Below are 113,977 nucleotides of genomic sequence, written 5' to 3'. Positions count from 1 at the left end.
GCCCATCTGCACAATTTTTTGCCAGGCAATTGAAAAATCCATAACTCGGGAGGGTAAAGGGGGCATGCTGGCGCGGCATGGCTTGCCCGCCCGCCAGCGGCCCCAGGCAGCTAATAAAGAATTGAGAAATAGCCTGTTCGAGACTGCATGAAGAACTATTGAGCCTTTTAGCCAAAACCCTGCGAAAAGGTTGTATTTTTCCTGCTATTTATGGGGCGGTATCTTTAGTGGCGCACCCACAACGGGGTTGTGAGCCAGCCCCGTTGTGGTGGCCGCCACCCGCCGTTTTGCCTGCTTTGCGCTATGCCTAAACTCTTTACCCTTGGGCTGCTGGCCCTGGCCCTGCCGGCCGCCGCCCAGTCTGCTACGTCTGCCGCGCTGCCCGCCGACAGCATTCGCTACTGGGCTACCCACCTGCGGGCGGGCCTCAACGCCAACGAGTCGCTGCTCTCAAAAAACTGGAAAAGTGGCGGCACCAGCTCGCTGGGTATCAGCCTGTTGTTGAATGGCACGGCCCGCTACCAGCGCGGCCACCACAACTGGAACGGGGAAGCCGATTTTCTGTATGCCGGCCAGTACACCCAGGGGGAGGGCGGGGGCTACCGCAAAACCAACGACCGCCTCTACCTCGACACCAAGTATGGCTACGACCTCACCCAGAAGTGGGGCCTGTTCACGGCCCTGAACCTGCTCTCGCAGTTCGCGCCCGGCTACAACTACGCCGACGATGGCTACGCCACGCTCATCTCCAGCTTTCTGGCCCCCGGCTACCTCACCAGCTCGTTTGGGGCCGAGTTTCACCCCAATGAGCGGTTCAACCTGCGCCTGGCCCCGGTGGCCCCGCGCGTGACGATAGTGCGCCAGCCCGACCGCTTTCGCCTGCCGGCCGATACCACCATCTACGGCGTGAAGCCCGGCCATTCTACCTTCTGGCAGGTTGGCTTTCAGGCCCTGGCGCAGCTAGAGCAGCCCCTGGGCCCCAATGCCGACCTCAAGGTGCGCTACGTGCTGTTTGTGGACTACGCCCGGCCCCGGCTGGTCGATACCTCGCACCGCCTCGACCTCACCCTCACGGCCAAGGTCAATACCTGGCTCAACGTGAGCCTGGGCGGCATTGCGCTCTACGACTACAACCAGGACCAGGGCTTCCAATACAGCCAAAACCTGGCCCTGGGCCTCGTGTTTGACCGCACTCGCCCGGCCAACCGGCCCAAGTAGCTACTGGCGTTACGGGTTAGCCCGCACCTCTTTCTTGATGCCGTCCAGGTTTTGCTGCGACCCTTGCAGCTGCTGCTCCAGGGCCGTGAGCTTGGTTTTTTCGGTTTCGATAACGGCCTTCTGGCGCTCTATCTGGGTGGATAGCTCCTGCACTTTGCGGGCTTGCCCGGCCACGGCCGGGTTAGCCGAGTTGAGGTCGGCGGCTACCGGGGCCTCGGGAGCCGATTGGCAGCCGGTGAAAGCTAGGGTGCTGGCCAGCAGCAGGGCCGTAGCAAAGGAAAAAGGAGGTGTCATGGTTGGTGGGTTAAAGAAGGTAAATGTGTAAGTGTCTGTTTATCAAGTAATTATGTATTAATCAGGCAGAGCCAGCTCAATGTACAGCGGAAAGTGGTCGGAGCCCACATCAGCCAGGCGCTTCAGCTCCACTACCTGAAACGGCGTGCTGACAAAAAAGTGGTCGAGCGGCCAGCGGGCCAGGTGCGAGCGGGCATCAAACGTGTTGAAAAGGCCGCGGCCGCGGCTCACGTCGTGCAGCTCGCCGGCGTGGGTGAGCTGCTGAATGGTGCCCGACCAGCTCACGTCGTTGAAGTCGCCGGCCACGATGGCGGGCCGCTCACTTTCCCGCACTAGGTTGGTCACTTTTTCAAGCGCCGCGCCGCGCAGGCCCACGCCATCGGGGTAGGTATCGGGGACGGGCGGCGTGGGGTGAATGCCGAGAAACGTGACCTGGCGGCCATCGGGCAGCCGCAGCCGCGTGCGAATGGACGGCACCCCGTGCTGAAGCAGATTTTGCACCTGCGTGTGGGCCAGCGGCAGGCGCGAGTAAAGTATCATGCCGTAGGCATCGCTACGGGGCAGCTCGACGCGGTAGGGGTAGCTGGGCTGCAAGGGCCGCAGCGCCCGCGCCCACCAGTCATCGGGCTCCAGGGCCAGCAGTACGTCGGGCCGGGTATCGGTCACCAGCTGCCGCAGGCGGGCATCCTGGCGGTTGGTCATCAACACATTAATAACCAAAATGCGTAGCCGCGTGGTTGCAGTGGCGGGGGCAGCGGGCACGGCCTTGGGGGCAAAGGGCAGGTAGGGCCACAAAAAGGAAGCCTGTACCACCAGCCCCAGGCCGCACCCCAGCAGCAGCCCCCAGCGTACCCGCCGGTGGGCGGGCCAGCTCAGGGCCAGCCACCCCAGCAGGCATACGGCCAGCACCACCAGCGCTTGAAACCGGGGAAAGCCCAGCACCTGCACCCACCATTTGGTGGACGGCACCACCGAAACCAGGGTTAGCAGCAGCACCAGCGCGCTCAGGGTAGCAAGTAAGTAGCGCAGCCCGGTTAGTAAGTGCCTCATTGATAGCGTAAAAGGAGATGGGCTAGGCGGCGACTACTAAGGTTACGCCCGCTCTGCCTGGGGTAGCCATGCCAGAGAGCCACGGCGGCGCGCAGCTGGGCGCGCCTTAATAAAAAACAAGGGATGGCTTGGTTACGATTACATCTTCACCTGAGTTTTTATCCCCTCAGGTTTTGCCTGGCACCATTGGGCTGCTGCTTTAGGGCCTTGCATTGCTGCTGTTTAACATCGCCTTTATCTTTACCGAGTGTCCCGGGGCTTTTCGCGCGTCTTTTAGCTCATCTTTATGGTCGCTGAGTTCTCTCACCTGCGCATCTACCTACTGCCGGATGTCAACTACCCTTTGGGCCTGGCTAGCCACGGCGGGGCTACTGGATTTCAAGTCGTTGCTGACGGAGTGGCCCAGCGAGTAGCTGCGCAGCGTTAGTCCCAACACGGCAACCAGAGCGAGGGAAAAGAAAGTATTCATAATAGGAAGAGGTTACTGATAAAAAATGCGTTGGGTATTAAACAAGAAGCCCAACGATAAAGACTGCTTATAATTCTCGAAATCAATAAGTTTGATTTATTTTTGCCGGTAAAAGCTGCCCGCTACCGCTTGGCCACGCGAGCCGGGGTATCGGCCGTTACGAGCAGCTGCACGGGTTGGCGGCCCCCGGCCCGCACCCGCAGCCAATTGGCCAGGCGCTGCTGCTCGGCGGTGGGCAAGGCCTGGCGCACGCGCAAGGCCACCACCACCGTGGTATCGGCCCGTAGCGAGTCGGCGGCGGGGCGCACGAGGCGGCTCAGGCCCAGCTGGCGCACGGCGGGGTGCTCGGCCTGCACCTCACGCAGCAGCACCGCGGCCGAGGGCAGGCTGGGGGTGGCCAGGCTATCGGCCTGGGCCAGCTGCTGCTGGAGCTGCACCAGGCGGCCCTCGTAGCCTACCATGGTTTGCTCGTTGCGGCTGCGCACGTCTTCGAGCACACTGGCGCGCAGGGCCTGCGCATCGGCCGAGTCCACGCGGGCCAGGCCCTGGCGCACAGTGAGCTGGGCCCCATCGAGGCGGTATTTTGCTAGTGTGGCACGGGCGGTCCACAGCTGGGCCGGAGTGAGCTGCTGGCCAGCCAGCAGCACGTTAACGGTGCGCGCCGTGGCCCCTATGCGCGAGGTAACAACGTAGGTGCCGGGCAGATTGAGCTGCTCATCCACGAAGCGCTGGGCGTTGTGGGTGAAGGTGCCATCGCGCACAATGCCAATGGCCAGGTACACGCTGGGCGCGGCCGTGAGCAAAGCCAGCGTCCAGATGATATTGCGCACGCGCCGCGCACTGCGGGCCGTTTCAAACTCGTGGTGGGGCAGGGGCAGAATTTGAATAACTAAAAACGTGGACACGCTGATAAACACGCAGTTAATCGAAAACAAATACATGGCCCCGCCAAAATAAGCCCAGTGCGCGGTGGCTAGCCCGTAGCCCGCCGTGCACAGCGGCGGCATGAGGGCCGTGGCAATGGCCACGCCCGGAATCACGTTGCTGTGCTCGCGCCGGGTGAGGCCGATGGCCCCGGCCGCCCCGCCAAACAGGGCAATAAGCACGTCCCAGGTAGTGGGGTGGGTGCGGCCCAGCAGTTCGGAGCCCGCATCGGTGAGGGGGGTGAGGCGGAAGTAGAGCGCCGACACGGCCAAACTCAGTACGGTGGCGGTGAGCAGGCTTTTGGCCCCGCGCCGGATGAGCTCCAGCTCCATGGTGGCCGCCCCGTAGCCAATACCCACAATGGGGCCCATGAGCGGCGAAATAAGCATGGCCCCGATAATGACGGCCGTAGAATTGACGTTCAGCCCCACTGAAGCTACCAGAATGGCAAAAATCAAAACCCACAGGTTGGTGCCCTGAAAGGCAATGCCGGCCTCCACATCGGCCTGGATTTCGGCCGGTTCGGCCATGTCGTCCGTTAGCAGGAAACGGGTGCGCAGGAAGCGCCAAAGAGTAGCCAGCATCGGGCAATGAATTACAGGGGAGTCGGCTCCTCCGGGACGGCCCGCAGCCAACTGGCGGCGGCAGGTATTTCCTCAAAAAAGGCTGTGGTTACCAGCTGGCGCAGCTGCTCGGCCACGGCCGGCGTGTGCAGGCGATGCGCCGGCTCCAGGGTCGGCACCACGGCATAGCGCTCAAAATGGGTGTCGGCCAGCACGGCCGGCAGCCAAGTAGTTAGCAGCCATTCGCGGTCCGTTGCAGTGGGGGCAACGGGCATGGCGCGGTGGTCGGCCAGGATGCCGCGCAGCGGGTAGCGCCGCAACAGGTTGTGGGCGTGAATGTAAAGGGCTCGAAACTCCGGCCCGGTCATGGGCGCGCCCGACCAGTGCAGGTACAGGTAGCCACCGTCGGGCACGTAATCGACCGAGCCAACGGCATTAGAGAAGTAGTGGTGGGTGGGGGACATAGGTAGAAACGGAAATAAGGAGCAACGACGGAGCCACGAGCCCCATCAGGCGGGCACGCGGGTGAGCCAGCCCAACAGGTGCTTCAACGTGAGGCCTTGCACCACGGCTGAAAACAGCACCACGGCAAACGTCATCGGCACAAACACCTCGGGGTGCAGGTTATCGGGCAGGCCCAGCGCCAAGGCCAGCGAAATGCCCCCGCGCAGCCCGCCCCAACTCAAAATCATCAGTGTGCGCGGCGGCATCTGGCGCGAGAGGCCCAGCAGCCGCGTGGGCAGCGCCAGCGCCACGTAGCGCACCAGTAGGGCCAGCACGGCCGCCACCACCCCCAGCCCCAGGTAAAACGGGCTAAAGCCAATCACGACCAGCTCTAGGCCCATGAGCACGAAGAGCACGGCGTTGAGCACCTCATCCAGCGCCTCCCAAAACTTCTCCAGGTACTCGCGGGTGGTGTCCGACACGTTCTCGCTGCGGCTCACGTTGCCAATGGCCAGGCCCGCCACCACCATGGCCAGCGGCCCCGATACGTGCAGCGCGTGGCACAGCGCGTAGCCACCCATTACCAGGGCCAGCGTCACCATTACTTCGGTTTGGAAGTGGTCAACGGTGCGAATGAGGCGGTAGCCCACGTAGCCCAGCACCGCCCCGGCCAGCAGCCCGCCCCCGGCCTCGCGCAGCAGTAGCAAGGCGGCCGAGCCCGCGCTCGGCATTTTGCCCGGCGTAGCCAGCTCCAGCAGGGTCACGAATACCACTACCCCAAAGCCATCGTTGAAGAGCGACTCGCCGGCCAGGTTGGTTTCAATGTTCTTGTCTAGGTCAGTAGTTTTGAGAATGCCGAGCACCGCAATGGGGTCGGTGGGCGCAATGAGGGCCCCAAACAGCAAGCAGGGCAGCAGGGGCAAGTGCACCCCGGCCAGGTTCAGCAGCCCAAAGGTGCCCAGGCCCACCAGCGCCGTAGCCAGCAATACGCCCAGCGTGGAGTAAGCGGCAATGCTGCGCCAAACCTCCTTCAGGGCTTCCACCCGCACGTGCAGCGAGCCGGCGAAGAGCAGGAAGCTCAGTACCGAGCCCATCAAAAACTCCGTGAAATCGAACTGCACCAACGTGGCCCGCACGGCCCCGGTAAAGCCTGGCACAATGCCGCCCCCGGCCAACACACCCACCGCCGCTACCACACCCAGCAGCAGAAACATAATGCCCGCCGGCTGGCGAAAAAAACGGGTGTTCAAATAAGAAAAAAGGGCCGCCAGGGTTAGTAGCGCTGCTGAAAAAGAAAATAAACTCATTCCGTAACTTGACGGCTACCTGCCGTCGAGGTTATTAGTTGCTAGCGTTGGCTCGGCATTAGGGCTGCGGGGGCACCGCGGCTGGTAGCGGAGCGGGGCCGTCGTTGCGGTGCAGCGTCTCGCGGATGAAGCCCTGGCGCAGGTGCTCGTAGAGCGAATGCGGGTCTACTAGCGCGGCCACGGCCTGGGCCAGCATGGCCCCAATCAGCAGCTGAAAAATGGCCGAGTGCCGGTCCGTCATTTCCAGCACCAGAATAGCGGCCGTAAACGGCGAGCGCACCACGCCCGTGAGAAAGCCCACCATGCTCACCAGAATAATGAGGTTGCGGTCGGCCACGGCCACGCCGGCCAGCCGGGCCACGCCGTCGCCCAGTAGCGCGCCCGCGCTCAGCGAGGTGGCAAACACGCCGCCCGCCCCGCCGCTGCTGTAGCTCAGGGCCATGCCCACAAAGCGCGCCGGAAACAGGTAGCCCGGCGTGAGGCCGTTGTTTTGAAACAGCAGCCGGTTGATAATGGGCTTGCCCGTGCCCACGCCATCGGGGCCTACTGCATAGGCCAGCGCCGCCAGCGCCAGCCCGCAGCCCACTACCCAGCCGGCCTGGGCCAGCGATGTAGCAAAGCGCTTGCGGTAGGCATTGACCCAGAGTAGCGTTTTGGCAAAAAACGCCCCCGCCAGCCCGCACGCCACGGCCGCCACCATCACCAGCACCTGGTACCAGCCGGCGGGCGAGGTTATCTTCGGAAAGCCCAGGTACAGGTAAGAGCCCAGAAACTGCTGGGCCGTGAGCCCGGCAATAATAACGGCGCTAAACACGGCCATGCGAAAGCGCGACAGGTGAATCTGGGTCAGCTCCTCCACCACAAATACGATGCCGCCCAGCGGCGTATTAAAGGCCGCCGCCAGGCCGGCCGCCCCGCCTGTTACCAGCGCAATCTGGCGCGAAAGCTGCGGCCAGCCCGCCGGCTGCAAGCGGTTGATGGCCCGGAAAATAGCCGCCGCCACCTGAATCGTGGGCCCCTCGCGCCCAATTACGCCGCCGCCCAGCAGCAGCACCACGCTGCTCACCACCTTCACGCTGGCCACCCGCAGGCTCAGCAAATACGCCGTGTAGCGGTGCTGGGCAGGGTTAGAAAGCTCAATGCCGGCCATCACCTGCGGAATGCCGCTGCCCCGCGCCGCCGGGGCCAGCTGCTTTACCAGCGCCCACGAAAGCAGAAAGGCCAGCGGCGTGAGGCCAAAGGCCAGCAGCGGCTCGCGGCGCAGCCAGGTAAAGCTGACCTCTTCGGCCCAGCCAAACACCTTTTCGTAGCCTACGGCCATGAGCCCGGTCAGCAGCGAGGCAATCCAGAAGGGGAAGCTTTGCAGAATGAGGCGGCGCACCCGCGCCGTGTACAGCGGCTGGATGAAAACGTGGTCGAACCAGGCCAGCGCGCGGGCGTAGCGGGAGGAAGAATCGGGCATAGGCTAGCAAAGGTGCGGCAAACGAAAGTTGTGAGCTAAAGTGTTTTCACCGCAGAAGCCGCAGCGGGTTGCGCAGAGCAGCCGCAGAAGAATATCCTCTGCCGCGCTTCTGCGCAACCCGCTGCGGCTTCTGCGGTGGAATAACCTACACCAGCAGCTTGCGCAGCAGCTGCCGCACCTCAGTAGGGGACGAGATGTTGAACCGCGCCAGCGAGCGCACCCCCGCGCCCACGCGCACCGTGTAGGCCTCGGGCGGCATGGCCCGGAAGGTGTCCTCATCGGTGCGGTCGTCGCCCAGGGCCAGGATAAAATCGACCGGGTTGGCTGCCAGCCAGCGCGCCGCCGCCGTGCCTTTGTTAATGCCCGCGTTCTTGATTTCCAACACCTTATTGCCCTCCATCACTTGCAGGTCGGTGTTGGCGGTCATAAAGGATAGGTGGGCCAGCAGCTCGCGGGCGCGCACCTCGCCCAGGTCGGTATCGACGCGGCGGTAGTGCCACACCAGCGAAAAATCCTTTTCCTCAATGAATGAGCCGGCGGTGCGGGCCACGTATAGCTCCAGCACCGGGCGCAGGTCGCGCATCCAGTCGTTGCGCAGCGCCTGAAACAGCTCCCACTCCTGGCCGGCCGCGCGCAGCCACACGCCGTGCTCGGCAATAAAGTCTATCGGCAAGTGGCCCAGCCACTTAGTTAATGTGGCCCGGTCGCGCCCGCTGATGACAACCACCCGCGTATCGGGCAGCTCCGACAGCGCCCGCAGCAGCAGGCGCAGCTCCTGGTCGGGCTCGGCGCGCTGGGGGTTGGGGTGAAAGCCTACCAGCGTGCCATCGTAGTCGAGCAGCAGCAGGCGCTGCTTGGCGCCGTGGTAGTCGGCCAGGAGCTGGGTGGTGACCACGGGTGTCAGCATTTCGGTGGCCAAGGTGTGCTGCTTCATTTTAGTGTAGGCTAACTGATTCATAAAGAGCTTGGTCCAGGCAAAAATATTGTAGCGCTTTACCAAGGCTTGCATCGCTGTCATGCGGGCTACCTGCTCGTCCTCGGTCATCACCAAGGCCTCGTGCATAGCCTCGGCCAGTTGGCCCATGTCGGTGGGGTTGATGATGATGGCGTCCGACAATTCGCGGGCCGCGCCAGCGCGCTCGCTCAGAATAAGCACCCCGCGCTGGTCAATCTTGCTGGCCACGTACTCTTTGGCTACCAGGTTCATCCCATCGCGGATGGGCGTCACCAGGGCCACTTCGGCCAGGCGGTACAGGGCCGCCAGCTCCTCCAGCGGCAGCGAGCGGTAGAAGTACAGAATGGGGTTCCAGCCGATGGTGCGGTACTGCGCGTTGAAGCGGCCCACCAGCTCGTCAATCTCCTCCTTCAGCGACGCATACTGCGCCACCTGGTCGCGCGAGGGCACCACCAGCATAATGAGGCTCACCTGCCCGCGCCACTCGGGGTAGCGTTGCAGCAGCAGGTCAAACGCCCGCAGCCGCTGCGCAATGCCCTTGGTATAGTCGAGCCGGTCGATGGACAGAATCACCCGCGTATCGCGCAGCGCCTCCAGGTACACTGCCTCGTGGGCCTGGGCCTCGGGCGAGGCCGCCGCCAGCGCATAGCGCTCATAATCAATGCCCATTGGAAAGGCATCGACGCGCACCGTGCGGCTGGCAGTCTCAATCTGGCCGTTCTGGGCCGGCAAGCCCAGCAGGTGCGACACCGCGCTCAGGAAGTGCCGCAGGTAGCCAAAGGTGTGAAAGCCAATGAGGTCGGCCCCCAGCATGCCGCGCAGCAACTGCTCGCGCCAGGGCAGCACCCGTATCAATTCCTGCGACGGAAACGGGATGTGCAGGAAAAACCCGATGCTGGCCTCGGGCCGCGCCTTGCGCAGCATTTCGGGCAGCAGCAGCAGCTGGTAGTCGTGTATCCAGATGGTGTCTTCGGGGCCGGCCTGGGCCAGCACGGCGGCGCAAAACTTCTCGTTTACCCGCACATAAGCATCCCAATGCGACTGCTCATAGGTGGCAAACTCACTGAAATAGTGGAAGGTAGGCCACAGGGTAGAATTGCTGAAGCCTTCGTAAAAATCCCGGATTTCGGCTTTCGTTAAAAACACCGGGGCCATGTTGTCGGCCCGCAGCTCAGTGCGGATATATTCTTCCTCCGCGGCATCCTGCACAAACAGTCCCGGCCAGCCAATCCACAAGTTTTCGCCCTGCTTATAGATGGAGCCGAGGCCAGTTGCAAGCCCGCCTTCGCTGGGCTGAAACGTGAGGCCGTCATCATTGCGAAGAACTTTGGTGGGGAGGCGATTAGAGACGATTAAGGTGCGGGACATAAGCCTTAGCGAGATGGTGAACCCTTCAAGATACGCAAAAAATCACCAAAAAGCCATTTTTAGGGCCGTTTTGCGGCCCGTTAGCTTCCCTGCGGGTGATGATTACGGCTGTTTTCAGCACTATTTTCTGCCAGGTGCACCTGCGCCGGCAAACTGCCTTAAGCGAAAATTACAGTCTTGTTGCGGTGCACAAATACCTGCTCATCCAGCACCAGTTGCAGGGCGCGGGCCAGCACCAGCTTCTCCACGTCGCGCCCGGCCTGGGCCAGCTCGCGAGCGCTGCGGGTGTGGTCAATCGGTATCACGCTCTGCGCAATAATCGGCCCTTGGTCCGGCTCCTCGTTCACGAAGTGCGCCGTGGCCCCAATTTTTTTTACGCCCCGCGCGTAGGCATGCGCATAGGGGCTGGCCCCCACAAACGCCGGTAAAAACGAATGGTGGATATTGATGAGTTGGTTGGCGTACGGGGCCACAAACGCCGGCGATAGAATGCGCATGTACTTGGCCAGCACCACTAAGTCGGGCGCGTAGCTGGCTAGCTGCGCCAGCAACTCGGCCTCGTGCGCCGCCTGGCTGCGCCCCTCGTGCGGCAGATAGTGAAAGGGCAGCCCAAACTGCCGCGTGAGCCCACCCAGCACCTCGTGGTTGCTGATAACAGCCAAAATATTGGTATTCAGCTCATTAAATGCGTGGCGTACCAGCAGCTCGCTCAGGCAGTGGTGCTCTTTGGTCACCAGCAGCACAATGTTTTTCTTGCGGTTGTCGGTCAGGCGCACGTCGGCGGTGGCGGGCAGGGCCGCCCGCAACTCGGCCAGCAGCGGGGCCGCGTCGTGGGCGTGGGCCAGTTCAAATTCGGTACGCATGAAAAACAGGCTGCCCTCGCGCTCCACAAACTCGCTGTTGCGCAGAATGTTGAGCCCACGCGCGTACAGCATTCCCGTAATCTTGTAAATGAGCCCGCGCTCGTCGGGGCACTGAATCAGCAGCAGGTGCGGCATCGCGGTGGTTGCCGGCCCACGGGCCAGCTCAGGAGTAGATGAGCCGGCAATAAGCAGCCGCCTGCCCGCTCCTCAGCGTTGCAGCTCGTACTTCTGCTTGATAAAGTCGAGCATTTCGCGCGCGTGCTCGTCGGGTTTGTTGGCCTCTATCTTCCAAAGTGCCTCAATGAGCAGCAGCAGCAGGCGCGTTTCCTTGGCCGGCTGGGGGTAGCCCAGCTCCTGAAACGCCACTTGCAGCCGCGCCGGCACCGGGCGCATAAAGCGTTCGTGCTGCTGCTGGGCCGTTTCGTGGTCGGCCAGCCGGTATTGCAGCTTCCAAAAGAAAGGCTCCTCCAGCACCAGCTTGTAGGGCAGGTCAATCACGCTGTGAATGAAGGTGAGCGCATCCGTCTCGGTCAGGCCGCCGCGGTTGTGCTCAATAATGCGCTGGTAGCCACTCTTAATAACAAAGTCGAGCAGTTGGTCTTTTGAGCCAAAGTGCTTGAAAATCAGGGCCTCCGAAACGCCGGCGGCCTTGGCAATCTGCTGAGTAGAGGTAGTCTCAAACCCCTTCTCTCCAAACAGTTGCAGCGCCACATCGGCAATGTGTTGGCGGCGGGTAATCATAAACAGCGGAGGTAGAATGGGGCAGCGACCCGCAACGAGCCGCCATTATAACGAAGGTGCAAAGTTCGGGCATAACCGCGGCAAAGCGGCCCCCACCCGGCTTATTTCCGAATAACTACGCGCAACTACCTAGCTGCCAAACAGAAACCGGCCGATTCGGAATTACCAAATCGGCCGGTTGAGAAACTTTCAGACTCTGTCAGGCCGGGGCGGGACAGAGGAGTGGACCAGCTGGGGTGGGACGACGGCTGGGTAATCAGGATGTGAAATGGAACCAGTTGGAGTGGGACGACAACCGGGCAACAGAGTAGCATGTGAACCGGCTGGGGTGGGACGACGGCCGGTTAGTAGAGTGGTGACAGCTAGCGGGGTGGGAGTCGCTAGCTGCTTAGTGATACAATAGTACGACAGGAAACTAAAACACGGTAAGTGTTAGCTCACCAAATGCGGGTGAGCTAACACTTACTTTTATCAAATTAAGATAAAGTACTGATTATCAGTAGTAAAAATAATGTGTAAAATTCCGGCATTTGTGGAAATACTATCACTTCTACTCGGCTACGGTAGAAAGTGCGCGTTTCTTTACCCAAAAAAGTAGCCTGCCAACCACGAAGTTTATGGTCGCTTACATGGGCGGCCCACAGAAAAAGGGCCGCAAAACCGGCAGCTAAGCCAATCTCGCGGCCCCCTCGGGGTGCGTGCCGAAGCTGCGTAGCGGCTCTAGAGATACTTTTCGTAGATGCCAGCGGCTATTTTTTCCACAATTGGCTTGGGTACCACGCTGGTGAGGCCCGCCGATACCTTGTTGAGCACGCCGGGAATGAACTCGGCCCGGCCCGCAAACAGGGCTTTGAGGCCGACAGTGGCCACCTGCGCGGCCGTCATCGACACCTTATTGGCCACGGCTTGCAGCTCCGTGCCCATGCCAGCGCGGTTGCCAAAGTCGGTGGTGGTGGCCCCGGGGCTGAGGCAGGTAACCGACACTGTGCTGCCTTTCAGCTCATAGCGTAGCCCGCGGCTGAAGCTGAGAACAAAGGCTTTGCTGGCCGCATACACCGTGAGCGAAGGCACAGCCTGGTAGGCCGCCGTGCTGGCCACATTGAGAATGTAGCCCCTAGCGGCACGGCGCAGCAGCGGCAGCAACGCATAGGTGAGCTGCACGGGCAGCGTAAGGTTGAGTTGCAGCATATTGAGCTGCTCTTCCAAGTTGAGCTGCTCGAAGCGGCCCCACAGGCCGTAGCCCGCGTTGTTGACGAGCACGCCCAGGCCTGCGGGGGCCTGGTGGGCCGCCCAGGTAGCCACAGTGGCGGCGGCATCGGGCTGCGTCAGGTCGAGGGCCAGCACCTGCGCCTGGCGCGCGTAGCGCAGTTCCACTTCCTGGGCCAGCGCCCGAAGCTGGTCGGCCGAGCGGGCCACCAGCAGGAGGTCGTAGCCGCGCTGGGCCAAGCCCAGTGCCAGGGCCCGGCCAATGCCGCGCGAAGCGCCGGTGATGAGGGCAAAAGGCATGGTGGTAGGTGCGTAAATGAGTAGGGGAGCAAATGAATAAAGTGAAACACCTTACTCATTTGCTCCCCTACTCATTTACTACTTAACTAGGTGCAGGAAGCGCAGGTAAAAGGGCGTGGGGCTTTCCTCGCTCTTAGGCTGGTATTTGCCTCCTATGATGGGCACGTACATCACGCGGCGGCGCGACTCGGGCCCGATGAGGGGCGACTGCGCCACGCGATGCCACATGCGGCCATCGTGCACGGTGAGGTCGCCAGGCTCGGTTTCGATGGCAATCTCGTTGGGGTCGTAAAAAACGTCCTTGTAGTATTTCTTGCGAAACAGCATCTTGCCCAGGCCCTGGTGATGCGTACTGGGTATCACGCGCAGGCCGCCGTTGGTAGCCTTGGTGCCGTCGAGGTGCAGGCCCACATTGAGCATGGGGCGAATGCGCTTGCCGTAAAAAACATCGCGTAGCGAATCAGTGTGCCAGCCCATCTGGCTGAATTCGGAGCCTTCTATGTTCACGTAGTGGTTCACTACCAGGCCATCGCGCTCGTTTTCGCCTACGCGGCCGCCGGGCATTTCCAGCAGCGGAAACAGGGCCTCAAAGCGGGGGTCTTGCAGCAGCTCGTGCAGCACGGGGCTGTGCTGCGAGGTGAAAGCAAAACGCTGCACAATGGGCGCGCCATCTACATCCTTGCCATACTTGATGGGAACGCCGTTTACCTTATCCACGCTGTTGGCCAGCCAGTTGGCTTGCACGTCCTGGGTGGCTTGCAGATACAGCTGTACCTGCTCGGGCGAGGCAAAAGGCCGAAAATGCAGAAACCCGTATTTAGAAAAGAAGGCCCGCTGCTCGGCCGTCAGTTCCTGGCCAAGAGTGAAGCGCGGATAATCGGATAAAGATGCCATAGAGGGAAAAGTTGGCGGAAATAACTTCCGGCCGCCCTGGAATTCAAATGAAAGGGCAAAGATACGTCCGCACTGCGTGGCGAGGAATGAATATTGTCTGTTCTGCCGCCGTACCGTGCGGCCTATAACTAGGGGCCGGGTAGCGAAGTTTACGGGCGGGATTCGGTTTTAGTGCTCATAACCTATCTTTTCATCGTTATTCAGCCTAAAAAGCTGTTAAATGAGCCAATTTTGTGGTTCTGCTTAGTTGCGGCGTCTGGGCGATAATTTGCCGTCCCACAGACGCGCGCCGCCTGGCTTTGTTTTCTCCCACCTGTTCTTTCTTGCCCGCCCATGGTTTTTACGCCCAGCCCCCTGCTTCTCAAACTGCTCTACAACCGGGGCAGCCTCCACAACCTACCCGAGGGCCGGGGCGTGGCGTTCAGCATTAAAAACCGCCTCGATACCGCGCGCCTGACTGGCCTGACGCAGGTGAAGCTGGGCGACGTGACCGTGCCCGCCGCCCGCATCACCCTCGACCTGGGTGCGGGTGAGCTGCGGCCGGGTGCTGGCATAGATGCAGCCAGCCAGGCAGTTGACTTGCCAATAGGTCGTGTTGTTACGTTTGTGCTCGACATGCCCGCGCTGGCCGAGGGCGTGCACCAGCTGCAAGTACAGTTCGGGACCGATGCCTTTGGCGAGCTCACGGTGGAGGTAGAAGACACCATTGGCAGCCCAGACGGCCGGGTACGCATCCCGCGCTCCGACGAAGACGACTACGCCGCGGCGGCCATTCAGGCCCGGCAGCAGTTTGCAGAAGAGTTTACCCAGCAGGAATTCAGTCACTTAAAGAATTATTCGTTTGACCCGCACGACCTCAAGGGCAACTGCGAGCACTTTGTGGGCGTGGCGCAGGTGCCGGTGGGCCTGGCCGGCCCCCTCACCGTGAATGGCGAGCACGCGCAGGGCGATTTCCTCATTCCGCTGGCTACTACCGAGGGTACGCTGGTGGCGAGTTATAACCGTGGTATCCAAGTGCTTAACCTATGCGGCGGCGTAAAATGCACCGTCATCGGCGATGCGATGCAGCGGGCCCCGGTCTTTGTGTTTGATGATGCGCGGGGCGCGCGCGACTTTGGCCGCTGGGTGGCCGAAAACCTGGAGCAGATTCGGCCCCTGGCCGAGAGCACGTCGCGCATTGCCAAGTTGCAATACATTGATACCTACCTCAGTAACAAGTTTGCCTACCTGCGCTTCAACTTCTCGACCGGCGATGCGGCGGGGCAAAACATGGTGGGCCGCGCCACGTTTGCGGCCTGCTCCTGGATTTTGGAGCATTACAAGGGTGCGCCCATCCGGCATTTTTACCTGGAGTCCAACTTCGCTACCGATAAGAAAGCCAGCCAGATAAACGTAATGCGCACTCGCGGCAAGCGCGTAGTGGCCGAGGCCGTAATCAAGCGCGAGGTGCTACAGCAGCGCATGCGCGTGACGCCCGAGCAGCTGGCCTACCACGGGCAGGTGAGCAACGTAGGGGCCTTTCTGTCAGGGGCTAACAACAACGGCGCGCACTCGGCCAATGGCATTACGGCGCTCTTCATCGCCACTGGGCAAGACGTGGCCAACGTGAGCGAGTCGAGCGCCGGCGTGCTGTACTCGGAGGTGACGAAGGAAGGCGATTTGTACATCAACATTACCATTCCGTCGCTGATTGTGGCGACCTACGGCGGCGGCACCGGCCTGGCCACCCAAAACGAGTGCCTGCGCATGCTAGGCTGCGTGGGCCAGGGCACGGTGTATAAGTTTGCCGAAATTGTGGCCGGCGTGGTACTGGCTGGTGAATTGAGCCTGGGAGCCGCCATCAGCAGCAGCGATTGGGTGAGTAGCCACGAGCAATACGGCCGCAACCGATAGGGAGCTAGGGGGTTGAGCGACCTATATTTGGCCTCACTCTCTTTACTTCTGCCTAAAGTTGAAATTAGCTTTTATCCTGCTACTGGCGGCGGCGTGTGCCCCGGCCTGGGGCCAGGCCAGCCGGCCCGACCTCAGCCGCGCCCTCTACCGCGAAGCCAACCTGCCGGCCGCCGCGCTGCGCCTGCGGGCCGAACTAGACCAGCACCCCACCGAGTTTCTGGCCAAGGGCACTTACGAAGCCGGCTACCTGCGTACCCTCGATGGCCGCCGCATCTTGCTGGCTGGCCTGCGCTACCACGTGGGCCAGCGGGTGCTGCAAGCGCAGGATTCGGTGCAGGCCGATAGCACGCATTACTGGCCGCTGGCCGCCATCCGGGGTTTCGACCTGGGCCTCGACGACGATGCGCCCCTGCCCACCGGCGCGGCGGCCGATGCCCCACCCCTGGCGCAGCGCTACCGCGCCCGCCTGGTGCAGGCTGGCCGCCAGGCCCCGCACCGCGAGGCCGTGCAGGTGCTCACCACCATCGACTCGGGCCCGCTGCTACTGGCCTGGCTGCCCACTGTGGCCGAGCCGGCCAGTCACTACCTCATGCAAGTGCTGGTAGCCGGCCCCGGGCTTGGCGGCACCGAGCCCCTGCACCCGCTCGACCTCACGCAGGCAGCCGTGCTACGCCTCTGCGGCAGCCGCGCTGAAGAGGTACGCACGTTTGCCACTGCCCGCCACCTGCGCTACGACCAGCCTACGGAGGTAGCCAAAATGCTGGATTATTATAACCGGGTGGCGGTCGCTAAGTAATTGATTTTCAATTTATTCAAACAAGATAAGATTTGCGTAAAAGCCGTTTGTCATTGCGAGCGCAACGCAGTGAAGCGCGGCAATGACAAACGGCTTTTACGCAAGCCCTACTTATCACCCAGTAGCGCCAGCTGCGCGGTGCTGTCCTGCACCACGTGCAGGGCTTGCTGAAGCTCCGGGTCATCCTCCCGCAAAATGGCGCGGGCGGCTTCGGGGCCGTATGCGCTACGGGCAATGTTGGCCTTGAGGCAGTTGCGCAGCGCGGGCGCGCAGCGGCGCAGCGCCACGGGGTTGGGCCGCATGCCGGCCAGCGCGGCTTGGCGCACGAGGCCATCAAGCTCGGTATCGGTGACGCGAAACACGGCCTGGTACTGCGCGAAGCGCAGGCCCGCCAACTCGGTTTTGTGTCGTTGGTAGAAGGTGAGCGCGTAGGCGTGCAGCACGCCCAGGTTTTGCAGGCGGGTGTAATAAGCGGAGTGCAGCACTGTGTCGCGGGCCACGAACACGTCGGGCGTGATGCCGCCGCCACCGTACACCACCCGGCCGTGGTCAGTGCGAAACTGCGGGCCCGGCGCCACGCGCACGCTGTCGGCCGAGTTCAGCTCGCCGTGCTGCTGGCGCTCGGTGAGTTCGCGGTTGTAGCTGGCGCGGTCGGGGCCGTAGGGCTTCTGAATGCAGCGGCCCACCGGCGTGTAGTAGCGGGCCACGGTGAGGCGCAGTTCGCCGCCCTCTTGCAGGGCAATGGGCTGCTGCACCAAACCCTTGCCAAAGGTGCGGCGGCCCACCAGCAGGGCGCGGTCGTGGTCTTGCAGGGCCCCGGCCAGCACCTCGGCGGCCGAGGCGCTGTTCTCATCCACTAGCACCACCAAGGGCTGCTGCTCCCAGTCGCCGGCCACGTGGGCGTAGGTCTGGGAGTTGTACTGCTCTTCTTTACCGGCGGTATATACGATTTTGCGCGAGCCGGCAATAAACTCATCGGCCAGGCGCGTGGCGCGGTCGAGGTAGCCGCCGGGGTTGCCGCGCAGGTCGAGCACCAGCCGCTTCAGGCCCTGGCGCTGCAAGTCGGCGAGCTGGGCCTTAAACTCTTCGTAGGTGTTGGCCGCGAAGCGATTGATTTTGATGTAGCCCGTCTGGCTGTCATCCAGTAGCGCGCCGGGCTCCACGGAATTGTTGGGCAAGCGGCCCCGGTTGAGGCGAATAGCGAGCGGCTGCGGCTGCGTGGGCCGGGCCACCAGCAGGCTCAGGGCGCTGCCCCGGGGGCCGCGCAGCAGCTGCATGACTTGCGCCGTGCTGAGGTGCGCCCCGGCAATAGACTGGGTGCCCGCGCGCAGCAATTGGTCGCCGGGCAGCAGGCCCGCCGCCTCGGCCGGGCCGCCCGGCAGCGTGGCAATGACGGTGGCCGTATCCCGGAAAAAGTTAAAATCGACCCCGGCCCCGTCGAAGCTACTTTGCAGGAACGCATCCACTTGGTCGCGGTCCTTGGCCGGGATATAAACCGAGTGCGGGTCGAGCTTGCCCAGCAGCTGCGCCACGGCGTAGTTGGTCAGCCCGTCGGCATCGACCGAATCGACGTAGTCACGGTCAATGTAGGTAAGTATTTCTTTATAACGTAGGTAACCGCGCGCCGTTGCGTCGGGGTTTTCCGTGTGTGGGCGGAAAGGATTGGTACCCAATATAATACCAATACCCAGCGTGAGTACGGGAAGGAGCCACAACCGGCGGCCTCGCCGCTGGCGGGAAGAGGCTGACGCAGTGGGGGAAACATCGCCGGGCGATGGTAACGGAGCGGGCATAAGCGAATCCGCAGAGCGTATAATTCTAAATCAAGCAGCAAGAAAGTCAATTACTCACCCAAATCTACCGCCTGGCCAGCACAACCAATCGCTGGTGACGGCCAATGGGTCGGCTTTCCAGGTAGGCGCACACATTTTCTCGGTAAAAGACAAAATGCCCGGCAACTTACGGTTAAGCTTAAGCGGCTGGTTGGAGACCGGGTTGCCCCGGGCTACCAACCGGCCCTGCCACGGAGCCGTATCTTTGTGGTTTACCGCGCTTGCTTATGGCTACTCCCACTCCCGGCCGCATTTTGGCCATCGACTACGGCAACAAACGGGTGGGGCTGGCCATTACCGACCCGTTGCAGCTCATTGCTTCGCCCCTGGATACCATTCATAGTCAGGACTTAGTGAAATTTGTGCTCGACTACCACCTGCGTGAGCCGCTGGCGGCCGTGGTGGTGGGCATGCCCCGCACGCTGCTCAACGAGCCCACCGACTCGACTAGTGCCGTGGTGGGCCTGCTGCGCCGCCTGCGCCGCGAGCTGCCCGCCGTGCCCATCCACGAAATCGACGAGCGCTTTACCTCCCGGCTGGCTAAGCAGGCTATGCTGGCCGGTGGCCTGGGCCGCAAGGCCCGCCAAGACAAAGCCACCGTGGATAAGGTGAGCGCGGCGCTTATTCTTCAGTCATTTTTAGCATCCCCTTCGCACGCATGATTCTCCCGATTGTTGCCATCGGCGACCCCGTTCTCAAAACCCTCGCCAAAGACCTGCCCGCCGACCTGCCCGCTACCGAGCTGCAAAAGCTGGTGCAGGATATGTACGAAACCATGTACGAGGCCCACGGCGTGGGCCTGGCTGCCCCCCAAATCGGCCGCACCGTGCGCCTCTTCGTGATGGACTCGGGCCCCATGCTGACCCCCGATGACGACGACGAGGACGACGAGCCCGTGGAAGTAGCCGCGCCCGACGAAATCACCGAAACGCCCATCAAGCGTGCCTTTATCAACCCGCAGCTGGTGAGCGAAACCGGTACGCAGTGGGGCTTTGAAGAAGGCTGCCTGAGCATACCGGGCGTGCGCGAAATGGTGCAGCGCTGCCCCGACATCGTGCTGCGCTACGAGGACGAAAACCGCCAGGTGCACGAGGAAGCCTTCAGCGGCATGGCGGCCCGCATCATCCAGCACGAGTACGACCACCTGGAAGGTATCTTGTTCACGGACAAGCTTTCCGCCTTCAAAAAGCAATTGCTGAAAGGTAAGCTTTCGCGTATCAGCAAGGGCGATGTAAAGCACGAATACCGCATGAAATTCCCGAGTGGCGGCGGGCGGCGGTAGCCTCAGTAGCTTAGTAAAACTGATAGGACAGTAAAACTGGCATATCCCTGGGGGTATGCCAGTTTTTTGCGTTTTTACTGGCATATGGCCGTGCCATGAGCAGTAGCTCGGGCTAGCGTTGCGCAGCCGGCCTTAGTTTAAGGACCAGGCGCGTATCTTTTGGCCCGTGAAGAAACAACTATTGCTATTGTTACTGTTGGCGGGCTGGCCTGGTGCGCCGGCTCGGGCGTGGGGCTTTTTTGGCCATCGGCTGCTCAATCGGCTGGCCGTGTACACGTTGCCGCCCGAGATGCTGCCGTTTTTCAAGGGTAATATCGAGTACCTGACTGCCAACGCGACCCGGCCCGACTCGCGGCGCACGGTGGTGCCCACCGAGGCCCCGCGCCACTTCATGGACGTGGACGTGTACGGCGACAGTGCCCTCACCGCCCACGGCCTGCCCCGCGCCTACGCCGATGCCGTGGCCCTGGCCGGCGGCGAAGACTCGCTGCTGCGCCACGGTATCGTGCCCTGGCAGGTGGCCAGCATGAAAAGCCAGCTCACGGCCGCCTTCCAGGCCGGCGACACCGACCGCATCCTGTACCTGGCCGCCGACCTGGGGCACTACGTAGCCGATGCCTGCGTGCCGCTGCACACCACCCGCAACTACAACGGCCAGCTTACGGGCCAGCGCGGTATTCATGCCCTCTGGGAGTCGCGCCTGCCCGAGCTGCAAGCCGCTGACTACGACCTGCTCACGGGCCAGGCCCCTTACCTGGAGCAGCCTATCGAAGCTGCGTGGGCGGCCGTGGCGCGGGCCCACGCGGCCGTCGATTCGGTGTTCAGGATGGAAAGCGCCGTGTCGGCCGAGCTGGCCGAGGACCGCAAATACGGCTACGAGCAGCGCGGCAACCAGACTATCCGCACGTATTCGCGGGAGTTTAGCCAGGCGTATCACCGGCGGCTCAATGGGCAGGTGGAGCGGCAGTTGCGCTACGCGGCACGGCTCATTGGGGCGTTTTGGTACACGAGCTGGGTTGATGCCGGCCAGCCCGATTTGGGCAAGCTGCCGCAGCAGCCCTCGGGCGCCGCGCGGCTGCAAGTCGCGGCGGAGGCCAAGGCCGCCCTGGCCGCGCCCGAGGTGCCGTTGCCGGGCCACGACGAGTAATCAGCCAATAAAAAAAGCCCGCTGACGTAGCGGGCTTTTTTTATTACTTATTGATTGACTGACGATTATACGTTTGGGTTAGCGTTAGCCAGTACATCGTAGGCCAGGTTTTCGGCGGGTGACATGTTATTGGGCAGGCGAATGTCGTCGGCGTCGTGCACGCGCAGCGTGAGCAGGCCCGAGAGTATCATGGAGCAGCCGCCCAGCACCAGGGTGAGGGAGGAGTCGTTGTGAAACAGGTGCTTGGTGAAGTACCCCAGCGTGACACTGGCCAGCATTTGGGGCAGCACAATGAAGAAGTTGAACACGCCCATGTAGTAGCCCATTTTGTTGGTGGGCAGGGCCCCGGCCAGCATAGCGTACGGGATGCTCAGGATGCTGGCCCAGGCAATGCCAATGCCAATCATGGGCACCAAAAGCAGCAGGGCCGCGGAGCGCACGTGCAAGCCGGCAAAGTCTACGTAGCTCGTAACGGGCACATTTCCAATAAAATAGATGGAGATGAGGCCCAGGCCCCCGGCCACCAGGCACAGCAGGTGCGTGACGCGGCGGCTGGTAGCGCGGGCAATGATGGGCAGCCCCAACGCCGCCAGCGCCGAGATGCCGTTATAGACCGCGAAGCACACGTTGACCCAGTCGGCGCCCTCGTTGTAGAGCTTGGAGGTGGTATCGCTGGTGTGGTAGATGTGGCTGGTGATGGCCGGCGTGGCGTAAATCCACATTGAGAAGAGTGCTAACCAGCTGAAAAACTGCACGATGGCTAGCTGGCGCATCGTGCGCGGCATGTCGGAAATGCCGGCAAACGATTCCTTCACCCCGTTCCAAAAGCCGGCGGTGCGGGCTTTCTCGGCCTCAAACGCGGCCAGATTTTCGGGCGGGTACTCGCGGGTGCGGATAACCGTCCAGAGCACGGCCAGGAAATACACGCCGCCGCCGGTGTAGAAGGCGTATTTCAGGGAAGGCGAAATCTCGCCGGCTGGGGCTACGTTGTTGAAATGCAGCCAGTTGGTGAAAATGTAGGGCAGCAGCGACCCCACTACTGCGCCAATGCCGATGAAGAAGGTTTGGGCCCCGAAGCCGGTGGTGCGCTGGTTGCTGGGCAGCATGTCGCCTACCAGCGCCCGAAAGGGCTCCATCGAAATGTTGATGCTCGAATCCATTATCCAGAGCATGCCGGCCGCCATCCACAGGGCCGATACGTGGGGCATTACCAGCAGCGCCAGCGAGGCGCAGATGGCCCCAATAAGGAAAAACGGCCGCCGCCGGCCCCAGCGCGCGCTCCAGGTGCGGTCGGAGAGGTAGCCGATGATGGGCTGGATGAGCAGGCCCGTGGTGGGCGCGGCCAGCCACAGAAAGGCCAGTTGGTCTTCCTTAGCCCCCATGGTTTCAAAAATCCGGCTCATGTTGCCGTTTTGCAGGGCAAAACCAAACTGGATGCCTAGGAAGCCAAAGCTCATGTTCCAGATTTGCCAGAAGCTGAGGCGGGGCTTGACACGCAGCGAATCGGACGGCGCGGCTACGGCAGAAGCGGCCATAGAAAGAGAAATAATAAGGGTGGGATAAAAAGAGACGCAGTCATGCGGAGCGTTTCCGGGACTGCTTGAAGAGGCTTAGCGGGGAATTAAAAATGATAAATCAAAAATTAAAAAATCTGGTTGTCAGGCTTTCAATTTTTAATTTATCATTTTTAATCAACACCCAAGCCCAATGCTAACGGGGGCTCAGCTCCAGTACCATGGCGCTGAGCGGCTCCAGGGTGAGGTTGAGGGCGGCCTTGGGGGCTCCACCGTTTAGCAGGTCTTTGTAGGTGTACACGTGCTGGGGGTCGAGGCCCATGCGCTGCAACACTGCGGCCGGAATGAGCAGGTTGGGCCGGTAGGTTTTGGTGTCGCTGAAGTTGACGACCACCAGCACCTGCTGGCCTCGGGTGTAGCGCACGAAGGTGTAGAGCTTGCGCTGGTCGTACTCCTTGCCGAGGTTGTTGGCATCCTGCAGCTCGTAGAACTGGCCCCGGCGGATGGCCTCGCTGCTACCTGCCAGCGTGAGCAGGCGCACGTAAAAATCGCGCAGCTGCTTTTGCTCGGGGCTCAGCTTGGCCCCGTCAAATTTGCCCTGGTTCATCCACTTTTGGTGCTCGGGCACGCCCCAGTAGTCGAAGATGCTGGTGCGGCCATCGGCGCTCGAAAAGCCTTCGCTGCCTAGGGCGGGCTCGCCCACTTCCTGGCCCATGTAGAGCATTACGGGGCCGCTGCCCAGCGTGGCGCTCACCGTCATGGCCGGAATGGCGCGGCGCGGGTTGGTGGCAAATTCCTTGGACGCAATGCGCTGCTCGTCATGGTTTTCCAGGAAGCGTAGCATATGCGAGCCGAAGCCCCTGCTCTCCGTTTTCCACGCCTGGGTGATGTCCTCGGTGGTGCCTTCCTGGCGCATGAGGCGGCGCAGGCCATCGTAGAGGCCCACCTTGTCGTAGAGAAAATCGAAGTGGCCCTTGGTGAGGTAGGTGCTGTACTCCTTGGCATTATAAGCTTCGCCGATGAAGACGAGCGTGGGCTTCACCTTTTTCAGTTCCGGGATGACGTAGGCCCAGAACTCGACGGGGACCATCTCGGCCATGTCGCAGCGGAAGCCGTCCACGCCTTTTTCGGTCCAGTACACCAGGATGTCGCGCATCTTTTTCCAGGTGTCGGGCACGGGCTCGAAGTGCAGGGCGCGGTTGTGCTGGTAATCGACGCCGTAGTTGAGTTTCACCGTCTCAAACCAGTCGTCAATCTTGGGCGTGGCCGTAAACACGTCATTGCCAGTGGCTTTGGCCGGAAACTCGGCGTACTTGCCATCCTCGCCGGGGCCCTTGAGCGCGCCGAGCGGGTTGTAGCCGGCCGGCACCACAAAGTGCTCGCCGGGCAGGTAGTAGAAGTTGTTGTTGGGCGCAAAGGACTTGGTTTTATCGTCTTTTTCACCCAGGTCTACCACGCCATCCGGCTTGGCATTGGAGTGGTACGAGCGCGCTACGTGGTTGGGAATGAAGTCGATAATCAGCTTCAGGCCGTGGGCGTGGGTGCGTTGGATGAGGCTCTCGAACTCGTCCATGCGCTTGGCCTTGTTCACGGCCAGGTCGGGGTCTACGTCGTAGTAGTCTTTCACGGCGTAGGGCGAGCCGGCGCGGCCTTTCACCACGTCGGCATCGTCGGCGGGCAGGCCGGCAGCGGGGTAGGCCGTCATGGTGGCGTGCTCCAGAATGCCGGTGTACCACACGTGGGACACGCCCATCTCCTTTATTTTGGTGAGGGCCAGGTCGTTGATGTCGTTGAACTTGCCGCTGCCGTTTTCCAGCACTGTGCCGTAGGTCTTATTCAGGGCCACTTTGTTGCCGAAGAGCCGGGGCAGCAACTGATAGATAATGAGCTTATTATCCTGCGGGACTTCGGCAGTGGTGTTCGGGTCATTGTCCTGAGCGGGGGCGGTCGGGTTGGCCACGGGCATAAGGGGCGGGGTGAAGGCGGTTAAAGCCAGTAAACTGGCCGCCAGCGTCAGGTTTTTCATAGGCGGCGGTAAGGTAAGAAGTAGTTGGTGGGGATTCGGGTGGGCGGCGTGGGTGTTTTTAGCCCGCAGAGGGCGCGGAGGTTTTCGCAGAAGACGCTGATTGTTCTATCAGGCCGCTCACTTTTCGGAAGATGACGCTTTTGATGTAGGGCACGTTGAAATTGATGAGCAGGCCCAGCTTGTAGCCGGAAAGCTTGAGGTAGGTGAGTAGTTGCATGTGGTGAACTTCGAGCAGGATTTCGACTGATTTTAGCTCGACTACCACCAGGTTTTCAACCAGCAAATCCATGCGGAAACCGCTTTCCAAGCGTAGGCCATCGTACACCACCGGCAGTGCCACTTGTGTTTGCACCTCCAGCCCCAGCTTGCGCAACTCGTGCGCCAGCAGCGTTTCATACACCGATTCCAGCAAACCGGGACCCAGCGCAACGTGCAGGTTATAAGCCGCTTTCCTAATCAAAAAAGATACATCGTTCTCGTGCTTCTGCGTCATCTGCGAAAACCTCTGCGCCCTCTGCGGGCTAAAAATCCAAAGAACGAAACTACTTCCGCAACTCCACCACCCAAGCCGTGTGCGCCGGCACCACCAACGCCTTCAAGTCGCCGACAACGGCCCCACTAGTCACCTCCACGCCCGACGAAAAACCCTTGGTGCGCTCGGCGAAGCGGGTGCCATCGACCTTCTTCTCGGCCGTGGTGTTGTTGGCGATAATCATCACGCACTCACCCCCTTCCTTGTACCGGAAGTACGTGTAAACCCCATCCTGCGGAATAAACTGCATCAGCTTGCCGCTGCTCAATACCGGGTGCGATTTCCGGTAATTTGCCAGCTTGCTCACGTAGTCGAAGGCCGCGCCGGCCGGCCCGCTGCGCTGGGTGAAGTAGTTGGTTTTATCCCCGGCCCAGCCGCCCGGGAAGTCCTCGCGCACCTTGCCGTCGGGGTCCGAAAAGTTCTTCATCAGCACCTCAGTACCGTAGTAGAGTTGGGGCGTGCCGCGCAGCGTGAGCAGCCAGGCCAGGCCCATCTTATACTTGTTAAAGTCTTCGCCAATAACCGAGTAGAAGCGGCTCATGTCGTGGTTATCGAGGAAGGGCACGTTGCGCGTGGCGTCGGTGTAGAGCCAGTCGCCCTGCAAGGCGTGGTAGAGCTTGGTAAAGTCGCCGTTGTCGCCCTTCAGCGCGTCGCCGATGCCGAAGCAAACCTGAAAATCGAGCACGCCGGGCAGGTTCGACTTGAAGCCGTTGACGGGCGGTAGGATGTTTTGGGCGAAAAAGGCCTGCTCGGCCTCGGTGCCTTCCCAGGCCTCGCCAAACACGGCCAACTTGGGGTATTCGTCGGCGATGGCTTTGCCCCAGGCCATGAGGAAATTCAGCTCCGAATAGGGGTAGGTATCAATACGGTAGCCATCGAGGCCGGTGCTTTCGACCCACCACAAGAAGTTCTGAATCAGGTAGGTAGCTACCAGTGGGTTGCTCTGGTTCACGTCGGGCATGGTGGTGTCAAACCAGCCGTCGTTTTCCAGCTTGCGGTCAATTTTGGAGCCGTAGGGGTCGTTGAGGGCAAAGGCGTTGTAGTTGCTGCGCGTGAACGTCGGGAACTGGTGAAACCAGTCGGCCGCCGGCTTGTCCAGAAACAAGTGGTGGTAGCTGCCCCAGTGGTTGAGCACGATATCCTGCACCACCTTAAGGCCTTGGCCGTGAGCTGCTTTCACAAACTGCACGTACTCGGCGTTGGTGCCGTAGCGCGGGTCCACTTTGTAGCAGTCGGTTACGGCGTAGCCGTGGTAGCTGGCCTTGGGCATGTCGTTTTCCACCACCGGCGTGGGCCAGATGGTGGTGACGCCCAGCTGCTTGAAGTACGCAAAGTGGTTTTGGATGCCCTGCAAGTCGCCGCCGTGGCGGGCATACATCGAGTCGCGGGCCACGTGGTTCACGCGGGTGCCCTTCACCACGTCGTTTTTGGGGTTGCCATTCGAGAAGCGGTCCGGCATCAGCATGTAGATGAAGTCGGCCTGCGTGAGGCCCTGCGTGCGGGCTGGGTCTTGGTTGCGTGGGCGCAGCTCGTAGCTGTACGTGAATGGCTTGGGCCCCGTGAATTGCAGCTTGAGCTTGCCCGGCTGGGCCTGCGGGCTCACCGTGAGGTTCACAATCAGGTAGTTAGTGCTTTCGAGCTTCTGAAAGCCGTCTAGCGTTACGCCGGGGTAGGTAGCCAGCGCCACCTGGTCGGCCGCAATGCCGGGGGCGTTGACCAGCAGCTGGAGCTTGGGGTTTTTCATGCCCACAAACCAGTAGGTGGGGTCGATGCGGGCAGCCGGCGCGGCGGGCGGCGCGGCCAGGGCCGGCGCGGTAGCCAGCAGCAGGGCCGAACCCGCCGCTAGCAAAAACGAGCGAAAAATTCGCATAAGCTTGATAATGAAGGAGAAAGGTGGGAGAAAGAGTAGGTGCCGCCGGGTGGCCAGCGCAGCTTGCGGCCGGCTACAGGCGCCGGTTTTGCTCCGCAAACCATTGCGGTAACAAGCTGGCTAACAGCAAAGCAAAATACATCGACTTACCTTGCCGCCCCGCTAGCTTTAGGGTGCGGGCGCTTCCTTTACTGCTCCGAACCGCCTTAGCAACAACCAAGTACCTACGCACCACTCCCTTTTCTTCATGGCATTTCAATTTAAAATGGCGGCCCCAGCGGCCAAATACAAGGCGGCCGCGGCTTACTTCTCGATGGAGTTTGCCCTCGACCAGAGCCTGAAAATTTATTCGGGGGGCCTGGGCTTCCTGGCCGGCTCGCACATGCGCTCGGCCTACGAGCTCAAGCAAAACCTCATCGGCATCGGCATGCTGTGGACCTACGGCTACTACGACCAGGTGCGCAACCCCGACCAGACCATGAAGGCCGAGTTTCTGCACAAGCAGTACTCGTTTCTGGAAGACACCGGCATCGTGTTTCCGATTACCATTCACGACGCCCAGGTGTTTGTGAAGGCGCTTTACCTGGCCCCCGACACGTTTGGCACCGCGCCCATGTTCTTCCTCACCACCGATATTGAGGAAAACGACCACCTCTCGCGAACCATCTCGCACCACCTCTACGACCCCGACGCGGCCACCCGCGTAGCCCAGAGCATTGTGCTGGGCGCGGGCGGCGGCCAGCTGCTCGACATCCTGGGCCGCCAAACCGACATCTACCACCTCAACGAGGGCCACGGCCTGCCGCTGGCATTTTTCCTCTACGCCAAGCACAACCACGACCTGGCCGAGGTGCAGAAGCGCCTGGTGTTCACCACCCACACGCCCGAGCTGGCCGGCAACGAGGAGCGCCCCCTCAAGCTGCTCCAGGACATGAGCTTCTTCGCCGGCGTGCCGCTGGATGAAATTCGCCGGGTAGCCCGCCTCGACGGCGATACGCTCAATTACACGCTCACCGCCCTACGCTTTGCCCGCAAGGCCAACGGCGTGAGCAAGGTGCACGGCGAGGTGGCCCGCGAAATGTGGGGCCACTACGAGGGCATTTGCCCCATCATCTCCATCACCAACGCCCAAAACGGCACCTACTGGCGCGATACCCAACTGGCCGCCGCCCTCAAGGCCAAGGATGATGCCGCCCTGCTGGCCCGCAAGCGCGCCATGAAGGTGGAGTTTTTCAAAATAGTGGCCGACCAGACGGGCACGCTCCTCGACCCCGATGTGCTGACCATTGTGTGGGCCCGCCGCTTTGCCGCCTACAAGCGCGCCGACCTCATCATGCATGATTTTGAGCGCTTTGTGAAATTGGTGAGCAATGACGAGCGCCCGGTGCAGGTTATCTGGGCGGGCAAGCCCTACCCGAAAGACTACGGCGCCATCGACATTTTCAACAATATTATCCGCAAGACCAAGCGCCTCAAGCGCTGCGCCGTGCTCACGGGCTACGAGCTGGCATTGTCGGCCGAGATGAAGAAAGGCTCCGACCTCTGGCTGAATACCCCGCGCTACCCGCGTGAGGCCAGCGGCACCAGCGGCATGACCGCCGCCATGAACGCCAGCGTGAGCGTGAGCATCGCCGACGGCTGGATTCCGGAATTTGCCGAAGACGGTGAAAACTGCTTCCTCATCACCCACGCCGACGTGACCCTGCCCGACGAAACCAAGGACACTATGGAGGCCGATAACCTGCTCACCGTGCTCGAAAAAACGGTGGTGCCCATGTACTACGACCAGCCCAAGCAGTTCCTCAAAGTGGTGAAAGCCAGCATGAAGGACGTGGAGCCCGAGTTCGAAAGCGGCCGCATGGCCAAGGAGTACTACGAGCAGCTGTACAAGGCCTAGCAACCGGCCCCCGGCGGCCCGGCAACGCTAAGCTCACTTTCAAACCCCATTTGACGCAAGTCAGATGGGGTTTTTGGCATTTTAGGCTAACACCCATTAAAAAGAGCAACCAATTGGCTAGATGCTAGTTAGCTCATAGATGGTTATTCACTAAATCCTAATCTGTTACGCCAATGCGCATCAACCAGGTACTCCGCGTTAGTTTTCGCCACATAGCGCTGCTGCTGATGCTGCTCAGCGGGGCCGCGCTGGCGGCCCACGCCCAAACGCCTCCCCCGAACGATTCCCTTGGCAGGGCCCTGCCCATTGCCTGCGGGCAGCGTCTGGTGGCCAGCACGGCGGGGGCCCGCGTGGCTAATGCCCCGCGCGGCACTTGCGCCGGCGGCTTCCTGGGCACGCCGGGCCTGTTTTATCGGTTCACGGCTCCTACCAGCGGCACGTACCAGGCTAGCACCTGCGGGGCCGCTAAGGATTTTGACACCCGGCTGTTCGCATTCGACCTATACAGCGGCTGCCTCGGCGGCAACGACAACGCGCCGGGTTGCGGCAGCGCGTCCACGCTGTCGTTCCCGGCCACGGCCGGCGTGCAGTATTATCTGTTCGTGACGGGCACCAGCCCCACGGCCACGGGTGCTTTCGAGCTGAGCTTGCAGTGCAGCTTCGTGGATTCGGTAGCCTGCGTGAAACCCAGTGGCGTGCGGCTCACGCGCCTGACCGATTCGGTGGCCAGCGTTTCGTTTGCGTCAGTGGCGGGTGCCTCGGGCTACCAGGTTACGTACCAGGCAGCGGGCGGGCCGGTGCAGGTAGTGGCCCCCGCTCCGCCAACCCCGCCCGTGTTGCTGCGGGGCCTGCGGCCGGGCGTGGGGTACACGGTGAGCGTCTCCACTATCTGCCCGCCCGCGCCCAGCCAGCCCACGACCACCAACTCGGCCCGCGCTACCGCCCGGCTGGCCGGGGTGCTGGGGGTAGCGGCCGCCCGCACTGGGGCGGGCATCCTCGAGGTCTATCCCAACCCCGTTACCGGCGGCCGCCTGACTTGGCGGCTACCCGCCGGCCTGGCCGCGCCCGCGGCCACCGTGCGTTTGTTCAACGCGCTTGGCCAGACGGTGCTGAGCCAAACCCTGCCCGACGCGGGCGATGCGCACACGTTAGCAGTGCGCAGCCTGCCGGCGGGGTTGTACACGCTGTGGGTGCAGCGGGCCGATGGAGCGGCGAGTAGTCAGCGCATAACGCTGGAGTGAAGTGCGTAGGAAATTATCTCAACTACTTGAAGCAGCGCGTTTAAAATTAAAAAGCCTGCTTTTTATTGATGCCTACAGATTATGTCTACTAATCTGATAAGGCAGTTGGGCCGTAAAAGGGGATAGTTTATCCATTTCCCGATAATTTCCCTTTTAGCCGCTATGTGTGGTCGCTACACCCTGATTACCCCCGCGCCAGCATTGGCAAAGCGTTTTAACGCCCAGCCTACCGCCCCCGCGCCTACGTTCAACGCCGCGCCCTCGCAGGCACTGCCCATTATTACCAACGCCGCCCCCGGCCAGATTCAGCTGGTGAAGTGGGGCCTGGTGCCCAGCTGGAGCCGCGACCCGGCCACGGGCCCCAAGCCCATCAACGCCCGCGCCGAAACGCTGGCCGAGAAGCCCAGCTTTCGGCAGCTGCTGGCGCGGCGGCGCTGCCTGGTGCTGGCCGACTCATTCTACGAGTGGCAGGCCACCGAGCGGGGCAAGATTCCGCACCGCATTCTGCTGCAAAGTGAGGAGCCCTTCGCCTTCGCCGGACTGTGGGACGAGTGGCTCGACCGGAGCACCGGCGAGCTGCATCCCACCTTCACCATCATCACCACCGAGCCCAATGAGCTGATGGCCAGGCTGCACAACCGTATGCCCGTTATCCTGCCCGGGCCCGAGGCCGAGCGCGCCTGGCTCGCCGACGACCTGGGCGCCGCGCAACACCAGCAGCTGCTCTTGCCCTACGATACGGCCCTAATGAAGGAATACGCCGTCACCACGCGCGTCAACTCGCCGGCCCATAACGATGCTGAGGTACTGGCAGCGGCATGACGCGCGGTTTAGGCAATTTATTGATTTGCAAATACTTACAATGCAGGCTTCACATCCAGCGTGAAACTGGTGCTGCCCAGTTGCCCATCTTTCGTAAGCCCTTGTGCCACAACTAAATAACGGCCAGCCTGGTCGGAGGTGAAAAAGTCGAGCATCTGGGGCTGGCCGGCGGCCAGGCGCACGTCGGGGTTCCAGTAGAGCAGGTTGCGCAGGTCGGGCAGGCGGCTGCGCTGCTGGGCCTCGGTGTCGTAGTGCGGGGTGTAGAACTCGCGCGGCACCTGCATGGCCTCGTACTCCTCAATGAGCGCGTGCGGATTGAGCGGATAGCCGCCCAGGTCGCCCTTGTAGGTGCTAAAGCTCACCACGCCATCGTACACCTGCTGGCCCAGAAAGTAGCGGTTGGCAATTACTTGCAACCGCTTGATTTTCAAAGGGTCGAAGGCCATGAGCTGGTTGATGTTGAACACGGGCAGGCCATCGAGCAAGGTTAAGGGGTTGTCTTGCAGGTTGAGGTGGCGCGGGCGGTCAATCACCACGAAGTGGAAGCCGTCTTTGCGTTTGCGCACCAGCACGGCCGGCACGTACTCGCGCATCACGTCTTCCAGCGACGGAAAGCGCGTGTAGTCATCGAGCCGAAACTGCTCGTCGGGCTGGCCAAAAAAGGCGAGCGTGTCGCTGGGCACGGCGCGGTAGCGGGGCGGCAGTGCCTGAAACTCGCGCTGCGCCTGCACCTGCAAGTGCCTTTTGCTGAGCGCAGTAGTCAGGTGGGTGGCTAGCGGGGCCAGCCCCGGCGCGCTGCCGCCGCCACCCGCCGTGAAGGGGCTGAGCAGCTCCAGCCGGCAGGTGCTGTCGCGCACCGAGTTGGTTTGAAAAACCAGCTTGCGCAATCCGTAAAAATTGGGTAGCTCAAACTGCACCAGGCCATCGGCCCGGCTCAGAGAATTGGCAAAGGTGAAGTGGCGGCCGGGCAGCGACAGGTACGCGGGCACCCCGCTGGCGGGCGCGCCAGTAGGCTGGCTGATACGGCCTTGCAGCAAGTAGCCGTTGAGCTCGGGCGGGTAGGTATTGACGGGAGCCTGACCCGCCACCACATCCTCCCACTTGAAGCGCCGCCAGCCCTGGGTGAGCATGAGGTTGTCGGCCGCCAGCTGGGCCGTGGCGCTGGAATCGCGGAAGTAGTAGCCCGCATCCTCAATAAAGCCGGGCAGGTCGGCGGCCAGCAGCAGGTAGCTGCTGATGTCGGCCGGGGCCGGGGTAGCCAAGGAATCGAGCCGGTACACGGCCAGCGACAGCGCCGCCGGCTGCGCCGTGCCCACTTGCAGTTGCACACGGCTGCGCGGCCCATGCGCCGCCGCCGAAGCCTTACCCTGAATAGCCAGCGGGTGGCTGGGCCGCCGGAAATACAGCCGCTCGCCCACCGGCCGCTGCCCGCTAAACACCGTGAAATGCGTGATACCCGGCCGCAGCCGCCGCTTATCGACCTGAAACGTGGCGCGCCCGCCCGCCAGCGGCGCCGTGGCGGCTACCGTCACTTGCTGCCCGGTGTGGGCCAAGAGGCGCAGCGGCTCGGTGGATGCGCTGCCCGGCGCCGTTTGCACGGCCACGGTCAGCTGGGTTGGGCTGTCATCGGTCACGAGCATTGCGTAGCCTTGCTCGGCCACGGCGGGCAGCTTGCTGGTGACCACCGCGCCGCCGGGCAGCCGCACGGTGGCCTGGTAAGCGGCCCCCGCCGCGGCCGGGGTAAGCAGGAAGCTGCCCAGGCCAAATTTCAGGGTTTGGAAGCTGGCTACCGTGGCGCCGGTAGCGTCGGCTACCGTGCCAGTGGCGGCTACACTATTGCCTTGCTGGTCAGTTACTTTGAAGGCAACCCGGCCCGGCAAGCCCCGCACCAGCTGGCCGCCTTCGGGAAAAAACTGCACCTCGTAGGCTGGGCCGGCCTGCGCCGTGGGAGGCGCCACCGGCATGGCCTGCAAGGTGTTGACCACCGTAATGGGGCAGTGGAAATAAAACGCCGGGCCGGCGTTCTTCATCCAGTTGGTGTAGGCCCGCACCGTGTAGCGGCCAGTGGGCAAATCAGTCGGCAATTCAAATGCGCCCTGGCCCATGGCTTGCACGAGGGCGATTTTGGCTTGCAGCACGGGGCGCTGGGCGGCATCGAGCACCTCCACATAGGCCACTTTGCTCATGGCCAGCGGCCGGTGCGCGGTGCCCTCCACGGCGTAGGCTTTAAACCACAGCGTTTCGCCGGCCACGTAGGCGGGCCGGTCGAGGTGCAGGAATAGCTGCTCTGTCAGTGCCTGCCGCTGGTACTGCCCCAGCTTGCGGCCTAGGGTGGCCAGCGAATCGGGTGCCTGCGCGTGGCTAGGAGCGGTGGCCAGTACTGCCAGTACTACAAGTAAGCCTGAACTCCAGTTGCGAGCGGAAAGCACGTGGTAGGGTAAGCGCATAAGTAGCAGGAAATAGAAATAGCTTCAGAAATGAAATAAGCAGATTACTACCAGAAGCTGGGCTTCATGTTGGTGCCCCGCAGGCGGCAGTCCACACACTCGCGGCTCGAACCGGAAAAACCCATTGGCGAACGGTCGAGCGGCACGTTGCCAATATTGGTATAAAGTTCGCCGGGTGCATCCTCCGTAAAAGTGCACGTCTGGTAGGGCGTCTCAAACACCCAATTATTGGGAAAGGGCAGTTCTTTGCGGTCGATGAAAAGGCGTTGGTGCTGGGTAGTGTGTGCGCCGACAAAGCCTAGCACGGGCTCCTGGGCTACATCAATGCGATGCACATTGCCAGTGAGCTGAGTGGGCAGCGGGTCGTTGGCGGTGCCCACGGATTCCGTGTTTTTGCGCAGTAACTCGTAGTAGGCAAACTCCTCAGCCGTCTGGCCTACTTGACTTACCAGCACGCTATACCGGATTTTAAGGCGCTCAGCCCGGTTGGGAATGGTGAGTATAGGAAAATCGGTGAGCACATTCTGGCTAAGCTGCGCCGTACGGGTCTGTTTTATGGCAGATGGCTGCTCGGTGCGCCAGCATGTGTAAATAGGCGTAACCCGAAAACTGAGGTCATCAGTCTTCGGAAAATACTCGAAATAGGAGCGGTAGGCCGCGGTAAACTCCCAGGTTTCGACGAAGCTCCAGCGGTAGAAGCGCGCCTGCTGGGCGTCGTCGTGGGCACTGACCTTTATGTTCACTTGGTTGCCGGTGAGTTGCCAGGCTAGCTTGTCGATGGGGGGCGTTACCTTCAGCGGGACCAGGGCCGAAGCGTAGGCGGCCCCACCGGTGGTGGTGATGCGTAGCTGGTACTGGCGGCCAGGGGGCAGCGTCAGGCTATCGGACTGGTAGGAGCCCGCCGTTTGTTCACTCAGGTTATAGCGCGCCCCCGTGTTATCGACCACGAAGAGCTTGGCCCCCTTTTCGGCGGGTGGGGGCGTGGTGGCCGAGAGGTTGGCGGTGCGGGCGAGCTTGATGCGGGTGCGCCCGTTGCCGTTGATAAAGCCATCGACCACCAAAAAGCTGGCCGGCGCATCGAGCACGGCCGGTACGTAAGGCTCTACACATCCTGCCAAGGCAAGAGTTAGGTATAAAATACTAATTAGTAGTATTTTAAATCTCATCATTTAAAAGCCAACGTGCTTATTGACTAGCTGTTGAAGTTGAGTATGCGGCAAGACTCTCGCAGCTTGCCTACCAGAAGCTGGGCTTGGTAGTGCTACCGCGCAAGCGGCAATCGGCGCAGTCAGCGGAGGCACTAAGAATGCCATCTCCAAAGTCGGGGTCCGAAATAAAGTCCAGCGGTATGTTGGTGGGGGAAGCGAACAAGGCGATAACCCCTAGCCTATCACAGCCGCCGCCACTGCAAAAATACTGAGGGTATGCGGCGCAGGTAATGTAAGGGGTATCGTATTGGGATTCAGCAAGTGGCGGCAATTCAGTGTGGTCAATGAAGAGGCGTTGTTGCCGTACGGTGTGCGCTCCTACGAAGCCGAGTACGGGCTCACTGGCCTCGTCTACGCGGTGGATGTTGCCGGTAAGTTGGGTAGGTAGCGGGTCGTTGACGGTGCCCACGGCCTCAGTATTTTTCCGTAGCTGCTCGTAATAAGCAAATTCCTCAGCCGTCTGGGCTACTTGGCTTACCAGCACGCTATACCGGATTTTGAAACGCTCGGCCCGCTTAGGAATGGTGAGCAAGACAAAATCGGTAAGAGCATCCTGGCTAAGCTGAACCGTGGAGGTTTGCTTGATGGTGGATGCTCGCTCGGTACGCCAGCAGGTATAAATCGGCGTCGTGCGCACATCCATCATTGATAATGGAAATGGTGGTTTCGCGTAGTATTCGATATTGGAGTGCAGGCCAGCGGTAAACTCCCAGGTTTCGACGAAGCTCCAGCGGTAGAAGCGCGCCTGCTGGGCGTCGTCGTGGGCACTGACCTTTATGTTCACTTGGTTGCCGGTGAGTTGCCAGGCTAGCTTGTCGATGGGGGGCGTTACCTTCAGCGGGACCAAGGCCGAGGCGTAGGCGGCCCCACCGGTGGTGGTGATGCGCAACTGGTACTGGCGGCCAGGGGGTAGCGTCAGGCTATCGGACTGGTAGGAGCCCGCCGTTTGTTCACTCAGGTTATAGCGCGCCCCCGTGTTATCGACCACGAAGAGCTTGGCCCCCTTTTCGGCGGGTGGGGGCGTGGTGGCCGAGAGGTTGGCGGTGCGGGCGAGCTTGATGCGGGTGCGCCCGTTGCCGTTGATAAAGCCATCGACCACCAAAAAGCTGGCCGGCGCATCGAGCACGGCCGGTACGTAAGGCTCTACGCAGCCCGTTAAGGTAAAGGCTAGACTCAACGTGCTGATAAAAAGGCTAGTAACTCTCATGTTTTAAAAGCGAAAATTATACGTAACCGTCGGAATGGGCTCGCCAAAAATTGACAGCTTGTAGCCTTTCAGCTGCCCATTAACCGTTTGAAAATAAACGGAATACGGGTTGCGCCGGCCCGTCACGTTGTAGATGCTTATCGTCCAGGAGCTGTGGGCCAGCTTGTGGATTTTGTGGCTGCCCTCAATGTTGAGGGCGAAGTCCATGCGGTAGTAGTCGGGCACGCGGTAGGCGTTGCGGTCCGAGTAATACACGCGCAAGGCGTTGTCGATGTAGTACTTAGCCAGTGGCAGCGTGATGGGGCGGCCGGTGCTGTAGTTCATGTTGAGCGAGGCGCTGAAGCGCTGGCTGAAGCGGTAGTTACCCACCAGCGTCACGTCGTGGGGCTTGTCGTAGTTGCTGGCGTACCAGGCGCCGCCGTTCACCACGTCGGTGGCGGTGCTCACCTGCACCAGCGAGCGGGCGTAGGTGTAGCTGAGCCAGCCGTTGATTTTGCCGGTGTTTTTGCGCAGCAGCACTTCCACGCCGTAGGCCTTGCCCTCGGCGTTCACGAGGTCGGTTTCGAGGCGCGGGTTCAGCAGCAGCACGGCCCCGCTCTTGTAGTCGAGAAAATCGTGGATTTTCTTGTAGTAAGTCTCCACCGAAAACTCGATGGTATTGCGCTTGAAATTGCGGTAGTAGCCCAGCGAAACCTGGTCGCCCACCTGCGGCCGGATGTAGCCGTCGCTCAGCTTCCAAGTGTCGGTGGGCGATACCACCGTGGTGTTGGAGAGCTGGTGAATGTACTGGCGCATGCGGTTGTAGCTCACCTTTACCGACGAGTTGTCGGTGAGCTCAAACTTGCCCGAGAGCCGCCACTCGGGGCCGTTGTAGTGGGCAAATACCTGGTTTTGGCCGTAGGTGGTAGTGCCCGTAATCGTGCTTACGCTGCGCGAAATACCCGGGATGTACTCCGACACCGTGCGCGGCCCCAGCGCCTGGTAAAACGAGTAGCGCAGCCCTGCCTGCACCGAAAACCGGGGGCTCACGTCAAACCGCTCCGAGGCGTACACGGCGCTTTCGAGGGCCCGCTCGTGCTGAATGTTGGTAGGCAGCAGCAGCGACTTGTCGCCCGCCGGCAACTGGTCGCCGGGGGCTGTGTTGTAGAGCAGCGAGCTGGCCCCGAAGTCCAGGGTGTGCTTGGGGTGCACCAGGTAGGAGAGGTCGGCCTGCACCGACGACTGGTTGAGGCTGTAGGCAAACGTGCTGGCTGAGAACTCGTTGCGCGTGGTGGCCAGGTTGAAATCGTAGTGGCTGGTAGTGCCCAGCAGCGTGCCGTAAAACTTGTCGTTGAAGTCGTGCTTCCACTTCAGGCTGGCGGCCGCGTTGCGGTACTCGTACACCGTGTCGCTGGCCAGCCGGAAGCGGTCGTGGCTGAGGTAGCCGGTGGCCGACAACGAGTTATGAGGGTTGAAATCGTAGGTGAGGTAGGCGCTCAGGTCATAGAAAGAGGCCGCGCTGTTCTTGAGCGTGGGGCTGGGCACCTTCTTCAGCAGCCAATCGGAGTACGAGGTGCGCCCGCTCACCAGAAACGAGCCCTTGCCCTTGGCCAGAGGACCTTCCAGAGCCAGGCGGCTGGTTAGCAGGCCAATACCGCCCGAGGCGCCGAATTTCTTGCGGCTGCCCTCGCGGCCCACAATATCGAGCACCGAGGCCAGCCGCCCCCCGTAGCGGGCCGGAATGGCGCTCTTATACAGCTCCACCGACTGCACCATGTCGGGGTTGAAGGCCGAGAAAAAGCCGAACAAGTGGGCCGGGTTATAAATGGTGGCCCCGTTGAAAAGCACCAGGTTTTGGTCGGTGCCACCGCCGCGCACGCTAAAGCCCGTGCTGCCCTCGCCAATGGTTTTGACGCCCGGCAAGGCCGTGACCACCCGCAGCAGGTCCGACTCGCCAAACACGGTCGGGATTTGCTTTATCTGCTTGATATCCAGCTTTTGCACGCCCATTTGCATGCTGCGCACGTTGCGGTCCTTCTGGCCCTGCACCACTACTTCGGTCAGCGAGGTCACGTCGGCCAGCACTTCCAGGTCGAGGCGGCCGTCGCCGTGCACCCACAGCTGGCGGCGGGTGCTCCGAATGCCGAGGCCCCGAATGTTGAGGTTGTGCCGGCCCACCGGAATCGTGAGCGAGTAGTTGCCCAGCTTATCAGTGGCCGTGCCGATGTTGGGCGAGTCAATAAACACGGCCGCCCCCAGCACGGGCGCGGTGGCCCCGCCCGTGCGCACCGTGCCCGTGAGCGTGGCGCGGCCCCCGGCCGGCGTGGCCTGGCGCGGCCCAATCTCATACACCCGAAACTCGGATGTGCCCGTGGCCGGCGGCCCGCTAGGCCGCACGGGCGCAATGGCCAGGTCGGGTGCGGGCGCCGCGCCGGGCGGCAGGGTCTGAAAAACGCCTTTGGGCACCTGTGTTTGCAGCGGCCGCTCGGGCGTCACAAATACCCGGTTAGTAGCCTCATCAATAGCGAATTGCAAAGAGGTATGCGAAAATACCTGCGATAGCAAAGCCAGCAGCCGCAGGTTATCGACCTGCACATGCACCGTTACGGTATCGAGGGTAGCCGTTTTGAAATAAAAGCGGTAGGGCGTCTGGGCCTCCACTCGCCGCGCAAACTCTTCAAAGCGTATTCCCCGAAAATCGCCGCTAATAGTAGGGTTATTCTGCTGGGCCAGGGTAGGTAGCGCGCTACCAGCCAGCAGCCCGGCCGCAAGAAAAACAACGAAGTAGAAACGGGGCATAGAATGCAGATGGAAAAGGAAAGAGACCGCTCGCTGCGGCAGTTGCGCCGGCTACTGCAGCAGCGTGTAGTAGTAGCGCAGCGCTGCCAGCGCCGAGGCCTCCTGCTGCGCCGCGCCAAAGCTCAGCTTGTGCTGCTGGGCGTAGCGCTGCACCTCGTCTTTGTGAGCAGGCAGCAGCGCCAGCAGGTTTTTGAGGCTGCTTACCTCGGCCGTGGTGCGGGCCGTGCGCACGTAGAGCTTATCGGTCTGCCCGTATTCCAGGCGCAGCTCTTGCTGCACGTAGGTTCTTTGTATTTTTTTGGTATGGCTGGCCAGCAGGCTTACCGGGCCGCTCAGCAACAGGTCGTAGTAGCCGGTGGGTAGCGTTTGGCCGGCCGAGTCGGCCACCAGCCGCACAAACCGATGCCCGCCCAGCGTGAAAGCGCTGACCCCGCCCGGTACCAGCGTATAGGCCGCCGCCTGGCCGGGGTAGCTCGCCACCACTTGGCCCAGCGCCAAGTCGTAGCGCAGCGGCACGTCCCCGAAAGCCGCCCCGCGGTACACCACCGTGCCCGGCTGCGGCGCAGCATCCAGAAAAAACGGATGGCTTTTGGCACCCGGCTGCACGTAGTCCGCATACTCCGGCCCGCTGAAGAGCAGTGACTCGGGCCGCACGATGCGGGCATATACCTCGCCCGCCCCCGCCACGGCTGCCGCAAGGGCACTGGAGTCGGCCGGGGCCTGCGCGGCGGCATAGCCCGCGCTGGCCAGCCCCAGCGCCAACCCATAGCCCACCCGATAAAGTAATTTTGGCATCAACCCCACGTAGTTAAAAAGACAGTATCTACCCTCACTTGCACCGCCGTAGCTGGCAGCAAGTTGCAATAATACCGCCGAGGCCGACAACTTAAGTATTCTGTTACTACCCGTGTGGGATAGTCAGGGGAAGCCGACTTCTACACCGCCCTAATTCAGCGAAAGGAAAATATAAAGATGAAGAAAATATTTTCCCGGTTACTCACCCGCCTGCGCCGCCACGCCGCCCGGTTACCAGTCACGTTCCGGCTCACGGCCCTGCCGGCTAATACGCCGGCTGGAGCCACTATTTACCTCGCCGGCTCGTGCAACGGCTGGGTGACCGACGACCCGGCCTACGCCTTCGCCTTCGACGCTGCCGCCGGCGACTACTACCTCACCCTGCCGCCCGGCCGGGGCACGCTCGACTATAAATTTTGCCGCGGCAGCTGGGTCACCATCGAAACCGATGCCGCCAACCGGGCCGTGCCTAACCGGCGCTACTTGTTTGGGCAGAGTGAGCAAGTAATTGAGCAGCAAATACTTAATTGGGAAGACCAGGGTGGCAGCATTCCGCCGCGGCAGCACTCGGCCTCGCCCAATGTGCATATCCTGGCGCCCGCGTTTGCCATGCCGCAGCTGCGGCGCACGCGCCGGGTGTGGGTGTACCTGCCGCCCGGCTACGAGGGCGGCACCGGCCGCTACCCGGTGCTGTACCTGCAAGACGGCCAGAATATCTTTGACCAATACACATCCTTCGCCGGCGAGTGGGGCGTGGACGAAACCCTGGACCAACTCGCTGCCAGCGGCCTCGACCCGCACGGCTGCGTTGTAGTAGCCGTGGACAACGGCGGCCCGCACCGCCTCGACGAGTACTCGCCCTGGCGCAACAAGCGCACCAAGCGCGGCGGCGAGGGCGCACAATACGTTGACTTTTTGGTTGATACCCTCAAGCCCTTCATCGACCATCACTACCGCACCCAGCCCGCTCGCGATAGCACCGGCGTAGCCGGTTCCAGCATGGGTGGGCTACTGGCCACCTACGCGGCCCTGCGCTACCCGGCCGTGTTTGGGCGGGTAGGCGTGCTGTCGCCGGCCTATTGGTTTGCCGCGCCGGCCCTGCTACGCTACGTGGCGGAGCAGCCGCCCCGGCCCGACACGCGCTGGTATTTTGTGTGCGGCACCCAGGAAAGCCCCACCATGGTGCCCCTGATGGCCGCCGTGCACGACGCCCTGCACGCAGCCGGTGTGCCCAGTAATAGCCTAAATTTCAGGGCTCTGCCCGATGGGCTGCACGCCGAATGGTTTTGGCGGCGCGAGTTTGGTCAGGCTTATCGCTGGCTCTTTGCCGAAGCCGCGGCGGGCTTGCCCGCCGCGGCGGCCCCCAGCACTTCCTTGGCGTAGTAGGCGCAAGCATCGGTGAGCGGGCAGGCGCTGCACTTGGGCGAGCGGGCCACGCACACATAGCGGCCGTGTAAAATCAGCCAGTGGTGGGCCTTCGGAATTACGGCCTGCGGAATGTACTTTACCAGGCCTTTCTCCACGGCCAGCGGCGTGGTGGCGGTTTTGGGCACCAGCCCCAGCCGGTGCGACACCCGAAAAACGTGCGTGTCCACGGCCATCGCGGGCTGGTTGTAGATGACGGATACCACCACGTTGGCCGTTTTGCGGCCCACGCCGGGCAAGCGCTGCAACTCCTCAATGGTGCTGGGCACTTCGCCGCCAAACTCCGCCAGCAGCAAATGCCCGAGGCCGGCCAGGTGCTTGGCTTTGTTATTGGGGTATGATACGCTGCGGACAAACGGAAAAATATCCGCCGCCGAGGCCGCGCCCAGCTCGGCGGCCGTCGGAAACTGCGCCAGCAGGGCGGGCATCACCAAGTTCACGCGCTTGTCGGTGCACTGGGCGCTCAGCACCACGGCCACAATCAGCTCGTAGGGGTTGCGGTAGGCCAGCTCCGTTTTGGGCTCCGGAAAGTTGGTGGTGAAGTAGTCAATAAAGCGGCGGAACCGTTCGGGGCGCGTCATTTTGTTGGGGAGGGCTATCGCTTCTTAAAAGAAAACGTCATGCTGAGCTTACCGAAGCATCTCGCGTGGGGTGGTAACTCAATCGTTCGACGAATTTGAGTTACCACCCCACGCGAGATGCTTCGGCAAGCTCAGCATGACGTGCTTTTGGTATTCTTTTTTACCTGATAAAAGCCTGCTGGCTAGCGCATAAATGTGCGCGAGTACTGCAAGATGGCCGCCGTGGTGGCCGGGCGCGGGACGCGGGCGAGGCGGTCGAGGGTGCGCTGGGCCAGCAGCAGGTCGGCGCAGGCGCTGGCCAGGGCGGGGTCGTGCAGCAGGGCTTCCTCGAAGTCGTGCTGCTCGTCAGCCGGCAATTCGTTGTACACGTAGCGAAGCAACGTCGGGTGGGGTAAGGTTTGAATCATACAGGAGCGAATGAGCGGCCATTTTTTTCCGCAGGTTGATGAGCGCATAGCGCATACGGCCGAGCGCAGTATTGATGCTAACGCCGGTTGCGTCGGCTATTTCCTGAAAGCTCATGTCGCCGTAGTGGCGCATTAGTAGTACTTCTTTTTGGGCAGTGGGCAATTCCTGAATCAGCTGGCGCAGGTGCGCGTGGCTTTCCTCGCGGCCTAATACGTCGTCGGCTGACTCTTCGGACAACTGTAACGAGTTGGCGAGCCCCATATTGTCATCAAGGCTGGTCTGGGGCACTCGCTTGGCCCGGCGAAATGCGTCGATGGCCAGGTTGTGCGCAATGCGGCACAGCCAGGAGCCAAACTTGCCTTCGTCTTGGTAGCGCCCGCTTTTGAGGGTGTGGATGGCCTTAATGAAGGTATCCTGGGTGAGGTCGTCGGCCAGGTCTTCGTCGCGCACTACCAGGTGAATGGTAGTGTAGACCCGCGCCTGGTGGCGCTGGAGCAGCTGGGCAAATGCCGCTTCACGGCCGGCCAGGTAAAGGTCGATGAGCGCAGAATCGCTCGGCTGCAAGGGTTCCATAAAGGGCTACGGGTTATTGGGGGAACGTAGAGCTTCTGGTCGATAGGCAGCAGGTAGAAAGTAGAGGAATGAGCGGAAAGTGAAGCCGCTATAATCAAGCCAAATGTAACAGGTGGGCCGCAAGTTGTGCAAATTAGCATTGCCTAAGGCGCAACTTTATTTTGCGCTTGCTGTAGCGCCGGCCCCAACGCGGGTACCGAGGGCCCTGGCGCCCTGCCGGGCTGGCGAGGCAGCTCAGCTTTTTGGCTCAACTTAACCACCAGTGGGCCGTTGTATAGGCAGCGCGGCCCATTTCACCGCTGCATTTCTATGAGCGTGACTTCTTCTTTTACCGGATTGGTAGTGGCAGCTTTGGTTTTGAGTGGTTGCGGCAGCCCCTCCGAGGCTACCAAAGATGAAGCGGTGAACCTGAAATTTAATTTTGCGCCGGGCAGCAAGTTTACGTACGCCGTTGAGAGTGACCAGCAAATAGATGCGCCTGGCCAGAAAATAGGCCAGTCGATAACCATGGTAAGTAGCTACGCGGTGCGGGCTGGGGCCGGAACGTCAAAAAACCTGACCGTGTCCTACGACCGGATAGCCATGAAAATGGAGACGATGGGCCACAAGCTGGCCTACGACAGCAATGACCCGGGCACCAAAAGTAGCCCCCTGGCCACCATGGGGGGCTTAGTGGGCAAGTCGTTTGAAGCCACGCTCACCGACGAAGGCAAAGTGACTGCTATTAAAGGCGCTGAGGCCCTGGTGAACGGCACCGTAGACCCGGCCAGCCCCAATGCTGCCGCCATGCGTGCACAGTTGAATAAGTCATTGAACGATAGTACTTTGCGTGGTGATATGGAACAGTCGTTCTACATTTACCCGGGCCACGCAGTGAAACCTGGCGACACGTGGTCCAGAACTATCAAGCTGGCAGTGGGCCCCCTTAGTATTCGGGCGGCCAGCATCTATAAGCTCACCAGTATGAGCGCCGGAGTAGCGCACCTAGGCATCATTAGTAAGCTGGAGGGCCAGGGAGCAATGGACATGGACGGCACGCAAACCGGCACCATGGACGTGGAGCTAGCTACTGGCATGTTACTCGATAGCAAAATTGCCCAAACGCTAACTAGTAAAGCCGGCGCGCCCACCGCAAAAATCACCACCACTATCCATATCACCGGCACCAAAAAATAAGGCTTAATATTCTGAATTCTAGCTGACTACACATGACTACTTACCTTGCCCTGCACTACTGGGCCGGCTCCGGCCACGAATTTGAGCCCCTGTTGCCGCTGCTGCCGCCCGGCAGCCACCTGCTGGCCCCCGACCTGCCCGGCTTTGGCAGCCAGGCCGCCCCCGCCGGCTTCGACTACTCCGTGGCCAGCTACGCCGATTGGGTAGCGCAGTATGTTGAGGATAATAAACTAGTTGATTATCAAATAATTGGCCATAGTATGAGCGGCAAAATAGCCCTGGCCCTGGCCGCCCGCCAGCCGGCCGGGCTGCGTGGGCTGCTACTACTGTCGCCCTCGCCGCCTACGCCCGAGCCCATCAGCGACGCCGACCGGGCGGCCAGCCTGGCTGCCTACGGCCAGCGCGCCGAGGCCGAGAGTACCTTCACCAAAATCACCAGCATTCCGCTTTCCGACGAGCAGCGCGCGCAGGTGATTGCCGACAACCTGCGCACTACCCAGGCCGCCTGGGATGCCTGGCTGCTGCGCGGCTCGCGCGAGGACATTTCGGCCCTGATGCCCCGTATTGCGGTGCCCTGCCGCCTGCTGGTGGGCGAAAACGACCGCGCCATTCCGCTGGCCGCCCAGCGCCAGCAAACGCTGCCGCTGCTGCCCGCTGGCTCGGCCCTGGTGGCCGTGCCGGGGGCCGGCCACCTGCTGCCGCTGGAAGCTCCAGAGGTTATTTTCAGCGCGTAGGGTAGGCTATAGCTTGCCGCCACAGGTATAAAGTCTTAAAAAGCAGTAACTTATTTAACGACTGGCAAGCTAAAGCTTACTATAGATGGCTATCTACCAAAACCCCGTGCTGGACTGCGACTTTCCGGACCCTAGCGTGCTGCTGGCCCCCGACGGCTATTACTACGCCTACGCCACCCAAACCAAGCACGCGGGCCAGGTGCTCAACTTCCAGGTGGCGCGCTCCCGCGACCTGATGAGCTGGGAGCACCTGGGCGAGGCCCTGCCCACCAAGCCCACCTGGGCCGCCACCAGCCAGCGCTTCTGGGCCCCCGACGTGAGCCGGCACGCCGATGGCCGCTACCTGCTCTACTACTCGGCGCAGCCCAATGACCCGGCCGCTGGTCTGTGCCTGGGGGTGGCCGTAGCCACGCAGCCCGCCGGCCCGTTTGTGGATAGCGGCGCGCCGCTGCTGGCTGGCGGCCCGGGCTTCGAAAACATTGACCCCATGCGTTTTGTGGAGCCTGGCACCAGGCGGCAGCTGTTGTTCTGGGGCTCGGGCTTCGGGCCGTTGCGGGTGCGTGAGCTGGCCGCCGACGGGCTCAGCTTCGTGCCCGGCAGCGCCGCGCAGGTGGTAGTGGCCCCGCTACCTATTGGCGACAAAACTGCCTACGGCCACCTCATAGAAGGTAGTTGGGTGCACTACCGGGCGGGTTGGTACTACCTGTTTTACTCGGGCGACAACTGCTGCGGCCCCGATGCTCGCTACGCGGTGCTGGCCGCCCGCGCCCGCCAGCCTACCGGCCCCTACCAAACCCTGGCCGCCGCTACCGATACGGCGGGCACCATCCTCACCGAAAACGCGCGCTGGCAGGCCCCCGGCCACAACTGCCTCATCACCGACGCGGCCGGGCAAGACTGGCTGCTCTACCACGCCATCGACCGGGAGCAGCCCACCTACGATGCCCTCAACGCCGAGCAGGGCTATTCGCGCCGCGTGCTGCTGCTCGATAAAGTGACCTACAGTGCGGCTGGTTGGCCGCAGGTAGGTACACCCTCTGCCACGCCGCAGCCGGGGCCGGTAATGAATAAGTAATTGATTGTCTATTAGACAATTACTTAAAAAATACGTCATATTGAGCTTGCCGAGGCATCTCTACCACATCGTTGAATTATTAATCCCAACTGTGCGGTAGAGATGCTTCGGCAAGCTCAGCACGACGTGCTTGTGCTACCTGATACCTGCTCCTTATTTTACCTAGTCCAGCGAGCGGCCCCGGAACAAGATGTAGCCCAAGTGCGCGTACAACCCAAATCGGTTGTTAGGATTAGGGTCATCGTAGTAGAGCGCGTGCAGCGCCAGCGGCCCCACCGGCGTGGTGAAGATGAGGCCTGTGGAGGCCGTGAGGTAGGGCCGGGTTACGCCCGAAGTATGGTCGGCCACTTGGCTTTTATCCTGAAACTCGGCAATATTGACGTGTGCAAAGAGCTCGGAGCGCCACTCCAGCTTGCCCAGCACCAGCTGCGAGTAGCGCACGCCCGCGGCTGCAAAGCGTGGCGAGCGGTAGCGCTCCAAAAAGCGGGTGCGCGAGTCGGGCAGCGGCGCAAACAAGGGAGCCGTGGTTAGCGAGGAGCGATAATTGAAAAACCCGCCCTGGCCGCTTATCATCAGCTCGCCGAAGTAGCCCCACGAAGAGCGGTCCTTTTGCAGCGCGAAATAGCGCTCATACGTGCCCCTGAACTGTAGCCATTGGTGGTGCTGCGAGCGCTCGCCCAGGTCCTGAAAGTTGGAGGTAGAGCCGGGGTTATACACCTCCGTGCCCGTGATGCCCCGCAGGGTAACGATGGCGCGCCGCCCGCCGGTAGCGTACTGCTTGCGGTTAAGCGAGTTGCGGGCAAAGCGAATGGCCGCTGTAGCCCCCTTAAAGGAGGTACGGTCGAGGAAGGCCGACGAGGAAATATCCTGTAGGTTCGAGTAGTTATCAACGTTATAAAAGGCCCCCACGTCGAGCACCATGCGCGAGCGGTAGCGGGGCGACACCCCAAACTGGGCCCCTATTTTGGTGTCCTTTTGCTTCACCTGGGTGCTGAGGGCATCGCTGCCCAGCAGCACGCCCGTCTGCTGAAAATCCCACTGGTTGTAGGTGATAATGGGCGAAATGTAGAACGGCAGCTTGCCTGGCGCATTCACCCGGAAGGTGGCCTGCGCCCCGTTGTAGAAGCGCCCCACGCTCACGTTGGCCGCCGCCGAGTACAGCAGCCGGCGCAGGTAGCGAAACTCCACGCCCAGGTACAGGCTCTCGATGGGGCGGGTGCTGAGCGTGAAGCCCAGGTCAGCGGCTACGTTGTTATTGCGCTGGGCATCAATGCTAAGTACGTAGCCCTTCAGCTTCTCGTCGTAGCGAATGCGGGGATAGATATTGCGGAAATAATCGTCGGAGGCCAGGCGGTAGTAGCCTTCCTCCAGGTCATCAATGGTGTAGGTAGAGCCACTGCGCTGGAAAAAGCTGCGGGCATACTCGTTCTGGTCGGCCCGCAGGCCGTGCACCTCCACCTCCACAAAGCGCGGGCTAGGCACGCTCTGCTGAAACGCAAGGCGGCGGCGCTGCAAGTCCACCGTATCCACCCGGCGCGTGATGCGCTGCTTCAGCTCGTCCATCTTGAGCTGCGTGGCCGTGTCGCCCTCGGCGATGAGCGTGCGCACCTTATCAAAGTCGGCCGCACCCAGGCTGCCCAGGTCGGGCTGAATATAGATGCCATTTTTGCCCACGCTGTTGGTGTCGGCCACGCTCGAACCCAGAAAAACCAGCGTGCTGGTGAGCAGCGCGTCGTCTTTTTTATAGGGATACTTCTTGAGGGCCACGTCGCCCACGTTCACCCCAATCATGATGTCAGGTTTGAAGTCCTTGCGCATCACGTTGGTGGGGAAGTTATTCAGCACCGCCCCGTCAAATAAATAACGCCCGTCGAGGTTGCGAATGGGCCGGAACGCCAGCGGGTAGGCCATGGAGTTGCGCACCGCATCAGCGAGCAAGCCCGATTTCTGCACCACTTCCTTGCGGGTAAACACCTCGGTGGCCAAGGCGCGATAGGGTACAAACAGGTTGTCGAAGTCGTATTTGGCGGCGGCGGCGGCCGGCGCCAGTAACCGGGCCAGCGCAAAATTCAGGTTAAGGTCGTTGACGAGCGTTGGGGTGATGGTAGCCTTAAACGTGGAGTCGATGGCCAGCCCCAGGCGCAGCGATGATGGGGAAGGCTCGGCCGTAAGAAAGTTGTACGTCTTGTCGGGCAATACTTTGCCGTTAGCCCAGTTCTGAAATTCCTCCGACAGCACAATCTGCTCAATGTCGCGGGGCGAGTAACCGGCCGCGTACATAGCCCCCACCACGGCCCCCATGCTGTTGCCCACAATGTAGTCGATGGGAATGCCATTGGCTTCCAATTGCTTGAGCACGCCCACGTGCGCCAGGCCCTTGGCGCCGCCGCCGCTTAGTACCAGGCCCACGCGCTGCGCCTGCACCGGCACCAGCATCCCCCACATTATCGCCAGGCACAGTAACTTTTTATACATAAGGAAGAAAAATAGGACTGCAAGTTACGTGCGGTACCTGCCTGTACTTCTCCTGCTGCCTCGTGTGATGAGGTGCCCGCCCCGGGAGCCAGGATAATAAGCATTTTTGTTTAACAATCTGATAATGAAGGTTAAACAACAAATAAAAAGCTTGCTATCCTATGCAACCTCCCTGCTTTTTTGCTGTTATTTTAAACCACTACTTTCCTGGCCCCCGATGAAAACTCCTGCCCCCGACGCCACCACCAGTAGCACCCCGGTTCGCAAGCGCACCAAAACCCGCCCCGCGGCCCGCCGCCGCACCGACGACAATACCTATACCGACCCCCAACTGCGCGAACGCCTGAGAACCGAGATTCGGGCCGCCGCCAAAGGTGGCGAGCCCGGCACCTGGAGCGCCCGCAAATCGCAGCTGCTCACGCTGGCCTACCAAAAAGCGGGGGGCGGCTACCTCCAGCTTCACCCCAACTCGAAGCAGAAAAGCCTGGCGCAGTGGACCGACCAGCAATGGGAAACCAGCGACGCCAAGCCCGCTCGCCGCGCTGGCGGCACCACGCGCTACCTGCCCACCAAAGCCTGGGACGCGCTGACCCCCGCCGAGAAGAAAGCCACCAACGAGAAGAAGAAAGCAGCCTCCAAAGCTGGCCGGCCGGCCGCTGCCAACACCGCCGCCGCCAAGCAGGCGCGCCAAAAAACTGAGTAGCTCGCCAGTAGCCTGCTCAGACCAAGGAGTTGCGGCCAACTACATTGGCAACGGCGCCGTACTGCTAGTCCTTTTACTAGTACCAGCTAAAGCATGAATGATTTTTTTGTAGAGCTGCTCGGCTTGCATGCCAAGGCTGATACCATTACAACCAGTCAAATTTGCTGGCGCACGGGTTTTATTTCCCTCGTCGCCATTTTACTGCTGCGTTTGTCGGGCCGCCGCACGTTTGCCAGTAGCAGCGCGCTCGAAACCATTGTCAAGTTTATGCTGGGCGGGCTGCTGAGCCGCGCTATTGCGGCTGCGGGGCCTTTTTGGCCCACCATTGCAGCGGCTACTACACTGGTAGTAGTGCACCGCGTTATTGCCTATGCCACATACTTTTTTCCGGCCCTTGGCCGGTTAATCAAGGGCGAGCCATCTATTCTGGCCGAGGGCAACCATATTCACTACGATGAGCTGCGCTTCGCCAGCTTTTCGGAGCAGGCCATGCGCGCCGCCGTACGCGCTGCGGCTAACCTCGACGACCTCAGCAAGGTTGAAACCGTGCGCTTGGAGCACGACGGCTCCGTGAGCGTCATAAAGAAAGAGAAGGAGTAAGCGGGTTTAGCGCCGCCGCAACAGGTAGACCAAGCCGCCCTCGTTGCCCATAGCAGCTACCTGAACCACTTCCCAGCCATCGGCAGCAGCCTCATTCAGAGAATTGGTTAGTGTGTTGAATGCCAAAGTGGCGCGTGCATTAAGCAGGTTAAGGCTGCGCGAAAATTGCGCTTTTTCTGCTTGCTGGTCCTTCTTAATATCAGCCGGAGTTTGGGGGCGCATCTTGCCCTTGCCATCTGGCACGAGCGTGCCTTTACTAGAAGTTACGGACACCATTGTACCCTGATACACCGTGCCCGGCGCAGACTCATTAAAAAGCAATGCGCCGGGCGAGGCGAAGCGAGTAGAGTCCTCTTGCACCAGCTCCTGCGTTTTGCCCCGAAAAGCCGGACTATAATGCAGCAACGGCTGGCCAGCCAGCCAACCAGTCCCTGCGTAAAAAACCTGCATATACACGGGCTTCGCCAGTTGTTGAGCTGCTGTGGTGGCTGGCTGACTGGCTAAGGTAACCAACGCTACAAGAAGGAAGAAATACTTTTTCATGGCTACTAGTAAGTTTGTGCCCAAATATAGACAGCTTCTCGTGCTAATCCCGCTTTCCTTTCAGCATTTGCTTTAAGGCACCCAATTCGTCGCGCAGCTTGGCAGCCTGCAAAAAGTCCAGTTCCTTAGCGGCGGCTTCCATTTTCTTTTCGGTAGTTTTGATGAGCTTTTCGAGCTCGGCGCGGTTCATCATGGCCACTACGGGCTCGGCGGCCATGGCCAGCGCGGCCCCGCCTTCGACGTAGGCGCCGGCCGGGGCCTGGGCTTCTACGGTGCGGTAGTCGGCCAGGTCAGTCTGGCCCATTATCTGGGCGTGTGATTTGCGCACGGTGCGCGGCGTAATGTTATGCTCTTCGTTATAAGCTTGTTGCGTGGCACGGCGGCGGTTAGTTTCGTCAATGGCGCGCTGCATCGAGCCCGTCATGCGGTCGGCGTAAAGGATAACTTTGCCGTTCTCATTCCGGGCCGCCCGGCCCATCGTTTGAATTAGCGAGCGCTGGTCACGCAGGAAGCCTTCCTTGTCGGCATCCAGAATGGCGACCAGGCTAACTTCCGGCAGGTCAAGACCTTCGCGCAGTAGGTTTACGCCAATGAGCACATCGACTTCGCCCAGCCGCAGGCGGCGCAGAATCTCCACGCGGTCCAGGGTTTTCACGTCCGAGTGGATGTATTCGACCTTGATGCCCAGGCGGTCCATGTACTTGCTCAGCTCCTCGGCCATACGCTTGGTGAGGGTAGTTACCAGCACACGGTCGCCAGCCTTCACGCGCTCGTCCACTTCATCAAGCAAGTCATCGACTTGGTTGATGCTGGGGCGCAGGTCAATAACGGGGTCGAGCAGGCCGGTGGGGCGGATAATCTGCTCCACCACCACGCCGTTGGCCTGGGTCAGCTCGTAGTCGGCCGGCGTGGCCGACACGAATACCGCCTGCCGGTACATGCCCTCAAACTCGTTGAAAGTCAAGGGCCTGTTGTCAAATGCCGAGGGCAACCGGAAGCCATACTCGATGAGGGCCGTTTTGCGGCTGCGGTCGCCGCCCCACATGGCCCGAATCTGGGGCATGGTGGCGTGGCTCTCATCCACTACCAGCAGGTAGTCGTCGGGAAAATAGTCGAGCAGGCAGAACGGCCGCGAGCCCGGTTCGCGGCGGTCGAAGTAGCGCGAGTAGTTTTCGATGCCCGAACAGTAGCCCAGCTCGCGTATCATTTCGAGGTCGAACTCGGTGCGCTCCTGAATGCGGCGCGCCTCCACGTCGCGGCCCTCCTTCTCGAAGTACTTGTGCTGCTGCACCATATCATCCTGAATCTCGTGGATGGCGGTGTTCAACGTTTCCTTGCCGGTCACGAAAAGATTGGCCGGGTAGAGGGTCATGTTCTTCTCATCGCTCAGCTTGCGGCCGCTCACGGGGTCGATTTTCTGAATCGCTTCAATCTCATCACCGAAGAAGAAGATGCGGTAGGCGTAGTCGGCGTAGGCTGGAAACACGTCCACGGTATCGCCCTTCACCCGAAACGAGCCGCGCTTGAACTCCACCTCGGTGCGCGAGTACAGAATCTGCACAAACTGGTAGAGCAGGTTATTGCGCGAGTAGCGGTGGCCGGGCGCCAGAAAAATAACATTCTTGCTAAATTCCTCCGGGTTACCGATGCCATAAATGCATGATACAGAGGCAATTACTACCACATCGCGCCGGCCGCTCAGCAGGGTGCTGGTACAATGCAGCCGCAGCTTCTCAATCTCCTCATTAATGGCCAGGTCCTTCTCAATAAAAACGTCGGAGCTGGCGATGTACGCCTCGGGCTGGTAGTAGTCGTAGTAGCTGATGTAATACTCGACGGCATTGTGCGGAAAAAACGCCTTGAACTCGCCGTAGAGCTGGGCGGCCAGCGTTTTGTTGTGGCACATTACGAGAGCGGGCTTGCCGGTTTCGGCAATGACATTGGCCATCGTGAAGGTTTTGCCCGTGCCGGTGGCACCCAGCAGCACCTGGGCCGGCTCGCCGCCGTTCACGCCTTTTACCAGTTCGGCAATGGCGCGGGGCTGGTCGCCGGTTGGTTTGAAGTCGGAAGTAAGCTGATACGTGGACATGCGAGGACGATAAGTGACCATAAAAAGGCCAATCTTCCTAACCCCAAACGAGCCGCCGGGGTTTCTGCACTTCCAAAAAAGCCACCTCCTTTTGGTTTCCGGGCTGGCGCTATTGCGCCCGCAGGCGCAGGGTGGCCACTGGGGCCGGGGTGTTGCTAGGGCTGGCCGGGGCGGGCCGCAGGGCTAGCAGGCGCGCCCAGTAGGGCTTCTGGTTGAGCGTTACGGCTACCGAGTCGATGGTGCCGGGCTGGTTGCGGGCATTGCAGCCCAGGCACAAGCGCAGGGAAACGGGCGGCGCCTGGCCCTCGCTTAAGCTAACGCCCACGGCCACGTAGCCCGCCGTGATGCACTGCACATCGGCGGGGCAGCGCGAGTCGCTCACCTCCGTGAGGGTGGCCTGCACGGTGTGCCCCGGCGTGAGGGCAATGGTAGTGGGCTGCTTGTAAACCAGCTCGGTGGGTGGCACCGGGGCGGCGTTACGCTTAGCAGTGGTAGCGCCGGGGTTGATGGTGCTACAGGCTAGCAGGCCGCCGGCGAGCATCAGGAAAGAGAGATTTTTCATAAGAAGCAGCCCGTTTGCTCAGCGGAAAGGACCAATAGCTGTACCCGTAAACTTCGGGAAGCCGCGCCAGGGGCACCGTAGCTGTGGTGCGCTGCAAGCTAACACAGTGGCGCGTAGCCAGGCGGGCACCCATAATTAGCGCGCCCGCTAAAATAACTAGCACTAAACGTAGAAATAGTGGCATAAGCTTGTTAATAGAAACAGCAAGGTAGCACTGCGAAGGCGATGAGCGCCTCTACTGAATCTTGAAGCCGCGCCCGAGCTCCACGCCGGCTTCCAGGCCAAAGCTGTAGGGGCGCTGCTGCTTCAGAAAATCCTGGTTGGCATTGGCATTGAGGCTGAGTACGCCCATCTCGGCCACCGGCCCCAGGTTGAGGGCCCACTGGTGCCCGGTGGGGCGGTACTGCACGCCGCCCCCGCCCCGCAGGCCCACCGACAGGTGGCGGTAGGGCGAGCTAACTGAGGTGGGCGTGTAGGTGCGGGCAGCTTCGGGGTTGTCCTCCACCTCGCTGCGCACGTTGAGCAGCGCCGTAACGAAGGCACCCATCCGGCCATAAAACGAAAAGCCGCTTTTAGTGGGGTTGGAGTAACGGGCCTCCACTGGCACGCTCACCGAGCGGTAGCGGTAAGAGGTACTCTGCAAGCGGGCGGCGGGCTTGGGCGCAAACACGGCTTGCGAGTAGGACAGGTCGGCTACCTGCTCGCCCACAAAGGCCACGGAGCTGGCCGAGCTGGCCGAGCTCTGCGTGAATTCCAGGCCGGTGCGCAGGCCCCAGCGGCTGGCCCCCAGCCGGCGCGTGGCCCACACGCTTAGGCGCTGGCCCAGGCCAGCGCGCAGGTTATTGCGATATTCGGCGGCGGCCGAGCGGGTGATGATGGGCGAATTCAGCCCAAACGCGGTATTGTACGAGTCGGCCGCCTTGGAGAAATCAATGTTGGGCTGAAACGCGCTGGCTGCGTAGGACACTCCGTATTGCCAGTTGCGCGCCAGCTCTAGCGGCGGGCCCGCCGCTACGGCCACGGTGGCTACGTCGGTGGGACGGCCCGCCAGGGGCAAGGCCGCCAGGCTGGCCCAATGCGTGGCCAGGCTGCCTTCACCCGTTGGGACTGCGCTGGCTAGCGCGGAAGCTGGCAGGGCATCCGCTGCCAGCTCATCGGCTGGTGTCCGGTTGGTAATCGCTGCGCCGTTGCCCACGCCGGCCCGCCCTGGTGTAGCGTTAGCCAAGCCACGCGTCGATAAGCCCAACGCCGCCGGCATTTCCTGGGTTTGGCCTGCGGCTTGCTCCTGCGTACTGAACTGGGCGGCCACCTGATTGCGGGCGGCAGCCAGGCGATTGCGGGTGCTAATCGCCGTCAGCTCATCAGCAGTCCGTGCTGTAGCAGGCTGCGCTTGCGTTGTCTGCCAATGGTTCAGGGCCTGGGTATAGGCTGCGGTAGCAGTGGGCTGAGTGGGGCGCGAGGCCGAAAGCGTAGTAGTTTGGTCGATAGGGGAGGCGGGGGAAAGCGAGGGAGAAGTAACCGCAACGGTAGCTTGGCTGGCTGCGCCCAGCGGGGCCGAAGTGGTAAGCTGGGTAGTAGTGGCGGCGCGCTGCGCCGTAGCCAGCCCCGGCCGGCCGGCCGCCGCGGGGGTGGCTACGGCCAGCGTAGCGGCAGTGGGGGCCGCCTGCTGCTGGCTGTGCCACCAGCCGCCGCCCGCCAGCGAAGCCAGCAGCAGGCTGGCCGCCACGGCCCACCGGTAGGCCGCCAGGCGGTGGCGGTACTTCTCGTTCTGGGCCAGTAGCAGGCGGTTGTCCAGGTGCTCCCACACCTGGGGGCGCGGGGGCACGGCCGCCGCCTCGCTCTCCAGCAGGTGGTGGCGAAATAGGTCTTCGAGGCTACCCTTGGGCGGGGTGGATGGGTTCATAACGGGCTAATGATAACTTACTTAGTAGGAGGTTGGAGGCGGGCAAGTTTATTTTGCAGTACTACGCGAGCCCGCGAATACTGTGACTTACTGGTGCCCTCCGAAATTTCGAGCATCTCGCCGATTTCGCGGTGCGTGTAGCCCTCAATGGCATATAGGTTGAATACCAGGCGGTAGCGGGGGGCCAGCTCTTGCACCACGTTCAGCAGCTCGCCGTAGGCGTAGCTGCTGAACGTAAACTCGTCGCTGGCCAGCGTTTCGGGGTAATCGCCGTCGCTCACGGCCACCAGCGGGGCGTTGCGGCGGTGCTGGCGCAGGGCGGCGTTCACCATGATGCGTCGAATCCAGAACTCCAGGGGGCACTCGCGCCGAAAGCCGGCCAGCGTTCGAAACACCGTGACGAAGCCCTCCTGCAACACGTCCTCGGCCTCAAACGTGGTTTGGGCGTAGCGCAGGCACACGGCCATCATGCGGGCAGCGTAGCGCTCATACAGCTGCTTTTGCGCCAGCTGGCGGCCTTGCAGGCAACCGTCGATTAATTCTTCTTCGCTCAGCACCGCGCTGGAGTTGGGGCGACTTGCGGTGAGGGGGCCGGTAGCTGGGGGCACGGGGTCATTGGCCAGCGCGGGCCAGGCAGCAGCACTCATGAGCCAAGCCGGGCCGGGCCGGGGTAGAAAGCTTTCAACATATGCGCTGCTAGCTGCGAATGAAAGATAGGTCTTTGCACGAAACCGGGCATAAGTACCTGCCCCGCCCCCTTAAGAAGCGTAAGCCGCGCCAAGCGTTGCAGCGGCATTATAAATAACACACTCGTAAGAGCTAATAATCTATTAAGTAACGAGTTGTGTTTTAGTCAATAAAATCCTTGGTGGCTATGAATATAGTAAATACCCAAGTAAAGCCCAACAGTTGGGCCTGGTTTGCCGTTGCTAACCAGCCGTAGGCAACTCACCATTTCCCCTTTTTTCCATGAAAACCCTCGTCCTGTTTTATTCCACCTATGGGCACGTTTGGAAGCTCGCCGAAGCCATTGCCGAGGGTGCCCGCGAAGTAGCTGGCAACGAAGTAGTTGTAAAGCGCGTGCCCGAAACGCTGCCCAAGGAAGTGCTCGACAAAACCGGGGCTACCGGTGCCCAGCAGGCCTTCGCCCACCTACCCGTAGTAACCCCCGACGAGCTGGTGGAGTACGATGCCATCATCTTCGGCACGCCCACGCGCTACGGCAACCTCTGCGGCCAGATGCAGACCTTTATGGACAGCACCGGCGGCCTCTGGGCCAAGGGCGCCCTGGTAGGCAAAGTTGGCGGCGCGTTCGTGAGCACCGCCACCCAGCACGGCGGCCAGGAAGAAACCATCCGTGCTTTCCACACCGAGCTGCTACACCACGGCTTTGTTATTGTGGGCCTGCCCTACGCTTGGCAAGGCCAGATGGGCCATGAGGAGGTAACCGGCGGCACGCCCTACGGCGCCAGCACCGTGGCCGGCGGCAAAGGCGAGCGCCAGCCCAGCGCCAACGAGCTGGAAGGCGCCCGCTTCCAGGGCCGCCACACGGCCGAGATAGCCAGCAAGCTAGCCAAGTAGCTGGCAGCCAATACCTAAAAAAGAGCGGGGGCGGCCTACCAGTTGGTAAGCCGCTCCCGCTCTTTTTTAGGCCTTGTTCCAAATAGCCCAGGCCGCTTCAGCTTGCAGCTCCAGCATTTCGAAGCCGTTTTTAGTGTGCGCCCCCGCCGCCTGGCCCCGCTGCAAAAACAGCGTTTCGCGCGGGTTATAAATAAGGTCGAACAGGTAGTGCGCCGGCGTGAGCGCCGCGTAGGGCAGGGGCGGGCACTTATCTACGGCCGGGTAGGTACCCAGCGGCGTGGTATTGATGATGAGCGAGTGGGCAGCCAGCACGGCCGGCGTGAGCTCGTCGTAGGTGAGGTGAGCACTCATGGGGTCGCGCGATACGAGCCAGTGCGCAATGCCCAGCTCGCGCAACGCCACGCCCACGGCCTTGGCCGCGCCGCCGGTACCCAGCACCAGCGCCCGGCCCGTGGCGTGCAGTGGCAGCGGGTAAAACCGGCGCAGCGACTCGCGAAAGCCCACGTAGTCAGTATTATGCCCCACCAGGCTGCCATCGGCCGTAAACTCGATAACGTTAACCGCCCCCACCAATGCGGCCGACGGGGCCACGCGGGTGAGGTAGGGCCATATCTGCTCCTTATACGGGATAGTGACGTTCAGACCCGCCAATTCGGGGTGGCGGGCCAAAAGCGGTACCAGGTCGCTGGCTGTGGCCAGCTCAAACAACTCATAGCGGCAGTCATCCAGCCCCAAGCGGTCAAACTTCTGACTGAAATAAGTCTGGGAAAACGAGTGGACCAGCGAGCGGCCCAAGAGCCCAAAAGTACGCATACGTGACTACGCAAAGGAAGAATGATAGCCTAAAATTACTTGGTAGTCAAGTAGTTATTCCTGAGTCAAGCACAGGCTTCCGCTACGCGGCGCGGCCCTTCAGCTTACTGCGCACAAACTGCCAGGCCGCCGGGGCTACCGATAGCAGCACAATGGCAATAACAACCAGTTCAAAGTTTTTCTGCACCGCCGGAATGTTGCCAAACAAGTAGCCCAGCACGCTCATCGACACCACCCACAGTACGGCACCCACCACGCAATAGGTGGCAAAGGTGCGGTAGCTCATGGTGCCCACGCCCGCTACGAAGGGTGCAAATGTGCGCACAATCGGCACGAAGCGCGCCAGAATAATCGTTTTGCCGCCGTGCTTGGCGTAGAAAGCTTGCGTCTGCTCCAAATAGCTGCGCTTCAGAAGCTTAAAGTCGCCCCGAAAAGCCCGCGGCCCTATTTTGTCCCCAATAAAATAGTTGAGGTTGTCGCCCAAGAAAGCCGCCAGCACCAGCAGCGGAATGAGCACGCTCAGGCTGAGGCCACCCCGCGCCGCCAGCGCTCCGGCAACGAAGAGTAGCGAGTCGCCGGGCAGAAAAGGGAAGATAACCACCCCAGTTTCGACGAAAACAATGATAAAGAAAAGTAGATAGAGCAAATTCCCATACTCCCGCACCAGCGTATCGAGGTCGAAGTGCACGAGCAGTTCAAAAAAATGTTTGAGTGGTTCCATAAGGTGAAGAAGTGAGCCCGCAAAGAACGCAAGGCTGGTACGAAGATTGCCAACCGGCGCCCCAACACGAGCCCACCGGCCTATGGCAAGGGACTCCGATTAAAAAAATACGCGCATGATTGTGTACAAAGGGGGCGACTGGTGGCAGGCGCTCCGGCATTTCCACACCTCCGCCGTTATCCGGCAGTTGCTGGTTCGCGTTAGCCTGGTAGGTGCCTATGGGGCTGCTATTGCTATGTGGGGCATCAACTACCACGGGGCCGTGCTGAGCATCAGCCGGGAGTACTTCTCCTTTCTAGGTATTTTGCTGAGCTTGCTGCTGGTGTTCCGCACCAACACTGCCTACGACCGCTACTATGAAGGCCGACGCGTGTGGGGGCAGTTAGTGTCGCAGTGCCGGGGCTTGGCCATCGAGCTCAATGCTGTGCTGCCCCGCGATGCCGCCGCTAGCCGCCGCTACTTTGCGGCCCTCATCTCCAACTTCCCGTTTGCCCTCAAGGGCTCCCTGCGCAACGAAATGAAGTTTGAGCAGATGGAAGCTACTCCCGATATTCTGGAACGACTGCGCACGGCTGAAAACGTGGCCGTTACCCTGCTGGCCGTTTTGCAGGAAAGTTTGGAGCAGCTGCGGCAGGTAGAAATCATCCGCGACTTTCATCTGCTCAACTTCAAGCAGCACTTTCTGGGCCTGATGTCGGTGAATGGTGTTTGTGAACGTATCAAGGCCACCCCCATCCCCTTTTCTTACACTTTTTTCATAAAAGCGTACATTCTTACCTTTATTGGTGTAATGCCGTTCGTACTTTTGTCAACATCTGGCTATTCCATGGTTCCTATTACTATGTTCGGAGCCTACGCCCTGCTTGGCCTGGAGATGATTGGCGAGGAGATTGAAAATCCCTTTGGCTTGGATTCCAATGACTTGCCTCTCACACAATTATCCAACAAAATTCGAGTTAGTGTGCATGACTTGCTTCAGGTCGAGCTATCTGACCAGAAAAAGGCGCTGGCCTCAGTGCCTTATAGTGTAGTGCACTAAGTAAGCCGTTTTGAGATGCGGGCACAATAATTGTACAGTGCTGCGACCATTAGAAAATTATACTCAATGAAGTCCGGGTGTAATTTTTTCAAGAGTAAATTTTTTTCCGCAAATACCTAACGTAACTGCTTATCCTCCGTAAAAGGCCGCACTCGCACCATGCGTAGCGCGATGAACAACTGATTCAACCCATTTTTTTTCATATCATAATGCAAATAACTACTTTTTTGCAGAGCTCAAGCCCTAGAATGGGGCTTGGACGAGCAACGTCAATGCTTCTCGCCATACTGCTAACTCTTGTGGGCAGGACTGCTGTTGCTCAGCAGGTAGGTAGCTCTACAGCTGACATTCGAAATGTTATAGTCACGTCTGGTGTAAGTACCAGTACAGTTAGTACAACTACTTATGATGCTATTCAAAGCACGGCAGGTGCTGGTAGATTCGCACAACGTAATTTTGGGACTCTTGATGTAAACGATGGCCGTCTACTTTTGCAAGGTGGTACAGTAGAAATTACTGAGACCAACGACGAGACATATGACCGCGCTTTCATTAATTACGGCGTATCATCCGGAACGTTTGCCAGTCCTCCCCTTGGTCTTGCACAAACGATAGAACTAAGCCAGACGGGTTATAACTCTTCTACTGGTGTCCGGACTTTTTCTCTAAGTAACGCGGCACGCGATATTTTAGCACTTGCTACTGTTGGTGGTACCAACAGTGGCAGCAATCGTTTCGACGTTACTGTTAATGCCAGTGGCAGCGCACCAGATGGTAATGGAGGCTTTGATGAAGTAGTTATAACTGGTAGTAATGTACGCCGCCGGTCTGTATTCACTGCTACTGGTATACCTTCTACCGTTAATATTAACACCAATAATATTCAGTTAGCGGCTGATGGCAATGCAACCCCAAGCCCTTATTATTTCCCCAATACAGGTACTGCGCCACAGTTTCCGGGTTTCAATTTCACGTCTTCACAGAATGCAGGCGGCACTCCTGGTGCTTTTGATATCAACAACGGTCAGCTACGTCTGCTGAATACAGCAGTAACCACCAACGAAACTGGCGCTAGCTCGGTTAAAAGCGTTATTCTGTATTACCGTACCCGCACAACTACGGGTGTTGTTGGTGCTTTTAACCCCATTACGCTGACTCAGTCGGGCGACATTAATAATGGTGTACGGACGTTCGTTATTGACCCCGCCTCCACTAACAACACCAACTCGCAGCCGAACCTAATTGCTACTCCGGCAGTCACAGCTGTCGGCAATTATGTGGTCGAAGTGTATTATCAGGCCAACGTATTTAACTCATCGGCAAGTACCACCACTACGGTTACATACCCTTCCAGTAGCAACAGTTCATTTGCGGCAACTTTCACGGTGGGTGGTATACCTATCGCTACCACTATCTGGACAGGGGGTATTAATGACAACTGGTTTGATGCGGGTAACTGGAGTGCTGGTGTTCCCACTGCTACCACTAATGCTCTTGTTAGAGACTTGGGTGCTGGTAATAGTGTGCCATACCCAAACATCTACTCTAGTGTTGTACGCACTGTTAATGACATTCCTAATGGCACTGTTTTGTACAATAACGCTACCTCCGGCCCGGCCCAGACGCGTAATTTCATAATGGGGGGTAGCTCACAGGCTTCGCGCTCGATTGCCCGCTTGGTAGTAGGTCAGCTTCAAGTGTTCGGTGACTTTGTCAATACCTATGACAGCTTTATCCAACGCGAAAACACCATCACGGAGTTTGCGGGGGGTGACCAGAATATCACGGGAGGTACTTTCACTCGGGTCGATATTTCGGGCGGCGGCACCAAGACGCTGGGTACATTGACGGGCTTGACAGGCGATACGAAGCCAAAAACAAGCGGGGTGATGAACGTATCGGAATCAATCAACTTCCTGACGCCAGGTGTATATGCTGCTGCTGCCAACCCATTAGCAGTCAATCCTTTTACCAACCTGGCTAATAATGCCGGAATACTAAGCACGGATATCACCAGCCCTTCTGCCAACAGGATAGTTTTAGCTGACCGGGGCGCGACTAACCTCAACAATGGCGCGCAGCTCAACGGTGAAACTGACAATGCTTTCTTGTTTGGTTTTGTAGTTACTACCCGGCAGGGCGTAAAGACCAACGAAAACCGAACCTACGGTAACATCGGAATAGAGTTGAATTTTATGGGTGCCAACGCTCCCGGTAACGTAGACGTAACCCGCAATACGGTGGAGTCTTATTCACCCCTGGCCGGCCGATTCGGTATTCGCCGCATCTTCGGCGTGCGTCCCTCCGACGCGGCCACCAACAGTGGCGGCCTGAACGCCACGCTGGTATTCCATTACCGCAATTCAGAAACAGTGAACCTGAATGGGCCTAATACCCAAACCCCAGGCACGGGTAGCATCCCGGAAGAGCGTCTAACGATTTTTGTATCTCAAAACTCGGGCAATACTTTTAGGCTGGTAGGCCGTGATGGCCCGGTAGATGAAGTAAAGAATACCGTAACCCGCACAGGCGTAACCACATTCGCCACTCTTACCCTTGGCGACATCGACAATCCGCTTCCCGTTAAGCTTGTTGCCTTCACGGCTACTCGCACCGGCAACGCAGCCCTCCTTAATTGGACGACGGCCTCGGAGCAGGACAACGCCGGCTTTGAAGTGCAGGTATCGACTGATGGCACTGCATTCCGTAAACTGGCTTTCGTAGCTAGCCAAAACGCCAATAGCGCGCAGAAAACAAACTACACGTATACCGACCAGGAAGAAGGTAAAACAGGCACTCGCTACTACCGCCTAAAGCAGGTGGACACAGATGGTACTGAATCCTTCTCGCCAGTGCGCACTACTAGCTTCAACGGTGCGGCCTCAGTGGCAACGACACTAGCTGGCTACCCCAACCCGTTCACCAATAAGCTCGAGTTCAACCTCGATGCTACAGCAGTGGGCGACGGTATGGCGCACGTGCAACTGATAGACATGACCGGCCGCATTGTTCGGGAACAGAAGTTGCAGGTAATCAACGCTACACTGACTCTAACCGACCTCGACGGCTTGCGCAGTGGCTTATACTTGGCCAAAGTGACCCTGCCGAATGGTACCACCCAGAAGGTGCGCGTGCAGAAGCAATAGCCTGTAAGTGAACGCAAAAAAGGCGGGCTCCTAATTGGGAGCCCGCCTTTTTTGCGTTCACTTGCTTTTATAAAGGAAGTTGCTAGCCTCGCGGCATAGACGTACCCGGCTTGCCGGTTTTGGCAGCAGGATGAAACATGGGGTCCACGGCATCCATATCTAGGAAGTGCGAGAACGTATCGCCCCGCAGGCCCAGGCGGATGGTTTCGAGGCTCACCATCTCATTGGGAGCAATGTTGCCCAGGTTTACGTTGGCCCCCAGCAGCTTAATAAACCATACCTGCTGCGCCTTCTGGGGCGCTTCCCAGATAATGCGCTCGGAGGGAATCTTGGTCAAAATCTCCTCCACCAAGCCCGAGCGGACTTCGCCAGTGCTACGGAAAAGGCCCACGTTGCCGCCCTCGCGGGCTTCCCCAATTACCTTAATGGCGCCGGCATCGAGCTCGGCCTGCATCTGCGAAATCCACTTGTAGGGTGGGATAATCTTCTCCGCATCTTTAGAGCCTACTTCACTCAAGACCTTTACTGACTTAGTCAACTCCCGGATAAACTCGCACTTGCGGCCGTGGTCAAGGTCGATGCTGCCATCCGAAACTTCAGCGTATTCCAGGCCAAAGTTGTCAAGCAGGCGGCGGTAGTCATCAAACTGATTGCGGATGATGAATGCTTCAAACAAGGTGCCGCCCAGGTACACCGGAATGCCAGCTTCTTTGTAAATTTCGAGCTTGCGCTTGAGGTTAGGCACTACGTAGGACGTGGCCCACCCCAGCTTAACGATATCAGTGTAGGGAGACGCCACTTCCAGGAAGTCTTCGACCTCACGTAAGCTTAGTCCTTTGTCCATCATCATGGTAAAGCCCTGCTCACGAGGCTTTTGAGTGCGTTCGGGAAGCTGCGAAAGAGAATAATTCATGCGTGGTAAAGCAGGCGCGGGCCCGGCAAAAGAGTAAGTAAAAAGCCTGCCCACCAAGTAGGTGGGCAGGCACAAAATTAGCTTAGAAAGCAACAGGCATTACTGAGCACTGGTGCAAGCACCCCACTACTTGCGAAACTGGTCGATGAGTCGTTGTAGCGCCGGTTGCTTTTGCAGCTCAGGAAAATAATCAAATAGGAGCGAATGCTGCTCGTAATTGAGCGTGAGCGCCGTTTCCAACTCCTGATAAGCCTCGCGCAGGCGGCCGGCGGCCAATAAATAGGCGCAAATCATGTAGTGAAAATGAGCCTCGTGCGGGTGCAGTTCCACAGCGTGCTGAAGCAGGTCAACTGCTTCCTCGTAGTGACCTTGCTCGTATAAGATGGCGCTCCAGCTCACCCAGCCGGTGGCCTCCTCAGGGGCTACCTCGGTGGCTTTTTCGTAGGCTTCCAGCGCACTTACGATGTTACCAACCTGGTTTTCGGCCGCACCCAAAGCGGCCCAGTACTCGCCGCTTTCGCTATAGAGCTCTACGGCTTTGCGAAAGAAATGGAGTGCTTCGTAAGGACGCTCTTGCTCTTGCAAAAGCACACCCTGGCCAAACCAGGCTTCGTCCATTTCGGGGTTCAGGTCCAGCGCCTTGCGGTAGTACTGACGGGCCTGCTCCCAAGACCGCAGCTTTTCGTAGCATTCGCCAATATTGCACAGGGCTTCGTCGGTAGGCTCACCAGCGGGGTAGCTCAACTCAAACTCCGTGATGGCCCGCTGATATTCTTGCTGGCACACATAAGTGTCAGCCAACCAGTGGTGAGCATCATAAAAGTCTGATTCAATGACGATTGCATAATCAAAGGCAGCACCTGCCTGCTCGTATTTCTCAAGCCGGTAGTAGTACTGCCCCAGGTTATACCAAGCCACGGCCGAATAGGGGTCGTCATCGGTAAAGCGCTGGAAGAACTCCTCGTGCTCCGCCATACGGTCGCTAACTTCCAGGCAGTTAAGTAGCTCCTGCACGGTTGTTTCGTTGTCAGGGTGCAGGCGTAGACTATGCTTGTAGTGCCGAGCCGCGCTCTTGTACTTCTGCCAGCTTTGGTAAGCCAGGCCCAGGTTGAAGTGAATGTCCTCGCGGTCGGGGTTGCTGGCCAGCGCCGCTTGAAAGAAGCGCACGGCCTCCTCAAAATCACCCCGCTGGGTGGAGATAATGCCGCGCGTCACGGCTACGTCGGCATTATCGGGGTCGAGGCTGGCTACACTGGCAATTTGGCGCTCGGCTTCGGCATAATCGCCCCGCATGGCAGCAATCTGCGCCCGGTCAATTAGGAGTTCAGTTGAAAACGGGTATTGGCTTAGCGCAGCCTCGCAGGCTTGTTGAGCCTTGTCGAAGGCGGCACTCGTTACGTAATGGTCAATAATTACTTCAAACTCTTCTAGGTCAAAGAATACGGCCTCGTCGTGGGCCAGCATTCGCTCATAGCGGCGCACCATATCCTGGGCGGCTCGCGGGTCATCAAATGGTTCGTTCATGCGCATAATTGTCACGAAGTATAACGGGTAACTCCTATTCGCTCGGTGCACTAATTTGGGGCCAAGGCCAAGCGCCAGCCATAGGCTTGCCAACTACATCAAGCCCCCATGCTAATAGAAAAAACGGGACTGCCCGCTACTCGCTAAGATACAACCGTGGGGAGAGTTGTCCGGTTCGTTTTAGTGGCCTGGGCCAACCAGGCGACGGTTTCGGCCAAGGGGCGAAAGGCTAAGCCAGTAGTGCGGGTGGCCTTGCTGGCGTCGTAGTATACTGGCCGGCGGCCAGCGCGGGCCGTGTCGCGGGTAATGAGGGGGCGCGCTCCGGTAAGTAGGGCCCGGCCGTGCTCTAGGCGCCAGATGATTTCGGCAGCCCAGTTGGGCACGGCGGTAGTGGGTGGCCGCCGCCCGAAGGCAGTGGCCATTTGCTCTAGGAAATTCCCTACTGGATGCAGCCCCCCGTTAAGGATATAGCGGGCTGAGGAGAGAGCAGGCAGGTCGAGGGTAAGGCGTAGTAGCTGGCTCACCACATCTCGCACGTCCACAAAGTTAACCTGCCCCTGGGTGTAGAAATAATGCTCATCGTAGGCATAGCGGAGTAAGCGAGTGCTGCTGCGGTGCCAGTTACCGGGCCCTAATACCACCGACGGATTTACGATAACGGCCGATAGCCCCTCGGCTACTCCGCGCCATACTTCCAGCTCGGCTAGGTACTTGCTGGTGGCGTAGGTTGGGTGGCTGGCCCCCAGGTCCCAGGTGGCCTTTTCATCTAGGCGGCGCGGCGTGGCCGTAGGTTCGAGCGCTGAGTCGGCGGCGGGCTGGCCCAGCGCCGCTACCGAAGAGACGTATCCCAACCGGATGGCTGGATGGCGCAGGCAGGCATCGACAATAGCGGCCGTGCCCTCCACGTTCACGCGTAGCAGTTCGTCCTCATCCTGCGGAGCGTAGGAAACCAGGCCGGCGCAGTGCAATACGTGGGTTATTTCCGGCGTTAGCACGCTCTCCAGCAAGGTTACATCCAACAGGTCGCCTTGCACCCATTCAACCCCGGGTACCTCGGCCGGGGGCGTAGCCCCGCGGTAGAGGGCCCGGATACCCAGCCCACGGGCAATTAACGCTTGCAGCACAAAAGAGCCGATCAGGCCCGTGCCACCGGTTACAAAAATCATAGCGCCAAAAATAATTTCCTGAGTAGCGAAGGCTCTGACTCGGGCTTTATAAAGTGTTGTTGAGCAGGGGCAGGGCCATCAGCTTATGAAAATAGGTTGATTTCAACGTTTTAGTAGCCAGCGCGGCCGTGTGACGCAGGTGGTGCGTATCGGTACCGACAAAGTCTACCAGCCGGGCATCAATCAACTTCTCCGCAACGTGGCGCGCCGCCGGTGAGTAGTAGCCCGCCAGCGAGTTGAGGTTTAGCTGAAGCAACACGCCTTGTTCCTGACGCAGCTTTTCTATTTCTGCAAAACGCCCGTAGAAATAGACGTAGCGTTCGGGATGGGCCAGCACGGGGCGGTAGCCCGCTGCCTGCAAGTTAAAAATGGTCCCATTGAGGTTAAGCGGCTCGTTGAGGTAAGATGTTTCAATGAGCAGGTAGCGCCGCTCACCGCCAAACGTCAGCAACTCTGTACCATCGGCCAGCTTGCGGCCCAGCCACTCGTCGAGGTAGTATTCGGCCGCACACTCCAGCACTACATCAGACAAGCCCGCTTCGGCCGCCGCTGTGCGCAACAGGCTAAGGGCAGCCCGGATGCCTTCGGGCGTGTTCTTGTAAAAGTCGCCCATGATGTGGGGCGTCATAATGAGCTTGCTAAAGCCCAGGGCCCGCAACTCCCGCAGCAGGTCAAGGCTATGGGTTAGTGTTTCGGCTCCGTCGTCTAGGCCTGGCAATAGGTGCGAGTGCATATCTACCGCCAGGCTGGCTAAGGGCGAGGCAGCCAACTGCAGGTTATCCGTCGCTGGTTTACGGGCGAATAAATTTTGCCAAAATGTTGACATAAAGCTACTTAGCTAAATAGCCCTTTGATGCGCTGGCTTAGCGTAGGCTTTTTGGTGGGCTCTTCATAATAGCCCATGCCAGTGGAGCCATAGCCGTAGCCATACCCGTAGCCATACCCGTAGCCGTAGCCGTAGGAGCCCTGCGCTTTGGCATCGTTGAGGATGGTTGACATGCGCGTAAATTGGTTGTTACGCATCATCCGGTTCATGTTTTTGAGGAAAGTTTTGCGTGAATAGTTGGCGCGCACAATGTAGATGGGTACGTCAGCCTTTCGCATGATGAGGATACCGTCCGTTACCAGGCCTACCGGTGGGGTATCAATCAAAATCACATCATACGTCTGGTACAATTCCTCCAGCATCTTGTCAAAGCGCGGGTTCAATATCAGCTCCGATGGATTGGGAGGCGTGGGCCCCGCCGAGATAAAATCCAGCGATTCGATACTAGTGTGCTGAATGCATTCAGCTACCGAATGCCGGTCAATTAGAATAGTGCTGATGCCTCGCACGTTTTCAGCATCAAAAGCCAGGTTGACCTTGGGCTTGCGCATGTCAAGGTCAAGGATGACCACTCGCTGACCCGACAGGGCAATAATACCTCCCAGGTTGACCGTAACAAACGTTTTGCCTTCTCCCGAAATAGTGGAAGTAACCGAAATAAGTCGCTTCTTATTGGATGGACTTATAAAATCCAGATTAGTACGAATGGAACGAATAGCTTCCGATACCGAGGATTTTGGATTTTTATCCACTACCAGCCGCGAAACATTCAGCTTTTCCTTGTCGTAGGTTGGAATCACGCCTAGTACTGATGCCTTGGTATTCCGCTCCAACTCACTCACGCTGGTGATAGTATTATGCATCAAATAGCGCGTGGCAATCAGGCCCAGGCTCAACACCAAGCCTCCTGCCAGGCCTATTGCATACACCAGAAATTTAACGGGCGAGATAGGCGCATCGGGGGCATAAGCCGGCGAGAGAATCTGAAAATCGGCGGTAGTACCTGCGTTCTTGATATTATACTCTACCTTTTTTTCCAGCAGCATTTGGTACGTGCTGCCATATAGTTCCAGCGGGCGTCTGAGGCGCTCTAATTCGGTGGCCTTACCAGGCAGGGACTGCAGTTCCCCGTTTATCTGGCCCTGCTGGCCATTTAGCAAGCTCAACTGGTCGCGTAGCTGCTGCTGAGCTTGCCGTAACTGGCGCTGCAAAGCAGCACGAGCAAAGCTAACCTGCGACCGTATTTGAGCCAACGCCTCTGTTTTATCGGTGTAAGAGCGTTCTACTAGCCGCAGTCTTTGCTGCAACACGTTTAGATTGTTAAGCTGCTGGGTAACCGATGCGTCATTGAGCATGGCTAGGCCAGGAACAGATTCTGCCAGCGTTGCATCTTCATTGAGGGTGAGTCGTTCCTGTGCAGCAAGTTGCCCTACCTGGGTAAGTAGTGTGAGCCGCTGCTCCAGTTCCAGTCGGCCTTTTTGGATTTCGGCTAGCTTCTCACCAAGTCCCTCTAATTGCCCTTTTGCATCATAGGTACCATTACGTTCGGCAAAATCCTTGAGATTATCCTCAGCCTTTGCTAAGTTGATGCCGTTTGCGGCCAGTTGCTGATCAAGGTAAGCCAGTGCTTTTTCCGTAGACTCCTGTTTGCGAGCCAGTTTAGCGTCGCGGTAAACGCTGTCCAATACGTTTACAATGCGCTGGGCCTTAATGCGGTTGTTATCCAAAAAGGAAATCTGGATGGTATTGGCACTAGGGTTAAGTACTTCAGCAGTTAGGTTTTTGTCGAGATAGGCATTAATAGTATTATCCTCAAGTAGCGTAAAGTGATACGGGGTTTCGGAAGAACCACTATTATTCAACGCAATAGTCGTGGGTTCCAGCTTAAATGATATACCCGGTAATTGCACTAACTGCCCAACTGCGTAAGTGCCTCCTATTGACTCAGTTCCGGTAGCAACGGATAGCTGGTAACTTTTGGCGTTTATGTATTCGATATTAAACTTCTTATTATAATAAGCAGGATTGCTAATTGTATACGTTACTTTAAACGGGCAATTACCGAATAATTCGGTTTCCAATACGGTGCCTTGTGTGTAATAATTGACATCAAGCGGAATTACTTGTTTCAGCCGGTTATACGTCAGGTTCGATTTAATCAATTCTACCTCACCCGACAACTGGGATGACCGATTGTCACTACCTCCTGCTCCTGCTAAGGCTCCTAAGCCAAGGTCGCTGGCATTACTGCGCTCATCTATTTTTAATATGGAAGATGCCTTGTAAATGGGTTTAGTGTAGCGGATATATAACCAAGAACTCGTTAGGCCGAGCATAACGAGTAGGGCTGCCCAAGGCAAGCTTCGCCGCACGGCCATTACCAGCGTGCTGAGGTCAAAGCTGCCCTCACCGTCAGTATCATCATCGGCCGGGCTAATAGTGGCTGCCGCAGAACCTTCAGCCCCGGTTGACGTGCGCCTTATTAGCTCTTCCAACTCTGCGTTTTCGCTCATTGCCATAGTAGTAGCCTATTCAAGTTTTTGTAAGTTTGGCGATAAAACGAATTTATCTTTTATTCAGAACAAGAATGGTATATAAAATACTTAACGTGCTTATTAAGCTAGTAGTCAATGTTATAACTGGCCCTGCATCAACCAAAGAATCTAGCAGTGGCCGGCGCAAGGGCTGAATGTAAATAATGTCATTCGGCTCAACCTGCAAATTGCCTCGGCGCATTCCTTCTAAGGTGTTCAAATTAATAAATTGCACTTGTGGGTTTTTTAAGTCGCCCCTGATGATACGGATATTGTCGATTCGGCCCCCATTACGCGCAACACCCGTGCCACCTGTTGCTCCTCCGTCGGGGCCGCCGGCTAGTGCCAGCACCTCAAGTAAGTTCATGTTGTCGTTGGCCAGCGATACTACCTGCCCACCAGGTGCTCCCAGAATAATAACCCGATTGTTGGTAACAGCCGTTTTGATAAACGGCTCTTTGTAATATTCACTGTAGCGTATTTTGAGAACGCTATCGGCTTGAATGAGGCTTAGGCCTTGCACTACTACGCGGTCGACTAGCGGTAAACGCACGGTACCGTCTGCTTGTACTACAAACTGGGTTGCACCAGGCGAAGCAGTGCCTGCCTGGCTGCCCCCACGCTGCCCGGCGCCACTAGCGGCAACTGGCGGGGCCTGACTTATTCCTCCAGTACCAGAACCGCCGAAGCGCAGTTCCCCGTTAGGGTCAATGAGCTTTTCACCCTTGTTTGTATAAACCTGCACGCTCAGCAGGTCGTTTGGGTGGATGGTATAGTTGCGGGCCGTGCGATTAACGGCGCGCCGCAATTTGGCCGTGTCCACTACGCCATCTGCCCCTTCGGTAAGTTGAAACATTGTGCGCTGATTGTAGTAGCGGCTGGTGGCACACGAGGAAAATAAGCAGAGCACCGGCAGGGCCAGAAGCAGAAACCGTTGAAATGGCCGGAGCAAGGGCATGAACGAAAGAGCCAAAGGAGGGTTTGTGCAAGAAGCAGCGGCCCCTGCAAAGCGCGGGCCGCTAACCTCGAAGGGTAAAAAATGCCTCAAAAGTAACTCTTTTACGTTAGGCTTTCAAAAAGCCAACCAGTTGCCAGATGCGGCCTTGCCGTATTTAACAGCCTCAAAATCGTATTTTTGCGCGAGTGGTCAGCATTGGCCCCGTTCTATCTCCCCCTACCCCCACCCGTTTTTTACTTATGGAAGCCACCGTAGCGACCGAAAACCAGACCATGATTGCGCAGATGGTGCGCGACTTCGGTCTGCAGCAGATTAAACCCAACATGATGCGTTGGGATGACACGCAGGAATTTCCGCGCGATTTATTTCGGCAGCTCGGTGAGTTGGGCCTCATGGGCGTGCTCGTGCCGACTCAGTATGGCGGCTCAGGCTTCGGCTATCAGGAGTATGTAACGGCGATAGTCGAGTTGTCTAAAATCGATGGTAGCATCGGCCTTAGTATGGCTGCGCACAACTCGCTGTGTACCGGCCATATCCTGCAGCATGCTTCGGAAGAGCAGAAGCAGCAGTACCTGCCACGCTTGGCCACGGGCGAGTGGCTTGGAGCCTGGGGCCTCACCGAGCCCAATACCGGCTCCGATGCGGGCAACATGCGCACCACGGCTGTGCTCGATGCCAGCGGCGAACATTATGTGCTCAACGGGGCTAAAAACTTTATCACTCACGGTAAGAGCGGTGACGTGGCTGTGGTGATTGCCCGCACCGGCGAAGTAGGTGACTCGCATGGCATGACGGCTTTCATCGTGGAGCGGGGCACGCCAGGTTTTGCCGGCGGACGCAAGGAAGACAAACTGGGTATGCGCGCTTCCGAAACCACCGAAATGATTTTTACCGACTGTAAAGTGCCGGTCGAAAATGTTATTGGCAAAGTAGGCGACGGCTTTGTGCAGAGCCTGAAGGTGCTCGATGGCGGCCGTATCAGTATTGCGGCGCTAAGCCTCGGCATTGCGCAAGGTGCCTACGAAGCTGCTTTGCAGTATAGCAAAGAGCGCCAGCAGTTCAACCAGCCCATCAGCAACTTCCAAGGGATTGCTTTCAAGCTGGCCGACATGGCCACCGAGATTGAGGCGGCTAGCTTGCTCACCTATCGTGCTGCTGAGATGAAAGACCGCGGTGAGAACGTGAATCTGGAGTCCGCAATGGCTAAACTCTATGCTTCTGAGGTAGCCGTGCGCACGGCCAACGAAGGCGTGCAAATATTTGGGGGCTACGGCTACACCAAAGACTATCCCGCCGAGAAGTATTACCGCGATGCCAAGCTCTGTACCATTGGCGAGGGTACCAGCGAAATTCAGAAGTTGGTTATTGCCCGCGCCCTGCTTAAATAAAAGCGCGGTAATAGCCGTTTGAAGCCAATTTCACAGGTTTTGTATTTGGTCTGTAGCCATTTCCTAACAGATTGAGCGCGAATCATCCACAAAATCTGTGAAATCAGTTTTGAATCCGCGGCATCCCTGATTATCTTTGCGGCCCGATTTACTCGGCTTCCCGTAGCGTAAGCATTCAAAATCCCCGATATGATTATCGTTCAAATCAAAGACAACGAAACCGTTGACCGTGCGCTCAAGCGCTTCAAAAAGAAATTCGAGCGCACTGGCGTTTTGAAAGAGTTGCGCCGCCGCACGTTCTTCCAGAAGCCGAGCATCACGCAGCGCAAAATGAAGCAGAAGGCTGTGTACAAGCTCGCTACCTACGGTACCGAGAACGAATAGTCTTCTAGCCTTTGTTTTACTGGCTTTGAAAAGCTCGCCCACTTGCTGTAAGGCAAGCGGGCGAGCTTTTCACGTTGGTGCTTGGTAGAAGCAGCCATGCGCCCTACTTTGCAGCGCTGGCCTGGGGTCAGCCGCGTTACTGAAATTGGGGCATGGAAGAATTTCTGGATTTTTTACGGTACGAAAAGCGTCTGAGTCCGCATACCGTTACCTCCTACCAAACTGATTTGACGCAGTTTGCGGCGTATCTGCGGGCTGAGTATGAGTTGGACGATGCGGCGCAGGCATCGCACCCACTCATTCGAGGCTGGGTAGTATGCCTGATGAGCCAAGACCTTGACCCGCGCACAGTGAACCGAAAAGTAGCCTGCCTGCGCTCATTTTACAAATTTTTGCTGCGCGAGCGCCGCCTTGAGGCCAACCCTATGCTTCGCATAAAAGCCCCTAAAATGGCAAAGAAGTTGCCCGAGTTTGTGCCCGAAGAGGCGTTGAATCGGATGTTGAATTCATTTGAGTTCGAAGATAGCTTTGCCGGTATGCGCGACCAATTGATATTGGAAACCCTCTACGGCACTGGCATTCGCCTCTCAGAGCTACTCGGCATCACCGACGACGACTTGGACCTGGGTGCTCGCACTGTACGCGTAACGGGTAAGGGCGACAAGCAGCGCGTGGTGCCCCTCAACCCGTCGCTGCTGCTGGTGATAGCCAAGTACTGCGAGCGCCGCGCCAGTGAGTTTAAGCCGCTACCGGCTAACAGCCCGCTACTACGCACTGATAAGGGCGAACCGCTCTACGAGAAGCTCGTATACCGCACGGTGAAGAAATACCTGAGCCAGGTTTCGACTTCAGCGGCGCACCAGCACCCGCATGCGCTACGCCACGCCTTTGCCACGCATCTGCTGGGCAAAGGGGCTGACCTCAATTCCATCAAGGAATTGCTGGGCCATGCTAGCTTAGCGGCTACTCAGGTGTACACCCACTTGTCCGTGGACCGCCTGAAATCCGTATTTAACCAAGCCCACCCGCGGGCCTAGTTGAATAATGAGCGTGAATAATGGGTTATAATTTGGTTATTAAGGCATTAGCTCTGTCTATGTCGCTGTAGCCAAGCTTTTAACCCGGTAAGTCGTAGCTTCCGATTCGCAATTCCCAACCCAATTTCCCTTTGCCCATGAAAGTGCAAATGCAATCGGTACATTTCGATGCCGACCAAACCCTGCTCGATTTCATCCAGCAACGTCTCAATAAGCTCGAACATTTTTACGACCGTGTAACGGACGGCGAAGTGATTCTGCGGCTCAACAACAAAGATGGCGTAGCCAATAAAACCGTAGAAATCAAGCTAATGGTACCCGGTACCACGCTTTTTAGCCAAGAAGATGCTCAGTCCTTTGAGGCCGCTACCGACGCTGCGGTAGAGGCGCTGAAGCGGCAGATTACCAAATTCAAAGAGAAGTCGGTGAGCCACTAGGCTGTTAATTTTCTACTAAAAAAGTCCCGACTGCTTTGAGAGCAGTCGGGACTTTTTTAGTAGAAAATTAACAGCTTACAGATTGAAAGCTGCCCTGATGCGGTCTACGTAATCAAGTTTTTCCCACGTGAATGTTTCGAAGGTTTGCTCCTCGCCATCTTTCATTTTAACCGTTACGGTGCCGGGTTGGCGGCCCATGTGGCCGTAGGCCGCGGTAGCGCTGAAGATGGGATTACGCAGGCCCAAGCGCTCTACAATAGCGTAGGGGCGCAAGTCGAACAACTCGTTTACCTTATCGGCAATCTCGCCATCAGTAAGAGGCTGGCCAGCGGCGTTGAGCGCCTTTGTGGTGCCCGAAGTGGTTACGTATAAGCCAACCGGCTTGGCCACGCCGATGGCGTAAGCTACCTGCACCAGCACTTGCGCCGCCACGCCGGCCGCCACCAGGTTTTTGGCGATGTGCCGGGTAGCGTAGGCCGCCGAGCGGTCTACCTTGCTGGAGTCCTTGCCCGAGAAAGCCCCGCCGCCGTGCGCGCCCTTGCCGCCGTAGGTATCAACAATGATTTTGCGGCCCGTGAGGCCTGAATCGCCGTGCGGGCCGCCAATAACGAACTTGCCCGTGGGGTTGATGTGGTGCTTGACATCGGCGGTGAAAAGTGCTTGCACTTCGGCGCTCAGCTTGGCCTTCACGCGCGGGATGAGAATGTCGATGATGTCCTGTTTGATGCGGGCCAGCATCACTTCTTCCGAAGCGTCAAAATCGTCGTGTTGCGTGCTGATAACGATGGTGTCGATGGCCTCAGGGCGGTGGTCATCGGAGTAGCGGATGGTTACCTGGCTCTTGGCGTCGGGGCGCAGGTACGTCATCTCGTGGCCTTCCTTACGGATGGCGGCCAACTCCTGCAACAGGCTGTGCGACAGGTCCAACGCCAGCGGCATATAGTTAGCTGTCTCGTCGGTGGCGTAGCCGAACATCATGCCTTGGTCGCCGGCGCCTTGCTCTTCGGGAGCCTGGCGCACCACGCCCTGATTGATATCGGGCGACTGCTCATGCAGGGCCGATAGAATACCGCAGCTCTCGGCCTCAAACTTATACTCGGCTTTGGTGTAGCCAATGCGCCGGATAACGTTGCGGGCAACGCTTTGCACATCAACGTAGGCAGAAGATTTAACCTCGCCGGCAATAACTACTAAGCCAGTGGTAACCAGAGTTTCGCAGGCAACTTTAGCGGTTGAGTCCTGCCGCAGAAAATCGTCGAGAATAGCGTCGGAAATCTGGTCGGCAACTTTATCGGGGTGGCCTTCCGAAACCGATTCGGAAGTGAACAGATAGGGCATGGCAAAGATTTAGACAAACAAAAAAACGCCCGCCGGGCCAGTCGGAGGCGCGGGCGGGCGGGGCGCAAAACTACTCATTAAATCCTGAGCGGCCACACTTTGCCGTCTATGACTTATGTAGCTGTGGGGGGCTCACCTTCTCGCAAACGAGCACGACTAAGCGACCCCGCAGGTCAGTAGTAGCAAATAAATAAATGTCGCCGCCCTCCCGAATGCCCGTGCGCTGCCGAAAAGTAGCCACCGACTCGGGAAAGTTGCGGGTCGTGACGTGTGCCCGTCCCTCGGGGCCCAGGTGTGTTTTTAGGGTAGGTCCGTCGGCCTTTTCGGTAGCCAGGATGCGGAAAATTCGCCCCGGAAAATCAGTTCGCAGTTCTTGATTGGTGTATAAGTGGCTGTGCTGATGTATTTTGAGCAATTCGAATGCCGTGCCGATGCTCTTGAACGCCCCGGCTTTTAAAATAGCGGCGTTGGGCTCGTACAGGTACTGCTGGGCCTCGGCGTAGCGTGCAATGGAGCGGGCCTCGCGAGCGCGGTTGAGGCGAAATTCCTGCTGGCTGCCATCGCGGTGCAGGTTCACGGCCAGGCGCTCGGGGTCGATGGCCGGTTCAGCCCCCAACTCATACAGCACTTCTTTCACCTCATTATCCACTGCAATGACCCAGATGCGCCGCACGTGCTTAAGCTCCTGAATAGCTAGCTCAATATCAAGCATGGGCGAGGTCTTAAGCAAAATGCGGGGCGCATGGCGCAACAGTAGCGGTAGCAGCTTGGGTACATCGGGCTCACAGTCAGCCAGATGCACTATTTTGCTGCCGCGCTTGTCGCGCCGGGCGGGGTCCAGAAACAGCCAGTCAAATGGCTGCTCGCTGGCTCGCAGAAAGGCCACCGCGTCGGCTGCGTGCGTCGTAATATTGGCAATACCCAACTGGCCTAGGTTGTAGGCTACCACGGCCGCCAGGTGCGCGTCGCGCTCCACATAGTCTACGTGGTCCACTACGGCGGCAAAATGTGCCGCATCGGCCCCAAAACCGCCCGTGAGGTCGGCTAGCCGGGTTGCCCCAGTTACTAGCGCAGCCTTATAAGTAGCAGTGCGCTCAGAAGAAGCCTGCTCGACTGACAGCGCGGGCGGAAAAATCAGCTCCTGGTTATCGGCCCAGGTGGGCAGCTTCACGCGGGCTTTCTGGCGGGCCTGAATCTGCCGCACCAGCTCGGGCACGGGCAAGTGGGGGTGGCGGCGGGCCTGCAAGGCCAAGTGAGCGGGGTCGTCGTGCAAGTGGGTAGCCACGTAGCGCCGGGCCGCCTCGGGTAAAGGAAACTCCATTATGCAACTGCTAACGCAAAAAGTGGCCTGCTGGTGCGAAGCTAATAAGTTGGTTAGCGTTTAGAATTCAAAATGAGTGCGTTGTAGCCGCACTAAAATTGCCACCGCAACGCTAGCACTGGCCGCCCGCTGGCCGCCGCCACGCCTACGCCAGTAGGCCGCAAGCGGGGCCATAGTGTGCCGTGGGTGCGTGGCGCGTCGGTATTGTAGCTATCCACCGCCTGCTTGAAATATTCGTTGGTGTGGCGGTTGATAAAGATGGTAGCCAGCAGGCTAACCACGGCCGCACCAGCGGCTACCTGCTGCGTGCCGTTGAAATATACCGGGTCGCCGTTGCTGAAAACCTGCGAAGCATACAAGCCCAATGAGCCCACCAGTAGCACTCTGTCAGCTAAGTAAGTGGTTTTCTGCCGTTTATAGTTGTCAAGTTCTTTGAGCGCCTGCGGGTGGCCAGCCAAGTAGGGGCGGAGCTTACCGCCAAAAAAACCCGCACTCTGGTATTCTTCGCCCATTTTGCCGGGCGGCAGAAAGTAAAAATTGTGCTGATGGCCATACTGGCCCCGCCCCTCATCTTCGGGCAGCAGCCGGATGGTAGCGGGCGCAACCTGCTGGGCCAGCCCGGCGTGGCTAGCTAGGCTTAGGTTCGTAGCTACGAAGGCTGTTGTGAGCCAATGAATTGACTTGCCAGAAGAAGAAGATAGAAAGGACATAGCTGGCAAAGGTAGCGTAGAGGTATTCAGCCACAATGCCACAACAAAACTGTACCTTTACGGTTGAAAAGCCAGAACTTTCATTTACCGATTACCATGGTAGCAACCAAGCCGACGACCTACGTTCCCTACAAAGTAAAAGACATGAGCCTGGCCGAGTGGGGCCGCAAGGAAATTCGCCTTGCCGAGGCCGAAATGCCGGGCCTGATGTCGCTCCGCGAGGAGTTTGGCGCTTCGCAGCCCTTCAAAGGCGCGCGCATTGCCGGCTGCCTGCACATGACCATCCAAACCGCTGTACTCATCGAGACGCTCACCGCGCTTGGAGCCGAGGTTACGTGGTCGTCGTGCAATATCTTCTCGACCCAGGACCATGCCGCTGCGGCTATCGCCGCTGCTGGCATCCCGGTGTATGCCTGGAAGGGCATGAACGAAGAAGATTTTGACTGGTGCATTGAGCAAACCATGTGGTTTGGCGAAGAGCGTCAGCCCCTAAATATGATTCTGGACGACGGTGGCGACCTCACTAACATGGTGCTCAATCGTTTCCCCGAGTTAGCTGCTGGCATCAGGGGTGTGTCGGAAGAGACTACGACCGGTGTGCTGCGTCTCATCGAGCGCGTGAAAAACGGCTCGCTGCCTTTCCCAGCTTTCAACGTGAACGACTCGGTAACGAAGTCGAAATTTGACAACAAGTACGGCTGCAAAGAGTCGGCCGTAGACGCTATCCGCCGGGCTACCGATGTGATGATGGCTGGCAAAATTGCCGTAGTTGCCGGTTACGGCGACGTAGGAAAAGGCACGGCCGCCTCACTGAGCGGGGCCGGTGCCCGCGTTATCGTGACGGAAATTGACCCCATTTGCGCGCTGCAAGCGGCCATGGACGGCTACGCTGTGAAGAAGCTGACCAACGCTGTGAAGGAAGCTGACATTGTGGTAACCGCTACCGGCAACTGCGACATCCTCACTGAGGAGCACTTCCGTAGCCTCAAGGATAAGGCCATCGTCTGCAACATCGGCCACTTTGATGATGAGATTGACATGGCCTGGTTGAATAAGAACTACGGCCACACCAAGGATACGGTGAAGCCGCAGGTTGATATATATACCATTGAGGATAAAGAAGTTATCATTCTGGCCGAAGGCCGTTTGGTAAACTTGGGTTGCGCCACTGGCCACCCGTCGTTCGTAATGTCGAACTCGTTTACCAACCAGACGCTGGCCCAGTTGGAGCTGTGGCAGCACGCCGACCAATATGAAAATCAGGTGTATACCCTGCCCAAGCATTTGGACGAGAAAGTAGCCCGCCTGCACCTCGCCAAAATCGGGGTGGAGCTGGATGAGTTGACGACCAAGCAAGCCGATTATATCAAAGTACCGGTTGAAGGCCCGTTCAAGTCGGACCTGTACCGCTACTAGGTCATCGCCTTTTGGCCAAAGAAAAACCTCGCCCGGCATTACGCCGGGCGAGGTTTTTCTTTTTAGCGCCACCTGGGCATCGGCGAGCGATACTCACTTAATCCAGAAATTTGGTGTCCGTCAACTCCTCGCTCATAGCCCAAAGGCGCTGGCTGTTAGCTAGCGTATTGAAGCTGCTTTTCACCGGCTCGGGCTTCTTCTTACTGTAGTACCCCCCGCTGATGGCGGCCACGCTGGGGTCGGAAGCCAGGAAAATGCTGGTTTCAGCTCCCTTCTCGGGCGACAGCATAAACGGCCGGCCCAGCGCCAGCACGGCCGAAAGCCAACCGCCCGACTGCTGGCCGTAGCCGGTAGCCACCGCGCCGGGGTGCAGCGAGTTGGTAGTCACGTTGGTAATGCCGTGGGCCCGCAGCCGCCGCGCCAGCTCCTGCGTGAACATGATGTTCCATAGCTTAGAGGTGCCGTACTCCCACATGGGGCTGTAGCTGCGCGCCGACTGAATATCGTCGAGCGTGGGTTTGGAGAACTTGTAGGCCATCGAGGCCACGTTGACGATGCGGGCGGCGGGGCTCTTTTGCAGCAAGTCGAGCAGCAGGCTGGTGAGCAGAAAGGGCCCCAGGTGGTTGGTAGCCAGCGTCATCTCGTTGCCATCGGCCGATACTTCGCGCTCGGCCCCGAACATAAGGCCCGCGTTGTTTACCAGCACATCAATGCGCGGGTATTTGTCGTGCAGCTGGGCGGCTACATCGCGCACTTCCTGCAACACCGATAGGTCGGCCATTGCGATGTCTATCAAGGGGTTATTAGTCGTAGCGATGATTTCGCGCTGCGTGCGCTCGGCCTTTTCGCGGTTGCGGGCCAGTAGAATTACGTGAGCGCCCTGGCGGGCCAGCTCGCGGGCCGTGACTTCGCCAATGCCGGAGGTAGCGCCGGTAACGAGGATGATTTTATCTTGAAGAGGAGTCATTTTCGGGGAGATAGGGAGAAACAGGATTTCTTATACGTAGAATGACGGTTGGGCTACCGAGATATTTTGCCCGCCCTGGCTGGCGGGGCAGGCGGGGTTGTCGGTAAAAAAGCCGGATATTTGCCCCAATGCCTTCTCTACTGCTCTCCGTCGTCATTATCACCTTCAATGAAGAAGCCAACATCGCCCGCTGCCTTCAGGGGCTCGGCAGCATAGCCGACGAGGTGTTGGTGGTCGATTCGTTTTCCACCGACCGCACCATGGCTATTTGTCAGGCGCACGGGGTGCGGGTGGTGCAGCACGCGTTTGAGGGCTACGTAGAGCAAAAAAACTTTGCCACCGACCAAGCGCGCCATAATTACGTGCTCCAGCTCGACGCCGACGAGGTGCTCACCGACGAGCTGCGGCAGAACATTATGGCGGTGAAAAACAACTGGCGGCACGCCGCCTACTCGCTGGCCCGCCTCACTAACTACTGCGGCACCTGGGTGCGCCACGGCGGCTGGTACCCTGACCGCAAGCTGCGCCTCTACGACCGCCGCCTGGGCCGCTGGCAGGGCCTGTTGCTGCACGAGTACTACGAGGTGCAACCCGGCCACACCGCTGGTGCCCTGGCTGGCGATGCGCTACACTATTCGTATGCCTCTGTGGCGCAGCATGTTAGTCAGCTTAATCGATTCACTAGCATCACGGCCCAGGAACTAGCGCTGAAAGGCAAAACGCGCGTTACGCTGTTTCAACTCATTCTCAAGCCGCTCTGGAAATTTCTCTATGGCTACGTGTTTCGGCTGGGTTTCCTCGATGGCTTTGCCGGGCTTAGCATCGCCGCTATCTCGGCCACGGGGGTTTTCCTGAAATTCGCGAAGCTGCGCACCGGCACCCAAAACGCCCGCGCATGAGCCCCACGTACCTCGTCTCGCGCACCGACGCCATCGGCGATGTGGTGCTGACGCTGCCGCTGTGCGGCTGGCTCAAGCAGCATCATCCGGGGTGCCGCGTGGTGCTCATTGGGCGCGCCTATACGGCGGCAGTAGCGGCTGCCTGCCCGTGGGTAGACGATTTTCTGGAACTGGATTCGTTGGCGGCGGCGGGCAAAATCTCTTCTGCTCTCCTGCTAGAAGAAATGCGCAGCTACGCAGCCGCGGCTATCATCCACGTTTTCCCCAACAAGCTGCTGGCGCAGCTTGCCCAAAAGGCCGGTATCCCAGTGCGCATCGGCACGCGCAACCGGCTGTTTCACTGGCTCACCTGCAACCGGCTGGTGGCCCTCAGCCGTCGGCATTCGCCGTTGCACGAAGCCCAGCTCAATTTGCAGCTGCTGGCACCGCTAGGCTACACCGAAAAGCTTGATTTAGCGGCCGTGTCTGAACTGGTGCGCCTGCTGCCCGCCGTGCCGTTAAGCTCCCACTGGCAAAAATTGCTGGCGGCCCGCCAGCCCGGCCAGCTCAACGTCATTTTACACCCACGCAGCCGGGGCAGCGCCCGCGAGTGGGGGCTGCCGCATTTTGGCCAGCTGGCGCGGCTGTTGCACGCGGCCGGCCACCGCGTGTTCATCAGCGGCACCCTGGACGAAGGCGCGGAGCTGGCGATGGCTGATTGGTTTCGGGAATATAAAAAATATATTACCGCCGACCTTACTGGGCAATTAGCTCTGCCTGAGTTTATTGCGTTTATTGCCGCTGCTGATGGGCTGGTGGCTGGTAGCACCGGGCCGCTGCACCTAGCCGCCGCGCTGGGCCGCCACGCGCTGGGGCTGTATCCGCCCATTCGGCCCATGCACCCCGGCCGTTGGGCTCCGCTGGGCCCGCACGCCGACTACCTGGTTTTTGACCGGCCTGATTGCCAGAACTGCCGCACCCAGCCAGCCGCCTGCACCTGCATAAAAGCCATTGCGGCGGCTACTGTGGCGGCCCGCGTGGGCCAGTGGCAGCCATTGAGGGCAACCTAGTCACCACTTGCTCCCGTACGTAACGTGCAGAAGTTATTTATTGGGTAGCTAAACATTCTGCTAAGTGCTGCTATTCATTAGCAGACTGGCTAAATCGTTGCCGCCCGGCCTTACTTTTGCCAACTTGCTGATTTTATTACCTGCCCTATCTACCCCATTATGAGTGACTCTCCCGAACGGGTGAAGCTGAGCAAAGAGGAAAAAGACCGGCGCTTTCAGGCCGAGCTTATGCCTGTGCTCGACCCGCTCTATAACTTCGCCTACCGGCTCACGCTTGACGAAGACGACGCCAACGACTTGGTTCAGGAAACCTATCTCAAAGCTTACCGCTTTTTTGAGTATTTCGAGCCGGGCACCAACGCCAAGGCCTGGCTTTTCCGCATCCTGAAAAACTCGTTCATCAACGACTTTCGGAAGAAAAGTAAGCAGCCGGCTAAGGTTGACTACAGCGAAGTTGAAGGATATTATAATCCGGATGAAGTAGAGGGCGATGCCGATACTGGTGCTTCGTCGTCCGACATGCGCCAGCAGTCCACGCGCGACCTAATTGGGGACGAAGTAGCTAGTGCACTTAACTCGTTACCTGTTGATTTTCGGACAGTTATCATTCTCTGTGACCTCGAAGGCTTCACCTATGAGGAGATGGCCAAGGTGCTGGATATTCCCATTGGCACAGTGCGCTCGCGCCTGCACCGGGCCCGCAATTTCCTCAAGGACAAGCTCGAAAAATACGCTGCTTCCATGGGTTACGGGAACGATGATATCCAAGCAGCCGTTGATGCCGCCGAACCCGAAGACGACCACAGTTAATTTTCTTTTCATCATTTAACCCCAGGCTAAGACCCTGTTCCGCTCGCTCATGGAAGCTACACTTACTACAACCAATCTGTCGGCCCCCGTTATCTCTTCATTGGCTAACGCCGCCGACTGCGACCGCGTGAACATTGTACTTGACCAGCTTCTCGAAGGACGGGTCCTAACGGAAGAAGATGAGGATTACCTCATCCACCACGGCGAAGACTGCTCGCCTTGCTTCGATGATATTAAGAAGCAACAGTTTTTTATCGGTTTTCTCAAGCAGAAAGTAAGCCATCGCGCTGCTCCCTTGGCCCTGCCGCACGCCATCATGGCGCGTTTGCAAGCCGAAATGGTCTAGCTTTGCGGCCCTATGCAGGGCAAAATCATTGTATTCTCGGCACCTTCGGGCGCGGGTAAAACGACTATCGTGCATCGGCTCATGGGCTTACTCCCTGAGCTGAGCTTCTCCATCTCAGCCTGCACGCGCGACCGCCGCGGCCGCGCCGAGGTCAATGGTAAAGACTATCACTTCATTTCGGTAGCCGATTTCCAGGACAAAATTCGTCACGACGAATTCGTAGAGTGGGAAGAAGTTTATGAGGGTGCCTTCTACGGCACCCTCAAGTCTGAAATCGAGCGTATCTGGGCCACCGGCAAGCACGCCATCCTCGATGTCGATGTAAAAGGCGGGCTTAGTATCAAGGAGTTCTATAAAGACCGGGCACTGGCGATTTTTGTGCGCCCGCCCTCCATCGAGGCGCTGGCGCAACGCCTCACGGCCCGCGCTACGGATTCCACTTCCAGTATTTCTTCGCGGGTGTACAAGGCAACGTTTGAACTAGCGTTCGAGGACCAGTATGACGTGACCGTCGTCAACGACGACCTCGAAGAGGCCGTGGCCCATGCCGAAAAGCTGGTGCGCGATTTCATTACAGCCGACGCTACCCCCGAGGTCGTATGACACCCGACGGCCCCGTTGCCACCCGTCGCGTCGGGCTGCTCTTCGGCTCCTTCAATCCCGTGCACACCGGCCATCTTATTCTGGCGGAGTACTTTGCCACGCGCACTGATTTAGCCGAAGTATGGCTGGTAGTATCGCCCCAAAGCCCCTTCAAGGTAGGCAATGTCCTCTTGCCCGAAGCACAGCGCCTGCGCTTAGTCGAACTAGCGGTTGCGGGTAACCTGCGCCTTCGTGCCGAGCCTATTGAGCTAAGCTTGCCGCGCCCCAGCTACACCGTTGCCACGCTCGATGCCCTGCGCGAGCACCACCCGCATACTGAATTTGTGTTGCTGATGGGGGCCGATAATGTACCAGGTTTGCCTCGCTGGCAAGCTGCTGCCCGCCTGCTGGCCGAGGTAGACATCTACGTGTATCCACGCCCTGGCACCCCACTCGCCGACCTCACGCCCTTTCCCCGCGTGCAGGTAATGTCGGCACCCATGCTGGATATCTCGGCTACCTACATCCGCGAAAGTCTGCGCCTGGGGCGCTCTATCCGCTACTTGGTGCCCGCGGCCGTAGAAGCAGAACTGATTAAGTAAACTTTATTTTAAGAGTATAAAAGAAAAAACCCGATGCTTGCATCGGGTTTTTTCTTTTGAAAGCGGCTGCGATAATCAGATGGTCATAATTTCCGACTCCTTTTTGCTGAATAGCTTCTCAACCTCCACAATGTGTGCGTCGGTGTACTTCTGCACTTTGGCTTCGGCATCTTTCACGGCGTCTTCGGGGGCACCGTCTTTTTGCAGCTTGCGCAAGGCTTCGTTCACATCCTTGCGGATGGAGCGCACGCGCACTTTGCCACTTTCTACTTCGTTTTTGGCCTGCTTCACAAGGTCGCGGCGGCGTTCCTCCGTCATGGGCGGGATGTTGAGGCGCACGCCATCGGCATCGGCAATTGGATTCAGGCCCAAGTCACTGTTTTTGATGGCTTTAGCTACCTCACTCACCATATTCTTTTCCCAGGGCTTGATGAGCAGTGAGCGCGGGTCGGGGGCCGAGATATTGGCAATCTGCGCAATGGGGGTAGGCGTGCCGTAGTAATCGATACGCAGGCCATCGAGCATCGCCGGCGATGCCTTGCCGGCCCGAATGCGGCCCATCTCCACACCTACGTGAGCCACTGCTTTGCCCATCGATTCCTCAGCATCGCTGAGGTAGAATTGAATTTCCTCGTCCATCAGGTTAGAAAAGTTGAATTTTAAAGGTTGAATACTGCCCAACGCTAGAGGTGAGTCAGGGTAGCATTCCGAAACTCACTGCGCGCTATGGCTAGTTTAGGCTTGCTCGGGCTGGTTGCCCACCAGTGGCTGCAAACCACTGAGCCTGGCTGTGCTAGGAGTGGAGCCAGTGGTGCTGCCATCCATGGTCACCAGCGTACCCAGGTTCTCCCCAGCGATAAGCCGCTCTAGGTTACCAGGGGTATTCATATCGAACACGATGATGGGCAGGTTATTCTCCTTGCAAAGCGTAAAGGCCGTCATGTCCATCACATTCAGGTTTTTTTCCATCACCTCGTCAAACGAGATGCGTGGAAACCTTACTGCTGTGGGGTCCTTCTCAGGGTCGGCCGAGTAGATGCCATCTACGCGGGTACCTTTCAGCACCACGTCGGCCTCAATCTCGATGGCCCGCAAAGAGGCTGCCGAGTCGGTAGTAAAGTAGGGCGAGCCGATGCCCGCGCCAAAAATAACGACTCGCCCTTTTTCGAGGTGGCGCATAGCCCGGCGGCGGATGTAGGGTTCGCATACCCGCTGAATGGTGAGGCCCGAGAGCAAGCGCGTGGGCACTTCCAGCTTTTCGAGCGCGCTTTGCAGAGCCATCGAGTTGATAACCGTGGCCAGCATGCCCATGTAGTCACCCTGCACGCGGTCGAGGCCAAACTGCTCGGCCTGCACACCGCGGTAGATGTTGCCGCCGCCAATCACCACGGCAACTTCAACGCCCGTGGCCACCACAGCCTTTATTTCGGTGGCGTACTGCATCAGCCGCTCGGCATCAATGCCGTACTGCTGCTGGCCCATCAGCGCTTCGCCGCTGAGCTTAAGGAGAATTCGCTTGTAAGTCAAAATAGTAAAAGCTAAAAAGACGGGTGGGAGGGAGGGTAGCTAGGCAAATTTTACCAGTACCTGCCCCTTGGTAACGTTGGCGCGTAGCACCACGGCAATGCTGGCAATGGTGCCATCGGTGGGGGCTTTCAAAATGTTTTCCATCTTCATGGCTTCTAGTACCAGCAGCGGGTCGCCCTTCTGCACGGCTTGGCCCGGTTGCACCCGAATATCGATGATGAGGCCTGGCATAGGCGCTTTCAACTCGTTCACCTGCTTCACCGAGGTATCGCTCAGGCCTAGCTTGTCGAGCAGTTGGTCGAACCGGTCCTTGGCCTGAAGCTCGACGCGCTGGCCGTTGATTTTCAGCACAAAAGCCTTCGCGGCATAGTCGGCCTGCACTAGTTCAGCATTGTACGATTTGCCTTGGTGCAGCACATGGTAGCGACCATCGCCCAGGGGTACCATGTCCCACACAAAGGGCTGGCCATTGAGCATAACGGAATTGGCGGCTCGGAAGTCCACCTCCCAGCTATGCGCTGGGCTAGTGCTGATATGAAGCATAAGGAAGCCGGCCCTGTTGGCCGAAATGGGGTTAAAGGTAAGCCGAATCTTAATTTCATGCGGAACTTGCTGACCTTATTCTGAGTCTGCCTCTTGCATGAAATACTTGTTTCCCGGTCAGTTTTTGGTGGTCTTTTTGGCCGGTTTTGTCGCATTCGGGCAGTCGGGAGGCAGCGGCGCGAAAGACACTCGCAAAAAAAGCAAAGAGGTAACTGCTACTGCCCCAGTTGTTTCGAGTGGCATTACGGTGCCATCTTGGCTGCCGCCTACCACGCCCTACCAACCCAGCGCTACTCAGCTTACCGACGTTACCGATACCAAGCTCGACGTGCGCTTCGACTACGCGCACCAATACCTGCTGGGCACGGCGGTGCTTACGCTTCGCTCGCACTTTTATCCCCAAACGGTAGCGGTACTTGATGCTAAAGGGTTCATTATCAAATCGGTGCAATTGGTAGATGCGAAGGCTAATAAGCCCCTCACCTATAAGTATGATAACCGTCAGCTGGTTATCAACCTCGACCATGCTTATGCGCGGGAACAGGCTTACCAACTGCGCATCACCTACGTAGCCCGGCCCAATGAGCTACCCGCCGGTGGCAGCGAAGCCATTACGGCCGCCAAGGGCTTGTATTTTATTAATCCCGTGGGTAAAGAGCCGGGTAAGCCCCGCCAAATCTGGACGCAGGGCGAGACGCAAAGTAGTTCCTGCTGGTTTCCAACCGTGGACCACCCCAATCAGCGCATGACCCAGGAAATCAGCCTGACCGTTGAGGACCAGTTCAAAACCCTCTCTAATGGCCTCCTGATTACCTCCAAAAAGAACCCCGACGGCTCGCGCACCGATACGTGGCACCAAAGCCTGCCCGCCGCGCCCTACCTCACCATGCTGGCTGTGGGCGACTTCGCCGTGGTATCGGATACCTGGCACGGCAAAGCCGTTGATTATTACGTCGAGCCCAAGTTTAAAAACACTGCGAAAGCCGTTTTTGGCCACACGCCCGAAATGCTAGAATTCTTTTCCAAGCGCTTGGGCGTAGAATTCCCTTGGGAGAAGTACTCCCAGATTGCCGTACGCGACTACGTGAGCGGCGCCATGGAAAATACCACCGCCACGGTGCATGGAGCCACTATCCAAGCTACTCGCCGGGAGCTATTCGATAACACTTACGAAACCTCCGAGTCCGTAATCGCCCACGAGTTGTTTCACCAATGGTTTGGCGATTATGTCACCTGCGAGTCGTGGAGCAACCTGCCTCTTAACGAGAGCTTTGCCAACTACTCGCAGTACCTCTGGGCCGAGCACAAGTACGGGGCCGATGCCGCCGCCCTCGTGCAACAGCAAGACTTGGCGCACTACTTGGAGGAAGCTGAGTCGAAGCGCGAGCCCCTCATTCGCTACCACTATGCTAACCGGGAGGACATGTTCGACCGCCACTCCTACGAGAAGGGGGGCCGGGTACTGCACATGCTGCGCAAGTACGTGGGCGATGAAGCCTTCTTCACCGCCCTCAATCGCTACTTAAATCAAAATAAATTTACTGCGGTTGAAATCAGTGACTTGCGCACAGCCTTTGAAGAAACGACTGGCGAAGACCTGAAGTGGTTTTTCGACCAGTGGTTTCTGGAGCGAGGCCACCCCGAGTTAAAGGTATCGCACTCCTACAGCAATGGCCAAGTGCTGCTGCGCGTGCAGCAAACCCAGGATACCCTGTTTCAGCCAGTGTTTCGCCTGCCCGTCACGGTCACGGTCTGGCAGAAGGAAAAGCCGACTAACCATCAAATCACCATTACCAAAGCCGACCAAACATTCTCCTTCCTCGCCGCCGACAAGCCCACTATGGTCAAGTTTGACAGCGAAAGCCAGCTATTGGCCCAGTTGGATGAAGAGCGTACAATGGAGGAAATAATCTTCCAGTTTTACCACGCCCAGAACTACTTGCAGAAATACGAGGCACTCGACCTACTGCAAAACAAGACGACTGACTTCGCCGTTAGTGGCTTGTTACGTAATGCCTTATCTGACAATTTCTTTGCCGTGCGCCGCACTACGCTCGATCACCTACGGGGCTATCGTGGCCCTAATGTGAGTGCCGTGCGCACCGAAGTGCAGCGCCTGGCTACTACCGACCCTAGCAGCGTGGTGCGCGCCCAAGCCTTAGTTACCCTAGCTGCCTTCCCCAACGAAAATTACACCACTACCTACCAGGCCGCTCTCCGCGATAGCTCTTACCTAGTAGAGGCCGCTGCCATTGAAGCGCTGGCCAAATTGCCTTCCGCCAACTCCCGGACGCAGATAGCAGCTCTTGAAAATACTCCTAGCTCCAGCCTGCTCGTAGCCATTGCCGGTTATTACGCCCAGCGTGGTAGCCTCGACCAGTATGCCTGGTTCCTGCGTCGCCTTCCCGACCTCACCGACACCGACCTTTATACCTATCTCCAAGCTTTTGGCGCATTCATGGTGCAAGTACCCGTCATCGAGCGCGAAAAAGGTGTGCATACGCTCGAAAAGCTAGCGCGAACCCACCCCCAGTATTTTGTGCGTCTTGGGGCTTATCGTGGGCTGCTCGCACTCGTACCTAGTCAACCCGACTTAAAAAGTGTGTTATTCGACATTAAAAATAAGGAAACTGATGAGCGGCTCAAAAGCTATTATAACTTAATGTAAACCAAGGTAAAGGCGCTTAGCGAGGCAGGCTACTACAGGTTGTTAAAACGTTAATTTCAGCAAAAGAAGTAAGGTTTCCACAACTTTTTCTGCGCTAACCCTTGCATTGTCCCCAAAAACCTGTACTTTTGCGTCTCAATTACAGTAAACGACTGGGTTGGCAAACAAATGGGGGTATCGCATAGTGGCAATTGCGGGTGACTGTAACTCACCTCCTTCGGGTTCATAGGTTCGAGTCCTGTTACCCCCACATTTGAAAAGAGTAGACAAACTGCGGGAGTAGCTCAGCTGGTAGAGCGGCAGCCTTCCAAGCTGCAGGTCGCGGGTTCGAACCTCGTCTCCCGCTCACGGTCCTCACCTTAAGAATACCTTTTAAGCCGTTTTAGCTCAGTGGTAGAGCACTTCCTTGGTAAGGAAGAGGTCATGGGTTCAAATCCCATAAATGGCTCAGCATTTTACGGAACTCCCTACCTTCGGGTCAGGTTAGGGCCGGGTCAGCAAGAGAAGCGATACACAGCACACAAGCCTGAATTGGCCCTGGCTGGGTTTCGCTTTCTTGCCATATAAGGCCACTTGCTTTTAATTTTTACTTCCCCTCTTTTTCTACCTCTTTACAATGGCTAAAGAAAATTTCGACCGGTCGAAGCCGCACGTAAACATCGGCACCATCGGTCACGTCGACCACGGCAAGACTACCCTGACTGCTGCTATCACGCAGGTGCTGGCTGGCAAAGGTTTGGCCGAAAAGCGCGATTTCGGTTCGATTGATAACGCCCCCGAGGAAAAAGAGCGTGGTATCACCATCAACACTTCGCACGTAGAGTACTCGACGGTTAATCGTCACTACGCACACGTTGACTGTCCTGGTCACGCCGACTATGTGAAGAACATGGTAACCGGTGCTGCCCAGATGGACGGTGCTATCCTTGTGGTAGCTGCTACCGACGGCCCGATGCCCCAGACCCGCGAGCATATCCTGCTTGCCCGTCAGGTAGGTGTTCCCCAGTTGGTGGTGTTCATGAACAAAGTGGATATGGTGGATGACCCCGAGCTGCTTGAGCTCGTGGAAATGGAAATTCGCGAACTCCTCTCGTTCTATAACTTCGATGGCGATAACATTCCGGTTATCCAAGGTTCGGCCCTCGGTGGCCTGAACGGCGATGCTAATTGGGTACCCAAAATCGAAGAGTTGATGGACGCTGTTGACTCGTTCATTCCGATTCCTGCTCGTCTGACCGACTTGCCTTTCCTGATGCCTGTTGAGGATGTGTTCTCGATTACGGGCCGTGGCACCGTTGCCACCGGTCGTATCGAACGCGGTATCATCAACTCGGGTGAGCAAGTTGACATCCTCGGCATGGGTGCCGAAGGCTTGAAGTCGACGGTAACGGGTGTGGAGATGTTCCGCAAAATCCTGGACCGTGGCGAAGCTGGCGACAACGTGGGTCTGTTGCTCCGTGGCATTGAAAAAGAAGCCATCCGTCGCGGCATGGTTATTTGCAAGCCCGGTTCGGTAAAGCCCCACCAGAAGTTCAAGGCTGAGGTGTACGTTCTCTCGAAAGAGGAAGGCGGCCGCCACACTCCTTTCTTCAACAACTACCGTCCGCAGTTCTACCTGCGTACCACTGACGTTACCGGCATCATCACCCTCCCCGAGGGCGTTGAAATGGTAATGCCCGGCGACAACATCACCATCACGGTTGAGCTCATCAACAAGGTGGCAATGGAGAAGGGTCTCCGTTTTGCTATCCGTGAGGGCGGCCGTACGGTAGGTGCCGGTCAGGTAACCGAGATTCTTGACTAGTTTTAGTACAATTGCTAAAAATTAACATAATCCGCTCTCAGTTTTCTGGGAGCGGATTTGTTTTGTTCAGAATGTTTCGTACCTTTGCACTCCCGTAAGCAAATAGTGTTGACGGTTTTGTTACCCACGAGTGTAGTTCAAGGGTAGAATAGAGGTCTCCAAAACCTTTGATGGGAGTTCGAATCTCTCCACTCGTGCTACTTTAGTCGCTGCGGCGGCGGTACTTCATGCCTTTACCGGCTTTTTGCAACCATGGCTAAGCTGAACAATTATTTCCGCGACACCATCGAGGAAATGCGTTACAATGTAACGTGGCCTTCAACCACCGAGCTGCAAAAAAGCGCTGGGCTGGTACTGATTGGCTCGCTGGTATTTGCCGCCGTGGTTGGTTTGATGGACGTGAGCTTTAACTCCGCCCTCAATTCTTTTTATTCAACTTTCGCCCGCTAGGTTTTAAGAAATGGGTGAGTTGAAATGGTACGTGGTACGCTCGGTGAGCGGCCAGGAAAAGAAAGCCAAAACATATATGGAGACTGAAATCGGTCGGCACAATTTGCAGGAGCTTCTCCCGCAGGTGCTGATTCCGATTGAGAAGGTCTTCGAGATGCGCAACGGTAAGAAGCGCGTTCGTGAGCGTAACCTATACCCCGGATATATTATTATCCACTCCGATTTGACGCACGGCGAGGTTCAGAACATTATTACCTCTACGCCTGGCGTAATTGGTTTCTTGGGCGACAAGGAAACCAAGACGACTAACGCTAAGCCAGTGCCGCTTTCGCTTACTGAGGTAAACCGTTTACTGGGCGTAGTTGATGAGGCGGAAGAGAAATCAGCCGAAATTGAAACTCCCTTTACGGTGGGTGAGTTGGTCAAGGTTATCGATGGTCCTTTCAACGGCTTCAGCGGCAACGTCAACGAAGTTTTTGAGGAGCGTAAGAAACTAAACGTTATTGTGAAAATTTTCGGCCGCGCTCAGCCCGTAGAGTTGAGCTACACGCAGGTAGAAAAAGAGTAACGTATTATACGTCGTCTGATATCCACTCCGGTCAGGCGGGGCTTCCACATAGGAGTATTATCTGAACTGAGGTTGACGCGAGTTACGTCACGCCAATCGCAGCTTTATAAACCAAATGGCCAAAGAAATTAGAGGTTACCTGAAACTTCAGGTAAAGGGAGGCTCCGCGAATCCCGCGCCGCCGATTGGACCTGCGCTTGGTAGTAAAGGCTTGAATATCATGGAGTTTTGCAAGCAGTTTAATGCGCGCACCCAAGATAAAGCTGGCCAAATCTGCCCCGTCCTGATTACGATGTACACGGATAAGTCTTTTGACTTTGTTATCAAGACTCCTCCGGTACCAGTTCTCCTTATGGATGCCGCCAAGTTGCAGAACGGTTCGAAAGAGCCTAACCGTAACAAAGTGGGCTCGGTAACGTGGGACCAGGTTCGTACTATCGCCGAAACCAAAATGCCCGACCTGAACGCTTTCAAAGTGGAGTCGGCCATGAAGCAAGTAGCCGGCACGGCTCGTAGCATGGGTATCACCGTGAAGGGCGACTCGCCTTTTGCTGAATAACTAACCGGAGGATATACACAATGGCAGCAATCAGCAAAAAGCGCAAGGAAGCCCTTGCCAAACACGACCTGACGCAGGTACGCAGCCTGCTCGAAGCCGCGCAAGTGGTAAAAGATATCACTTACACCAAGTTCGATGCCTCTGTTGATATCGACGTTCGCCTCGGCGTAGACCCCCGCAAAGCCGACCAGATGGTGCGCGGTGTTGCTACCCTGCCTCACGGCACTGGCAAAACCGTTCGCGTTCTGGCCCTCGTGCCCGCCGACAAAGAAGCCGAAGCTACAGCAGCTGGTGCCGACTTCGTTGGTCTGGACGATTACATTGCCAAAATCGAGAAGGGCTGGACTGACATTGACGTAATCATCACCATGCCTTCTGTAATGGCTAAGGTCGGTCGTTTGGGTCGTGTACTTGGCCCGCGTGGTCTAATGCCAAACCCGAAGTCGGGTACGGTAACGACCGACGTAGCTAAGGCGGTGCAGGAAGTGAAAGCTGGTAAAATCGACTTTAAGGTTGATAAAACCGGTATCATTCACTGCTCGGTAGGTAAGGTTTCGTTCGACCCCAGCAAGCTGGCCGAGAACGCTTTGGAAGTAATTCAGACGCTTGGTCGTCTGAAGCCTTCTTCGTCGAAAGGCACCTACATCCGTAGCATCACGCTCAGTAGCACTATGTCGCCGGCAGTGCCGGTTGACAGCACGGTTTCTTCCGCTAACTAATAATATCAACCAACCATGAATCGGGAAGAAAAACAAACCCTCGTGGATGAGTTGAGCGAGAAGTTCCAGTCGCACAACGCATTCTATATCGCCGATGCCTCGGGCATGTCGGTAGCGAAAATCAACGATTTCCGTCGCCTTTGCTATAACCGCGGGCTGGAATTCAAAGTCTACAAAAACTCTTTCATCCGCAAAGCTCTCGATACCCTCGGCGGCGACACGGCGGAGATGGATGCAGCGCTGGTAGGCCAGTCAGGCGTATTGTTCTCGAAAGAGAGCGGCTCGGCTCCTGCTAAGTTGCTAAAAGACTTCTACAAGCAGCAGGCTTACGGTCGTAATGTTACGCCGAAGCCCGTGTTGAAAGGTGCTTATGTAGCTGCTGGCATCTATGTAGGTGCTGACCAGCTTGAAGCCTTGAGCACCATCAAAGGCAAGAACGAACTCATTGGTGAGGTTATCGGCTTGCTGCAATCGCCCGCTAAAAATGTTATCTCTGCTCTGTCGAGCGGTGGCAACATTCTGGCTGGCCTCCTCAAAACGCTTTCCGAAAAAGAAGAAGCTGCAGGCTAACCGCTGCTCATCCTTTTCAACTTTAAATTTCCAACACAACCTTTTTTACCAATCTACAGAAATGGCAGATTTGAAAGCCTTCGCTGAGCAGCTTGTTAGCCTCACCGTTAAAGAAGTAAACGAACTCGCAGGTATCCTGAAGGATGAATACGGCATCGAGCCGGCTGCTGCTGCTGCTCCCGCCGGTGCTGCTGGCCCGGCTGCTGCTGAGGCTCCCGAGGAGAAGACGACGTTTGATGTTATCCTGAAAGCTGCTGGTGGCGCTAAGCTGGCCGTAGTTAAGTTGGTAAAAGACCTGACCGGTCTGGGCCTGAAAGAGGCTAAAGAACTGGTTGACGGTGCTCCTAAAGCACTGAAAGAAGGTGTTACCAAAGATGAGGCTGAAGGCCTGAAGAAGCAGCTTGAAGAAGCTGGTGCTGAAGTAGAAGTTAAGTAGGTTCGCCTACGGGCTTGCTCCCGAATCGGATTAGGCCTGGCAACTTAGCCAGGTCTTTTCCTGTTTGTAGAGAATAAGTCGAATTTTGCAACTCAAAGCTTTTGCTTTTGGTTGTCTTAGGCTAGCAATTTTCTTCTTCTATCATCCCGCATGGAGCGAAGTAAATAAAGGACCTTATCACGTTACACGTCGCAAGAGTTTCGGACTCATCTGACAATCAACGTGGTAAGGTCCTTTGCTGCGCTCACAACCCCTGGGTTTGTCTGAAGGCTTTTACCGTAGGTGCAGGTGTAAAAGCAACCTTCCAAACTTAGGTTGATAAGAGAGTTAAATCGCGTAATTACAATAGCTTACGTATACATTTTAAAACCTTTCCAATTGGCTACAACGAAAGCACTAGAGGTTGCCGAGGTCAAGCATTTGACCGGTACCAGTGAGCGAATCAATTTCGCCAAGATTAAGAAAGTTATCGAGTACCCGGACTTTCTGGACGTGCAAGTGCAGTCGTTCCAAGAGTTCTTTCAGCTTGAGACGGCTGCTGCAAGCCGCACGAATGAAGGTTTGTTCAAAGTGTTTGCTGAGAACTTCCCGATTTCGGACTCGCGCGAGAATTTTGTGCTCAACTTTATTGATTACCACGTTGACCCACCAAAATACACGGTGGATGAGTGCATCGACCGCGGCCTGACCTACGCAGTGCCGCTGAAAGCGAAGCTCCAGCTCATTTGCAACGACAAAGACAACGAAGACTTCCAGACGATTGAACAGGAAGTGTTCTTGGGCAATATTCCGTACATGACGGAAAAAGGCTCGTTCGTTATCAACGGTGCCGAGCGCGTTATTGTATCGCAGTTGCACCGCTCGCCGGGCGTGTTCTTTGCACAGAGCAAGCATACGAATGGTACAAAGCTGTATTCGGCCCGTATTATTCCGTTTAAAGGCTCGTGGATTGAATTTGCCACGGACGTGAACAACGTGATGTACGCGTATATCGACCGGAAGAAGAAATTCCCGGTTACGACGCTGTTACGTGCTATCGGCTACGGTACGGACAAGGACATTTTGGACCTGTTCGGCTTGAGCGAAGAAGTAAAGGCTGACAAGAAGAGCCTCAAAAAAGCAGTCGGTCGCAAGCTGGCCGCCCGTGTGCTCCGTACTTGGACGGAGGATTTCGTGGATGAGGACACCGGTGAAGTAGTTTCTATCGACCGGAACGAGGTGCTCCTAGAGCGCGATTCGACTATCAACGAAGAAGACATTGATACCATCGTGGAGGCCGGCGCTAAGTCGGTGATTCTGCATAAGGAGAATGTGAATATTGCGGATTTCGCAATCATTTACAATACTTTGCAGAAGGACAACTCTAACTCGGAAAAAGAAGCCGTTGAGCAGATTTACCGTCAGCTCCGTAACACGGAGGCTCCGGACGAAGAGACTGCCCGCGATATCATCCAGAAGCTATTCTTCTCGGATAAGCGCTACGACCTTGGGGAAGTAGGCCGCTACCGCATTAACAAGAAGCTTCAGATTGGTATGGAGCAGCAGTCGCGGGTACTGACGAATCAGGACATCGTGCTGATTGTGAAGTACCTGATTGGCTTGATTAACTCGAAGGCCATTGTCGATGATATTGACCACTTGAGCAATCGCCGCGTGCGCACGGTGGGCGAGCAGCTTTACGCCCAGTTTGGCGTGGGCTTGGCCCGTATGGCGCGTACCATCAAGGAGCGCATGAACGTGCGCGATAACGAGGACTTCAAGCCGGTTGACCTGATTAACGCCCGTACGCTTTCGAGCGTGATTAACTCGTTCTTCGGTACCAACCAGTTGTCGCAGTTCATGGACCAGACCAACCCACTGGCTGAGGTGACGCACAAGCGTCGCGTATCGGCCCTCGGGCCAGGAGGTCTGTCGCGCGAGCGCGCTGGCTTTGAGGTACGTGACGTACACTATACGCACTACGGTCGTCTTTGCACCATCGAAACGCCGGAAGGCCCAAATATTGGTCTGATTTCGTCGCTGTGTGTACACGCTCGGGTGAACTCGATGGGCTTTATCGAAACGCCTTATCGCCACGTGAAAGCTGGTACAGTGGACATGACTTCCAACGTGAAGTTCCTGACTGCTGAGGAAGAAGACACGCACCACATTGCGCAGGCCAACTCGTTGCTCAACAACGATGGTCAGATGACGCAGCAATTGGTGAAAGGCCGTTTCGAAGGTGACTTCCCCGTCGTAGAGCCGGGTGAGTACACGTACATGGACGTAGCTCCGAACCAGATTGTATCAGTAGCTGCCTCGTTGATTCCGTTTCTGGAGCACGATGACGCCAACCGGGCACTCATGGGCTCGAACATGCAACGCCAAGCAGTGCCGCTGCTCCGCCCCGAGGCCCCGATTGTGGGTACGGGTCTGGAAGGCCGCACGGCCATAGACTCGCGCTCGCTCATTATTGCCGAGGGCGAAGGCGTAGTTGATTCGGTAGATGCTAACCGCATCATCATCCGGTACGACCTGTCGGACGACGACGTAGCAGTAAGCTTCGACGCGGAGCGTAAGTCGTACAGCCTTATTAAGTTCCGTCGTACCAACCAGGACACTTGCCTCAATCTTACGCCGCTGGTGAAAAACGGCGAGCGGGTGGTTAAGGGCCAAGTGCTTTGCGAAGGCTATGGCACCAACAAAGGTGAATTGGCGCTGGGCCGCAACATGCAGGTAGCCTTCATGCCTTGGCAGGGTTACAACTTCGAGGATGCCATTGTCATCTCGGAGCGCGTGGTGCGTGAGGATATTTTCACTTCGATTCACATCGAAGAGTTTGAGTTGGAAGTGCGCGAGACGAAGCGCGGCGAAGAAGAGCTGACCTCGGAGATTCCGAACGTGAGCGAAGAAGCCGTGCGTAACCTCGACGACAACGGCATCATCCGCCTTGGGGCGGAGGTGAAGGAAGGCGATATTCTCATCGGTAAGATTACGCCGAAAGGTGAAACTGACCCGACCCCGGAGGAGAAGCTGCTCCGCGCCATCTTTGGTGACAAAGCTGGCGACGTGAAGGATGCCTCGCTTAAGGCACCGCCCTCCTTGCAGGGTGTGGTTATCGGTACCAAACTTTTCTCGCGGCCTAAGAAGGACAAGAACCTTCGCGCTAAGTCGAAGAAAGAGGTAGAAGACCTGAAGGAAGGCTACGCACGTGAGTTGCGCGGCGTGAAAGCAGTGATGATCGATAAGCTGGTAGGCTTGCTGGAAGGCAAGACGAGCCAGGGCATCAAGCACCGCTTTGGCGACGACGTGCTGACGAAGGGCGTGAAATTCAACCGGAAGAATATCAGCGAAGCGTTGTTCCCCGATAAGAATGCTTACCGTGACGAGAGCAACTATGCAGTGCCGGAAGAGGTGAACCTCTTCAAGGACTTGCAGCTCGACCACTGGACGGCCGACAACCGCGTGAATGAACTGCTGCTTCGCCTAGTGAAGAACTATGCCAAGCGTCGCAACACTATCACGGCTCGCTTCAAGCGTGAGCGTTTCACGCTGGAAGTTGGCGACGAATTGCCCGCCGGCATTGTGCAGCTAGCCAAGGTTTACATCGCCAAGAAGCGTAAGCTGAAGGTAGGTGATAAAATGGCTGGTCGCCACGGTAACAAGGGGGTAGTGGCCCGCATCGTGCGCGATGAGGATATGCCTTTCCTGCCCGACGGTACCCCGATGGACATTGTGCTGAACCCGCTCGGTGTACCAAGCCGGATGAACATCGGTCAGATTTACGAAACCGTACTCGGTTGGGCTGGCCTGAAATTGGGTCGCACGTACGCGACGCCGATTTTCGACGGCGCTACCGAAGATGAAGTGGCTGCCGAGCTGACTGCTGCTGACCTGCCGGATTGGGGTCGTGCATACTTGTACGATGGCCTGAGCGGCGATCGCTTCGACCAGCCGGTAACGGTGGGCGTGATTTACATGCTCAAACTCGGTCACTTGGTTGACGACAAGATGCACGCGCGTTCCATTGGACCGTACTCGCTCATTACCCAGCAGCCGTTGGGTGGTAAGGCGCAGTTCGGTGGCCAGCGCTTCGGTGAAATGGAAGTGTGGGCACTGGAGGCCTTCGGTGCCGCCAACGTGCTCCAGGAAATCCTTACTGTGAAGTCGGACGACGTGGTAGGCCGTGCCAAAGCGTATGAAGCCATTGTAAAAGGCGACGTATTGCCCAAGCCGAACATCCCCGAGTCGTTCAACGTGTTAATTCACGAGCTACGCGGTCTGGCGCTGGAAATCACACTAGAGTAATTGAGTTGCTTGCTGAGAGTTGGTCGCGTTAGCGGCCAACTCTCAGTGAGTTTTATAAAGTTTAGTTGACAAGCTGCTGGTACGAAACAGCTGTCCCGAGACAGGTCAGGGCAGTGAAGGAACCGGCCGCTTATAGTTTATAGATAAGTAGAGAAGACCTGACGAGAATCTACTACGCGGCGTATCTGTCTGACCCGTAGAGCACTTTTCGTAGCGTCAAACTGTTAGAAAATATTCTGGCAGTTCAAAGCCAAACAGCTAAAAGCTTAACACATACCTAATGGCTTTCGCAAAAAATAAGAAGTTAGTCCAAGACTTCTCCAAGGTTACTATTTCGCTAGCTTCGCCGGAAGGAATTCTGGAGCGTAGCACGGGCGAAGTAGTTAAACCTGAGACGATTAACTACCGCACGTACAAGCCCGAAATGGGTGGCTTGTTCTGCGAGCGGATTTTCGGCCCGGTGAAGGACTGGGAGTGCCATTGCGGCAAATACAAGCGCATCCGCTACAAGGGCATTATCTGCGACCGTTGTGGCGTGGAGGTGACCGAGAAGAAGGTGCGTCGGGAGCGCATGGGCCACATCGAACTGGTGGTGCCCGTAGCCCACATCTGGTACTTCAAGAGCCTGCCGAACAAAATCGGTTATTTGCTGGGCTTGCCCACCAAGAAGCTCGACCAGATTATCTACTACGAGCGCTACGTAGTGGTGCAGCCCGGCGTACAGGCCGAAGAGGGTGTGCAGCAGCTCGACTTCCTTACCGAGGACGAGTACCTGGATATCATCGACAAGCTGCCCCGCGAAAACCAGATGCTGCCCAACGAGGACCCGCAGAAGTTCATCGCCAAGATGGGTGCCGACGCGCTGCAAATGTTGCTCGAACGCATCAACCTCGACGAGTTGAGCTACTCGCTCCGCGACTCGGCTGCGCACGAAACTTCGCAACAGCGTAAGGCTGAGGCACTTAAGCGTCTGCGCGTAGTGGAGGCTTTCCGTGATGCCGCTACCCGCGTGGAGAACCGCCCCGAGTGGATGGTTATCCGCATGGTACCGGTTATCCCGCCCGAACTGCGTCCGCTCGTGCCGTTGGATGGTGGCCGTTTCGCTACCTCTGACCTGAATGATTTGTATCGTCGCGTTATCATCCGTAACAACCGCCTCAAGCGCCTGATTGAAATCAAAGCGCCGGAAGTGATTCTGCGGAATGAGAAGCGCATGTTGCAAGAGGCCGTCGATTCGCTCTTTGACAACTCACGTAAGGTGAACGCCGTGCGCGCCGAAGGCAACCGTGCCCTCAAGTCGCTATCCGATATGCTGAAAGGCAAGCAGGGCCGCTTCCGGCAGAACCTGCTCGGTAAGCGGGTTGACTATTCGGGTCGTTCGGTAATCGTTGTTGGTCCTGAGCTAAAGCTACACGAGTGCGGCCTACCCAAGAACATGGCGGCCGAGTTGTTTAAGCCGTTTATTATCCGTAAGCTCATCGAGCGCGGTATTGTGAAGACGGTGAAGTCGGCTAAGAAAATCGTGGACCGCAAGGATGCCGTAGTTTGGGACATTCTGGAGAACGTGCTGAAAGGCCATCCAGTACTCCTTAACCGGGCTCCTACGCTGCACCGCTTGGGTATCCAGGCGTTTCAGCCGCGCCTCATCGAGGGCAAGGCTATCCAGCTACACCCGCTCGTTTGTACGGCCTTCAACGCTGACTTTGACGGTGACCAGATGGCTGTGCACGTGCCCCTCGGGCCGGCTGCTATCTTGGAAGCCTCGATGCTCATGCTGGCTTCGCACAATATCCTGAACCCCGCCAACGGCGCGCCCATCGCGGTACCGTCGCAGGACATGGTCCTGGGTCTGTACTACGTTACCAAAGGCAAGCGCTCGACGGAAGGCGAAAGCATCCAGGGCGAAGGCCGGGCATTCTACTCTGATGAAGAGGTGGTTATCGCGCTCAACGAAAAGCAGCTGTCGAAGCACGCCTACATCAAGGTGCGCACGATGGTTCGCGATGAGAACGATGACCTCGTGCAGAAAACCATTGAAACCGTAGCCGGCCGCGTGCTCTTCAACCAGCTTGTGCCCGCCGAGGTAGGTTTCGTAGATGAGTTGCTGACTAAGAAGAAGTTGCAGCAAATTATCTCGATGGTGTTCAAGCGCACGGGCATGGCCCGCACAGCGGCTTTCCTGGACGACATCAAGACCCTCGGTTTCCAGTCGGCCTACAAAGGTGGCCTGAGCATGGGTCTGGGTGATATCCAGATTCCGAAAGAGAAGGACATCCTCGTAAAGCAGGCCCAAGCCGACGTAGCTGCCGTAATGCAGAACTACCAGATGGGTCTGATTACCAACAACGAGCGTTACAACCAAGTAATTGACATCTGGACCCGTATCAACTCGCAGATTACGGAGACGTTGATGGGTCGCCTCGAAAAGGAGAACCAGGGCTTCAACTCCATCTACATGATGATGCACTCGGGAGCCCGTGGCTCGCGCGAGCAGATTCGTCAGCTAGGCGGTATGCGTGGTCTGATGGCTAAGCCCCAGAAGTCGATGCAGGGTTCGGTAGGCGAGATTATCGAGAACCCGATTCTATCTAACTTCAAAGAAGGCCTAGACGTAATCGAGTACTTCATCTCGACCCACGGTGCCCGTAAAGGTCTGGCTGACACGGCTATGAAGACGGCTGACGCCGGCTACCTAACCCGTCGTCTGGTAGACGTTTCGCAGGATGTTATCGTGAACGAGCCCGATTGCGGCACGTTGCGCGGTACCGAAACCTTCGCGTTGAAGGACAACGAGGATATCGTAGAGCCACTGTCCGAGCGTATCCTCGGCCGGACGGCCGTGCACGATATCATCGACCCGCTGACCGACGAGCTGATATTGGCTTCCGGTGAGCAAATCACGGAGGAAATCACGCGCCGCATCGATGCTACCAGCATTGAGTCGGTAGAGATTCGCTCGGTACTGACTTGCGAAAGTAAGCGCGGTATCTGCGGCAAGTGCTATGGCCGTAACCTGGCCACCGGCCGCATGGTGCAAAAGGGTGAGGCCGTTGGCGTTATCGCTGCCCAGTCGATTGGGGAGCCCGGCACGCAACTGACGCTCCGCACGTTCCACGTGGGTGGTACGGCTTCTAACATTGCGGTAGAAGCTAACATCCGCGCCAAGTTCGCGGGTATTGTGGAGTTTGAAGACATCCGCACCGTAGCCGGTGTGAATGCTGAAGGCGGCGAAACCAACGTGGTAATGGGTCGCTCGGGCGAAGTTCGGATTGTGGAGAAAGGCACTGGTAAAGTGTTCATTTCCAACCACGTTCCTTACGGCTCGTTCCTCATGGCCAAAGAAGGTCAGGAAGTAGAGAAAGGCCAGGAGCTGGTAAACTGGGACCCGTACAACGCCGTTATTTTGGCCGAGTTCGATGGTATCATCCAGTATGACGCCCTGACCGAAGGCATTACTTACCGCGAAGAAACCGACGAACAGACGGGCTTCCGCGAGAAGGTAATTGTTGAATCGAAGGATAAAGCCCAAAATCCTTCGGTACTGTTGAACCCGGCCAAAGGCGCTGACGCCGATACCGCCCGGGCCTACAACATGCCGGTTGGCGCTCACTTGAACGTCGAGAACGGCAAGAAGGTGAAAGCTGGTCACATCTTGGCAAAGATTCCGCGTGCCGTGGGTAAAACCCGCGACATCACCGGTGGTCTGCCCCGCGTAGTGGAGTTGTTCGAAGCGCGTAATCCCTCGAACCCGGCCGTTGTGTCGGAAATCGATGGCGTAGTAACCTACGGCACAGTGAAGCGTGGTAACCGTGAAATCTACGTAGAGTCGAAAGACGGTGTGAAGCGGAAGTACATGGTGCCGTTGTCGAAGTTCATCCTCGTGCAGGACAACGACTTCGTGCGCGCTGGCTCGCCGCTTTCCGACGGTGCCATCACCCCGAACGACATCCTGAACATTCAGGGTCCGAGTGCGGTGCAGCAGTACCTCGTGAACGAGATTCAGGAAGTATACCGTTTGCAGGGTGTGAAAATCAATGATAAGCACATTGAAGTCATCGTCCGCCAGATGATGCAGAAAGTGCTGGTGATGGATGCCGGCGACACCAGCTTCCTCGAAAATCAGCTGGTCGATAAAGGCTCGCTGATGGAAGAGAACGATGTGGTTATTGACATGAAAGTCGTGACTGAAGCCGGTGATTCTTCGGAGTTCCGCCCCGGTCAGATTATCTCTTCCCGCAAGCTGCGCGACGAAAACTCGTCGCTCCGCCGCCGCGACCTCAAGCTCGCCGAAGTGCGCGATGCCCAGCCTGCCGTATCGCGGCCCACGCTGCAAGGCATCACGCAGGCCTCGCTGGGTACTGCTTCGTTCATCTCGGCCGCCTCCTTCCAGGAGACGACCAAGGTGCTGAGCGAAGCCGCTATCCGTGGCAAAGCCGACGAACTGCTGGGCTTGAAAGAGAACGTAATCGTCGGTCACCTCATCCCCGCCGGTACTGGCTTGCGCGAGTACCAAGGCATCGAGGTATCGTCGAAAGACGAGCAGGCTACGAAGCTGGCCAATCAGGCCGCCGAGCAAGCTGCCATCCCCGCCAAGCGCCCCTCGCGTGCCAAGCGCGAAGTGACCACGCAGGACTAACGATTGACGTAGGTTTGTAAGTGAAAACCCCGGCTAGCGTCAGCTAGTCGGGGTTTTTCGTTTCGTGCATTAGCTTTGTTTATACCGCAAATTGACTTTCCTGTATGAAAAAAGACTCAGTGGAGTACTCAGAGCTTTTAAAGCAATACGGCATGGAGCATATTATATATAGTGTTAATCTGGAGTCGGTAGAGTGGCAGGAAAAACGAAAAGAAATAATTGAGCGCGATGGAAATAAATGTACATGCTGTGGCGAACGTGCAACTTTCCCATATTTTAATGGTGAAAAGTGGATTCACGTTGCTACTTGGAATGAGATTCTAAAAAAGCAACGCTACATTTTGAATGAACACAGCAACGTAGAAGAATTTGAGTACGAGGAAGAAATGCCTTGTAGTAGCGCATCTGATGCACCTACCATTTTGCAAGTACATCATCGTTATTATATAAAAGATAGGCTTCCGTAGGAATATAAATCAAGTGCGCTTCAAACGTTATGCGCAGATTGCCACCAAAAGCTGCATAACACAGAACGAGTAAAGGTTTACGAGGCTGTTGAAGGTATGATAATGGAGCTTGATTGTCAGCCATGCAGCCGCTGTAACGGAGCTGGATATTTCCCGCAGTATAAAAAAGTGAATAATGGTAGGTGTTTTAAATGCGAGGGTGCCCGTTATTCAAACATATTATTATAAATTATTAAATATTTTCTTAATGCAACCATCCCAACCCCAAAACCCCGACCCGAACGCGCTCAATATCGAGCTAAGCGAAGAAATTGCCGAAGGTGAATATGCTAATCTTGCCCTCATCGCACATAGCACGAGCGAGTTCGTAGTAGACTTCATTCGCATGATGCCCGGTATCCCCAAAGCCAAAGTGAAGTCGCGTATAATCCTTACCCCTGAGCACGCCAAGCGGTTGCTTTCCGCCCTGGAGGAGAATATCCAGCGCTTCGAGCAGAGCTACGGCCCAATCAAGTTGCACCAGGAAACACCGACCTACCCGATGAACTTCGGCGGCGCGGTAGGGGAGGCCTAACTCACCGACTTTCAGACAGCCTAAAACCCAAAGATTAACTTTTTCAGCAAGTTTGCTATTGCCAAACTATTTTCTTACCTTTGCAGGCCTGAAAATTTGGGAGCAAACGGCTCTCGTTCAACCAATCGCTAAATGCCAACCATCAACCAACTAGTACGGAAAGGTCGGGAAGCTTTGACTACCAAGTCAAAGTCGCCTGCTCTTGACTCGTGCCCGCAGCGTCGGGGCGTATGCACTCGCGTGTATACCACCACGCCTAAGAAGCCGAACTCGGCTATGCGCAAAGTGGCCCGTGTGCGCCTTACCAACGGTAAGGAAGTAAACGCATACATCCCCGGTGAAGGCCACAACCTCCAAGAGCACAGTATCGTGCTCATTCGCGGAGGCCGGGTAAAAGACTTGCCAGGTGTTCGTTACCACATCATCCGTGGTGCGCTCGACACGGCAGGCGTAAGCGGCCGCTTGCAGCGTCGCTCGAAGTACGGCGCTAAGCGTCCGAAGCCGGGCCAACCCGCAGCAGCAGCCGGTAAAGGTGGCAAAGGCGCTCCCGCCAAGAAGAAGTAATTTATTAGTTGTCAGTTGCTGGCTAGCTACCCGTCGAGTTGTTAAACGACTTAACGCGCAGCTAGCCAGCAGCTAACAACTGACAACTATATAAACCATGCGCAAGTCAAAACCCAAAAAGCGTATCCTCCTGCCGGACCCCAAGTTCAAGGAGACGCTCGTAACCCGCTTCGTCAACTACATGATGTATGACGGGAAGAAAAACCTGGCCTACACCATTTTCTACGATGCCGTAGAGCAGGTGGAAACCCGCACCAAGGAAAGCGGCCTCGAAATGTGGCGCAAAGCGTTGAACAACGTAATGCCGACCGTAGAGGTAAAGAGCCGCCGCGTAGGTGGCGCTACCTTCCAGGTGCCGATTGAAGTGCGCGCCGACCGCCGCATTGCAGTTGGTTCGAAGTGGCTGATTCAGTACGCTCGTCGCCGTGGTGAGAAAACCATGAAAGACAAGCTGGCTGGCGAAATCATCGCCGCTGCCAAAGGCGAAGGTGCTGCCGTTAAGAAAAAGGACGACACCCACCGTATGGCCGAAGCCAACAAGGCTTTCTCGCACTTCCGTTTCTAAAACATCGGGCGTTTAGCGGGTTGATGAGTTTAGATTGAATGTTTAGCCAGTTTTGGTTGTCTTCTCTCCTGAACTCATCAATCCGCTAACGCGCTAATTAACCCACCGTAATGGCAGTCAACAAAGAGCTACAATACCTGCGCAATATTGGCATCATGGCCCACATTGACGCGGGCAAGACGACCACTTCGGAGCGCATTCTGTACTACACCGGCAAAACCCACAAAATCGGGGAGGTGCACGACGGAGCTGCTACGATGGACTGGATGGAGCAGGAGCAGGAGCGTGGTATCACTATCACCTCGGCCGCTACGACCACTTTCTGGAACTACCCCACTGACGCGCAGGGTAATTCGATTCCCGACACGCACCAGTACAAAATCAACCTCATTGATACCCCCGGTCACGTTGACTTTACGGTAGAAGTGGAGCGCTCGTTGCGCGTGTTGGACGGGGCCGTAGCCTTGTTCTGCGCCGTGTCGGGGGTAGAGCCGCAGTCGGAGACTGTGTGGCGTCAGGCTGACAAGTATAGCGTTCCCCGCATTTGCTTCGTCAATAAGATGGACCGTGCCGGCGCTGACTTCTTCAAGGCTGTAGCCGAGATTAAGGAAAAGCTCGGTGCTAACCCCGTGCCGCTGCAAATTCCGATTGGTGCTGAAGACACGTTCAAAGGTGTAGTTGACCTCCTCACTGGCAAAGCCATTGTATGGGACGACGCCACCGAAGGCAAGTCGTACAATGAAGTTCCGGTTCCCGAAGACCTCGTGGATACGGTAGCCGAGTGGCGCGAGAAGCTCATCGAGAGCGTTGCTGAGTACGATGATACCTTGATGGAGAAATTCTTCGAGGACCCGGAAAGCATTACCCGCGAAGAAATGATGGTCGTTATCCGCAAAGCGGTAATTGACATGAAATTCTCGCCCGTATTGTGCGGCTCGGCCTTCAAAAACAAGGGTGTGCAGACGATGCTGGATGCCGTGATGGCCTACCTGCCGTCGCCCCTCGACATGCCCGCCATCATTGGTACTAACCCAGACAACGGTGCTGAGGTAGAGCGCCACCCCGACAACTCGGAGCCGTTCACCGCTTTGGCGTTCAAGATTGCTACTGACCCTTACGTAGGCCGCTTATGCTTCTTCCGCTGCTACAGCGGTGTGCTGAACGGTGGTTCATATGTACTGAACAACCGCACCGGCAAGAAGGAACGTATCTCGCGCCTCATGCAGATGCACTCCAACAAGCAGAACCAAATCGACAGCATCCAAGCTGGTGATATTGCTGCTGGTGTTGGTTTCAAAGACATCAAAACTGGTGATACGCTGACCGACGAAAAATCGCCGCTCGTGCTTGAGTCGATGTCGTTCCCTGAGCCCGTAATCGGCTATGCTATTGAGCCAAAAACGCAGGCCGACGTTGACAAAATGGGTATGGCTATCGCTAAGCTCATTGAGGAAGACCCGACCCTGCGCGTTAACACCGATACCGAGACTGGCCAGACCATTCTTCGTGGTATGGGCGAGTTGCACTTGGAAATCATCATTGACCGGATGCGTCGTGAATTCAAGGTAGAAATCAACCAGGGTGCCCCACAGGTAGCCTACAAGGAGATTTTGACCAAGAAAGTCGACCACCGCGAAACCTACAAGAAGCAAACCGGTGGCCGTGGTAAATTTGGCGATATCGAGTTTGAACTTGGTCCGAAAGAAACCGAGCCCGAAAAGCCTGGTTTTGAATTCGACAATGCTATTGTTGGTGGTGTAATTCCGCGTGAATTCATTGCGCCTATCCAGAAAGGTTTTGAAGAGGCAATGAAGCAGGGCCCGCTGGCTGGCTTCCCAATTGAAGGTATGAAGGTGAAGCTGTATCACGGCTCCTTCCACGACGTTGACTCGGACGCCCTGTCGTTTGAACTCGCCGCCCGTGGTGGTTTCCGCGAAGCAGCCCGCAAAGCCGGCCCAAAATTGCTTGAGCCTATTATGGCTGTTGAAGTAGTTTGCCCTGACGAGTACACCGGCCCGGTAACGGGTGACTTGAACCGCCGCCGTGGCCTGATGAAGGGCATGGATACCAAAGGCGGTGCTCAGATTATCAAAGCAGATGTGCCCCTGTCGGAGTTGTTCGGCTACGTAACCGACCTGCGTACGTTGTCGTCGGGCCGTGCCTCGGCTTCGCTTACTTTCTCGCACTACGAGGTAGTACCGCAAAACATGGCAGATGCAATCATCGCTAAAATAAAAGGCGGCAAATAGTTTCCTTTCAGCTTGTCACACCCTGAGGCAATCGGCCTCTAAACACCATGAATCAAAAAATCAGAATCAAGCTGAAAAGCTACGACCACAACTTGGTCGATAAATCGGCAGAAAAAATCGTGAAAGCGGTTAAAGCGACCGGTGCTATTGTAAGTGGTCCTATTCCGTTGCCTACGGAAAAGGAGAAATATACCGTACTTCGCTCGCCCCACGTGAACAAGAAGAGCCGGGAGCAATTTCAGCTTTGTACGTACAAGCGTTTGGTTGATATTTTCTCGACCAGCAGTAAGACGGTAGACGCGCTGATGAAGCTGGAACTGCCTAGCGGCGTTGACGTTGAAATCAAAGTTTGAACTTGAGATTTGAGTACTAAAAAGGCCCCGTCAGTATTGCTGGCGGGGCCTTCTTAGCGTTTACTGAGTACTTTATATTTACTGGACCAAGCCGTAAGGTGTAAAAGCTTGGCTTTCACGTACTACATGCTCATATAATGCTCTATTGGCTTCAGGGCGTGGTAGTAGCTTGTGGTGGCAATGATAAGTAACTGCGATGTTGAGAACAGGTATGACTTTTACACCATTTAGCCGCAAGCGAAATTCTACATCTGAGTCCTCCCCAAAGGTGGGAGCATTGTATCTTTCGTCGAAGCCATTTATAGCTTCTAAGTCGGCTTTCATCACAGAGAAGTTGGCCCCTAATAGCCCTCGCTCCTTACGATTGAAGTAACTCCTTAGTAGTGGATTGGTTACATATAATCCATTCATGAAATGGAATGTGCGGCGAGTTAAAAAACCGATTAATTGCCCTATGGCAGTGTAGGGGCTCTGTAATACTCCTTGGCGCACACGCACGGGCGTAAGTTGGCGCGTAAGGCGATCGGACAGGTCAATGCGCCGCCCGGCTAGGCATCGGTCGGGGCCACCCAGGGCTAGGTGTTCTGCTACGAAGGCAGGATGGGGAATGCAGTCACCATCCAAAAAAATGAGTTGTGCGCCTTGAGCCGACCTGATAGAAACGTTCAGAATGCGGTTTTTTAGAAAGCCAGTATCTGGGTGCCAGTTGTGGGAAATACGCAGGGGAGATACTGCTCGCAGAGTTGCTAGCTGGTTGATAAAAGCTTCATGAGAGCCATCGTCAGAAATAATTACTTCAAAATCCGGTTCCGTTTGAATTTCTAGGCCAGCTAATACTAACTGTAAAAAGTCGAATCGATTGTATACGGAAAGGATAACAGAGGCTTTCGGGCGAGTCATAGACAAAAGTAATCCGCGCTGAATGGGTGAATGGCCCAGCATTTTAAAGTTTGCAAATTCAGTTAGACGGGTCTACTACCTCTGCTAAGCTAGGCTGCTACTGAGGGCTACCTTTGATGGGCATTTGGCAGAGCTATTTTGAAGAGAATATGCTGAAAAGCAATACCGCAGCATACAGTGCTGCCTAGCAACAGCATTTATTGGTATGTGGAGTTTGTTTTCTGAAACTAGTACGCGGCGACTGAGCGTCTTTTGGAGTGCGATAATTATTTTAGGGCTGTTTGTTACACGCTGGATATTAATACTACCAAGTATTGGCATAGCTGGTTTATTTTTAACTGGCGTCGCCTATGCCATTGCGAATAAGCAAATTGCTCAACGGGCACACGCCCGCACTTTTTTGAGTTTAACTATAATATATGGGATTCATTTCTTCTTTGGTCTATGCCATAATAACTTGTATGATAAAGAGTTGCTTAAGGACTTAGTCCTTCAATTACCTTTTCTATTGCTTCCGTTATCCTTTTTGCTGCTTCCAACTTGGCGCTCGTTACATAAGCGTATTGTTTGGACAGTAGTAATAACCTGTTGCTTGGCTTCAGCAATAGGTGCTACGACTAACTACTCATTACACTTGCAAGAGATTGTTAGGCAATACGACCGATCTCAAGTGATGCCAACGGAGCCCGATCATGTGCGTTTCAGTATACTTATTAGTATATCTATATTATCTGGGTGTGTGCTGTTGTTGAGTAAAGAATTAGCCACTCAATGGCGGATTACCATTGGAATAGGAGTAGGCCTGCTGTTTCTTTTTCAGCACTTACTGGCAGTTCGAAGCGGGTTACTTAGCCTTTACTTCGGCGGTATTTTACTACTGGTTGGGATAGGATGGCAATTGAAGCGTTGGAAAACTGCCGCTACGAGCATAGTGCTGGTAGTAGGGGTAGGGCTTACTTGTTTATGGCTGTTTCCTACACTTCAGTTGCGAATTCATAATACATTATATGATACTATGCAAAGAGGAGTTGCTAGCTCTGCTAATAATTTCTCCGTCACGGCACGCTTGTACTCTTATGAGGTAGCTGAAACTATCATTCAGAAGCATCTGCTGCTCGGGGTGGGTAAAGCACGATTAGAACAGGAAATGGCGCAGCAGTACAGCTACCGCTATCCGGAGATAAGTGTTAGTAACTATTTGCTGCCTCATAATCAGTTTATTTACAATTTAGCTGCTTATGGAGTAGTTGGTTTAGCGATGTTTCTGTACGGCTTCTACTATCCACTTTGGATTGGTGTACGGCAGCATAATCTGTTGGCAATAGTTATTTACGCTATAATCACCATTTCTTTTCTGTCCGAATACACGTTAGAGAATAACCTGGGCATAATCATCGGTCTATTCTTTGCGCTATTGGCATTGGCGCCTATGAGTGCGGAAGTGCCAAGTGTTGCTGTATGCCGCAACCAACCTCAGGTCGATAGAGAGCAACAGTAAAGTGTAGCAATTCATACTGAGCTAACAGCTTGACCTGAAATTATTTTACTCTCTAGTTTGGTTTTTCTCACAAAAAATCCCTACCTTTGCACTCCCTTAGCGAAAAGGCCACTCGGGCCTTTTCTTTTTGTGTCATTTAATATCCACTAGAATGCCTGGCATCATCGGTAAAAAAATCGGTATGACAAGCCTCTTCACTCCGGACGGGAAAAATATCCCTTGCACGCTCATCGAAGCGGGTCCGTGCGTAGTGACGCAGGTTAAAACTGTCGAAAACGACGGCTATAACGCTGTTCAGCTTGCCTATGGCGAGAAGAAGGCTAAACGTACCACTAAGGCTTTGGCTGGCCACTTCGCCAAAGCTAGCACCACCCCCAAGAAACGCCTCGTTGAATTCCGTACGGAAGACCTCGCAGCTTATACACTCGGTAGCACGGTTGAAACCTCGCTGTTTGCAGAAGGTGAGTTTGTTGACGTTGTGGGCACCTCGAAAGGTAAAGGTTTCCAGGGTGTTGTAAAACGCTACAACTTCCAGGGCGTAGGTGGTCAAACCCACGGTCAGCACAACCGTCTGCGTCACCCCGGTTCTATTGGTGCGTGCTCGTGGCCTTCGCGCGTATTCAAAGGAATGCGCATGGGTGGCCGCATGGGTACTGACAGAGTCAAGATTCAGAATCTGAAGGTGATGCGTATTGTAGCTGATAAGAACCTGATTCTGGTAAGCGGCTCAGTGCCCGGTGCCAAGAATGGCTACGTGTTCCTAGAGAAATAACCTGCTAAGCTTACTAGAGATGGAACTGTCCGTATTCAATAGCAAAGGCGAAGACACCGGCCGCAAGGTTACGCTGTCCGACGCCGTGTTTGGCCACGAGCCAAACGAGCACGTCATGTACCTTGACGTGAAGCAGTACTTGGCCAACCAGCGCCAGGGTACGCACAAATCGAAGGAGCGCGCCGAAATCTCCCGTACCACCAAGAAATTGAAGAAGCAGAAAGGCACTGGTGGTGCTCGTGCTGGTTCGATGAAGTCGGGTGTGTTCGTAGGTGGTGGCCGCATGTTCGGTCCACGTCCGCGTGACTATAGCTTCAAGCTAAATAAGAAGACCAAGCGCGTTGCGCGTCTGTCGGCCCTTTCGGTGCTGGCTCGCGATGGCAAAGTGGCTTTGGTTGAAAACCTGGCTTTCAGCGCTCCCCGCACGAAGGACTTCGTGGCCGTTTTAGATGGCCTGAAGCTCAACAATGGTCGTAAGACATTGTACGTAGCTGGCGAGGCTGCTGATAAAAACCTGCTTCTCAGCGCCCGCAACGTGCAGAAAGTGAAGATTTCGACTGCCGTAGGCCTTAATACCCACGACTTGTTGAACACCGACACCCTGCTCATCAGCGAGGACGGCCTGCGTTCGCTGGAGCAATTGTACACTACTAACTCCGCCGAATAATGAGCACGCTGAAACGCCCCATTATCACCGAGAAGGCTACCAGCCTTACCGAAACCGGCCGCTACGTATTCGAAGTGGAACGCACGGCTAACAAAGTTCAGATTAAGAAAGACATCGAGCAACTTTATGGCGTCACGGTGACCGGCATTAACACAATGCGCACGATTGGCAAAATCAAGTCGAAGGCTACCAAAGGTGGCCAGGTTTCGGGTCGTCGCGCCCACGGCAAAAAAGCCGTTGTGACTCTGAAGGACGGTGATATCATCGATTTCTACGGCAATATCTAATTGCCTTCGCCGCAAAAGCCCAAATAGCTAGTAATGGCACTTAAAAAACTCAGACCAACCACGCCAGGCCAACGCTTCCGCGTGGCCCCGGCCTTCGACGAGCTAACGACGTCGACGCCGGAGAAGTCGTTGCTGACCTCACTCAAAAAGAGTGGCGGTCGTAACTCTTCGGGTAAAATGTCTAACCGCTATATTGGTGGTGGACATAAGACCCAGTACCGTATCGTAGACTTTAAGCGTGATAAAGCCGGTGTTCCGGCCACGGTGAAGACCATCGAGTACGACCCTAACCGTACCGCTCGTATTGCCTTGCTGCACTACGCCGACGGCGAGAAGCGCTACATCATCGCCCCTGCGGGCCTGAGCGTAGATACCGTTATCGTATCGGGCCCTGGTGTAGCTCCCGAAGTTGGCAATGCGTTGCCACTCCGCGAGATGCCCCTCGGTACTATTGTACACAACATCGAGTTGCAGCCCGGTCAGGGTGCCGCTATCGCTCGTTCGGCTGGCACGTATGCCCAGCTTGTAGCCCGCGAAGAGCGTTACGCTACCCTTAAGCTGCCCTCTGGTGAGATGCGCATGGTACTCGTTACCTGCACCGCCACAGTTGGTACGGTATCGAACGGTGACCACATGAACGTTGTGATGGGCAAAGCCGGTCGCAACCGCTGGGCTGGTCGTCGTCCCCGCGTTCGTGGTGTAGCCATGAACCCTGTTGACCACCCAATGGGTGGTGGTGAGGGTAAATCGTCGGGTGGTCACCCACGTAGCCGTAACGGTATCTTCGCTAAGGGTCAGAAGACCCGCAACAAGAACAAGTATTCTGAGAACCTGATTGTCAGCCGCAAAGGCAAGAAGTAATATATGGCACGTTCACTCAAAAAAGGGCCGTACATTGACTTCCGGCTCGAGAAAAAGGTAGAAGCGCTGGAAAGCGCTGGCAAGAAGTCAGTGGTTAAAACTTGGTCGCGGCGCTCGATGATTTCGCCCGACTTCGTAGGCCACACCTTCGCAGTCCACAACGGGAACAAGTTCATCCCGGTCTATGTAACTGAAAACATGGTCGGCCACAAGCTCGGCGAGTTTGCGCCAACGCGCAACTTCCGTGGTCACGTCGCCAAAAAAGATAAAGGCAAGCGTTAAGATGGAAGCAGTAGCCAAACTCCGTAACGTGCCTACCTCGCCGCGCAAGATGCGCTTGGTAGCCAATCTGGTTCGCGGTAAGCGCGTAACCCAGGCCCTCGGTCTGCTCCGCTTCGAGGCTAACTCGGGCGCTGAGCGCGTTGAGAAGCTGCTCCTATCGGCTTTGGCCAACTGGCAGCAGAAAAACCCCGAGGAGCGCATCGAAGATGCTAACCTTTGTGTAACCGAGATTTCGGTAGACGAAGGACGTCAACTAAAGCGTCTGCGTCCCGCCCCCCAGGGCCGTGGTCACCGCATCCGCAAGCGCTCGAACCACATCACGCTGACGGTTGGTCCGCAGCGTGAGTCGCATATGTCGAAGAAAGAGCTTAACGCGCTGACTCGCCTTGCTGCTACCCCCACTGAAACCCCCGCCAACGCTTAATTTATCATGGGACAGAAAGTAAATCCCGTTGGTTTCCGACTCGGCGTTATTAAAGGCTGGGACTCAAACTGGTACGGCGGCAAGGATTTTGCCGACAAACTCGTTGAAGACGAGAAAATCCGCAAGTACATCAACGCCCGTATCCAAAAGGGTGGTATCTCGCGCATCGTTATCGAGCGCACCCTGAAGCGGATTACTATTACCATCAACACGGCTCGTCCGGGTGTGGTAATCGGTAAAGGCGGCCAGGAGGTAGATAAGATTAAGGACGAGCTCAAGGAAATCACCAAGAAGGACGTTCAAATCAACATCTTCGAGATTAAGCGCCCCGAGCTGGACGCTCGCCTAGTAGGCGAGAGCATCGCTCAGCAGTTGGCTGCTCGTATCTCGTTCCGTCGCGCCATGAAGATGTCTATCCAGGCTGCTATGCGGGCTGGTGCTGAAGGCATCAAGATTCAGTGCGGTGGTCGCCTAGGTGGTGCTGAGATTGCCCGTTCGGAGCAGTACAAAGAAGGTCGTACTCCGCTGCACACGCTGCGCGCTGACATCGACTACGCTTTGTCAGAAGCCCAAACGGTATATGGCAAAATTGGCATCAAGGTGTGGGTGATGCGCGGTGAGGTGTTCGGCAAGCCCGATCTATCGCCCAACCAAGTCCCTGCTGGTCAGCAGGGTGGTGACGACCGTGGTGGCCGTGGTGGCGACCGTGGCCCGCGCCGCGATGGTGACCGCAACGACCGTGGTCCGCGTCGCGATGGCGACCGTGGTCCGCGTCGTGACGGCGCTGCTGGCGGCCCTCGTGGCGGCCAGGGTGGCCCTGCCGGCGGTGGTAACCGTGGTGGTCAAGGTGGTGGCCCCGCTGGCGGTGGCAACCGTAGCGGTCAAGGTGGCGGCCCCCGTCGTTAGGTTATAGCAAACTAGTCTGAGCCGTATCCTGAATCATTTTGTTCAGGGTACGGTTCACTGCTAATATTTTTCAAGTTTTCTTTTTTTACTCAAATGTTACAACCGAAAAGGACCAAGTATCGCAAGATGCAAAAGGGTCGCGTAACAGGCTTGGCCTACCGCGGCAGCTCCATAGACTTCGGTTCGTTCGCGCTTAAGTCACTGGAAATTTCTTGGATTACGGCTCGCCAGATTGAGGCTGCCCGTATTGCCATGACCCGTGCTATGAAACGCGAAGGGCAAGTATGGATTCGCATTTTCCCAGATAAGCCAATTACCAAGAAGCCTGCTGAAGTGCGGATGGGTAAGGGTAAAGGTTCACCCGAGTATTGGGTAGCATGCGTGAAGCCTGGTCAAATCATGTTTGAATCGGATGGCGTTAGCCTCGAAACTGCAAAAGAGTCGCTGCGTCTGGCTGCTCAGAAGCTGCCGGTTCGCACCTCCTTCGTAGTTCGTCGCGACTACGTAGATAACGTTGCTTAATCCGATGAAAAACGAAGAAATTCGCGCCCTGTCGGTCGACGACCTGCGCACCCAGCTTAAAACCGAGCAAACCAACGGCCAGCAGATGCGCTTTGCGCACGCTATTAGCCCGCTCGAAAACCCCGGCCGCCTGAAGGCCAACCGCAAAACCGTTGCTCGCCTGCAAACGGAAGTTTCGCGTCGGAACAATGAGCAGGCTTCTAACAAAGCTTAGTAATGGAACCGACTCAAGAAAACCTGTTGCCGGCTCACGACAATGCTTCGGACCGCAACATGCGGAAAGAAATCGTGGGCAAGGTGACCAGCAGCAAGATGGATAAGTCCATCACGGTTGCGGTAGTTGCAAAACACCAGCATCCGATTTACGGCAAGTTCGTGAGCAAGACTACCAAGTTCCACGCCCACGACGAGAAAAACGAGTGTGGCGAAGGTGACTTGGTGCGCATCATGAGCACCCGCCCTCTGAGCAAAACCAAGCGCTGGCGCTTGGTTGAAATTGTTGAACGTGCTAAATAATCCTGAACGATGATACAGCAAGAATCCCGCCTCACGGTGGCCGACAATAGCGGCGCCAAGGAAGTGCTCTGCATCCGCGTACTGGGTGGCACGGGCAAGAAGTA

105 protein-coding genes and 4 tRNA genes (2 of these 109 running past the window's edge) are annotated in these 113,977 nt (G+C 57.6%); 61 read left to right on the top strand and 48 right to left on the bottom strand.

Features of this window, described 5'->3' with window-relative positions; all coding sequences use genetic code 11:
- On the bottom strand, positions 1-42 hold the beginning of the coding sequence (locus tag QMK33_RS01610) for a mechanosensitive ion channel family protein (protein WP_283562793.1). The gene continues 957 nt to the left of window position 1, outside the view; only the first 42 of its 999 coding nucleotides appear in the window; the start codon lies at positions 40-42; its stop codon lies beyond the left edge, outside the window.
- Between the two features lie 261 nt (positions 43-303).
- Between QMK33_RS01610 and QMK33_RS01605 the strand changes: the two genes are divergently transcribed.
- Positions 304-1,218, top strand: a complete 915-nt coding sequence (locus QMK33_RS01605) for a DUF3078 domain-containing protein (RefSeq protein ID WP_283562792.1) — start codon at positions 304-306, stop codon at positions 1,216-1,218.
- A gap of 9 nt (positions 1,219-1,227) precedes the next feature.
- On the opposite strand, the gene QMK33_RS01600 is transcribed toward QMK33_RS01605, so the two are convergent.
- The 12 genes from QMK33_RS01600 to QMK33_RS01545 all read right to left on the bottom strand — a co-directional run bounded on the left by QMK33_RS01600 (position 1,228) and on the right by QMK33_RS01545 (position 14,058).
- The gene (locus QMK33_RS01600; protein ID WP_283562791.1) at positions 1,228-1,512 is read right to left on the bottom strand and encodes a hypothetical protein; all 285 of its coding nucleotides are present in this window, start codon (positions 1,510-1,512) and stop codon (positions 1,228-1,230) included.
- 57 nt (positions 1,513-1,569) lie between these two features.
- The gene (locus QMK33_RS01595; protein WP_283562790.1) at positions 1,570-2,562 is read right to left on the bottom strand and encodes an endonuclease/exonuclease/phosphatase family protein; all 993 of its coding nucleotides are present in this window, start codon (positions 2,560-2,562) and stop codon (positions 1,570-1,572) included.
- 319 nt (positions 2,563-2,881) lie between these two features.
- Positions 2,882-3,031: a hypothetical protein gene (locus QMK33_RS01590; protein ID WP_283562789.1), complete on the bottom strand. Its 150-nt coding sequence runs from the start codon at positions 3,029-3,031 to the stop codon at positions 2,882-2,884.
- A gap of 122 nt (positions 3,032-3,153) precedes the next feature.
- Positions 3,154-4,539: a DUF389 domain-containing protein gene (locus QMK33_RS01585; RefSeq protein WP_283562788.1), complete on the bottom strand. Its 1,386-nt coding sequence runs from the start codon at positions 4,537-4,539 to the stop codon at positions 3,154-3,156.
- 11 nt (positions 4,540-4,550) lie between these two features.
- Complete coding sequence (locus QMK33_RS01580) at positions 4,551-4,982, bottom strand: hypothetical protein (RefSeq protein ID WP_283562787.1); 432 nt, start codon at positions 4,980-4,982, stop codon at positions 4,551-4,553.
- Positions 4,983-5,027: 45 nt separating this feature from the next.
- On the bottom strand, positions 5,028-6,269 hold the full coding sequence (locus QMK33_RS01575) for a cation:proton antiporter (protein ID WP_283562786.1): 1,242 nt from the start codon (positions 6,267-6,269) through the stop codon (positions 5,028-5,030).
- A 58-nt stretch (positions 6,270-6,327) separates the two neighbouring features.
- Complete coding sequence (locus QMK33_RS01570; RefSeq protein WP_283562785.1) at positions 6,328-7,731, bottom strand: chloride channel protein; 1,404 nt, start codon at positions 7,729-7,731, stop codon at positions 6,328-6,330.
- Positions 7,732-7,876: 145 nt separating this feature from the next.
- Entirely contained in the window at positions 7,877-10,054 is a 2,178-nt protein-coding gene (locus tag QMK33_RS01565; RefSeq protein WP_283562784.1) for a bifunctional alpha,alpha-trehalose-phosphate synthase (UDP-forming)/trehalose-phosphatase, read from the bottom strand.
- A 158-nt stretch (positions 10,055-10,212) separates the two neighbouring features.
- The gene (gene purU / locus QMK33_RS01560; RefSeq protein ID WP_283562783.1) at positions 10,213-11,052 is read right to left on the bottom strand and encodes a formyltetrahydrofolate deformylase; all 840 of its coding nucleotides are present in this window, start codon (positions 11,050-11,052) and stop codon (positions 10,213-10,215) included.
- Between the two features lie 72 nt (positions 11,053-11,124).
- Positions 11,125-11,658 carry a TetR/AcrR family transcriptional regulator gene (locus tag QMK33_RS01555; RefSeq protein WP_283562782.1) on the bottom strand — a complete coding sequence of 178 codons (534 nt, stop codon included), beginning with the start codon at positions 11,656-11,658 and terminating at the stop codon, positions 11,125-11,127.
- Positions 11,659-12,378: 720 nt separating this feature from the next.
- Positions 12,379-13,164 carry an SDR family NAD(P)-dependent oxidoreductase gene (locus QMK33_RS01550; RefSeq protein ID WP_283562781.1) on the bottom strand — a complete coding sequence of 262 codons (786 nt, stop codon included), beginning with the start codon at positions 13,162-13,164 and terminating at the stop codon, positions 12,379-12,381.
- A 78-nt stretch (positions 13,165-13,242) separates the two neighbouring features.
- A complete protein-coding gene (locus QMK33_RS01545; RefSeq protein WP_283562780.1) occupies positions 13,243-14,058 on the bottom strand; it encodes a phytanoyl-CoA dioxygenase family protein in 816 nt (271 codons plus the stop codon).
- Between the two features lie 333 nt (positions 14,059-14,391).
- Between QMK33_RS01545 and QMK33_RS01540 the strand changes: the two genes are divergently transcribed.
- Both QMK33_RS01540 and QMK33_RS01535 read left to right on the top strand, forming a co-directional pair.
- Entirely contained in the window at positions 14,392-15,951 is a 1,560-nt protein-coding gene (locus QMK33_RS01540) for a hydroxymethylglutaryl-CoA reductase (protein ID WP_283562779.1), read from the top strand.
- A 58-nt stretch (positions 15,952-16,009) separates the two neighbouring features.
- Positions 16,010-16,747: a hypothetical protein gene (locus tag QMK33_RS01535; protein WP_283562778.1), complete on the top strand. Its 738-nt coding sequence runs from the start codon at positions 16,010-16,012 to the stop codon at positions 16,745-16,747.
- A 107-nt stretch (positions 16,748-16,854) separates the two neighbouring features.
- Here QMK33_RS01535 and QMK33_RS01530 read toward each other — a convergent pair whose 3' ends face one another.
- The gene (locus tag QMK33_RS01530) at positions 16,855-18,420 is read right to left on the bottom strand and encodes a S41 family peptidase (protein WP_283562777.1); all 1,566 of its coding nucleotides are present in this window, start codon (positions 18,418-18,420) and stop codon (positions 16,855-16,857) included.
- A 386-nt stretch (positions 18,421-18,806) separates the two neighbouring features.
- Here QMK33_RS01530 and ruvX point away from each other — a divergent pair, with 386 nt between their 5' ends.
- The 3 genes from ruvX to QMK33_RS01515 all read left to right on the top strand — a co-directional run bounded on the left by ruvX (position 18,807) and on the right by QMK33_RS01515 (position 21,008).
- Positions 18,807-19,241 carry a Holliday junction resolvase RuvX gene (gene ruvX, locus QMK33_RS01525; RefSeq protein ID WP_283562776.1) on the top strand — a complete coding sequence of 145 codons (435 nt, stop codon included), beginning with the start codon at positions 18,807-18,809 and terminating at the stop codon, positions 19,239-19,241.
- Complete coding sequence (gene def / locus QMK33_RS01520; protein ID WP_283562775.1) at positions 19,238-19,861, top strand: peptide deformylase; 624 nt, start codon at positions 19,238-19,240, stop codon at positions 19,859-19,861. Before ruvX ends, def begins: the two co-directional genes overlap by 4 nt.
- 166 nt (positions 19,862-20,027) lie before the next feature.
- Positions 20,028-21,008 carry a zinc dependent phospholipase C family protein gene (locus QMK33_RS01515; protein ID WP_283562774.1) on the top strand — a complete coding sequence of 327 codons (981 nt, stop codon included), beginning with the start codon at positions 20,028-20,030 and terminating at the stop codon, positions 21,006-21,008.
- A gap of 65 nt (positions 21,009-21,073) precedes the next feature.
- Here QMK33_RS01515 and QMK33_RS01510 read toward each other — a convergent pair whose 3' ends face one another.
- The 4 genes from QMK33_RS01510 to QMK33_RS01495 all read right to left on the bottom strand — a co-directional run bounded on the left by QMK33_RS01510 (position 21,074) and on the right by QMK33_RS01495 (position 26,950).
- The gene (locus QMK33_RS01510) at positions 21,074-22,543 is read right to left on the bottom strand and encodes an MFS transporter (RefSeq protein WP_283562773.1); all 1,470 of its coding nucleotides are present in this window, start codon (positions 22,541-22,543) and stop codon (positions 21,074-21,076) included.
- Positions 22,544-22,718: 175 nt separating this feature from the next.
- Positions 22,719-24,548, bottom strand: coding sequence for an alpha-amylase family glycosyl hydrolase (locus QMK33_RS01505; protein ID WP_283562772.1), 1,830 nt, complete (start codon positions 24,546-24,548; stop codon positions 22,719-22,721).
- Positions 24,549-24,606: 58 nt separating this feature from the next.
- Entirely contained in the window at positions 24,607-25,008 is a 402-nt protein-coding gene (locus QMK33_RS01500) for a GxxExxY protein (RefSeq protein ID WP_349361665.1), read from the bottom strand.
- 82 nt (positions 25,009-25,090) lie between these two features.
- Positions 25,091-26,950 carry an alpha-amylase family glycosyl hydrolase gene (locus QMK33_RS01495; protein WP_283562770.1) on the bottom strand — a complete coding sequence of 620 codons (1,860 nt, stop codon included), beginning with the start codon at positions 26,948-26,950 and terminating at the stop codon, positions 25,091-25,093.
- A 247-nt stretch (positions 26,951-27,197) separates the two neighbouring features.
- Here QMK33_RS01495 and glgP point away from each other — a divergent pair, with 247 nt between their 5' ends.
- From glgP to QMK33_RS01480, 3 genes are all read left to right on the top strand, one after another.
- Positions 27,198-28,847, top strand: a complete 1,650-nt coding sequence (glgP, locus tag QMK33_RS01490; protein ID WP_283562769.1) for an alpha-glucan family phosphorylase — start codon at positions 27,198-27,200, stop codon at positions 28,845-28,847.
- 173 nt (positions 28,848-29,020) lie between these two features.
- Complete coding sequence (locus tag QMK33_RS01485) at positions 29,021-30,088, top strand: T9SS type A sorting domain-containing protein (RefSeq protein WP_283562768.1); 1,068 nt, start codon at positions 29,021-29,023, stop codon at positions 30,086-30,088.
- A 162-nt stretch (positions 30,089-30,250) separates the two neighbouring features.
- On the top strand, positions 30,251-30,910 hold the full coding sequence (locus QMK33_RS01480) for an SOS response-associated peptidase (RefSeq protein WP_283562767.1): 660 nt from the start codon (positions 30,251-30,253) through the stop codon (positions 30,908-30,910).
- A 35-nt stretch (positions 30,911-30,945) separates the two neighbouring features.
- Here the strand turns inward: QMK33_RS01480 and QMK33_RS01475 are convergent, their stop codons facing one another.
- The 5 genes from QMK33_RS01475 to QMK33_RS01455 form a co-directional block, all read right to left on the bottom strand.
- Complete coding sequence (locus QMK33_RS01475; protein WP_283562766.1) at positions 30,946-33,357, bottom strand: MG2 domain-containing protein; 2,412 nt, start codon at positions 33,355-33,357, stop codon at positions 30,946-30,948.
- A 47-nt stretch (positions 33,358-33,404) separates the two neighbouring features.
- On the bottom strand, positions 33,405-34,475 hold the full coding sequence (locus QMK33_RS01470) for a DUF4249 domain-containing protein (protein WP_283562765.1): 1,071 nt from the start codon (positions 34,473-34,475) through the stop codon (positions 33,405-33,407).
- A 118-nt stretch (positions 34,476-34,593) separates the two neighbouring features.
- Positions 34,594-35,772: a DUF4249 domain-containing protein gene (locus QMK33_RS01465; RefSeq protein WP_283562764.1), complete on the bottom strand. Its 1,179-nt coding sequence runs from the start codon at positions 35,770-35,772 to the stop codon at positions 34,594-34,596.
- A 3-nt stretch (positions 35,773-35,775) separates the two neighbouring features.
- Positions 35,776-38,550, bottom strand: a complete 2,775-nt coding sequence (locus QMK33_RS01460; protein ID WP_283562763.1) for a TonB-dependent receptor — start codon at positions 38,548-38,550, stop codon at positions 35,776-35,778.
- Between the two features lie 51 nt (positions 38,551-38,601).
- Positions 38,602-39,345 (bottom strand): hypothetical protein, encoded by a 744-nt coding sequence (locus QMK33_RS01455; protein WP_283562762.1) that lies wholly within the window; start codon positions 39,343-39,345, stop codon positions 38,602-38,604.
- A gap of 177 nt (positions 39,346-39,522) precedes the next feature.
- Between QMK33_RS01455 and QMK33_RS01450 the strand changes: the two genes are divergently transcribed.
- Positions 39,523-40,728 (top strand): alpha/beta hydrolase-fold protein, encoded by a 1,206-nt coding sequence (locus tag QMK33_RS01450; RefSeq protein ID WP_283562761.1) that lies wholly within the window; start codon positions 39,523-39,525, stop codon positions 40,726-40,728.
- On the opposite strand, the gene nth is transcribed toward QMK33_RS01450, so the two are convergent.
- From nth to QMK33_RS01435, 3 genes are all read right to left on the bottom strand, one after another.
- Positions 40,656-41,351, bottom strand: coding sequence for an endonuclease III (gene nth / locus QMK33_RS01445; RefSeq protein ID WP_283562760.1), 696 nt, complete (start codon positions 41,349-41,351; stop codon positions 40,656-40,658). The two genes, QMK33_RS01450 and nth, sit on opposite strands and share 73 nt — an antisense overlap.
- A gap of 182 nt (positions 41,352-41,533) precedes the next feature.
- Positions 41,534-41,719, bottom strand: a complete 186-nt coding sequence (locus tag QMK33_RS01440) for a hypothetical protein (protein WP_283562759.1) — start codon at positions 41,717-41,719, stop codon at positions 41,534-41,536.
- Entirely contained in the window at positions 41,697-42,332 is a 636-nt protein-coding gene (locus QMK33_RS01435) for an RNA polymerase sigma factor (protein ID WP_283562758.1), read from the bottom strand. Before QMK33_RS01435 ends, QMK33_RS01440 begins: the two co-directional genes overlap by 23 nt.
- A gap of 315 nt (positions 42,333-42,647) precedes the next feature.
- On the opposite strand from QMK33_RS01435, the gene QMK33_RS01430 reads away from it, so the two are divergent.
- The 3 genes from QMK33_RS01430 to QMK33_RS01420 all read left to right on the top strand — a co-directional run bounded on the left by QMK33_RS01430 (position 42,648) and on the right by QMK33_RS01420 (position 45,317).
- Positions 42,648-43,508 (top strand): DUF6263 family protein, encoded by an 861-nt coding sequence (locus QMK33_RS01430; protein WP_283562757.1) that lies wholly within the window; start codon positions 42,648-42,650, stop codon positions 43,506-43,508.
- A 32-nt stretch (positions 43,509-43,540) separates the two neighbouring features.
- Positions 43,541-44,242 (top strand): alpha/beta fold hydrolase, encoded by a 702-nt coding sequence (locus QMK33_RS01425; protein WP_283562756.1) that lies wholly within the window; start codon positions 43,541-43,543, stop codon positions 44,240-44,242.
- An 85-nt stretch (positions 44,243-44,327) separates the two neighbouring features.
- Positions 44,328-45,317, top strand: coding sequence for a glycoside hydrolase family 43 protein (locus tag QMK33_RS01420; protein ID WP_283562755.1), 990 nt, complete (start codon positions 44,328-44,330; stop codon positions 45,315-45,317).
- 162 nt (positions 45,318-45,479) lie between these two features.
- Here QMK33_RS01420 and QMK33_RS01415 read toward each other — a convergent pair whose 3' ends face one another.
- Positions 45,480-47,792, bottom strand: a complete 2,313-nt coding sequence (locus QMK33_RS01415) for a patatin-like phospholipase family protein (protein ID WP_283562754.1) — start codon at positions 47,790-47,792, stop codon at positions 45,480-45,482.
- A gap of 217 nt (positions 47,793-48,009) precedes the next feature.
- Between QMK33_RS01415 and QMK33_RS01410 the strand changes: the two genes are divergently transcribed.
- Positions 48,010-48,495, top strand: coding sequence for a hypothetical protein (locus QMK33_RS01410; RefSeq protein WP_283562753.1), 486 nt, complete (start codon positions 48,010-48,012; stop codon positions 48,493-48,495).
- A 93-nt stretch (positions 48,496-48,588) separates the two neighbouring features.
- Positions 48,589-49,095, top strand: a complete 507-nt coding sequence (locus QMK33_RS01405; RefSeq protein WP_283562752.1) for a DUF421 domain-containing protein — start codon at positions 48,589-48,591, stop codon at positions 49,093-49,095.
- A gap of 6 nt (positions 49,096-49,101) precedes the next feature.
- On the opposite strand, the gene QMK33_RS01400 is transcribed toward QMK33_RS01405, so the two are convergent.
- The 5 genes from QMK33_RS01400 to QMK33_RS01380 form a co-directional block, all read right to left on the bottom strand.
- Positions 49,102-49,638 (bottom strand): hypothetical protein, encoded by a 537-nt coding sequence (locus QMK33_RS01400; RefSeq protein ID WP_283562751.1) that lies wholly within the window; start codon positions 49,636-49,638, stop codon positions 49,102-49,104.
- A 43-nt stretch (positions 49,639-49,681) separates the two neighbouring features.
- Positions 49,682-51,748 carry an excinuclease ABC subunit UvrB gene (gene uvrB, locus QMK33_RS01395; protein ID WP_283562750.1) on the bottom strand — a complete coding sequence of 689 codons (2,067 nt, stop codon included), beginning with the start codon at positions 51,746-51,748 and terminating at the stop codon, positions 49,682-49,684.
- A gap of 88 nt (positions 51,749-51,836) precedes the next feature.
- Positions 51,837-52,289: a hypothetical protein gene (locus QMK33_RS01390; protein ID WP_283562749.1), complete on the bottom strand. Its 453-nt coding sequence runs from the start codon at positions 52,287-52,289 to the stop codon at positions 51,837-51,839.
- A gap of 235 nt (positions 52,290-52,524) precedes the next feature.
- Complete coding sequence (locus QMK33_RS01385; RefSeq protein ID WP_283562748.1) at positions 52,525-54,192, bottom strand: outer membrane beta-barrel protein; 1,668 nt, start codon at positions 54,190-54,192, stop codon at positions 52,525-52,527.
- 17 nt (positions 54,193-54,209) lie between these two features.
- On the bottom strand, positions 54,210-54,839 hold the full coding sequence (locus tag QMK33_RS01380; RefSeq protein ID WP_283562747.1) for an RNA polymerase sigma factor: 630 nt from the start codon (positions 54,837-54,839) through the stop codon (positions 54,210-54,212).
- A gap of 322 nt (positions 54,840-55,161) precedes the next feature.
- Between QMK33_RS01380 and wrbA the strand changes: the two genes are divergently transcribed.
- The gene (gene wrbA / locus QMK33_RS01375) at positions 55,162-55,773 is read left to right on the top strand and encodes an NAD(P)H:quinone oxidoreductase (protein WP_283562746.1); all 612 of its coding nucleotides are present in this window, start codon (positions 55,162-55,164) and stop codon (positions 55,771-55,773) included.
- A gap of 66 nt (positions 55,774-55,839) precedes the next feature.
- Here wrbA and QMK33_RS01370 read toward each other — a convergent pair whose 3' ends face one another.
- Positions 55,840-56,586 carry a shikimate dehydrogenase family protein gene (locus tag QMK33_RS01370; RefSeq protein WP_283562745.1) on the bottom strand — a complete coding sequence of 249 codons (747 nt, stop codon included), beginning with the start codon at positions 56,584-56,586 and terminating at the stop codon, positions 55,840-55,842.
- Between the two features lie 82 nt (positions 56,587-56,668).
- Complete coding sequence (locus tag QMK33_RS01365; RefSeq protein ID WP_283562744.1) at positions 56,669-57,307, bottom strand: DedA family protein; 639 nt, start codon at positions 57,305-57,307, stop codon at positions 56,669-56,671.
- Positions 57,308-57,422: 115 nt separating this feature from the next.
- Between QMK33_RS01365 and QMK33_RS01360 the strand changes: the two genes are divergently transcribed.
- Entirely contained in the window at positions 57,423-58,346 is a 924-nt protein-coding gene (locus QMK33_RS01360) for a bestrophin family protein (RefSeq protein WP_283562743.1), read from the top strand.
- A 209-nt stretch (positions 58,347-58,555) separates the two neighbouring features.
- Positions 58,556-61,492, top strand: a complete 2,937-nt coding sequence (locus QMK33_RS01355) for a T9SS type A sorting domain-containing protein (RefSeq protein WP_283562742.1) — start codon at positions 58,556-58,558, stop codon at positions 61,490-61,492.
- A gap of 82 nt (positions 61,493-61,574) precedes the next feature.
- Here the strand turns inward: QMK33_RS01355 and QMK33_RS01350 are convergent, their stop codons facing one another.
- From QMK33_RS01350 to QMK33_RS01325, 6 genes are all read right to left on the bottom strand, one after another.
- Positions 61,575-62,405: a phosphosulfolactate synthase gene (locus QMK33_RS01350; protein WP_283562741.1), complete on the bottom strand. Its 831-nt coding sequence runs from the start codon at positions 62,403-62,405 to the stop codon at positions 61,575-61,577.
- Between the two features lie 126 nt (positions 62,406-62,531).
- Positions 62,532-63,929, bottom strand: coding sequence for a tetratricopeptide repeat protein (locus QMK33_RS01345; protein ID WP_283562740.1), 1,398 nt, complete (start codon positions 63,927-63,929; stop codon positions 62,532-62,534).
- Between the two features lie 143 nt (positions 63,930-64,072).
- A complete protein-coding gene (locus QMK33_RS01340) occupies positions 64,073-65,095 on the bottom strand; it encodes an NAD-dependent epimerase/dehydratase family protein (protein WP_283562739.1) in 1,023 nt (340 codons plus the stop codon).
- Between the two features lie 46 nt (positions 65,096-65,141).
- Positions 65,142-65,921, bottom strand: a complete 780-nt coding sequence (locus QMK33_RS01335) for a tyrosine-protein phosphatase (protein ID WP_283562738.1) — start codon at positions 65,919-65,921, stop codon at positions 65,142-65,144.
- Positions 65,922-65,929: 8 nt separating this feature from the next.
- Positions 65,930-68,434 (bottom strand): polysaccharide biosynthesis tyrosine autokinase, encoded by a 2,505-nt coding sequence (locus QMK33_RS01330; protein WP_283562737.1) that lies wholly within the window; start codon positions 68,432-68,434, stop codon positions 65,930-65,932.
- Positions 68,435-68,486: 52 nt separating this feature from the next.
- On the bottom strand, positions 68,487-69,311 hold the full coding sequence (locus QMK33_RS01325) for a polysaccharide biosynthesis/export family protein (RefSeq protein ID WP_283562736.1): 825 nt from the start codon (positions 69,309-69,311) through the stop codon (positions 68,487-68,489).
- A gap of 341 nt (positions 69,312-69,652) precedes the next feature.
- Here QMK33_RS01325 and QMK33_RS01320 point away from each other — a divergent pair, with 341 nt between their 5' ends.
- The 4 genes from QMK33_RS01320 to hpf all read left to right on the top strand — a co-directional run bounded on the left by QMK33_RS01320 (position 69,653) and on the right by hpf (position 72,659).
- On the top strand, positions 69,653-70,801 hold the full coding sequence (locus QMK33_RS01320; RefSeq protein WP_283562735.1) for an acyl-CoA dehydrogenase family protein: 1,149 nt from the start codon (positions 69,653-69,655) through the stop codon (positions 70,799-70,801).
- Between the two features lie 189 nt (positions 70,802-70,990).
- The gene (gene rpsU / locus QMK33_RS01315) at positions 70,991-71,185 is read left to right on the top strand and encodes a 30S ribosomal protein S21 (protein WP_283562734.1); all 195 of its coding nucleotides are present in this window, start codon (positions 70,991-70,993) and stop codon (positions 71,183-71,185) included.
- Positions 71,186-71,337: 152 nt separating this feature from the next.
- Positions 71,338-72,222, top strand: coding sequence for a tyrosine-type recombinase/integrase (locus QMK33_RS01310; RefSeq protein ID WP_283562733.1), 885 nt, complete (start codon positions 71,338-71,340; stop codon positions 72,220-72,222).
- A 137-nt stretch (positions 72,223-72,359) separates the two neighbouring features.
- On the top strand, positions 72,360-72,659 hold the full coding sequence (gene hpf / locus QMK33_RS01305) for a ribosome hibernation-promoting factor, HPF/YfiA family (protein WP_283562732.1): 300 nt from the start codon (positions 72,360-72,362) through the stop codon (positions 72,657-72,659).
- Positions 72,660-72,734: 75 nt separating this feature from the next.
- Here the strand turns inward: hpf and metK are convergent, their stop codons facing one another.
- The 3 genes from metK to QMK33_RS01290 all read right to left on the bottom strand — a co-directional run bounded on the left by metK (position 72,735) and on the right by QMK33_RS01290 (position 76,028).
- On the bottom strand, positions 72,735-73,997 hold the full coding sequence (gene metK, locus QMK33_RS01300; RefSeq protein WP_283562731.1) for a methionine adenosyltransferase: 1,263 nt from the start codon (positions 73,995-73,997) through the stop codon (positions 72,735-72,737).
- 106 nt (positions 73,998-74,103) lie between these two features.
- Entirely contained in the window at positions 74,104-75,318 is a 1,215-nt protein-coding gene (locus QMK33_RS01295) for a THUMP-like domain-containing protein (protein WP_283562730.1), read from the bottom strand.
- 92 nt (positions 75,319-75,410) lie between these two features.
- A complete protein-coding gene (locus QMK33_RS01290; RefSeq protein ID WP_283562729.1) occupies positions 75,411-76,028 on the bottom strand; it encodes a hypothetical protein in 618 nt (205 codons plus the stop codon).
- A gap of 96 nt (positions 76,029-76,124) precedes the next feature.
- Between QMK33_RS01290 and ahcY the strand changes: the two genes are divergently transcribed.
- Complete coding sequence (ahcY, locus tag QMK33_RS01285; RefSeq protein WP_283562728.1) at positions 76,125-77,444, top strand: adenosylhomocysteinase; 1,320 nt, start codon at positions 76,125-76,127, stop codon at positions 77,442-77,444.
- A 97-nt stretch (positions 77,445-77,541) separates the two neighbouring features.
- Here the strand turns inward: ahcY and QMK33_RS01280 are convergent, their stop codons facing one another.
- Positions 77,542-78,411: an SDR family NAD(P)-dependent oxidoreductase gene (locus QMK33_RS01280; protein ID WP_283562727.1), complete on the bottom strand. Its 870-nt coding sequence runs from the start codon at positions 78,409-78,411 to the stop codon at positions 77,542-77,544.
- A 128-nt stretch (positions 78,412-78,539) separates the two neighbouring features.
- On the opposite strand from QMK33_RS01280, the gene QMK33_RS01275 reads away from it, so the two are divergent.
- The 6 genes from QMK33_RS01275 to nadD all read left to right on the top strand — a co-directional run bounded on the left by QMK33_RS01275 (position 78,540) and on the right by nadD (position 82,699).
- On the top strand, positions 78,540-79,310 hold the full coding sequence (locus tag QMK33_RS01275; RefSeq protein WP_283562726.1) for a glycosyltransferase family 2 protein: 771 nt from the start codon (positions 78,540-78,542) through the stop codon (positions 79,308-79,310).
- Positions 79,307-80,359 (top strand): glycosyltransferase family 9 protein, encoded by a 1,053-nt coding sequence (locus tag QMK33_RS01270; RefSeq protein ID WP_283562725.1) that lies wholly within the window; start codon positions 79,307-79,309, stop codon positions 80,357-80,359. Before QMK33_RS01275 ends, QMK33_RS01270 begins: the two co-directional genes overlap by 4 nt.
- A gap of 159 nt (positions 80,360-80,518) precedes the next feature.
- Positions 80,519-81,169, top strand: coding sequence for a sigma-70 family RNA polymerase sigma factor (locus tag QMK33_RS01265; RefSeq protein WP_283562724.1), 651 nt, complete (start codon positions 80,519-80,521; stop codon positions 81,167-81,169).
- A gap of 49 nt (positions 81,170-81,218) precedes the next feature.
- Entirely contained in the window at positions 81,219-81,515 is a 297-nt protein-coding gene (locus QMK33_RS01260; protein WP_283562723.1) for a hypothetical protein, read from the top strand.
- Between the two features lie 12 nt (positions 81,516-81,527).
- Entirely contained in the window at positions 81,528-82,118 is a 591-nt protein-coding gene (gene gmk / locus QMK33_RS01255) for a guanylate kinase (RefSeq protein WP_283562722.1), read from the top strand.
- Positions 82,115-82,699: a nicotinate (nicotinamide) nucleotide adenylyltransferase gene (gene nadD / locus QMK33_RS01250; RefSeq protein WP_283562721.1), complete on the top strand. Its 585-nt coding sequence runs from the start codon at positions 82,115-82,117 to the stop codon at positions 82,697-82,699. The genes gmk and nadD overlap by 4 nt, the downstream gene beginning before the upstream one ends.
- A 75-nt stretch (positions 82,700-82,774) precedes the next feature.
- Here nadD and frr read toward each other — a convergent pair whose 3' ends face one another.
- The 3 genes from frr to QMK33_RS01235 form a co-directional block, all read right to left on the bottom strand.
- Complete coding sequence (frr, locus tag QMK33_RS01245) at positions 82,775-83,338, bottom strand: ribosome recycling factor (protein ID WP_283562720.1); 564 nt, start codon at positions 83,336-83,338, stop codon at positions 82,775-82,777.
- 96 nt (positions 83,339-83,434) lie between these two features.
- Positions 83,435-84,226 carry a UMP kinase gene (pyrH, locus tag QMK33_RS01240; protein ID WP_283562719.1) on the bottom strand — a complete coding sequence of 264 codons (792 nt, stop codon included), beginning with the start codon at positions 84,224-84,226 and terminating at the stop codon, positions 83,435-83,437.
- Positions 84,227-84,265: 39 nt separating this feature from the next.
- On the bottom strand, positions 84,266-84,769 hold the full coding sequence (locus QMK33_RS01235) for an acyl-CoA carboxylase biotin carboxyl carrier protein subunit (protein WP_283562718.1): 504 nt from the start codon (positions 84,767-84,769) through the stop codon (positions 84,266-84,268).
- Positions 84,770-85,016: 247 nt separating this feature from the next.
- On the opposite strand from QMK33_RS01235, the gene QMK33_RS01230 reads away from it, so the two are divergent.
- The 20 genes from QMK33_RS01230 to rpsJ all read left to right on the top strand — a co-directional run bounded on the left by QMK33_RS01230 (position 85,017) and on the right by rpsJ (position 106,238).
- Positions 85,017-87,437, top strand: a complete 2,421-nt coding sequence (locus QMK33_RS01230) for a M1 family aminopeptidase (RefSeq protein WP_283562717.1) — start codon at positions 85,017-85,019, stop codon at positions 87,435-87,437.
- 170 nt (positions 87,438-87,607) lie between these two features.
- A tRNA-Tyr gene (locus tag QMK33_RS01225) sits at positions 87,608-87,687 on the top strand.
- 23 nt (positions 87,688-87,710) lie between these two features.
- A tRNA-Gly gene (locus tag QMK33_RS01220) sits at positions 87,711-87,783 on the top strand.
- A 30-nt stretch (positions 87,784-87,813) separates the two neighbouring features.
- Positions 87,814-87,885, top strand: a tRNA-Thr gene (locus QMK33_RS01215).
- 168 nt (positions 87,886-88,053) lie between these two features.
- Positions 88,054-89,241 carry an elongation factor Tu gene (gene tuf, locus QMK33_RS01210; protein ID WP_283562716.1) on the top strand — a complete coding sequence of 396 codons (1,188 nt, stop codon included), beginning with the start codon at positions 88,054-88,056 and terminating at the stop codon, positions 89,239-89,241.
- 126 nt (positions 89,242-89,367) lie between these two features.
- Positions 89,368-89,438 (top strand) — tRNA-Trp (locus QMK33_RS01205).
- Between the two features lie 55 nt (positions 89,439-89,493).
- The gene (gene secE / locus QMK33_RS01200; protein ID WP_283562715.1) at positions 89,494-89,691 is read left to right on the top strand and encodes a preprotein translocase subunit SecE; all 198 of its coding nucleotides are present in this window, start codon (positions 89,494-89,496) and stop codon (positions 89,689-89,691) included.
- Positions 89,692-89,701: 10 nt separating this feature from the next.
- On the top strand, positions 89,702-90,259 hold the full coding sequence (nusG, locus tag QMK33_RS01195) for a transcription termination/antitermination protein NusG (protein ID WP_173116087.1): 558 nt from the start codon (positions 89,702-89,704) through the stop codon (positions 90,257-90,259).
- A gap of 115 nt (positions 90,260-90,374) precedes the next feature.
- Positions 90,375-90,818, top strand: coding sequence for a 50S ribosomal protein L11 (rplK, locus tag QMK33_RS01190; protein WP_068340394.1), 444 nt, complete (start codon positions 90,375-90,377; stop codon positions 90,816-90,818).
- 20 nt (positions 90,819-90,838) lie between these two features.
- Positions 90,839-91,537 (top strand): 50S ribosomal protein L1, encoded by a 699-nt coding sequence (gene rplA, locus QMK33_RS01185; protein WP_151086067.1) that lies wholly within the window; start codon positions 90,839-90,841, stop codon positions 91,535-91,537.
- Between the two features lie 15 nt (positions 91,538-91,552).
- Entirely contained in the window at positions 91,553-92,107 is a 555-nt protein-coding gene (gene rplJ, locus QMK33_RS01180; RefSeq protein ID WP_283562714.1) for a 50S ribosomal protein L10, read from the top strand.
- Between the two features lie 61 nt (positions 92,108-92,168).
- On the top strand, positions 92,169-92,543 hold the full coding sequence (gene rplL, locus QMK33_RS01175) for a 50S ribosomal protein L7/L12 (RefSeq protein ID WP_283562713.1): 375 nt from the start codon (positions 92,169-92,171) through the stop codon (positions 92,541-92,543).
- A 420-nt stretch (positions 92,544-92,963) separates the two neighbouring features.
- Positions 92,964-96,830 carry a DNA-directed RNA polymerase subunit beta gene (gene rpoB, locus QMK33_RS01170; protein ID WP_283562855.1) on the top strand — a complete coding sequence of 1,289 codons (3,867 nt, stop codon included), beginning with the start codon at positions 92,964-92,966 and terminating at the stop codon, positions 96,828-96,830.
- 280 nt (positions 96,831-97,110) lie between these two features.
- Positions 97,111-101,466 (top strand): DNA-directed RNA polymerase subunit beta', encoded by a 4,356-nt coding sequence (gene rpoC / locus QMK33_RS01165; protein ID WP_283562712.1) that lies wholly within the window; start codon positions 97,111-97,113, stop codon positions 101,464-101,466.
- A 104-nt stretch (positions 101,467-101,570) separates the two neighbouring features.
- Positions 101,571-101,933, top strand: a complete 363-nt coding sequence (locus QMK33_RS01160) for a hypothetical protein (protein ID WP_283562711.1) — start codon at positions 101,571-101,573, stop codon at positions 101,931-101,933.
- A 247-nt stretch (positions 101,934-102,180) separates the two neighbouring features.
- The gene (locus QMK33_RS01155; protein WP_283562710.1) at positions 102,181-102,507 is read left to right on the top strand and encodes a DUF3467 domain-containing protein; all 327 of its coding nucleotides are present in this window, start codon (positions 102,181-102,183) and stop codon (positions 102,505-102,507) included.
- 132 nt (positions 102,508-102,639) lie between these two features.
- Positions 102,640-103,071, top strand: coding sequence for a 30S ribosomal protein S12 (gene rpsL, locus QMK33_RS01150; RefSeq protein WP_068340417.1), 432 nt, complete (start codon positions 102,640-102,642; stop codon positions 103,069-103,071).
- A 97-nt stretch (positions 103,072-103,168) separates the two neighbouring features.
- Positions 103,169-103,636, top strand: a complete 468-nt coding sequence (rpsG, locus tag QMK33_RS01145) for a 30S ribosomal protein S7 (protein ID WP_133656894.1) — start codon at positions 103,169-103,171, stop codon at positions 103,634-103,636.
- A 110-nt stretch (positions 103,637-103,746) separates the two neighbouring features.
- The gene (gene fusA / locus QMK33_RS01140; protein ID WP_283562709.1) at positions 103,747-105,885 is read left to right on the top strand and encodes an elongation factor G; all 2,139 of its coding nucleotides are present in this window, start codon (positions 103,747-103,749) and stop codon (positions 105,883-105,885) included.
- Between the two features lie 47 nt (positions 105,886-105,932).
- Positions 105,933-106,238, top strand: a complete 306-nt coding sequence (gene rpsJ / locus QMK33_RS01135; protein ID WP_068340426.1) for a 30S ribosomal protein S10 — start codon at positions 105,933-105,935, stop codon at positions 106,236-106,238.
- 78 nt (positions 106,239-106,316) lie between these two features.
- Here rpsJ and QMK33_RS01130 read toward each other — a convergent pair whose 3' ends face one another.
- Positions 106,317-107,138 (bottom strand): glycosyltransferase, encoded by an 822-nt coding sequence (locus QMK33_RS01130; RefSeq protein ID WP_283562708.1) that lies wholly within the window; start codon positions 107,136-107,138, stop codon positions 106,317-106,319.
- A 214-nt stretch (positions 107,139-107,352) separates the two neighbouring features.
- Between QMK33_RS01130 and QMK33_RS01125 the strand changes: the two genes are divergently transcribed.
- The 12 genes from QMK33_RS01125 to rplN form a co-directional block, all read left to right on the top strand.
- Complete coding sequence (locus tag QMK33_RS01125; RefSeq protein ID WP_283562707.1) at positions 107,353-108,636, top strand: O-antigen ligase family protein; 1,284 nt, start codon at positions 107,353-107,355, stop codon at positions 108,634-108,636.
- 151 nt (positions 108,637-108,787) lie between these two features.
- Entirely contained in the window at positions 108,788-109,408 is a 621-nt protein-coding gene (gene rplC, locus QMK33_RS01120) for a 50S ribosomal protein L3 (protein WP_283562706.1), read from the top strand.
- Between the two features lie 19 nt (positions 109,409-109,427).
- On the top strand, positions 109,428-110,075 hold the full coding sequence (gene rplD, locus QMK33_RS01115) for a 50S ribosomal protein L4 (RefSeq protein ID WP_283562705.1): 648 nt from the start codon (positions 109,428-109,430) through the stop codon (positions 110,073-110,075).
- Positions 110,075-110,362, top strand: a complete 288-nt coding sequence (gene rplW, locus QMK33_RS01110) for a 50S ribosomal protein L23 (RefSeq protein ID WP_068340438.1) — start codon at positions 110,075-110,077, stop codon at positions 110,360-110,362. Before rplD ends, rplW begins: the two co-directional genes overlap by 1 nt.
- A 33-nt stretch (positions 110,363-110,395) precedes the next feature.
- Positions 110,396-111,223: a 50S ribosomal protein L2 gene (rplB, locus tag QMK33_RS01105; protein WP_283562704.1), complete on the top strand. Its 828-nt coding sequence runs from the start codon at positions 110,396-110,398 to the stop codon at positions 111,221-111,223.
- Positions 111,224-111,226: 3 nt separating this feature from the next.
- The gene (rpsS, locus tag QMK33_RS01100; RefSeq protein ID WP_068340444.1) at positions 111,227-111,505 is read left to right on the top strand and encodes a 30S ribosomal protein S19; all 279 of its coding nucleotides are present in this window, start codon (positions 111,227-111,229) and stop codon (positions 111,503-111,505) included.
- 1 nt (position 111,506) lies between these two features.
- Complete coding sequence (rplV, locus tag QMK33_RS01095) at positions 111,507-111,929, top strand: 50S ribosomal protein L22 (protein ID WP_283562703.1); 423 nt, start codon at positions 111,507-111,509, stop codon at positions 111,927-111,929.
- Between the two features lie 6 nt (positions 111,930-111,935).
- Entirely contained in the window at positions 111,936-112,835 is a 900-nt protein-coding gene (rpsC, locus tag QMK33_RS01090; RefSeq protein WP_283562702.1) for a 30S ribosomal protein S3, read from the top strand.
- Between the two features lie 93 nt (positions 112,836-112,928).
- Entirely contained in the window at positions 112,929-113,357 is a 429-nt protein-coding gene (gene rplP, locus QMK33_RS01085) for a 50S ribosomal protein L16 (RefSeq protein WP_133656904.1), read from the top strand.
- A gap of 4 nt (positions 113,358-113,361) precedes the next feature.
- Complete coding sequence (gene rpmC / locus QMK33_RS01080) at positions 113,362-113,571, top strand: 50S ribosomal protein L29 (RefSeq protein ID WP_133656905.1); 210 nt, start codon at positions 113,362-113,364, stop codon at positions 113,569-113,571.
- Between the two features lie 2 nt (positions 113,572-113,573).
- On the top strand, positions 113,574-113,873 hold the full coding sequence (rpsQ, locus tag QMK33_RS01075; protein ID WP_133656906.1) for a 30S ribosomal protein S17: 300 nt from the start codon (positions 113,574-113,576) through the stop codon (positions 113,871-113,873).
- Positions 113,874-113,882: 9 nt separating this feature from the next.
- Positions 113,883-113,977: the 5' end (the start) of a 50S ribosomal protein L14 gene (rplN, locus tag QMK33_RS01070; RefSeq protein WP_068340463.1), read on the top strand. Its footprint extends 274 nt past the window's final position; 95 of the gene's 369 nt are visible here — the first part of the coding sequence; it begins with the start codon at positions 113,883-113,885; its stop codon lies beyond the right edge, outside the window.

It is taken from the genome of Hymenobacter sp. H14-R3, assembly GCF_030063445.1.
In the GTDB taxonomy this organism is placed as follows: Bacteria; Bacteroidota; Bacteroidia; order Cytophagales; family Hymenobacteraceae; genus Hymenobacter.
Note: the sequence above shows the minus strand (reverse complement) of the source record. Positions and strands in the feature narration are given on the sequence as shown.

Excerpts from the sequence above, each read along its gene's own strand:
- QMK33_RS01360 (WP_283562743.1), top strand. The coding sequence starts at position 57,423 with ATGATTGTGTACAAAGGGGGCGACTGGTGGCAGGCGCTCCGGCATTTC.
- frr (WP_283562720.1), bottom strand. The coding sequence starts at position 83,338 with ATGGACGAGGAAATTCAATTCTACCTCAGCGATGCTGAGGAATCGATG.
- rplJ (WP_283562714.1), top strand. The coding sequence starts at position 91,553 with ATGAATCGGGAAGAAAAACAAACCCTCGTGGATGAGTTGAGCGAGAAG.
- rplA (WP_151086067.1), top strand. The coding sequence starts at position 90,839 with ATGGCAGCAATCAGCAAAAAGCGCAAGGAAGCCCTTGCCAAACACGAC.
- QMK33_RS01550 (WP_283562781.1), bottom strand. The coding sequence starts at position 13,164 with ATGCCTTTTGCCCTCATCACCGGCGCTTCGCGCGGCATTGGCCGGGCC.
- hpf (WP_283562732.1), top strand. The coding sequence starts at position 72,360 with ATGAAAGTGCAAATGCAATCGGTACATTTCGATGCCGACCAAACCCTG.
- rplW (WP_068340438.1), top strand. The coding sequence starts at position 110,075 with ATGAGCACGCTGAAACGCCCCATTATCACCGAGAAGGCTACCAGCCTT.
- QMK33_RS01325 (WP_283562736.1), bottom strand. The coding sequence starts at position 69,311 with ATGTTTCAACTTACCGAAGGGGCAGATGGCGTAGTGGACACGGCCAAA.
- rpsC (WP_283562702.1), top strand. The coding sequence starts at position 111,936 with ATGGGACAGAAAGTAAATCCCGTTGGTTTCCGACTCGGCGTTATTAAA.
- QMK33_RS01450 (WP_283562761.1), top strand. The coding sequence starts at position 39,523 with ATGAAGAAAATATTTTCCCGGTTACTCACCCGCCTGCGCCGCCACGCC.
- metK (WP_283562731.1), bottom strand. The coding sequence starts at position 73,997 with ATGCCCTATCTGTTCACTTCCGAATCGGTTTCGGAAGGCCACCCCGAT.
- QMK33_RS01425 (WP_283562756.1), top strand. The coding sequence starts at position 43,541 with ATGACTACTTACCTTGCCCTGCACTACTGGGCCGGCTCCGGCCACGAA.
- QMK33_RS01570 (WP_283562785.1), bottom strand. The coding sequence starts at position 7,731 with ATGCCCGATTCTTCCTCCCGCTACGCCCGCGCGCTGGCCTGGTTCGAC.
- QMK33_RS01295 (WP_283562730.1), bottom strand. The coding sequence starts at position 75,318 with ATGGAGTTTCCTTTACCCGAGGCGGCCCGGCGCTACGTGGCTACCCAC.
- QMK33_RS01290 (WP_283562729.1), bottom strand. The coding sequence starts at position 76,028 with ATGTCCTTTCTATCTTCTTCTTCTGGCAAGTCAATTCATTGGCTCACA.
- QMK33_RS01465 (WP_283562764.1), bottom strand. The coding sequence starts at position 35,772 with ATGAGAGTTACTAGCCTTTTTATCAGCACGTTGAGTCTAGCCTTTACC.
- QMK33_RS01355 (WP_283562742.1), top strand. The coding sequence starts at position 58,556 with ATGCAAATAACTACTTTTTTGCAGAGCTCAAGCCCTAGAATGGGGCTT.
- gmk (WP_283562722.1), top strand. The coding sequence starts at position 81,528 with ATGCAGGGCAAAATCATTGTATTCTCGGCACCTTCGGGCGCGGGTAAA.
- QMK33_RS01270 (WP_283562725.1), top strand. The coding sequence starts at position 79,307 with ATGAGCCCCACGTACCTCGTCTCGCGCACCGACGCCATCGGCGATGTG.
- QMK33_RS01310 (WP_283562733.1), top strand. The coding sequence starts at position 71,338 with ATGGAAGAATTTCTGGATTTTTTACGGTACGAAAAGCGTCTGAGTCCG.
- QMK33_RS01510 (WP_283562773.1), bottom strand. The coding sequence starts at position 22,543 with ATGGCCGCTTCTGCCGTAGCCGCGCCGTCCGATTCGCTGCGTGTCAAG.
- QMK33_RS01585 (WP_283562788.1), bottom strand. The coding sequence starts at position 4,539 with ATGCTGGCTACTCTTTGGCGCTTCCTGCGCACCCGTTTCCTGCTAACG.
- ruvX (WP_283562776.1), top strand. The coding sequence starts at position 18,807 with ATGGCTACTCCCACTCCCGGCCGCATTTTGGCCATCGACTACGGCAAC.
- QMK33_RS01365 (WP_283562744.1), bottom strand. The coding sequence starts at position 57,307 with ATGGAACCACTCAAACATTTTTTTGAACTGCTCGTGCACTTCGACCTC.
- QMK33_RS01160 (WP_283562711.1), top strand. The coding sequence starts at position 101,571 with ATGAAAAAAGACTCAGTGGAGTACTCAGAGCTTTTAAAGCAATACGGC.
- QMK33_RS01590 (WP_283562789.1), bottom strand. The coding sequence starts at position 3,031 with ATGAATACTTTCTTTTCCCTCGCTCTGGTTGCCGTGTTGGGACTAACG.
- QMK33_RS01265 (WP_283562724.1), top strand. The coding sequence starts at position 80,519 with ATGAGTGACTCTCCCGAACGGGTGAAGCTGAGCAAAGAGGAAAAAGAC.
- QMK33_RS01495 (WP_283562770.1), bottom strand. The coding sequence starts at position 26,950 with ATGCGAATTTTTCGCTCGTTTTTGCTAGCGGCGGGTTCGGCCCTGCTG.
- QMK33_RS01505 (WP_283562772.1), bottom strand. The coding sequence starts at position 24,548 with ATGAAAAACCTGACGCTGGCGGCCAGTTTACTGGCTTTAACCGCCTTC.
- QMK33_RS01400 (WP_283562751.1), bottom strand. The coding sequence starts at position 49,638 with ATGAAAAAGTATTTCTTCCTTCTTGTAGCGTTGGTTACCTTAGCCAGT.
- QMK33_RS01480 (WP_283562767.1), top strand. The coding sequence starts at position 30,251 with ATGTGTGGTCGCTACACCCTGATTACCCCCGCGCCAGCATTGGCAAAG.
- QMK33_RS01575 (WP_283562786.1), bottom strand. The coding sequence starts at position 6,269 with ATGAGTTTATTTTCTTTTTCAGCAGCGCTACTAACCCTGGCGGCCCTT.
- QMK33_RS01545 (WP_283562780.1), bottom strand. The coding sequence starts at position 14,058 with ATGGCATCTTTATCCGATTATCCGCGCTTCACTCTTGGCCAGGAACTG.
- QMK33_RS01420 (WP_283562755.1), top strand. The coding sequence starts at position 44,328 with ATGGCTATCTACCAAAACCCCGTGCTGGACTGCGACTTTCCGGACCCT.
- fusA (WP_283562709.1), top strand. The coding sequence starts at position 103,747 with ATGGCAGTCAACAAAGAGCTACAATACCTGCGCAATATTGGCATCATG.
- QMK33_RS01340 (WP_283562739.1), bottom strand. The coding sequence starts at position 65,095 with ATGATTTTTGTAACCGGTGGCACGGGCCTGATCGGCTCTTTTGTGCTG.
- QMK33_RS01460 (WP_283562763.1), bottom strand. The coding sequence starts at position 38,550 with ATGCCCCGTTTCTACTTCGTTGTTTTTCTTGCGGCCGGGCTGCTGGCT.
- QMK33_RS01330 (WP_283562737.1), bottom strand. The coding sequence starts at position 68,434 with ATGAGCGAAAACGCAGAGTTGGAAGAGCTAATAAGGCGCACGTCAACC.
- QMK33_RS01565 (WP_283562784.1), bottom strand. The coding sequence starts at position 10,054 with ATGTCCCGCACCTTAATCGTCTCTAATCGCCTCCCCACCAAAGTTCTT.
- QMK33_RS01280 (WP_283562727.1), bottom strand. The coding sequence starts at position 78,411 with ATGACTCCTCTTCAAGATAAAATCATCCTCGTTACCGGCGCTACCTCC.
- rplC (WP_283562706.1), top strand. The coding sequence starts at position 108,788 with ATGCCTGGCATCATCGGTAAAAAAATCGGTATGACAAGCCTCTTCACT.
- rplB (WP_283562704.1), top strand. The coding sequence starts at position 110,396 with ATGGCACTTAAAAAACTCAGACCAACCACGCCAGGCCAACGCTTCCGC.
- tuf (WP_283562716.1), top strand. The coding sequence starts at position 88,054 with ATGGCTAAAGAAAATTTCGACCGGTCGAAGCCGCACGTAAACATCGGC.
- rpsJ (WP_068340426.1), top strand. The coding sequence starts at position 105,933 with ATGAATCAAAAAATCAGAATCAAGCTGAAAAGCTACGACCACAACTTG.
- rpmC (WP_133656905.1), top strand. The coding sequence starts at position 113,362 with ATGAAAAACGAAGAAATTCGCGCCCTGTCGGTCGACGACCTGCGCACC.
- QMK33_RS01605 (WP_283562792.1), top strand. The coding sequence starts at position 304 with ATGCCTAAACTCTTTACCCTTGGGCTGCTGGCCCTGGCCCTGCCGGCC.
- QMK33_RS01350 (WP_283562741.1), bottom strand. The coding sequence starts at position 62,405 with ATGAATTATTCTCTTTCGCAGCTTCCCGAACGCACTCAAAAGCCTCGT.
- nusG (WP_173116087.1), top strand. The coding sequence starts at position 89,702 with ATGGGTGAGTTGAAATGGTACGTGGTACGCTCGGTGAGCGGCCAGGAA.
- QMK33_RS01435 (WP_283562758.1), bottom strand. The coding sequence starts at position 42,332 with ATGGAACCCTTGCAGCCGAGCGATTCTGCGCTCATCGACCTTTACCTG.
- nth (WP_283562760.1), bottom strand. The coding sequence starts at position 41,351 with ATGACGCGCCCCGAACGGTTCCGCCGCTTTATTGACTACTTCACCACC.
- QMK33_RS01405 (WP_283562752.1), top strand. The coding sequence starts at position 48,589 with ATGAATGATTTTTTTGTAGAGCTGCTCGGCTTGCATGCCAAGGCTGAT.
- QMK33_RS01260 (WP_283562723.1), top strand. The coding sequence starts at position 81,219 with ATGGAAGCTACACTTACTACAACCAATCTGTCGGCCCCCGTTATCTCT.
- ahcY (WP_283562728.1), top strand. The coding sequence starts at position 76,125 with ATGGTAGCAACCAAGCCGACGACCTACGTTCCCTACAAAGTAAAAGAC.
- def (WP_283562775.1), top strand. The coding sequence starts at position 19,238 with ATGATTCTCCCGATTGTTGCCATCGGCGACCCCGTTCTCAAAACCCTC.
- QMK33_RS01130 (WP_283562708.1), bottom strand. The coding sequence starts at position 107,138 with ATGACTCGCCCGAAAGCCTCTGTTATCCTTTCCGTATACAATCGATTC.
- QMK33_RS01485 (WP_283562768.1), top strand. The coding sequence starts at position 29,021 with ATGCGCATCAACCAGGTACTCCGCGTTAGTTTTCGCCACATAGCGCTG.
- wrbA (WP_283562746.1), top strand. The coding sequence starts at position 55,162 with ATGAAAACCCTCGTCCTGTTTTATTCCACCTATGGGCACGTTTGGAAG.
- QMK33_RS01380 (WP_283562747.1), bottom strand. The coding sequence starts at position 54,839 with ATGAGTGCTGCTGCCTGGCCCGCGCTGGCCAATGACCCCGTGCCCCCA.
- QMK33_RS01370 (WP_283562745.1), bottom strand. The coding sequence starts at position 56,586 with ATGCGTACTTTTGGGCTCTTGGGCCGCTCGCTGGTCCACTCGTTTTCC.
- QMK33_RS01475 (WP_283562766.1), bottom strand. The coding sequence starts at position 33,357 with ATGCGCTTACCCTACCACGTGCTTTCCGCTCGCAACTGGAGTTCAGGC.
- uvrB (WP_283562750.1), bottom strand. The coding sequence starts at position 51,748 with ATGGTCACTTATCGTCCTCGCATGTCCACGTATCAGCTTACTTCCGAC.
- purU (WP_283562783.1), bottom strand. The coding sequence starts at position 11,052 with ATGCCGCACCTGCTGCTGATTCAGTGCCCCGACGAGCGCGGGCTCATT.
- rplL (WP_283562713.1), top strand. The coding sequence starts at position 92,169 with ATGGCAGATTTGAAAGCCTTCGCTGAGCAGCTTGTTAGCCTCACCGTT.
- QMK33_RS01275 (WP_283562726.1), top strand. The coding sequence starts at position 78,540 with ATGCCTTCTCTACTGCTCTCCGTCGTCATTATCACCTTCAATGAAGAA.
- QMK33_RS01335 (WP_283562738.1), bottom strand. The coding sequence starts at position 65,921 with ATGTCAACATTTTGGCAAAATTTATTCGCCCGTAAACCAGCGACGGAT.
- rpoC (WP_283562712.1), top strand. The coding sequence starts at position 97,111 with ATGGCTTTCGCAAAAAATAAGAAGTTAGTCCAAGACTTCTCCAAGGTT.
- QMK33_RS01385 (WP_283562748.1), bottom strand. The coding sequence starts at position 54,192 with ATGAACCCATCCACCCCGCCCAAGGGTAGCCTCGAAGACCTATTTCGC.
- glgP (WP_283562769.1), top strand. The coding sequence starts at position 27,198 with ATGGCATTTCAATTTAAAATGGCGGCCCCAGCGGCCAAATACAAGGCG.
- QMK33_RS01580 (WP_283562787.1), bottom strand. The coding sequence starts at position 4,982 with ATGTCCCCCACCCACCACTACTTCTCTAATGCCGTTGGCTCGGTCGAT.
- rpsG (WP_133656894.1), top strand. The coding sequence starts at position 103,169 with ATGCGCAAGTCAAAACCCAAAAAGCGTATCCTCCTGCCGGACCCCAAG.
- QMK33_RS01455 (WP_283562762.1), bottom strand. The coding sequence starts at position 39,345 with ATGCCAAAATTACTTTATCGGGTGGGCTATGGGTTGGCGCTGGGGCTG.
- rpsS (WP_068340444.1), top strand. The coding sequence starts at position 111,227 with ATGGCACGTTCACTCAAAAAAGGGCCGTACATTGACTTCCGGCTCGAG.
- secE (WP_283562715.1), top strand. The coding sequence starts at position 89,494 with ATGGCTAAGCTGAACAATTATTTCCGCGACACCATCGAGGAAATGCGT.
- QMK33_RS01320 (WP_283562735.1), top strand. The coding sequence starts at position 69,653 with ATGGAAGCCACCGTAGCGACCGAAAACCAGACCATGATTGCGCAGATG.
- rpsL (WP_068340417.1), top strand. The coding sequence starts at position 102,640 with ATGCCAACCATCAACCAACTAGTACGGAAAGGTCGGGAAGCTTTGACT.
- rplP (WP_133656904.1), top strand. The coding sequence starts at position 112,929 with ATGTTACAACCGAAAAGGACCAAGTATCGCAAGATGCAAAAGGGTCGC.
- QMK33_RS01415 (WP_283562754.1), bottom strand. The coding sequence starts at position 47,792 with ATGTATAAAAAGTTACTGTGCCTGGCGATAATGTGGGGGATGCTGGTG.
- QMK33_RS01345 (WP_283562740.1), bottom strand. The coding sequence starts at position 63,929 with ATGAACGAACCATTTGATGACCCGCGAGCCGCCCAGGATATGGTGCGC.
- QMK33_RS01555 (WP_283562782.1), bottom strand. The coding sequence starts at position 11,658 with ATGATTACCCGCCGCCAACACATTGCCGATGTGGCGCTGCAACTGTTT.
- nadD (WP_283562721.1), top strand. The coding sequence starts at position 82,115 with ATGACACCCGACGGCCCCGTTGCCACCCGTCGCGTCGGGCTGCTCTTC.
- QMK33_RS01600 (WP_283562791.1), bottom strand. The coding sequence starts at position 1,512 with ATGACACCTCCTTTTTCCTTTGCTACGGCCCTGCTGCTGGCCAGCACC.
- QMK33_RS01540 (WP_283562779.1), top strand. The coding sequence starts at position 14,392 with ATGGTTTTTACGCCCAGCCCCCTGCTTCTCAAACTGCTCTACAACCGG.
- QMK33_RS01235 (WP_283562718.1), bottom strand. The coding sequence starts at position 84,769 with ATGCTTCATATCAGCACTAGCCCAGCGCATAGCTGGGAGGTGGACTTC.
- QMK33_RS01595 (WP_283562790.1), bottom strand. The coding sequence starts at position 2,562 with ATGAGGCACTTACTAACCGGGCTGCGCTACTTACTTGCTACCCTGAGC.
- rplK (WP_068340394.1), top strand. The coding sequence starts at position 90,375 with ATGGCCAAAGAAATTAGAGGTTACCTGAAACTTCAGGTAAAGGGAGGC.
- rpsU (WP_283562734.1), top strand. The coding sequence starts at position 70,991 with ATGATTATCGTTCAAATCAAAGACAACGAAACCGTTGACCGTGCGCTC.
- QMK33_RS01390 (WP_283562749.1), bottom strand. The coding sequence starts at position 52,289 with ATGAAAAATCTCTCTTTCCTGATGCTCGCCGGCGGCCTGCTAGCCTGT.
- QMK33_RS01155 (WP_283562710.1), top strand. The coding sequence starts at position 102,181 with ATGCAACCATCCCAACCCCAAAACCCCGACCCGAACGCGCTCAATATC.
- QMK33_RS01410 (WP_283562753.1), top strand. The coding sequence starts at position 48,010 with ATGAAAACTCCTGCCCCCGACGCCACCACCAGTAGCACCCCGGTTCGC.
- rplD (WP_283562705.1), top strand. The coding sequence starts at position 109,428 with ATGGAACTGTCCGTATTCAATAGCAAAGGCGAAGACACCGGCCGCAAG.
- rplV (WP_283562703.1), top strand. The coding sequence starts at position 111,507 with ATGGAAGCAGTAGCCAAACTCCGTAACGTGCCTACCTCGCCGCGCAAG.
- rpsQ (WP_133656906.1), top strand. The coding sequence starts at position 113,574 with ATGGAACCGACTCAAGAAAACCTGTTGCCGGCTCACGACAATGCTTCG.